The sequence below is a fragment of the Streptomyces sp. NPDC091287 genome (assembly GCF_044768525.1).
GTDB lineage: Bacteria > Actinomycetota > Actinomycetes > Streptomycetales > Streptomycetaceae > Streptomyces.
This window is the reverse complement of sequence record NZ_JBIVUV010000022.1, coordinates 1-111446: the sequence shown is the minus strand read 5'-3', so window position 1 is coordinate 111446 and position 111446 is coordinate 1. Positions and strand designations below refer to the sequence as shown.

At 71.9% G+C, this 111446-nt stretch carries 109 protein-coding genes, 1 pseudogene and 1 riboswitch (1 of these 111 running past the window's edge); of the genes and pseudogenes, 73 read left to right on the top strand and 37 right to left on the bottom strand.

The features are described from left to right. Positions 1 to 472, top strand: partial view of an ABC1 kinase family protein gene (locus tag ACIQRW_RS32070; RefSeq protein WP_403767036.1) — the 3' end only. It extends 1601 nt beyond the left edge of the window; the window shows 472 of its 2073 coding nt (coding positions 1602-2073); the start codon falls outside the window, past its left edge; the stop codon is at positions 470 to 472. A 368-nt stretch (positions 473 to 840) separates the two neighbouring features. Here the strand turns inward: ACIQRW_RS32070 and ACIQRW_RS32065 are convergent, their stop codons facing one another. Beyond that, positions 841 to 1248 (bottom strand): hypothetical protein, encoded by a 408-nt coding sequence (locus ACIQRW_RS32065; protein WP_403767033.1) that lies wholly within the window; start codon positions 1246 to 1248, stop codon positions 841 to 843. A 256-nt stretch (positions 1249 to 1504) separates the two neighbouring features. Here ACIQRW_RS32065 and ACIQRW_RS32060 point away from each other — a divergent pair, with 256 nt between their 5' ends. From ACIQRW_RS32060 to ACIQRW_RS32050, 3 genes are all read left to right on the top strand, one after another. Continuing rightward, positions 1505 to 2275: an ABC transporter ATP-binding protein gene (locus ACIQRW_RS32060; protein ID WP_403767031.1), complete on the top strand. Its 771-nt coding sequence runs from the start codon at positions 1505 to 1507 to the stop codon at positions 2273 to 2275. Beyond that, the gene (locus ACIQRW_RS32055) at positions 2275 to 4812 is read left to right on the top strand and encodes an ABC transporter permease (RefSeq protein ID WP_403767028.1); all 2538 of its coding nucleotides are present in this window, start codon (positions 2275 to 2277) and stop codon (positions 4810 to 4812) included. Before ACIQRW_RS32060 ends, ACIQRW_RS32055 begins: the two co-directional genes overlap by 1 nt. 222 nt (positions 4813 to 5034) lie before the next feature. Beyond that, positions 5035 to 5292, top strand: coding sequence for a LysR family transcriptional regulator (locus tag ACIQRW_RS32050; RefSeq protein WP_003967392.1), 258 nt, complete (start codon positions 5035 to 5037; stop codon positions 5290 to 5292). 156 nt (positions 5293 to 5448) lie between these two features. Here ACIQRW_RS32050 and ACIQRW_RS32045 read toward each other — a convergent pair whose 3' ends face one another. Then, positions 5449 to 6099 (bottom strand): response regulator, encoded by a 651-nt coding sequence (locus tag ACIQRW_RS32045; RefSeq protein ID WP_403767025.1) that lies wholly within the window; start codon positions 6097 to 6099, stop codon positions 5449 to 5451. 287 nt (positions 6100 to 6386) lie between these two features. Here ACIQRW_RS32045 and ACIQRW_RS32040 point away from each other — a divergent pair, with 287 nt between their 5' ends. Continuing rightward, on the top strand, positions 6387 to 7631 hold the full coding sequence (locus ACIQRW_RS32040) for a PA14 domain-containing protein (protein ID WP_403767022.1): 1245 nt from the start codon (positions 6387 to 6389) through the stop codon (positions 7629 to 7631). A 181-nt stretch (positions 7632 to 7812) separates the two neighbouring features. On the opposite strand, the gene ACIQRW_RS32035 is transcribed toward ACIQRW_RS32040, so the two are convergent. After that, a complete protein-coding gene (locus ACIQRW_RS32035; protein WP_403767019.1) occupies positions 7813 to 9054 on the bottom strand; it encodes a sensor histidine kinase in 1242 nt (413 codons plus the stop codon). Between the two features lie 205 nt (positions 9055 to 9259). Between ACIQRW_RS32035 and ACIQRW_RS32030 the strand changes: the two genes are divergently transcribed. Beyond that, positions 9260 to 9796 carry a hypothetical protein gene (locus tag ACIQRW_RS32030; protein WP_403767016.1) on the top strand — a complete coding sequence of 179 codons (537 nt, stop codon included), beginning with the start codon at positions 9260 to 9262 and terminating at the stop codon, positions 9794 to 9796. A 39-nt stretch (positions 9797 to 9835) separates the two neighbouring features. Here the strand turns inward: ACIQRW_RS32030 and ACIQRW_RS32025 are convergent, their stop codons facing one another. Continuing rightward, entirely contained in the window at positions 9836 to 10603 is a 768-nt protein-coding gene (locus ACIQRW_RS32025) for a thioesterase II family protein (RefSeq protein WP_403767014.1), read from the bottom strand. Between the two features lie 358 nt (positions 10604 to 10961). Between ACIQRW_RS32025 and ACIQRW_RS32020 the strand changes: the two genes are divergently transcribed. From ACIQRW_RS32020 to ACIQRW_RS31935, 18 genes and pseudogenes are all read left to right on the top strand, one after another. Further along, positions 10962 to 11180 (top strand): MbtH family protein, encoded by a 219-nt coding sequence (locus ACIQRW_RS32020; RefSeq protein WP_403767011.1) that lies wholly within the window; start codon positions 10962 to 10964, stop codon positions 11178 to 11180. Positions 11181 to 11286: 106 nt separating this feature from the next. After that, positions 11287 to 11538 carry an acyl carrier protein gene (locus ACIQRW_RS32015; protein WP_403767008.1) on the top strand — a complete coding sequence of 84 codons (252 nt, stop codon included), beginning with the start codon at positions 11287 to 11289 and terminating at the stop codon, positions 11536 to 11538. 50 nt (positions 11539 to 11588) lie between these two features. Further along, positions 11589 to 12845 (top strand): beta-ketoacyl-[acyl-carrier-protein] synthase family protein, encoded by a 1257-nt coding sequence (locus ACIQRW_RS32010; RefSeq protein ID WP_403767005.1) that lies wholly within the window; start codon positions 11589 to 11591, stop codon positions 12843 to 12845. Next, the gene (locus tag ACIQRW_RS32005; RefSeq protein WP_403767003.1) at positions 12842 to 13969 is read left to right on the top strand and encodes a beta-ketoacyl-[acyl-carrier-protein] synthase family protein; all 1128 of its coding nucleotides are present in this window, start codon (positions 12842 to 12844) and stop codon (positions 13967 to 13969) included. Before ACIQRW_RS32010 ends, ACIQRW_RS32005 begins: the two co-directional genes overlap by 4 nt. Further along, positions 13966 to 14853: a beta-ketoacyl synthase N-terminal-like domain-containing protein gene (locus tag ACIQRW_RS32000; protein ID WP_403767000.1), complete on the top strand. Its 888-nt coding sequence runs from the start codon at positions 13966 to 13968 to the stop codon at positions 14851 to 14853. Before ACIQRW_RS32005 ends, ACIQRW_RS32000 begins: the two co-directional genes overlap by 4 nt. Further along, a complete protein-coding gene (locus tag ACIQRW_RS31995; RefSeq protein WP_403766997.1) occupies positions 14850 to 15599 on the top strand; it encodes an alpha/beta fold hydrolase in 750 nt (249 codons plus the stop codon). The genes ACIQRW_RS32000 and ACIQRW_RS31995 overlap by 4 nt, the downstream gene beginning before the upstream one ends. 53 nt (positions 15600 to 15652) lie before the next feature. Further along, a complete protein-coding gene (locus ACIQRW_RS31990; RefSeq protein WP_403766994.1) occupies positions 15653 to 16660 on the top strand; it encodes a hypothetical protein in 1008 nt (335 codons plus the stop codon). Further along, positions 16657 to 17754, top strand: a complete 1098-nt coding sequence (locus ACIQRW_RS31985) for a beta-ketoacyl synthase N-terminal-like domain-containing protein (protein ID WP_403766991.1) — start codon at positions 16657 to 16659, stop codon at positions 17752 to 17754. Before ACIQRW_RS31990 ends, ACIQRW_RS31985 begins: the two co-directional genes overlap by 4 nt. After that, positions 17751 to 18155, top strand: coding sequence for a 3-hydroxyacyl-ACP dehydratase FabZ family protein (locus ACIQRW_RS31980; protein WP_403766988.1), 405 nt, complete (start codon positions 17751 to 17753; stop codon positions 18153 to 18155). The genes ACIQRW_RS31985 and ACIQRW_RS31980 overlap by 4 nt, the downstream gene beginning before the upstream one ends. Further along, positions 18152 to 18673, top strand: a complete 522-nt coding sequence (locus ACIQRW_RS31975) for a 3-hydroxyacyl-ACP dehydratase FabZ family protein (protein ID WP_403766985.1) — start codon at positions 18152 to 18154, stop codon at positions 18671 to 18673. Before ACIQRW_RS31980 ends, ACIQRW_RS31975 begins: the two co-directional genes overlap by 4 nt. Continuing rightward, positions 18670 to 19413 carry a 3-oxoacyl-ACP reductase FabG gene (fabG, locus tag ACIQRW_RS31970; protein ID WP_403766982.1) on the top strand — a complete coding sequence of 248 codons (744 nt, stop codon included), beginning with the start codon at positions 18670 to 18672 and terminating at the stop codon, positions 19411 to 19413. The genes ACIQRW_RS31975 and fabG overlap by 4 nt, the downstream gene beginning before the upstream one ends. Continuing rightward, positions 19410 to 20129, top strand: a complete 720-nt coding sequence (locus ACIQRW_RS31965) for a 2-hydroxychromene-2-carboxylate isomerase (protein WP_403766979.1) — start codon at positions 19410 to 19412, stop codon at positions 20127 to 20129. The genes fabG and ACIQRW_RS31965 overlap by 4 nt, the downstream gene beginning before the upstream one ends. Beyond that, the gene (locus ACIQRW_RS31960; protein WP_403766976.1) at positions 20126 to 23608 is read left to right on the top strand and encodes an amino acid adenylation domain-containing protein; all 3483 of its coding nucleotides are present in this window, start codon (positions 20126 to 20128) and stop codon (positions 23606 to 23608) included. The genes ACIQRW_RS31965 and ACIQRW_RS31960 overlap by 4 nt, the downstream gene beginning before the upstream one ends. 43 nt (positions 23609 to 23651) lie before the next feature. Beyond that, positions 23652 to 24692 (top strand): 2,3-diaminopropionate biosynthesis protein SbnB, encoded by a 1041-nt coding sequence (gene sbnB / locus ACIQRW_RS31955; protein WP_403766973.1) that lies wholly within the window; start codon positions 23652 to 23654, stop codon positions 24690 to 24692. 38 nt (positions 24693 to 24730) lie between these two features. Further along, on the top strand, positions 24731 to 25741 hold the full coding sequence (gene sbnA / locus ACIQRW_RS31950; protein WP_403766971.1) for a 2,3-diaminopropionate biosynthesis protein SbnA: 1011 nt from the start codon (positions 24731 to 24733) through the stop codon (positions 25739 to 25741). 58 nt (positions 25742 to 25799) lie between these two features. Further along, positions 25800 to 25973: pseudogene (locus tag ACIQRW_RS31945) on the top strand (phosphoglycerate dehydrogenase); the annotation flags it as partial. Then, positions 25973 to 26506: a YbaK/EbsC family protein gene (locus ACIQRW_RS31940; RefSeq protein ID WP_403766968.1), complete on the top strand. Its 534-nt coding sequence runs from the start codon at positions 25973 to 25975 to the stop codon at positions 26504 to 26506. The pseudogene ACIQRW_RS31945 and the gene ACIQRW_RS31940, both read left to right, overlap by 1 nt. After that, positions 26503 to 27330, top strand: a complete 828-nt coding sequence (locus tag ACIQRW_RS31935; RefSeq protein WP_403766965.1) for a thioesterase II family protein — start codon at positions 26503 to 26505, stop codon at positions 27328 to 27330. The genes ACIQRW_RS31940 and ACIQRW_RS31935 overlap by 4 nt, the downstream gene beginning before the upstream one ends. A 123-nt stretch (positions 27331 to 27453) precedes the next feature. Here the strand turns inward: ACIQRW_RS31935 and ACIQRW_RS31930 are convergent, their stop codons facing one another. The 5 genes from ACIQRW_RS31930 to ACIQRW_RS31910 form a co-directional block, all read right to left on the bottom strand. After that, positions 27454 to 27858: a GntR family transcriptional regulator gene (locus ACIQRW_RS31930; protein ID WP_018958817.1), complete on the bottom strand. Its 405-nt coding sequence runs from the start codon at positions 27856 to 27858 to the stop codon at positions 27454 to 27456. Positions 27859 to 27903: 45 nt separating this feature from the next. Next, positions 27904 to 28878 (bottom strand): ABC transporter permease, encoded by a 975-nt coding sequence (locus tag ACIQRW_RS31925; protein ID WP_403766963.1) that lies wholly within the window; start codon positions 28876 to 28878, stop codon positions 27904 to 27906. Then, entirely contained in the window at positions 28875 to 29819 is a 945-nt protein-coding gene (locus tag ACIQRW_RS31920; protein WP_403766959.1) for an ABC transporter ATP-binding protein, read from the bottom strand. Before ACIQRW_RS31920 ends, ACIQRW_RS31925 begins: the two co-directional genes overlap by 4 nt. A 96-nt stretch (positions 29820 to 29915) precedes the next feature. Then, entirely contained in the window at positions 29916 to 30560 is a 645-nt protein-coding gene (locus ACIQRW_RS31915) for a response regulator (protein ID WP_403766956.1), read from the bottom strand. After that, positions 30560 to 32053 (bottom strand): sensor histidine kinase, encoded by a 1494-nt coding sequence (locus ACIQRW_RS31910; protein ID WP_403766953.1) that lies wholly within the window; start codon positions 32051 to 32053, stop codon positions 30560 to 30562. Before ACIQRW_RS31910 ends, ACIQRW_RS31915 begins: the two co-directional genes overlap by 1 nt. A 135-nt stretch (positions 32054 to 32188) precedes the next feature. Between ACIQRW_RS31910 and ACIQRW_RS31905 the strand changes: the two genes are divergently transcribed. The 3 genes from ACIQRW_RS31905 to otsB all read left to right on the top strand — a co-directional run bounded on the left by ACIQRW_RS31905 (position 32189) and on the right by otsB (position 36568). Next, positions 32189 to 33016 (top strand): ABC transporter ATP-binding protein, encoded by an 828-nt coding sequence (locus tag ACIQRW_RS31905; protein WP_403766950.1) that lies wholly within the window; start codon positions 32189 to 32191, stop codon positions 33014 to 33016. Beyond that, positions 33010 to 35589 carry an FtsX-like permease family protein gene (locus tag ACIQRW_RS31900; RefSeq protein ID WP_403766947.1) on the top strand — a complete coding sequence of 860 codons (2580 nt, stop codon included), beginning with the start codon at positions 33010 to 33012 and terminating at the stop codon, positions 35587 to 35589. The genes ACIQRW_RS31905 and ACIQRW_RS31900 overlap by 7 nt, the downstream gene beginning before the upstream one ends. A gap of 127 nt (positions 35590 to 35716) precedes the next feature. After that, a complete protein-coding gene (gene otsB, locus ACIQRW_RS31895) occupies positions 35717 to 36568 on the top strand; it encodes a trehalose-phosphatase (protein WP_403766944.1) in 852 nt (283 codons plus the stop codon). Positions 36569 to 36650: 82 nt separating this feature from the next. Here the strand turns inward: otsB and ACIQRW_RS31890 are convergent, their stop codons facing one another. Further along, the gene (locus ACIQRW_RS31890) at positions 36651 to 38051 is read right to left on the bottom strand and encodes a trehalose-6-phosphate synthase (RefSeq protein WP_403766941.1); all 1401 of its coding nucleotides are present in this window, start codon (positions 38049 to 38051) and stop codon (positions 36651 to 36653) included. Between the two features lie 104 nt (positions 38052 to 38155). Next, entirely contained in the window at positions 38156 to 39106 is a 951-nt protein-coding gene (locus ACIQRW_RS31885) for a glucosyl-3-phosphoglycerate synthase (RefSeq protein WP_403767182.1), read from the bottom strand. Between the two features lie 154 nt (positions 39107 to 39260). Beyond that, a riboswitch (SAM riboswitch) is annotated at positions 39261 to 39388 on the top strand. Between the two features lie 19 nt (positions 39389 to 39407). Between ACIQRW_RS31885 and thrC the strand changes: the two genes are divergently transcribed. From thrC to ACIQRW_RS31855, 6 genes are all read left to right on the top strand, one after another. Continuing rightward, positions 39408 to 40709, top strand: coding sequence for a threonine synthase (gene thrC / locus ACIQRW_RS31880; protein ID WP_403766938.1), 1302 nt, complete (start codon positions 39408 to 39410; stop codon positions 40707 to 40709). Between the two features lie 28 nt (positions 40710 to 40737). Next, entirely contained in the window at positions 40738 to 41016 is a 279-nt protein-coding gene (locus ACIQRW_RS31875) for a MoaD/ThiS family protein (protein ID WP_003967347.1), read from the top strand. 442 nt (positions 41017 to 41458) lie between these two features. Continuing rightward, positions 41459 to 41665 carry a cold-shock protein gene (locus ACIQRW_RS31870; protein WP_003967346.1) on the top strand — a complete coding sequence of 69 codons (207 nt, stop codon included), beginning with the start codon at positions 41459 to 41461 and terminating at the stop codon, positions 41663 to 41665. A gap of 344 nt (positions 41666 to 42009) precedes the next feature. Next, a complete protein-coding gene (gene groL, locus ACIQRW_RS31865; RefSeq protein ID WP_265600218.1) occupies positions 42010 to 43632 on the top strand; it encodes a chaperonin GroEL in 1623 nt (540 codons plus the stop codon). A 236-nt stretch (positions 43633 to 43868) separates the two neighbouring features. Further along, on the top strand, positions 43869 to 44078 hold the full coding sequence (locus ACIQRW_RS31860) for a lasso peptide biosynthesis B2 protein (RefSeq protein ID WP_403766935.1): 210 nt from the start codon (positions 43869 to 43871) through the stop codon (positions 44076 to 44078). After that, on the top strand, positions 44029 to 46065 hold the full coding sequence (locus ACIQRW_RS31855) for an ABC transporter transmembrane domain-containing protein (RefSeq protein WP_403766932.1): 2037 nt from the start codon (positions 44029 to 44031) through the stop codon (positions 46063 to 46065). The genes ACIQRW_RS31860 and ACIQRW_RS31855 overlap by 50 nt, the downstream gene beginning before the upstream one ends. A 4-nt stretch (positions 46066 to 46069) precedes the next feature. On the opposite strand, the gene ACIQRW_RS31850 is transcribed toward ACIQRW_RS31855, so the two are convergent. Together ACIQRW_RS31850 and ACIQRW_RS31845 are read right to left on the bottom strand one after the other, a co-directional pair. Then, entirely contained in the window at positions 46070 to 46657 is a 588-nt protein-coding gene (locus ACIQRW_RS31850; RefSeq protein ID WP_403766930.1) for a Uma2 family endonuclease, read from the bottom strand. A gap of 56 nt (positions 46658 to 46713) precedes the next feature. After that, complete coding sequence (locus tag ACIQRW_RS31845; protein ID WP_403766927.1) at positions 46714 to 47532, bottom strand: hypothetical protein; 819 nt, start codon at positions 47530 to 47532, stop codon at positions 46714 to 46716. 335 nt (positions 47533 to 47867) lie between these two features. On the opposite strand from ACIQRW_RS31845, the gene ACIQRW_RS31840 reads away from it, so the two are divergent. From ACIQRW_RS31840 to ACIQRW_RS31825, 4 genes are all read left to right on the top strand, one after another. Continuing rightward, a complete protein-coding gene (locus ACIQRW_RS31840; RefSeq protein ID WP_403766925.1) occupies positions 47868 to 48677 on the top strand; it encodes a hypothetical protein in 810 nt (269 codons plus the stop codon). A 108-nt stretch (positions 48678 to 48785) separates the two neighbouring features. Continuing rightward, positions 48786 to 49286, top strand: a complete 501-nt coding sequence (locus tag ACIQRW_RS31835; RefSeq protein WP_403767179.1) for a SigE family RNA polymerase sigma factor — start codon at positions 48786 to 48788, stop codon at positions 49284 to 49286. Then, positions 49279 to 49746, top strand: coding sequence for a hypothetical protein (locus ACIQRW_RS31830; protein ID WP_403766922.1), 468 nt, complete (start codon positions 49279 to 49281; stop codon positions 49744 to 49746). Before ACIQRW_RS31835 ends, ACIQRW_RS31830 begins: the two co-directional genes overlap by 8 nt. A 263-nt stretch (positions 49747 to 50009) precedes the next feature. Further along, complete coding sequence (locus tag ACIQRW_RS31825) at positions 50010 to 51284, top strand: mannosyltransferase family protein (RefSeq protein WP_403766920.1); 1275 nt, start codon at positions 50010 to 50012, stop codon at positions 51282 to 51284. A 47-nt stretch (positions 51285 to 51331) separates the two neighbouring features. Here ACIQRW_RS31825 and ACIQRW_RS31820 read toward each other — a convergent pair whose 3' ends face one another. After that, positions 51332 to 52246, bottom strand: coding sequence for an NAD(P)-dependent oxidoreductase (locus ACIQRW_RS31820; protein ID WP_403766917.1), 915 nt, complete (start codon positions 52244 to 52246; stop codon positions 51332 to 51334). Between the two features lie 147 nt (positions 52247 to 52393). Here ACIQRW_RS31820 and ACIQRW_RS31815 point away from each other — a divergent pair, with 147 nt between their 5' ends. Further along, complete coding sequence (locus ACIQRW_RS31815) at positions 52394 to 52720, top strand: winged helix-turn-helix transcriptional regulator (RefSeq protein WP_403766914.1); 327 nt, start codon at positions 52394 to 52396, stop codon at positions 52718 to 52720. 59 nt (positions 52721 to 52779) lie between these two features. Here the strand turns inward: ACIQRW_RS31815 and ACIQRW_RS31810 are convergent, their stop codons facing one another. Continuing rightward, positions 52780 to 53166 carry a cupin domain-containing protein gene (locus ACIQRW_RS31810; protein WP_403766911.1) on the bottom strand — a complete coding sequence of 129 codons (387 nt, stop codon included), beginning with the start codon at positions 53164 to 53166 and terminating at the stop codon, positions 52780 to 52782. A 70-nt stretch (positions 53167 to 53236) separates the two neighbouring features. On the opposite strand from ACIQRW_RS31810, the gene ACIQRW_RS31805 reads away from it, so the two are divergent. Next, complete coding sequence (locus tag ACIQRW_RS31805) at positions 53237 to 54187, top strand: GlxA family transcriptional regulator (protein ID WP_403766908.1); 951 nt, start codon at positions 53237 to 53239, stop codon at positions 54185 to 54187. 199 nt (positions 54188 to 54386) lie between these two features. On the opposite strand, the gene ACIQRW_RS31800 is transcribed toward ACIQRW_RS31805, so the two are convergent. Further along, the gene (locus tag ACIQRW_RS31800) at positions 54387 to 54656 is read right to left on the bottom strand and encodes a hypothetical protein (protein ID WP_403766905.1); all 270 of its coding nucleotides are present in this window, start codon (positions 54654 to 54656) and stop codon (positions 54387 to 54389) included. A gap of 152 nt (positions 54657 to 54808) precedes the next feature. Then, on the bottom strand, positions 54809 to 55465 hold the full coding sequence (locus ACIQRW_RS31795) for a hypothetical protein (RefSeq protein WP_403766902.1): 657 nt from the start codon (positions 55463 to 55465) through the stop codon (positions 54809 to 54811). 242 nt (positions 55466 to 55707) lie between these two features. Between ACIQRW_RS31795 and ACIQRW_RS31790 the strand changes: the two genes are divergently transcribed. Further along, on the top strand, positions 55708 to 56718 hold the full coding sequence (locus ACIQRW_RS31790) for a hypothetical protein (protein WP_403766899.1): 1011 nt from the start codon (positions 55708 to 55710) through the stop codon (positions 56716 to 56718). A gap of 111 nt (positions 56719 to 56829) precedes the next feature. Next, positions 56830 to 58299: an MFS transporter gene (locus ACIQRW_RS31785; RefSeq protein ID WP_403766896.1), complete on the top strand. Its 1470-nt coding sequence runs from the start codon at positions 56830 to 56832 to the stop codon at positions 58297 to 58299. Positions 58300 to 58412: 113 nt separating this feature from the next. On the opposite strand, the gene ACIQRW_RS31780 is transcribed toward ACIQRW_RS31785, so the two are convergent. From ACIQRW_RS31780 to ACIQRW_RS31760, 5 genes are all read right to left on the bottom strand, one after another. Next, complete coding sequence (locus ACIQRW_RS31780) at positions 58413 to 59009, bottom strand: DUF417 domain-containing protein (RefSeq protein ID WP_403766893.1); 597 nt, start codon at positions 59007 to 59009, stop codon at positions 58413 to 58415. A gap of 891 nt (positions 59010 to 59900) precedes the next feature. Beyond that, positions 59901 to 61325, bottom strand: coding sequence for a GH1 family beta-glucosidase (locus ACIQRW_RS31775; RefSeq protein WP_403766890.1), 1425 nt, complete (start codon positions 61323 to 61325; stop codon positions 59901 to 59903). 115 nt (positions 61326 to 61440) lie between these two features. After that, on the bottom strand, positions 61441 to 62358 hold the full coding sequence (locus ACIQRW_RS31770) for a carbohydrate ABC transporter permease (RefSeq protein ID WP_403766887.1): 918 nt from the start codon (positions 62356 to 62358) through the stop codon (positions 61441 to 61443). After that, positions 62355 to 63332, bottom strand: coding sequence for a carbohydrate ABC transporter permease (locus ACIQRW_RS31765; protein ID WP_007452100.1), 978 nt, complete (start codon positions 63330 to 63332; stop codon positions 62355 to 62357). Before ACIQRW_RS31765 ends, ACIQRW_RS31770 begins: the two co-directional genes overlap by 4 nt. 242 nt (positions 63333 to 63574) lie before the next feature. Beyond that, entirely contained in the window at positions 63575 to 64879 is a 1305-nt protein-coding gene (locus tag ACIQRW_RS31760) for an ABC transporter substrate-binding protein (RefSeq protein WP_403766883.1), read from the bottom strand. A gap of 235 nt (positions 64880 to 65114) precedes the next feature. Between ACIQRW_RS31760 and ACIQRW_RS31755 the strand changes: the two genes are divergently transcribed. Further along, positions 65115 to 67925 (top strand): glycosyl hydrolase, encoded by a 2811-nt coding sequence (locus ACIQRW_RS31755; protein ID WP_403766880.1) that lies wholly within the window; start codon positions 65115 to 65117, stop codon positions 67923 to 67925. 330 nt (positions 67926 to 68255) lie between these two features. Here the strand turns inward: ACIQRW_RS31755 and ACIQRW_RS31750 are convergent, their stop codons facing one another. Continuing rightward, complete coding sequence (locus tag ACIQRW_RS31750; RefSeq protein WP_403766877.1) at positions 68256 to 69299, bottom strand: LacI family DNA-binding transcriptional regulator; 1044 nt, start codon at positions 69297 to 69299, stop codon at positions 68256 to 68258. 337 nt (positions 69300 to 69636) lie between these two features. Here ACIQRW_RS31750 and ACIQRW_RS31745 point away from each other — a divergent pair, with 337 nt between their 5' ends. Together ACIQRW_RS31745 and ACIQRW_RS31740 are read left to right on the top strand one after the other, a co-directional pair. Then, positions 69637 to 69879: a hypothetical protein gene (locus ACIQRW_RS31745; RefSeq protein WP_403766874.1), complete on the top strand. Its 243-nt coding sequence runs from the start codon at positions 69637 to 69639 to the stop codon at positions 69877 to 69879. After that, positions 69869 to 70105 (top strand): hypothetical protein, encoded by a 237-nt coding sequence (locus ACIQRW_RS31740; RefSeq protein WP_403766872.1) that lies wholly within the window; start codon positions 69869 to 69871, stop codon positions 70103 to 70105. The genes ACIQRW_RS31745 and ACIQRW_RS31740 overlap by 11 nt, the downstream gene beginning before the upstream one ends. An 87-nt stretch (positions 70106 to 70192) precedes the next feature. On the opposite strand, the gene ACIQRW_RS31735 is transcribed toward ACIQRW_RS31740, so the two are convergent. Continuing rightward, positions 70193 to 70546, bottom strand: a complete 354-nt coding sequence (locus ACIQRW_RS31735; protein WP_403766869.1) for a PRC-barrel domain-containing protein — start codon at positions 70544 to 70546, stop codon at positions 70193 to 70195. A 275-nt stretch (positions 70547 to 70821) separates the two neighbouring features. On the opposite strand from ACIQRW_RS31735, the gene ACIQRW_RS31730 reads away from it, so the two are divergent. Next, the gene (locus ACIQRW_RS31730; RefSeq protein WP_403766866.1) at positions 70822 to 71301 is read left to right on the top strand and encodes an SRPBCC family protein; all 480 of its coding nucleotides are present in this window, start codon (positions 70822 to 70824) and stop codon (positions 71299 to 71301) included. 144 nt (positions 71302 to 71445) lie between these two features. After that, on the top strand, positions 71446 to 72060 hold the full coding sequence (locus ACIQRW_RS31725; protein ID WP_403766863.1) for a Uma2 family endonuclease: 615 nt from the start codon (positions 71446 to 71448) through the stop codon (positions 72058 to 72060). Between the two features lie 12 nt (positions 72061 to 72072). On the opposite strand, the gene ACIQRW_RS31720 is transcribed toward ACIQRW_RS31725, so the two are convergent. The 6 genes from ACIQRW_RS31720 to ACIQRW_RS31695 all read right to left on the bottom strand — a co-directional run bounded on the left by ACIQRW_RS31720 (position 72073) and on the right by ACIQRW_RS31695 (position 77393). Next, on the bottom strand, positions 72073 to 72708 hold the full coding sequence (locus ACIQRW_RS31720; protein WP_403766860.1) for an NADPH-dependent F420 reductase: 636 nt from the start codon (positions 72706 to 72708) through the stop codon (positions 72073 to 72075). A 127-nt stretch (positions 72709 to 72835) separates the two neighbouring features. Continuing rightward, positions 72836 to 73171, bottom strand: coding sequence for a helix-turn-helix domain-containing protein (locus tag ACIQRW_RS31715; RefSeq protein ID WP_403766857.1), 336 nt, complete (start codon positions 73169 to 73171; stop codon positions 72836 to 72838). After that, positions 73168 to 73545, bottom strand: coding sequence for a type II toxin-antitoxin system RelE/ParE family toxin (locus ACIQRW_RS31710; protein ID WP_403766854.1), 378 nt, complete (start codon positions 73543 to 73545; stop codon positions 73168 to 73170). The genes ACIQRW_RS31715 and ACIQRW_RS31710 overlap by 4 nt, the downstream gene beginning before the upstream one ends. Before the next feature lie 220 nt (positions 73546 to 73765). Beyond that, entirely contained in the window at positions 73766 to 75343 is a 1578-nt protein-coding gene (locus ACIQRW_RS31705; protein ID WP_403766851.1) for a PTS transporter subunit EIIC, read from the bottom strand. Positions 75344 to 75393: 50 nt separating this feature from the next. Next, entirely contained in the window at positions 75394 to 76401 is a 1008-nt protein-coding gene (gene murQ / locus ACIQRW_RS31700) for an N-acetylmuramic acid 6-phosphate etherase (RefSeq protein WP_403766848.1), read from the bottom strand. Between the two features lie 74 nt (positions 76402 to 76475). Then, the gene (locus ACIQRW_RS31695; protein WP_361332998.1) at positions 76476 to 77393 is read right to left on the bottom strand and encodes a MurR/RpiR family transcriptional regulator; all 918 of its coding nucleotides are present in this window, start codon (positions 77391 to 77393) and stop codon (positions 76476 to 76478) included. 136 nt (positions 77394 to 77529) lie between these two features. Between ACIQRW_RS31695 and ACIQRW_RS31690 the strand changes: the two genes are divergently transcribed. Beyond that, positions 77530 to 77901, top strand: a complete 372-nt coding sequence (locus ACIQRW_RS31690) for a hypothetical protein (protein WP_403766845.1) — start codon at positions 77530 to 77532, stop codon at positions 77899 to 77901. Continuing rightward, the gene (locus ACIQRW_RS31685; protein ID WP_403766842.1) at positions 77898 to 78179 is read left to right on the top strand and encodes a DUF4031 domain-containing protein; all 282 of its coding nucleotides are present in this window, start codon (positions 77898 to 77900) and stop codon (positions 78177 to 78179) included. The genes ACIQRW_RS31690 and ACIQRW_RS31685 overlap by 4 nt, the downstream gene beginning before the upstream one ends. On the opposite strand, the gene ACIQRW_RS31680 is transcribed toward ACIQRW_RS31685, so the two are convergent. The 3 genes from ACIQRW_RS31680 to ACIQRW_RS31670 form a co-directional block, all read right to left on the bottom strand. After that, on the bottom strand, positions 78112 to 79383 hold the full coding sequence (locus tag ACIQRW_RS31680) for a Cmx/CmrA family chloramphenicol efflux MFS transporter (RefSeq protein WP_403767177.1): 1272 nt from the start codon (positions 79381 to 79383) through the stop codon (positions 78112 to 78114). The genes ACIQRW_RS31685 and ACIQRW_RS31680 overlap by 68 nt on opposite strands. A gap of 203 nt (positions 79384 to 79586) precedes the next feature. Continuing rightward, positions 79587 to 79799, bottom strand: coding sequence for a hypothetical protein (locus tag ACIQRW_RS31675; RefSeq protein ID WP_403766838.1), 213 nt, complete (start codon positions 79797 to 79799; stop codon positions 79587 to 79589). A gap of 959 nt (positions 79800 to 80758) precedes the next feature. Then, positions 80759 to 83824 (bottom strand): BTAD domain-containing putative transcriptional regulator, encoded by a 3066-nt coding sequence (locus ACIQRW_RS31670; protein WP_403766835.1) that lies wholly within the window; start codon positions 83822 to 83824, stop codon positions 80759 to 80761. Between the two features lie 599 nt (positions 83825 to 84423). On the opposite strand from ACIQRW_RS31670, the gene ACIQRW_RS31665 reads away from it, so the two are divergent. Both ACIQRW_RS31665 and ACIQRW_RS31660 read left to right on the top strand, forming a co-directional pair. Next, on the top strand, positions 84424 to 85290 hold the full coding sequence (locus ACIQRW_RS31665) for a phytanoyl-CoA dioxygenase family protein (RefSeq protein WP_403766832.1): 867 nt from the start codon (positions 84424 to 84426) through the stop codon (positions 85288 to 85290). Between the two features lie 76 nt (positions 85291 to 85366). Further along, positions 85367 to 86443, top strand: coding sequence for a hypothetical protein (locus ACIQRW_RS31660; RefSeq protein WP_403766829.1), 1077 nt, complete (start codon positions 85367 to 85369; stop codon positions 86441 to 86443). A gap of 32 nt (positions 86444 to 86475) precedes the next feature. Here ACIQRW_RS31660 and ACIQRW_RS31655 read toward each other — a convergent pair whose 3' ends face one another. Next, on the bottom strand, positions 86476 to 87780 hold the full coding sequence (locus ACIQRW_RS31655) for an MFS transporter (protein WP_403766826.1): 1305 nt from the start codon (positions 87778 to 87780) through the stop codon (positions 86476 to 86478). A gap of 143 nt (positions 87781 to 87923) precedes the next feature. On the opposite strand from ACIQRW_RS31655, the gene ACIQRW_RS31650 reads away from it, so the two are divergent. The 20 genes from ACIQRW_RS31650 (at position 87924) to ACIQRW_RS31555 (ending at position 105809) form a co-directional block, all read left to right on the top strand. Continuing rightward, a complete protein-coding gene (locus ACIQRW_RS31650) occupies positions 87924 to 88607 on the top strand; it encodes a LuxR C-terminal-related transcriptional regulator (RefSeq protein WP_403766823.1) in 684 nt (227 codons plus the stop codon). Between the two features lie 10 nt (positions 88608 to 88617). Beyond that, a complete protein-coding gene (locus ACIQRW_RS31645) occupies positions 88618 to 89253 on the top strand; it encodes a uridine kinase (protein ID WP_403766820.1) in 636 nt (211 codons plus the stop codon). 87 nt (positions 89254 to 89340) lie between these two features. Beyond that, complete coding sequence (locus tag ACIQRW_RS31640) at positions 89341 to 90426, top strand: sugar phosphate nucleotidyltransferase (RefSeq protein WP_403766817.1); 1086 nt, start codon at positions 89341 to 89343, stop codon at positions 90424 to 90426. Next, positions 90423 to 91622 carry a glycosyltransferase family 4 protein gene (locus ACIQRW_RS31635; protein WP_403766814.1) on the top strand — a complete coding sequence of 400 codons (1200 nt, stop codon included), beginning with the start codon at positions 90423 to 90425 and terminating at the stop codon, positions 91620 to 91622. The genes ACIQRW_RS31640 and ACIQRW_RS31635 overlap by 4 nt, the downstream gene beginning before the upstream one ends. Beyond that, a complete protein-coding gene (locus ACIQRW_RS31630; protein ID WP_403766812.1) occupies positions 91619 to 92398 on the top strand; it encodes a sugar phosphate nucleotidyltransferase in 780 nt (259 codons plus the stop codon). The genes ACIQRW_RS31635 and ACIQRW_RS31630 overlap by 4 nt, the downstream gene beginning before the upstream one ends. Further along, positions 92385 to 92948, top strand: coding sequence for an NUDIX domain-containing protein (locus ACIQRW_RS31625; RefSeq protein ID WP_403766809.1), 564 nt, complete (start codon positions 92385 to 92387; stop codon positions 92946 to 92948). Before ACIQRW_RS31630 ends, ACIQRW_RS31625 begins: the two co-directional genes overlap by 14 nt. Before the next feature lie 51 nt (positions 92949 to 92999). Next, positions 93000 to 94010 carry an NAD-dependent epimerase/dehydratase family protein gene (locus ACIQRW_RS31620; protein ID WP_403766806.1) on the top strand — a complete coding sequence of 337 codons (1011 nt, stop codon included), beginning with the start codon at positions 93000 to 93002 and terminating at the stop codon, positions 94008 to 94010. Between the two features lie 29 nt (positions 94011 to 94039). After that, positions 94040 to 95029: a hypothetical protein gene (locus ACIQRW_RS31615; RefSeq protein WP_403766803.1), complete on the top strand. Its 990-nt coding sequence runs from the start codon at positions 94040 to 94042 to the stop codon at positions 95027 to 95029. Then, positions 95026 to 95703, top strand: coding sequence for a hypothetical protein (locus tag ACIQRW_RS31610; RefSeq protein ID WP_403766800.1), 678 nt, complete (start codon positions 95026 to 95028; stop codon positions 95701 to 95703). Before ACIQRW_RS31615 ends, ACIQRW_RS31610 begins: the two co-directional genes overlap by 4 nt. Beyond that, positions 95694 to 96296 carry a D-glycero-alpha-D-manno-heptose-1,7-bisphosphate 7-phosphatase gene (locus tag ACIQRW_RS31605; protein ID WP_403766797.1) on the top strand — a complete coding sequence of 201 codons (603 nt, stop codon included), beginning with the start codon at positions 95694 to 95696 and terminating at the stop codon, positions 96294 to 96296. Before ACIQRW_RS31610 ends, ACIQRW_RS31605 begins: the two co-directional genes overlap by 10 nt. Next, positions 96293 to 96958 carry a transaldolase family protein gene (locus tag ACIQRW_RS31600; protein WP_403766794.1) on the top strand — a complete coding sequence of 222 codons (666 nt, stop codon included), beginning with the start codon at positions 96293 to 96295 and terminating at the stop codon, positions 96956 to 96958. The genes ACIQRW_RS31605 and ACIQRW_RS31600 overlap by 4 nt, the downstream gene beginning before the upstream one ends. A gap of 83 nt (positions 96959 to 97041) precedes the next feature. Then, entirely contained in the window at positions 97042 to 97989 is a 948-nt protein-coding gene (locus tag ACIQRW_RS31595) for an aminotransferase class IV (RefSeq protein WP_403766792.1), read from the top strand. Further along, positions 97986 to 98927 carry an FkbM family methyltransferase gene (locus ACIQRW_RS31590; protein WP_403766789.1) on the top strand — a complete coding sequence of 314 codons (942 nt, stop codon included), beginning with the start codon at positions 97986 to 97988 and terminating at the stop codon, positions 98925 to 98927. Before ACIQRW_RS31595 ends, ACIQRW_RS31590 begins: the two co-directional genes overlap by 4 nt. Positions 98928 to 98944: 17 nt before the next feature. Next, positions 98945 to 100837, top strand: a complete 1893-nt coding sequence (locus ACIQRW_RS31585) for an HAD-IA family hydrolase (RefSeq protein ID WP_403766786.1) — start codon at positions 98945 to 98947, stop codon at positions 100835 to 100837. After that, complete coding sequence (locus ACIQRW_RS31580) at positions 100834 to 101454, top strand: histidine phosphatase family protein (RefSeq protein WP_403766783.1); 621 nt, start codon at positions 100834 to 100836, stop codon at positions 101452 to 101454. The genes ACIQRW_RS31585 and ACIQRW_RS31580 overlap by 4 nt, the downstream gene beginning before the upstream one ends. 62 nt (positions 101455 to 101516) lie before the next feature. Then, the gene (locus ACIQRW_RS31575) at positions 101517 to 102629 is read left to right on the top strand and encodes a hypothetical protein (protein WP_403766780.1); all 1113 of its coding nucleotides are present in this window, start codon (positions 101517 to 101519) and stop codon (positions 102627 to 102629) included. A 4-nt stretch (positions 102630 to 102633) separates the two neighbouring features. Continuing rightward, positions 102634 to 102885, top strand: coding sequence for a (2Fe-2S)-binding protein (locus ACIQRW_RS31570; RefSeq protein WP_403766777.1), 252 nt, complete (start codon positions 102634 to 102636; stop codon positions 102883 to 102885). Beyond that, complete coding sequence (locus ACIQRW_RS31565; protein WP_403766774.1) at positions 102873 to 103862, top strand: LuxR C-terminal-related transcriptional regulator; 990 nt, start codon at positions 102873 to 102875, stop codon at positions 103860 to 103862. Before ACIQRW_RS31570 ends, ACIQRW_RS31565 begins: the two co-directional genes overlap by 13 nt. Beyond that, entirely contained in the window at positions 103849 to 105072 is a 1224-nt protein-coding gene (locus ACIQRW_RS31560; protein WP_403766771.1) for an FAD-dependent monooxygenase, read from the top strand. The genes ACIQRW_RS31565 and ACIQRW_RS31560 overlap by 14 nt, the downstream gene beginning before the upstream one ends. Positions 105073 to 105179: 107 nt before the next feature. Further along, entirely contained in the window at positions 105180 to 105809 is a 630-nt protein-coding gene (locus ACIQRW_RS31555) for a phosphoribosylglycinamide formyltransferase (RefSeq protein WP_403766768.1), read from the top strand. A 118-nt stretch (positions 105810 to 105927) separates the two neighbouring features. Here the strand turns inward: ACIQRW_RS31555 and ACIQRW_RS31550 are convergent, their stop codons facing one another. Both ACIQRW_RS31550 and ACIQRW_RS31545 read right to left on the bottom strand, forming a co-directional pair. Next, a complete protein-coding gene (locus ACIQRW_RS31550) occupies positions 105928 to 107163 on the bottom strand; it encodes a PQQ-binding-like beta-propeller repeat protein (protein ID WP_403766765.1) in 1236 nt (411 codons plus the stop codon). Between the two features lie 143 nt (positions 107164 to 107306). Continuing rightward, positions 107307 to 107981, bottom strand: a complete 675-nt coding sequence (locus ACIQRW_RS31545; protein WP_403766762.1) for a hypothetical protein — start codon at positions 107979 to 107981, stop codon at positions 107307 to 107309. Between the two features lie 107 nt (positions 107982 to 108088). Here ACIQRW_RS31545 and ACIQRW_RS31540 point away from each other — a divergent pair, with 107 nt between their 5' ends. The 3 genes from ACIQRW_RS31540 (at position 108089) to ACIQRW_RS31530 (ending at position 110627) form a co-directional block, all read left to right on the top strand. Next, positions 108089 to 108838, top strand: a complete 750-nt coding sequence (locus tag ACIQRW_RS31540) for a LamB/YcsF family protein (RefSeq protein WP_403767174.1) — start codon at positions 108089 to 108091, stop codon at positions 108836 to 108838. Between the two features lie 188 nt (positions 108839 to 109026). After that, positions 109027 to 109755 carry an allophanate hydrolase subunit 1 gene (locus ACIQRW_RS31535; protein ID WP_403767172.1) on the top strand — a complete coding sequence of 243 codons (729 nt, stop codon included), beginning with the start codon at positions 109027 to 109029 and terminating at the stop codon, positions 109753 to 109755. Then, positions 109752 to 110627 carry a biotin-dependent carboxyltransferase family protein gene (locus ACIQRW_RS31530; RefSeq protein WP_403766759.1) on the top strand — a complete coding sequence of 292 codons (876 nt, stop codon included), beginning with the start codon at positions 109752 to 109754 and terminating at the stop codon, positions 110625 to 110627. Before ACIQRW_RS31535 ends, ACIQRW_RS31530 begins: the two co-directional genes overlap by 4 nt. A 51-nt stretch (positions 110628 to 110678) precedes the next feature. On the opposite strand, the gene ACIQRW_RS31525 is transcribed toward ACIQRW_RS31530, so the two are convergent. Beyond that, positions 110679 to 111446 (bottom strand): HAD-IC family P-type ATPase (locus ACIQRW_RS31525; protein WP_403766757.1); only part of this gene is annotated, 768 nt, incomplete at its 5' end.

Sequence of the window (111446 nt, the reverse complement as noted above, 5' to 3'; positions counted from 1 at the left end):
CATCCTGGACGAGGCACGGGGGTTCGCCCTCGGGCTGCTGTCCGACCGGCTCGGCTACGGGAAGCCGAAGGGGGAAGGCGGGAAGGGCGGCCCGGGAGGGATCTTCGCCACCGTGGCGCATGCGGCGACCCAGGAGCTGCTGTCGGTGCTCCCGATGCTGCGGAGGCTGCCGCGGCGGGCCGAGCGCATCAGCGCCTCACTGGAGGAGGGGCGGCTCGGGATCCGGGTCCGGGTCCTCGCGGACGAACGGGAGCGCCGGTTCGTCTCCGGGCTGATCCATCAGGTGATGGTGACGCTGCTGGCGGCCTGCACCGGTCTGATGGGGGTGCTGCTGATGGTCTTCGGCACCGGCCGGGGGCCGAGGGTGTCGAGCCAGCTGGAGCTGTATCCGCTCATCGGCTACCACGTGCTCGCGGTCAGCGCGATCCTCACGCTCAGGGTGCTCTACACGGCGATGCGCCGGAGACCGTGACCCGGCGCATCGCCGGGTCCCTGTCTCCGGCGCTCCCGTCGGGTCAGGGGCGCAGGATGACCGGCAGCGCCTCCAACGGGCGGACCACCACGTTCTGCTGGTAGCGCAGCCGGGACGGGTCGACCGCGAGCCGGGCCGCCGGGAAGCGCTCGAAGAGCCGACGGGCGGAGACCTCCGTGATGACCTTCGCCAGGTGGGCGCCGGAGCAGTAGTGGATGCCGAAGCCGAAGCTGAGGTGGGCGGGCTTGACCCGGTCATCAGGGCGAAGCCGGTGGAGAGGATCTCGGTGCTGGTGAGGCGGTTCTCCGGGGCGGCGTGGATCAGCGCGGAGAGCAGGTCCTCGCCCGGCTCGCGTTCCTTGCGGGCGATCAGGGCGGCCATATAGGGAGGTCGTCGGCGATCCGCTCCACCTTCGGCCGCAGGGCCTCGGCCCGGCGCGGGGTGAAGGCGAAACTGATGGCCCGGCGCAGCGGGGTGTGCCGGGGCGGCTCCAGGTTGGCGAGGTGGTTCGCCTCCTCGGGCGGGGGCGTCAGCGCGCGCCCCGTGCGCTCGGACATCAGGCGGTAGTGCACATGGACGTCACGGCTGAGGCGGGGGTCGGCGAGGGCCGCCTTCGCCTCCTCGTACCGGGTCACCACCCAGGCCCGTCCGCCGTCCGGGAAGGACAGCTCGCGTACCGGGCCCTCGCGCCGCACGTGTTCGAGCACGGGATAGGGGTTCTGGGTGAACTCGTTGGTGAGCATCCAGTACTTGGAAAGGGTCTGTGTGCCGCTCATGCCCGTCCTCCGTGCGGTGACGCCGGGAGCGCTTCATCCGGTCGGCACGTTAGGCGGGCTCTGCCGTTCGGCACATGCCTGGTTTCAAGAGTTCGATCTGTGCTCGGATCGCCGCATCGCGGCAAGGATCATCTATGCCGTTCGGGAGATGTGGCCCTGTCCGGGCGACTCCTAGGCTCCTTGGCAACCGCCGGACACGGTGCACAGTGCTCCGGTCATGGACTGTCCGAATCAACCCGTGTGGGGAGTGTGAGTCATGACCGTGACCATTCCGACGATGACCAAGCGTCAGACCGTGGCGCGAGCTGTCGGTGTGACGAAGCTGTACGGCAAGGGAGAGGCACAGGTCGCCGCACTGCGCGGGGTGGACGTCGAGTTCGCCGCCGGTGAGTTCACCGCCATCATGGGGCCCTCCGGTTCCGGCAAGTCCACGCTCCTGCACACGCTGGCGGGTCTGGACACGCTGACGGAGGGCGAGGTCTTCATCGGCGACGCCCGGGTCAGCGACATGTCCGACAAAGAGCTGACGCTGCTGCGCCGCACCCGGATCGGCTTCATCTTCCAGCAGTTCAACCTGCTCCCGACGCTGACGGCCCAGGAGAACATCCTGCTGCCGCTGTCGATAGCGGGGCGCAAGCCGTCCAAGGACTGGTTCGACCGGGTGGTCGACACGGTGGGCCTCGCCGACCGGCTGGGCCACCGCCCCACCGAGCTCTCCGGCGGACAGCAGCAGCGTGTCGCCTGCGCCCGGGCCCTGGTCTCCCAGCCCGAGGTCATCTTCGCCGACGAGCCGACCGGCAACCTGGACTCCGTATCCGGCACCGAGGTGCTCGAATTCCTCCGGGACTCGGTGCGTTCGCTCGGCCAGACGGTGGTCATGGTGACGCACGACCCGCGTGCCGCGTCGTACTCGGACCGGGTCGTCTTCCTGGCCGACGGCCGCGTCGTAACCGAGCTGACCGAGCCGACCGCGGACGCGGTCATCGACACGATGCGCTCGCTCGACCGCGGGACCGGGGCCGCGTGATGCTGACCTTCACTCTCAAGAGCCTGCTGTCCCGGAAGCTGCGGCTGGTCCTGTCGGGCCTCGCGGTCGTCCTGGCTGTCATGTTCGTTTCCGGTTCCATGATCATCCAGGACACCCTGAAGCGCTCCATCGACGCCCAGTTCACCGGCGCCTACGCCGACATCGACCTGCACGCGGCGCTGAAGCCCGCGGTGGAGGCCGAGGGCGAGACGCCGGTGGTTCCCCCGGTGGACGCCGCGGCGGTCGAGCGGGCCTCCCAGGTCGACGGCGTCGCCGAGGCGCGCGGGCTGGTGCTCGCCGAGGGCGCGCGGGCCGTCGGCAAGGACGGCAAGGTGGTGCCCGGCACGGGCGGCCCCCGCTACGGCGAGAGCTGGCGCGGTGAGAGCGGGCTGATCAAGCTCCGCTCGGGCCACGGACCGCGCGCGGCCGACGAGGTGGCCGTCAACGCCGGCCTCGCCGAGAAGGCCGGGATCAAGGTCGGCGACCGGGTCGGCGTGCTGACGAACGAGCCCCGGCAGACGTTCGTGGTGGCCGGAGTCTTCGGCTACTCCGGAGACCGGGACTCCATCGGCGGCGAGCAGACGGTGGCCTTCACCGATCCGGTCGCGCAGCGGCTCATGCTGGGCCGGGCCGGCAGCTTCTCCGGCATCAAGGTCACGCTCGCGGACGGCGCCGCCGCCGGCACCGTACAGGCGGCGCTCGGCAAGCAGCTCGGCGGCGGCTACGACGTGCTGACCGGCAATGAGCTGGCCAAGAAGGCCTCCGACAAGTCCCGCGGCATGATGGACATGATAGGCAAGCTGCTCCTCGGCTTCGCCGGTGTCGCGGTGCTCGTCGGCGTCTTCCTGATCGTCAACACCTTCTCGATCATCATCGCCCAGCGGATGCGCGAACTGGCCCTGCTGAGGGCCCTGGGCGCCAGCCGCAAGCAGATGATCAACTCCGTGCTCGTGGAGTCGTTCGTGGTCGGCCTCGTCTCGTCGGTCCTGGGACTGGCCGCCGGGGTGGGCATCGGGGCCCTCGGGGCCGACATGATCGCCTCGTCCACCGGCGGGATCCAGGTCGCCGGGCTCGGCCTGCCCACCGGAGCGGTGGTCACCTCGTTCGCCGTGGGCATCCTCGTGACGATGCTGTCCTCGCTCTTCCCCGCCGTACGGGCCTCCAAGGTCGCCCCCATCGCGGTGATCCGCGCCGCCGCCGTACCGCAGGGCAGGCACCGGGGACAGACCTGGACCGGTTCGATCATGCTCGGCCTCGGCTCCCTGCTCCTGGCCATCGGGCTCTTCGGGTCCGGCGGAGCCTCGATGATCATCCCTGGTGTGCTGCTGGCCTTCGTCGGCGTCTCCCTGCTCACCCCGCTGTTCAGCAAGCCGTCCGTTCAGGTGCTCGGCGCGCTGTTCGCCCGCTCGACGCCGGGAGCGCTCGGCCGCAGCAACTCGGCCCGCAACCCGCGCCGTACGGCCATCACCGCTTCGGCGATGATGATCGGCGTGGCGCTGGTCACGGCCATCAGCACCGTGGCCGTCTCGGCCGAGAACAGCGTCGCCGGCGACATCAAGCGGGACCTCAAGGCCGAGCTGGTGGCCCTGGGCGAAGGGGGTTCGGCGTCCTCCGCCTCGATCGCTCCGGAGGCCCTGGCCAGGATCGCCGAGGTGCCCGGGGTGCGAAAGGTCGCCGCCGCCACCATGGACACGGCGGAGATCGGCAAGGAGATCCAGCCGGTCGCCTCCTGGCAGGACTGGGCGAACGCCCGCGAGGTGCTCGGTCTGAAGGAGGTGGACGGGAGCATCGAGACCCTGCCCGCCGGGGCCGTGCTCGTGAACGAGAGCACGGCGAAGAGCCGAGAGGCGAAGGTCGGCGACCGTATCGAGGTCCAGCTGCAGCGCGGTGACACCCACACCTACCGGGTGGCCGGGGTCTTCGCCGACTCGACCCTGTCGAACGGGATGGTCGTGCCCTGGGCGGACGCCGAGGCGGGTTTCCGTTCCAAGCAGCCCTCGCAGGCGTACTTCCAGCTGGCGGGCGGGGCGGACGAGAGCCAGGTCCGGTCGCAGATCGAGACCCAGCTCAAGGACAGCCCCGAAGTCACCGTGCAGACCCGCGCCGATGTGATCGAGACCTTCAGCGGCGGGTTCGCCATGCTGCTCACCATCGTGCAGGCGCTGCTCGGGGTGGCCATGCTCATCGCGGTCCTCGGCATCGTGAACACGCTGGCCCTGTCGGTCCTGGAACGCACCAGGGAGATGGGCACGCTGCGGGCCATCGGCCTCAGCCGCGGCCAGACCATGCGCATGATCATGACCGAGTCGGTGGTGATCTCGCTCTTCGGTGCGCTGCTCGGCATCGTGGTGGGCGGGGCGCTCGGCCTCGCGGTGGCCCGCGGGATGGAAGGCCAGGGCGTCAACCAACTGTTCCTGCCCTGGGGGCAGATGCTCGCCTACCTGGTGGGCGCGGCCGTGGTCGGGGTCATCGCCTCGATCGCCCCGGCCCGGCGCGGCGCACGACTGAACGTCCTCGCGGCCATCAGCCACAGCTGACCGGACGCACCCCTGCTCCGAAGGCGTCCTCCGATCCCCCGGGAGGGCGCCTTCGGTCTGCACCGGGTCCGGCCGGACTTTGCCGGTGCAGCTTCCTGCACCCTCCATTGCCCTCGTCCCCCGGTGGGCTGAAAGTGGACAGCAATTCCAGTGGATTCCGGGAGCCGAACACCGGACTCGCTGGCAATCGCTTGTGCTCCATCGAGAGACAGGGGGAACTTGATGCATGAGCGTGAGTTCCGGGCGTTTGTGTTCGTGGCCGAGATCGGGCGTATGGATCAGGCGGCGAAGGCACTCGGATATTCGCAGCCGGCTATCAGCTATCAGATCAAGTGTCTGGAACAGATGATGGGCGCCAAACTCTTCACCCGCGACTCCACCGGGGCGCGGCTCACCAGGGAGGGACGCATGATCCTGCCGTCCGCCCGCGCCGTGCTCGCTCTGATCGACAGCATGAAAGGGGTCTGCGCGCCGGTGTGACCCGAGCCGCTCCGGACCCGGCTCCAGGCGGTCCGGAGCCGGGCGCCCCGCCGACGGGCTCAGGCCCGCCGGGCCCGGGGTCTCTCGTCCGGATCACGAAGGCCAGGGCCTGTGAGCGCACCTGCGGCGGCGTTGTCGGGCACCGGACGAAAGCCCTTACTCCCCGAGGCCGTTGCCCCAGATCCAGGCGGCGATGCCGACCCGATTGCGGACGTCCAGCTTGCGCTGGACGTTGGCGACATGCGTCTTGGCCGTACCGGCCGAGATGAAGAGCTCGGCCCCGATCTCCGCGTTGGTCATCCCCTTGGCGACCAGCCGGGCGATCTCCGTCTCCCGGCTCGTCAGCGCGTCCAGCGGCTGGGCTGTCTTCGGCCGGCCGGCGTCCCGGTGGTGCTGCAGCAGGCTGACGGTGAGCGAGGGGCTGATCAGCGTGTCGCCCGCCATCGCGGCGCGCACCGCCTCCACCAGCAGCGTCGGCCCCGAGCGCTTCAGCAGGAAGCCGCAGGCACCGTTGCGCAGCGCGGTGTGGACGTACTCGTCGAGTCCGAAGGTCGTTACCACCACCACCCGCATCGGGTTCTCGGCATCGGGCCCGGCGAGCCGCCGCGTGACCTCCAGGCCGTCCAGGCGCGGCATGCGGATGTCGGCGAGCACGACGTCCGGGTTCAGTCTCGCGGCGAGTTCGACGGCCTGGAGACCGTCGGACGCCTCGCCGACCACCTCCATGTCGGGCTGGGAATCCAGGATGAGGCGGAATCCGACGCGTACGGATTCCTGGTCGTCTGCGAGGAGTATGTGAATGGTCACGATCGGTACCGTAGTTCGAGTTCGCCCCGTGCAGCCACCGGAACCGTATGCGAATTGTTTCTGCGGACCACGGCCGGGATCGAGCCGCTGGAAGCATCGGGCCGGTAGGAACTTCAGCGCCGCTGGGCGGTGCTTTCCCCCTTTTCTTTGGAGCGGTGACCGGGCATGGCTCACACCAGGAGAATCAGGGCGGTCGCGGCGGCCGGGGCGACGGCACTGTCGTTCACGCTGCTCGGCGGGGTTTCCCGGCCTCGGCCGGGACCACGGCGAGGGGTGACGCGACCCGCGTGCCGCTGCTGCCCGCCCCGGCCGGCGCCGGTGAGCGGCCGGCCTGGCCCGCCGGGACGTTCGGCACGACGGCCCCGGTCAAGGGCGCCGCACGGGCGGCGGCGACGGGACCGGCCGACGGGGCGGTGCTGAGCCGCGTCCGGCCGGAGCTGGTCGCCGACCGCCGTGCGGGGAGGGCCCGTTACGAGTTCGTGGTGGCGACCGGCGACACCCCCCGCACCGGTCAGATCACCTCCTCGGGCTGGGTCTCCTCGCCCCGCTGGCAGGTTCCTGCAGGAGTCCTGAAGGACGGCGGCAGGTACACCTGGACCGTGCGGACCAAGGACTCCTCCGGCCGGGTCGGCGAGGACGCCGCCGCCCGCGGATTCCCGGTGAACCAGCGGCTCGGGGCGCAGCCGGAGGGCGGCCCGGCCCCCACGGACGCACTCGGCCCGGTCACGGTGAACCTGGCCACCGGCAACGCGACCGCCTCTGTCGACACGGCCCAGGCGTCCACCGGCGCCGGCCCCCTGGGCGCGCCCTTCACGTACAACTCCCAGGCTTTGTCCGCGTCTTCGGGCCTCACCGGCTCGTACTACGCGGGCGACTCGGCTGCCGGGATCGGCGCGGAGGGGAAGCCCGGAGCCGTACGCGCCGACGCCCGCGTCGACTTCCGCTGGGGCGGCGAGCGCGTGCTGCCCGACACGGAGCCGGACGCCGCGTTCCGGGTCGCGTGGACGGGCCGGCTCACCGTGCCCGCCGACGGGACGTACCGGCTCGGCGGCGCCTACGACGGGGGCCTCAGGATCCTGGTCGACGGCAAGCCGCTCCTCGACGACTGGAAGGGCGCCGAAGCTTCGGGCGACCGCCCGGCCTACGGTCGCCCGGTCAGGCTGGAGTCCGGCCGCTCGTACGCCGTCGAGGTCGAGCACCGACGCCCGGCGAACGGCCGGCAGGTCGGGCTGTGGGCCTCCCGGGCGGGGCGGAGCGCGCCCGTCGGCGCGGGCGCCACCCAACTCCACTATCGCAAAGGAGGGTTGAGCCGGTTCGTCAACCCCGGCGCCGAGACCACCGACTTCGGCTACACGTCCGGCGATCTGCTGGCGGCCGTACGGCCGCCGCTGGTCATGGACTGGATCGCGGCGGGCGCGGGACGCGACCCAGCACCGTTCCCCGGGGCACCGCGAGGCTCACGCCGTCGAGTGCTCGTGTGGCTCCGAACGGCTACGTCACGTCGGAGACTTCGATCATCATCGTGTCCATGAAATGCCCTTCCCTCGTCACCGGAAGCCCACCACCGGCCGCCGGGCGTATTCAGGGAAGACCGAAAGGGATTGCGCGGGGCGTCGCCTGCAGGCGTAACGTAGCGGTGGCGACGGGAATTCAGGAGGGTCGATCAGAACTCTGAAAGTGGCATGGTGGAAACCCGCGAAAAGGGGAGTGCTCTCAGCCCACCGGCAGGACCGCGGTGACCCGCCAGCCGTGCTCCCCGTGCAGGCCGAACTCCAGGGTCCCGCCGAGCGCCCGGACACGTTCGGCGAGCCCTTCCAGGCCGCTGGCCCCGTGTCGTCCCCGGTCGCCGAAGTGCCCGCCGCCCGCCGCGCTGATGGAGGGAGAGCCGTTGGTCACGGACACGGTGAGCGCCGGCTCCAGGCGTTCGGGGCCGGGCGTCACGGACACGGTCACCCACGGCGTGGTGCCGGCGTGCCGCCGTACGTTGGTCAGCGCCTCCACCACCACCCGGTGGGCGGTGCTCGCCACTTCGCGGGGGACCCGGCCGACGTGCTCGGACGACCGATCGATGTCCAGGCGCACTTCGGTCCGGCCGGACGCGCGGAACCGGTCCACGACGTCCACGATGTCCTCCAGCCCGTAGGCCACCGGCTGTGACTCGTCCGTCGCGCCCCGGCCGGCCGGGGTCGTTCCTTCGGAGGATCTGAGCATGTGGATGGTGCGGTCCATGGAGCCGAGGGCCTGGTGGCCGGAGGCCTCGATCTGCTGGAGGAGCGGCAGAACCTTCTCCGGCTGGTCCGCGCCGATCACCTGCGCCGCCTGTGCCAGCACGACGATGCCCGACACGTCGTGGGCCACGAAGTCATGCAGATCGGCCGCCAGTTGGAGGCGCTGGCTGCGGCGGGCCTCGTGAACCGCCCGGATCCGGCGGGTTTCCAGGGTACGCAGACCGCCGCCCGTGGCGGCCGCGGCGATGGCGCCGAGCGCGAAGAACGCGCTCTGGGCGGCGGCTTCCAGCGCGGTCGGAGGGATCTGGAGGCGCAGGAGCGCCGTCGAGGCCAGGACCCCGAGCACGGTGCAGAGCGCGAAGGCCTGCCGGGTCCCGGCGTACCGGGCGACCAGGCAGACGAGCAGGAGAAGCCCGCCGATCTCCACCAGGGTGGCCACGCCGGTCGCCTGCTCCGGGGCCGGCGGATCCCCGAACAGGGTGCCGAGGGAGGAGCTCACGGCCACCACGACGGCGGCCGCCGGGATGACCCGCTCCCGGGTGTGCAGTGAGGCCACGGCGAGCGCGCCCAGCACCGCGATCATCATGGGCAGGACCGCGCGCCAGCCGGCGGAGGGGCCCGCCAGCAGACCGGCCGGTACCACGCAGAGCGCCAGGACCGCGCAGACCGGGCCGACGGCACGCTCGTGGAGGCGGCTCTGGATGCGGTTCCCCGTGTTCGTCCCCATTCCCGCGATTCTACGCACCCGTCGGATTCTCCCTTTTCTGTCAGCTTGGTGAAGCCGGAAGCGGGAACGGGGCGGGGAAGCGTGCGATCGGATCTCCCTGTTGACAGCTAGTTGCCACCGGGAAGTCGGGGACGATTCCGCGGCGGAATCATCCCTGGGGCATGCCGTGGGAACAACGTCGATGACGGTCCGTTCGGGGGGCGATATGTCTGGTGAGGGCGAGCCCGAACTGGAACGGCTGCTGCCGGAATGGCATTTCAGGGAAATTCATCGTGTTCCGGTCCCCGGCGCCGCCGCCGAGGTCATGGAGGCCGCGCACGCGACGACATGGTCCGAGGCCCCGACCGCCCGGACCCTGGTCGCGATCACCGGGGCGGACGTCTCGGGCCGGGGGCTCATCGTCTCCGGGTTCCTGAGCGGCATGGGAGAGGTACTGCCCACCGGGGACGAGGAGTTCCTGCTCGCCGCGGTGCAGGGCAATGGGCGACACCCCCGGCCCGACGGCAGCGTCGTGGACATCGTGACCGGCTGCGATCAGCCGGGCATCCTCAAGGTCGGGATGAACGTCCGGCACACGGCGGGCGTGCTCACCACGGAGACCCGGATCCTCGTCACGGACGAACGTACCCGGCGCCGGTTCCTGCCCTACTGGCTGCTCATCAGGTTCGGCAGCAGGCTGACCCGTACGTCCATGCTCAGGGCGATCCGGGCCCGGGTGCTGCGTGAGGCGGCCTCCGCCTGACCTCCGCCTGTGACCTCCGCCTGACCTCCGGCGCAGGCGTCAGGACGACCTGCTCGGTGCTCCGCCCGGCTTCACCGGGTGGAGCACGCTCATGTGCCCGGGCAGCCGGCTCCACACCTCGGGCGTGTAGAAGTGCCCGCCCGGCAGGAGAGTCGCCTCGAACGGGCCCGTGGTCAGACGCCGCCAGCGCTCCAGGTCCTCCTCGTCCACGTCGTCGTCCTCGCCGCGGAGCAGCTGGAGCGGCACGCCGACCAGCTCCCCGGGCCGGTACCGGTAGGCCTCGACGGCCTGGAGGTCCGCGCGGAGGACCTCCACCGCCATCCGTCGCAGCTCCGGCTCGTCCCGTACCGCGTCGGCGACCTGACCGACCGTGAACATCCAGTCGAGCAACTCCTCGTCGGTGTTCCGTGTGTGGGGCGGCTCGTCCCGGTCGCCCGGGTGGTCCGGGGGGCCCGCGGCCGAGACGACCAGCCCCCGCGGCGGGGCGATCCCGGCGCGCGCGGCGCGCACCGCCAGATCGAAGGCGACCCACGCACCCATGCTGTGGCCCGCCAGTACGTAGGGGCGGGCGGCGATCCCGGCGAGTGCGGCCAGTGCCCCGCCGACCAGTTGCTCCCAGGTCCGTGCGAACGGGACGCTGTAGCACCCCTCGCGCCCGGGATAGCAGTACAGGACCAGTTCGGTGTCCTCGGGCAGGGCGTCGGCCCACGCGCGGAAGGGCGCCGTACCGCCTCCGCAGAAGCTGAGACAGAACAGGGTGCGCTCCGCCTGCGGCCGGGGCAGCGGCCGGAACAGTGGCCCGGGCACGGTGAGTCCTCTCGACGGCCGTCGGTGTCACCGGGAATGTACCGGCGCCCGGCCGGTCCGCCGTCCCGGGGCCAACAAATCTTCGATCCTCCGGCGTGACGCTCGGCTACGGAAGGTGGCGGGAGAGTGACCGGGGTGCCGGAGAGCCGGCTTCCGAAGGCCGCGACCGTTCGTTTTCCCGGCGCTTCCGGCACGGCGGAGGAGTGGCCGAAAGCTGCGCAACGCAATATTCAATTCTTCTCAATGCAAAGTCTCGAACGCGTGGCCGAAGTGGTCGCCGGAAGCTCTTGTTAGGTCGATTCTCCGAAGCCTAGGGTCGACTCGAATTCGGTGACAGCGCCAGGAAGAGGAGAGCTCCATGGCCAATCCGTTCGAGGACGACAATGCCGAGTACTACGTGCTCGTGAACGACGAGGGGCAGTATTCGATCTGGCCCGTGTTCGCCACAATTCCGGGGGGATGGACGACCGTGCACGGTGCGGCCGCCCGTCAGGAGTGCCTCGACCACGTGAATGAGAACTGGACCGACATGCGTCCGCGCAGTCTCGCCGAAGCCATGGCGTCCCAGCCCGCCTGACGTCACAGCCCGTACCGAACGAGCCTCATTTCCTGCTCAGCAGTTCCGCGGTCCACATTCCTGTGCCGGCCTTGCGGTGACCGAACCATCCCGGAGGAAAGAAATCATGCCGACCATCACCAGCGACCGTCGTGCCGCGATCAAGGAAATCGTCTGCGATATCCTGGAACTCGAAGAGGGCGACGTGAGCGAGACCAGCCTCTTCATCGACGATCACGGCGCCGACTCCCTGCGGGCCATCGAGATCCTGGCCTCCTTGGAGAAGGAGTTCGGCATCACCATCGACCAGTCCGAGCTCGCCCAGATGATCAACCTGGAGGCGGTCTACAAGGTGGTCGCCGAGGCGCCCGCCCGCTGACCGCTCCCACTCTCTCGACCTCACGTCTGAAGGACTGAAGGGGAATCAGCATGTCCTCAACAAGCCCCGGCGCCGCAACCGGGAAACGCCGGGTGGTTCTCACCGGCTTCGGAGTGATCTCCAGTATCGGCATCGGGGCCGAGGAATTCACCGAAAGTCTGCGGGCGGGCCGTAGCGGCGTCAGCCCGATCTCGGTGTTCGACGTCGAGGGCTTCGCCCATGTCAACGGCTGCGAGGTCACCGGATTCGATCCCGAGCAGTGGATTTCCCGTACTCCGGTACGGGAGTTGGGGCGCGCCAGCCGCTTCGCCGTCGCGGCGGCGCGGATGGCGGTGCAGGACGCTGATCTGGACCTCGCGGAACTCGCCGGCCGACGGGGGCTCATCTCCGTCGGCACCACGGACGGCGAGTCCTACGAGCTGGATCAGCTGGTGGCCGCCGAACTCGCCGGAGGACCTCACAGCATGGACGCAGAGGTCGTCCGGCGGGTCTCGGCGGCCCGGCTCTCCACAGCCATCGCGCAGGAACTGGAGCTCACCGACGTCGAGGCGCCCACCATCGCCACGGCCTGTTCCGCGGGCAACTACGCCATCGGGTACGGCTTCGACGCGGTCAGCTCGGGCGAGGTGGAGTTCGCCCTGTGCGGCGGCGCCGACGCGATGTGCCGCAAGACGTTCACCGGCTTCTACCGGCTCGGGACCATCGCGCCCGAGTACTGCCAGCCCTTCGACGCCGACCGCAAGGGCATCCTCACCGGCGAGGGCGCCGGGATCCTGGTCCTGGAGAGCCTGGATTCCGCACTGGCCCGCGGCGCCACGATCTACGCCGAGGTGCTCGGCTACGGCCTCAACTGCGACGCGTACCATCAGGTCGCGCCCAACGGGGAGAGCGTCGCGCAGTGCATGAGCATCGCCCTGGCGAACGCCGGGGTGAAGCCCGACGAGGTCGACCTGATCTCGGCCCACGGCACCGGCACCAAGGCGAACGACATCACCGAGGCCGGCGCTATCCGCAGCGTCTTCGGCGACGCGACCCCCCGCACCATCTCCCTGAAGTCGATGCTCGGCCACACCATGGGCGCGGCCAGCGCGCTCGGCGCGATCGCCTGCGGCCTCGCCATCACGCACGGCTTCATCCCGCCCACGATCAACCACCACCGGACCGACCCGGAGTGCGATATCGACTGCGTGCCCAACCACGCCGTCGACGCCGATCTGCGGATCGTCCAGAACAACGGCCTCGCGTTCGGCGGCAACAACGCCATCGTGATCCTGGGCAAGTACGACGCGGACGGCGGCCGTCCATGACCTACCCGATCATCGGGGCCGGCGCCGTCAGCAGCATCGGCGGCGACCCGGACGCGATCTTCGCGAGCCTCTGCGAGGGCCGCAGCGGACTCGCCCCCCTCCGCGCCTTCGACCGTTCCCGCTTCAACGCCCAGCAGCTCTTCGAGATCGACGATCGGGAGACCGAGGGCGTCGACGGACCGGGCCGGGCCACCCGCTTCCTCGTCGAGGCGGTCCGCCAGGCCGTCGAGGACGCGGGGCTGGGCGAAGACCTCGCGGAGATCCCCGTACTCGTCGGCACGGGCCTGCGCGAACTGCGCTCCCTGGAGCTGTGGTGGCGCGACGGCGTCCCGTTCGAGGCCGACGGGCTGCACTTCGAGGACGCGCTGCGCAGCCGCTTCGGCGCCGTCGACACCCACACGTTCGCGGGCGCCTGCTCCGCCTCCCTCTACGCCCTGGCGCTCGCCTGGGACCTGTTGGAGGCGGGGGAGGCGGAGACGGTCGTCGTGGCCGGCTGCGACGTGGTCACCGAGAGCATGTTCGGCCAGGCCGACCGGGTCCAGTTCGATCCGCCGTCCTCGGTACGCCCCTTCGACAAGGACCGCGGGGGCACCATCCTCGGCGAGGGCGCGGCAGCCGTCGTCCTGAGCCGCTCCGCCGGGAGCCGCCCGGTGCGCGGCCTGCTGCGCTCGGTCGCCGTCAACTGCGACGCCCACCACCAGACCGCGCCGGACGCGGCGGGCGTCGAGGCGGCCGTACGGCAGGCCCACGAACAGGCCGGTGTGACCCCGCCCGAGATCGACCTGGTGGTGATGCACGGCACCGGCACCCTGCTCAACGACCGTACGGAGGCCACCGTGACCGCGGAGGTCTTCGACGCACCCGGACCGGCCCTCACCGGCATCAAGTCCCTGACCGGGCACACCTCGGGATCGGCCGGGCTGCTCAGCCTGGTCGTGGCGCTGAGCTGCCTGGACAGCGGGACCGTGCCGCACGTCGCCGGCCTGGCCGACCCGCTGCCCGAGGGCGCGGGGCTGCGGCTGGTGGCCGGCGAACCCCTGGTCTCGCCGGTGCGGCTGGCCCAGGTCAACAGCTTCGGCTTCGGCGGGGTCAACGCCGTCGCCGTCGTGGGAGGCGTCGCATGAAGATCGCCGTCACCGGGGTCGCCGTCGCCCTGCCCGGCGCGTCCGACCCGGACGCCCTGCTGCTCCCCGCCCGCCCCGGCGCCGAACCGGTCGACCCCGCCGCCGTGATCGGCCGGAAGGGGCTGCGGTTCAAGGACCGGGCCACCCAACTGGGCCTGCACCTGGCCCATGCGGCGCTTACCGACGCCGGACTGCTCGTGGCCGGCGGACCGGCCGCCGCCGGGGAGCGGCTGGCCACCGTGGTCAGCTCCAACCTCGGCAACACCGACACCGTGTGCCGGGCCGTGGAGACCATAGCCAAGGAGTCCACCGGGGTCCTCAGCCCCATGGACACCCCGAACGCCTCCAGCAACATCATCGCCTCGGAGACCGCGATCCGGTTCGGCCTCCGCGGCCCCAACCTGACCGTGTGCAACGGGCGGGGCTCGGGGCTGGACGCGGTGCGCTGGGCCGCCCTGATGCTGCGCACCGGACGCGCCGACCACGTCCTGGTGACCGGAGTCGAACCGGACAACGAGGTGACCCGCAGGCTCGTCGACGGGCCGGTCGCCGACGGCGGCGCGGCCGTGGTCCTCAGCCGCGACACGACGCGCGCCAAGGCGCTGCTGGGCCCGGTGTTCCGGACGGCGGAGGCGGCGGGGACCGCCGCCCGGCTGGCCCTCCGGGCGCCCGGTGGCGACCTCTGGCTCTGCACCGACGAGGACCTGGCGCCCTCCTCCGCACGACGGATCGGGCTCACCGGCTGGGGAGAGCTCTCGGGCGCCCTCGGCGTGGTGCAGTGCGCCGCCGCCGCGGGCTGGTTCGCCCAGGGGCACGACGGTCCGGCGTACGCCGTGGCCGGCGCGGCCGGGGCCGTCCTGCTGCCCCCGGAGCGCACCCCATGAGGAACGTCGTACTGCTCCACGGGCTCGCCAACAACGAGGCCATCTGGTCCGGCCTGAAGGGGCACTGGCCGGCGGACGTGGAGGTTCACGCCCCTCGGCTGCCCTGGCACAGCGGCGGCATCGCCGGCTGGCGGCACGAGACCGACTCGGCGGCCCGGCTCGGGGAGGTCCTGGACGCCGTGCCCGGCGGCCCGGACGTGGTGGTGGCGCACTCGTTCAGCTCGGTGGTCCTGCTCGACCTGCTCGGCCGCCGGGCGGAGGCCGGCGACCCGCTGAACCTGCCGGCCGTGGTCCTCGTCAACCCGTTCTACCGGAGCGACGCGGACGACTTCCACTGGGACATGATCGCCCCGACCCTGGCCGACTTCCCGCGCACCATGGCCGAGTCGATCAGGCTGCGGACGCCCGGCCGCGCCGTCGACCCGGAGCTGCTCGCGGACATGGCCCGGCGGATGACCGAGTGGATCGGCCCCTACGGCTGGCTCCGGTTCTTCGACGCCTATCTGCGCACGCCGCTGTTCCGCGTGGACCTGATCGAGACCCCGGCCCTGGTCATCGGCGGCGGGGACGACCTGTCCGCGCCCCCCGAGCAGGCGCGCCGGCTGGCGGCCCGGCTGCCGGCCGGCCGGTCGCTGACCGTCCCCGGCTGCGGTCACTTCCCGATGCTCGAACGACCCGCCTGGTTCACGAGCACCGTGCACGCCTTCCTCGACCGGACCCCGGAACAACCGTTGGCCGTCACCTGATCCCGGCCCGCGTTCATCCCACCCCGATCCGCCCCGACCCGAAGGAGTCCGTGATGGGCCCGACGCCCCATCCCGCTGTCACGGCGCTGCTGGAGACCCCGACGACGGGGCGCCTGCGCCCCCTCTTCGAGGGAAACAACATCAGCTTCGCCATCGGCTTCAAGCACATCAACTACGTTGCCGAGGCAGCGGTGCTCAACCACTTCAGAGAGGCGGGACTGCCCGTAGGGGACCTGTACCGGCGGTTCGGCCTCGGGTTCGACGTGGTCGACATCCACTCCCGCCTCGGCGCCCTGCTCGCCGTCGACGACGAGGTCGAGGCCGTGGTCACCCCGGTGACCAAGGACGGTGCGGACCGGCTCCGCTTCAAGGTCGAGCAGTTCGTCGAGCGCGACGGCAAGCGGGTCAAGTGCGCGGGCTCGACGATCCTGGTCGCCCTGCGGATCGACGACCACATCACCGCCGAGGAGCCCTGGCCGACCGGCCTGGAGCGGTTCACCACCGCCCGCCTGGGCGACGGCGAGCGCCTGGAGATCGCGGCGACCCCGCGACCGTACGGCGAGTTCACCGCGGGCCGCGGCACCAGCACCGACCCGGTGCTGAACGAAGTCATCGGGGAGACCAACGCGTTCGGCTGGCGCTGGCGCATGGGCTACTTCTACTGCCACTTCAACGAGCGCGTCCAGATGTCCGGATTCCTGCGGGTGATGGAGGAGGTCGAGGACCTCTTCCTCGCCGACCGCGGCCTGGCCATCAAGGAGGTCCTCGACACCCGGGGCTGGATCCCCGTCGTGACCCAGTCCCGCATCGAGCTGCTCGACGAGACCGTGATGGAGGAGGAGCTCTACACCGTCTACACGGTCGAGAACGTCTTCAAGACCCTGCTCTACACCTGCCGCATGGACTGCTACGTGCTGCGCGACGGCCATCTGGTGAAGACCGCCACCGGCTCCATCACCCACGGCTACCTGCACGAGACGGCCCCCAACCAGTGGGAGATGGCCGAGTTCGACCAGTCCACGGTCGAGGCCCTCACCACCCCCCGCAAGGCGGCGTCATGAGCACCCCGGTGACCGACCGCCCGGTGATCACCGGCTGGTCCGCGGTCTCCCCGTTCGGCCTCGGGGCCGATGCCTTCGCCGAGGGACTGCGCGAACAGCGCTCCACGGTGGCCCCGGTGGACACCGCCCGCTGGAAGGTGCCCACCTCCCGGGCCCACCTGGTACCCGGCTTCGAGACCCGGGAGGTGCTGGGCAAGAAGGGCACCCGCTCCATGGACCGGGTCACCGGACTGGCCGTCGCCGCCGTCGGCTCCCTCCTGGACCAGCCCGGTTCGGTGAAGGAGTCGGAGACCGGGGAACGCGCCGCTCTCGTGCTGGCCACCACCACCGGCAGCGCGGCCAGCATGATGGACTTCACCCGCAGCTCGCTCGTGGGCGACCGGCCCTACGACGTGGACCCGGCGGTCATGCCCAATGCCGTGATGAACTGCGCGGCCGGGCAGTGCGCCATCTGGTACGGCATCAAGGGCCCCAACACCACGCTCGCGGGCGGCCGTGCGGCCGGACTGCTGGCGCTCAACTACGCCACCCGGCTGCTGGCTTCGGGCCGCGCGGACACGGTGCTCTGCGCCGCCGCCGAGGAGTACTCGGCCGCCCGCTACTGGCTGGAGAGGCACAGCCGGGGACCCGAGGCGCCCAGCGTCGCGCTCGGCGAGGGCGCGGCCGTCCTCCTGATCCAGCCGGCCTCCACCGTCACACCCGACCGCCCCGCCCTCGCCGAAGTGCTCGCCGTGCGCACACGGGTGGCCACCGGCCATCTGGTGCGCCCGGCCCTGGAGGCCTGCGTGCGCTCCGCCCTGGAGGCCGCCGGGGTGGAGGCATCCGAGGTGTGGGCCGCGAGCCCGTCGGAGGCGCCGGGGCTCCTCGGCCACGTGGAGCGTGAGGTCCTCGGCGAGATCTGCGGGGACACGGCGGTGCGGCGGATTCCGGCTGTCGGCCGACTCGGTGACGTCTCCGCCGCCTCCGGTTCGTTCCAGATCGCCACCGTCCTCGCCGCCGCGCCCCGTACGGGCGGGAGCATCGCCCTGGTGACGTCCGCCGACCGCGACGGCTCCCTCGCCTGCGCCGTGCTGAAGCTCCGGGACGCACGATGACCGCCGCCCCGCGGGTCCGCGTGAGCCCGGTCGCCGCCGAGGTGCGGGTGGAGACCCGGACCGAGGACGGTCTGACCGCCGTCGCGCGGGCCGAGGTCCGGGAGAGCGAACCGGTCTTCGCCGGCCACTACCCGGACTTCCCGATCTTCCCCGGGGTCTGCGTGCTGGAGTGCGTGCAGCGGGCGGCGACCGACGGGGAAACCGCCCCGGCCCCCTCCGACCTCGCCGCCGTCGAGTCGGCGCGGTTCGCCGGGGCCGTCTACCCGGGAGACACCCTCCACCTGACCCTCACGTGGCGCCCCACGGAGGCCGGCCTGCGCTGCGACGCCGTGGCCGTCACCCAGCGGGGCAAGGCCGCCACCGTGCGGCTGCGCTACACGACCGCCGGAGGTGAGCGATGACCGCGCCCGCACCCGCCCTGCCCCGGGTCACCGACCTGCTGCCGCACCGCTACCCGATGCTGCTCGTGGACCGGGTGACCGAACTCGTGCCCGGCGAGCGGATCCGTACCGTCAAGGCGATCACGCTCAACGAGCCCTGGTACGCCGGGATATCGGCCGACGCCCCGTTCGACTACCCGCCGTCCCTGCTCATCGAGTCCTGGGGCCAGTCCGCCGGACTCCTCGCCTCTGCGGTCGCCGAAGCGCCGCAGGGCCAGGTGATGCTGTTCGGCTCCGTCGCGGACGCCGCGTTCCTCCTGCCCGTCCTCCCGGGCGACGTGATCGAGCACCGGGTGAGCATCACCCGGACCCTCACCGACTCGGTGATCTTCGAGGGCAGCAGCCACCGGGGGGACGACACCGTGATGACCGTGACGCGGATGGTGATGGCCTTCCGCGCCGCGGAACTGCTTCGCCCCGCCGACCCCGCCGAAACGCGGCCCACCACCCCGTCGTCCCCAGGAAAGGCCGTCCGATGACCGACACCAGGCCCGTAGCCCTGATCAGCGGGGGTTCCCGCGGAATCGGCCGTGCCGCCGTGCTGAAGCTCGCGGCGGACGGCTACGACATCAGTTTCTGCTACCGCTCGCAGACGGAGACGGCGGAGGTCCTGGCGAAGGAGGCCGAGGTGCTGGGCGCCCGGGTGCTCCACCGCCGGGTCGACGTCAGCGACGCCGCCGCCGTACGCGACTGGGTCGCCGCGACCGAGACGGACCTCGGCCCCATCGAGGCCGCCATCCCCTCGGCCGGCATCACCCGCGACAAGGCGCTGGTGATGATGTCCGACGACGAGTGGAGCTCCGTCCTCTCCACCAACCTCGACGGCGTCTTCCACATCTGCCGCTCGGTCGCCTTCGGGATGATGAAACGCCGGCGCGGCAGCATCGTCACCATCTCGTCGGTGGCGGGCGTCTACGGCAACGCCACCCAGACGAACTACGCCGCGTCCAAGGCCGGGATCATCGGCCTGTCGAGGTCCCTGGCCAAGGAGGTCGGCCGCTACGGCATCCGCGTCAACGCGGTGGCGCCCGGCTTCGTCGACACCGACATGGTCGCCGCCGTCTCCGAGAAGATCCGCGACGAGGCCCTCGCGGGCGTCGCGCTCGGCCGGATGGGCACCGCCGACGAAGTCGCCGAGCTGGTCGTCTTCCTGGCCTCCGACCGCGCGAGCTACATCACGGGATCCGTGTTCCAGATAGACGGGGGGATCGCCCTGTGAGCAGCGCCAACCGCAGGAAGAAGAACCCCAGATGGTACTTCTCGCTGCGCAGCCCGTACTCGTGGTTCGCCTACCGCGACCTCAGCGAGAAGCACCCGGACGTGCTCGACCGGATCGAGTGGATTCCCTACTGGGAACCGGACGAGGAGTCCACCCACCTGCTCTCCCAGGCCGGGGTCACCCTGCCGGTGATGCCCATGCACCGCTCGAAGAACTTCTACATCCTGCGTGACGCGCGCCGCTGGGCGCACGCGCGTGGCTGGCAGGTGACCTGGCCGGTGGACCGCGCCCCGCACTGGGAGGTGTCGCACCTCGCCTACCTCGCGGCCGAGGAGCGCGGCCTGGGCCGTCAGTTCGTCGACCTGGCCTACCGGGCGCGCTGGAACCAGGGCCTGGACCTCGCGGAGCGCTCGACCATCGTCGGCATCGCGGGCGAGCTGGGCCTCGACCCGTCGATCGCCGACGCGGTCGACGACCCCGACCTGCGGATCAGAGGCGTGGAGTGCCTGATCGCCGCGTACCACGACGACGCCTTCGGGGTGCCGTTCTTCATGCACGGCCGTGAGGCGTTCTGGGGCGCCGAGCGGGTCGGGGCGTTCGTGTCCGCCGTGCGTGGCGAGGAGTGGGACGGCCTCAGCGACGCGCCGTTCGACGCGCCCCCGTTCACCGCGGTGGTTCCGGACCAGGGCGACCCGTCCGACAGGAGAGAGCGATGAACGCGACCGGAGCACCCCAGCGGATCGTCCCGCGCTGGGTGCCACCGCCGTCGCCCGGGCAGCAGGCGCGGACCACGCACGAGGATCTGATCCGCCCGGTCCCGCTCCGGCTCGCCGCCCGGGTCCGGCTGCTCGCCCGCCGCTCGGGCGTCGGCTGGGAGGCACTCCTGCTCGCCGCCCACACCGCCGTCCTCACCGCCGTCGGCGGCGAGTCCTCGGTGGTGAGCGGCTACCGTGCGCCCGGACGGGCCGACGCGCTCCGGCCGGTGGGCCTCTCGCTCCGGGGCGAGACCTGGCGCGAGCTGACCGCCGCAGCCGGACAGGCCGCCGCCACCCCCGTCGAGGCGGCGTTCGAGACCGTACTGGACCTGGGGCGGACGGAGGGGGAGCCGGCCGAGCCGCTCGCGGACACCGTGCTCACGGCCGCGCTGCGCCGTGGCCCCGACGGTCTCGCGCTGCTGATCCGCCACCGTACCGACGTGCTGGACGCCGAAGCGGCCGGCCGGATCGCCGGGTACTACCTCGCGGCCGTCGGGCAGCTCGTGGCGGAGCCGGACGCGCCGGCCCGCGGCAAGAGCCTGCTCTCCGCCGCCGAACTCCACCACCAGCTGGTCGAGCTCTCGGGCCCCGTAAGGGAGTTGCCCGACAAGCGGTTCCATGAACTGTTCGAGGACCAGGTCGCGCTGCGGCCCCTGGACATCGCGGCCGTGCACGGCGAGGACACCTGGACGTACGAGGAGCTCAACACCCGGGCCAACCGGATCGCGCACGCGCTCCTGGCCCGGGACCTGGGGGACGAGGCCGTCGTGGCCGTCGTCACCGAGCGCAACCTGGACTGGCTCGCCGCGGTCATCGGCGTCTTCAAGGCCGGCGCCGCCTATCTGCCGATCGAGCCGCACGCCCCCGTCGACCGGATGTCCCGCACCCTGGTCCGCAGCGGCTGCCGGCTGGTCCTGACCGAGCACGGCGGCCCGGACCACGCGCGGCGGGCCGCGCCGTCCGGCGTCGAACTCCTCGACGTCGGCGCCGCCCTGGCCGAGGACCGCCCCGGCCGCGACCCGGGCGTGCGCGTCGGCCCCGGCCGACTCGCCTACCTGTACTTCACCTCGGGCTCCACCGGCGAGCCCAAGGGAGCGATGTGCGAGCACGCCGGGTTCCTCAACCATCTGTACGCCAAGATCGACGACCAGGGGATCGGCGCGGGCCACGTGGTCGCCCAGACCGCGCCGCAGTCCTTCGACATCTCCCTGTGGCAGCTGGTCGCCGCCCTGGTCGTGGGCGGACGCACGCTGATCGTCGAACAGGAGGCCGTCCTCGACGTCGACCGCTACCTCGACACGATCGAGCGGGGCGAGGTCTCCGTGCTCCAGGCCGTCCCCTCCTATCTGGAGGTGGTGCTCAGCCGGCTGGAGGAACGCCCCCGCGCGCTGCCCTCCCTGCGCTGCGTCTCGGTCACCGGTGAGGCGCTCAAGAAGGAACTCGCCGTCCGGTGGTTCGCGCGCTTCCCGCACATCGCCCTGATGAACGCCTACGGCCTCACGGAGACGTCGGACGACACCAACCACGAGGTCATGACCTCCGTGCCGGTAGGGGACTCGGTCCCGCTCGGGCGCGCGGTCGGCAACGTCGCCGTGTACGTCGTCGACGAGGACCTGCGGCCGGTACCGCTCGGCGCGCCGGGCGAGATCGTCCTCTCCGGCGTCTGCGTGGGACGCGGGTACGTCAACGACCCCGAGCGCAGCGCGGAGGCCTTCGGCGAGGATCCGCACCGGCCCGGACAGCGGCTCTACCGCTCGGGCGACTTCGGCCGCCGGCTGCCGGGCGGCTCCGTGGAATTCCTCGGCCGGCGCGACGCACAGATCAAGATCCGTGGCTTCCGCATCGAGATCGGGGAGATCGAGAACCAGCTGCTGCGGCTGCCCGGAGTCCGCGACGGTGCGGTCGTCGTCGTGGAGTCGCCCGACCGGGGCCGCCATCTGGTCGGCTTCCAGGCCGGTTCGGCCGAGCCGTCCGACGCCCTGCGCGAGCGGCTGGAGCAGGCGCTGCCCGCGTACATGGTGCCGGACCGGCTGGAGCCCCTCGACGCGCTGCCGCTCACCCCGAACGGCAAGACGGACAGGCGCGCCCTGCGCATCCTCGCCGCCGAACTCGCCCTGGTCGCCGAGCAGGGACACGCCGACGCGTACGAGGCACCCCGCCCCGGCACCGAACTGCGGCTCGCCGAGGCATGGGCCGCCGTGCTGAAACTGCCCCTGGAACGGATCGGCCGCACCGCCGACTTCTTTCTGCTGGGCGGCACGTCCCTCTCCGCCGTACGGCTCATCGTCCGGATGGAGCGGGCCTTCACCCTGCACGACATGGCGCGGCGCCCGAGGCTCGACGCCCTCGCCGCGTTCCTCGACGACCCGGAGGCCGGCACCGAGGACGCGCCCGCGGACGGTGGCCGGGAGACGCCCGCCGCGAACGGCGCGTCCGCCGGACCCGCCGCCGCGCCCCGTACCTCCCTGGAAGCAGCCCCGTTCGACGTGGTCAGGACCGAGGGCCGGCCCGCCGTGCTCACCCTGGACGGCCCCGCCCCCGAGGACCCGGCGGCCTGGGCGGCGGAGAACGCCGTCCGGGTACGGGCCACGGTGGCGGAGCACGGTGCGCTGCTGGTGCGGGGCCTCGGCCTGCGGGACGCGGAAACCGTCGGCCGGGTCGGCCGCGGACTCCTGCACCAGGTGATGACCGAACGTGAGGGCTTCGCCCCGAGGCAGCGGCTCACGGACGGCGTGTACACCTCCTCCGAGTGGCCCGTCGACCAGCCCATGTGCATGCACCACGAGCTGAGTTACGCCCGTGAGGTGCCCGGCACCCTGCTCTTCGCCTGCCTCACCGCACCCGAATCGGGCGGCGCCACCGGTGTCTCCGACTCCTCCGACGTCCTGGAGGCGCTCCCCGCCGAGCTGGTGGCGCGCTTCGAGGCCGAGGGGTGGCTCGTCGACCGCAACTACACCGACACGGTGGGCGTCGGCCTGGAGGACGCCTTCGGCACGACCGACCGCGCGGCCATCGAGGCCTACTGCGCGGAGCGGGGCATCGAGTGCCGCCCGCAGTCCAACGGCGACCTGCTCACCCGGCAGTACGCCGCCGCCGTGCTCACCCACCCGGTGACCGGTCGGCGCGGCTGGTTCAACCAGATCGCCTTCCTCAACGAGTGGACCCTCGACCCGATCGTCCGCGAGTACCTCAAGTTCGAGTTCGGCGACGCCGGACTGCCTTTCAACAGCCTTTACGGCAACGGCGCGAGCCTCGACGAGGAGACCGTGCTCGCGATCAACGCGGTGTACGAGAAGCACACGCTCCGCGAGCCGTGGCGGGCGGGCGACCTCCTCGTCGTGGACAACCTCCGGATGGCGCACGGCAGGGAGCCCTACGAGGGGGACCGGCGGATCGCGGTCGTCCTCGGCGACCCGGTCACCGTGCCGGCCCCCCACTGACCGGCCTCTTCCCACCGCACCTCCAGCCCATGGATGGAGTCCCATGTCCCACCAGCCGCTCGTGCCGTCCTTCGCCGTCATCACCGGCGCACAGGTGGCACAGGTTCTCACCGGCAGCGAGAAGCAGGTCGTGAACCTGGTCGAGGACGTCTACCGGCTGCACGGCCGGGGCGACTCGGTCAATCCGCCCTCGTACTTCCTGCGGTTCCCGGACCGCCCCAGCTCCCGGATCATCGCCCTGCCCGCCTCGGTGGGCGGCGACCGTCCCACCGACGGCCTGAAGTGGATCTCCAGCTTCCCGGAGAACGTGGCCGCGGGCATCCCGCGGGCCTCCGCCGTCCTCATCCTCAACGACCACGCGACGGGCTATCCGTTCGCCTGCCTGGAGAGCTCCATCATCAGCGCCTCCAGGACCGCCGCCTCGGCGGCCCTCGCCGCCGACCGGCTCAGCGGGGCCGAACGCCCGCGCCGCATCGGCTTCATCGGCACCGGCCTCATCGCCCGCTATGTCCACCACTACCTGGAGGCCACCGGCTGGACCTTCGACGAGCTCGGCGTTCACGACCTGTCCGCGGCGCACGGCGAGGCGTTCGCGGACTACCTCGGCGGGCGCGGGGACGCCCCCGTCGTGGTGCACGGGACGGCCGAGGAACTGATCCGGGAAAGTGACCTGGTGGTCTTCGCCACCGTCGCCGGGAGCCCCCATGTGCACGACCCCTCCTGGTTCGCCCACAACCCGCTGGTCCTCAACGTGTCGCTGCGGGACCTGGCGCCGGAGATCCTGCTCGCGTCCGCCAACATCGTCGACGACGTCGAGCACTGCCTGAAGGCGGACACCTCCCCCCACCTGACCGAACAGCTCACCGGGAACCGCGACTTCATCAACGGCACCCTCTGCGACGTGATCGAGGGCCGGGTCGAGCTGCCCGGGGACCGCCCCGTCGTGTTCTCGCCGTTCGGTCTCGGCGTGCTCGACATCGCCCTCGGCCGCTACGTCCACGACCAGCTGCGCGACGCGGGCGTACTCGGCGTCGTCGACGGTTTCTTCCACGAGCTCGACCGCTACGGTCGCGCCCGCGCCTGACTGCCTGCCTGACTGACTGATTGAGAAACGGTGATGAAGTGACGGTCATATCCGCTCCCTACGAAATAAACGTCGACGACGTCTTCGTGGATCTGCTGCCCGTCTTCGACGTCCCCCTGTTTCTCAAGTGCGAGGGGATCAATCTCGCGGGCTCGGTCAAGCTGAAGGCCGCCCTGGAAATGGTGCTGGCCGCCGAACGCGAAGGCACGCTCACCCCGGGCGACGTGCTTGTGGAGTCCTCGTCCGGCAATCTCGGTGTGGCGCTCAGCATGATCGCGGCCCACCGGGGATACGGCTTCGTCTGCGTCACCGACAGCCGCTGCAACCCGGCCAGCCGCCGCCTGATGGAGTCGTTCGGCGCCCGGGTGCTGGTCATCTCGCGCCCCGACAAGCACCGGGGCCTGCTGGGCGCCCGCATCGACTACGTACAGCGGCTCGTCGACTACGACCCCAACTACGTGTGGCTCAACCAGTACGTGAACCCGCACAACTGGCTCGCGCACTACCGGTCGACCGGCCCAGCCGTCGCCGCCCAGTTCCCGGAGCTGGACGTGCTCTTCGTCGGCGCCGGAACCACCGGGACCCTCATGGGCTGCGCCCGCTACTTCCGCGAGACGCGGCCGCGGACGAGGATCGTGGCCGTCGACAGCGTCGGCTCCGTGACCTTCGGCGGCCCCGCCCTGACCCGGCACATACCCGGCCTCGGGGCGGGTGTACGGCCCCAGTTGCTCGACGACGGGCTCGTCGACGACGTCGTGATGGTGCCCGAGCGGGACACCCTGGAGAGCTGCCACACCCTCGCGCAGCGAGGCTTCCTGTTCGGCGGCTCCACCGGGACGGTCGTGAGCGGCGCGCTGCGCTGGCTGGCCGGCCGGCCCGACGAGGAGCGGCTCACCGCGGTCGCCCTCTCCCCGGACCAGGGCGACCGCTATCTCGACTCGGTGTACGACCCCGCGTGGGTGGAGGAGCGCTTCGGCGCACCGCACACCTGGGACGCCGTCCCCGCGGCCCCGGCCGACCTGCCTCCTCTGGTGACGAGCGCCGGCTGAGCCCGCACAGGTCCGCACGGGACACCTCATCGCTCTCTTCGAGACAAGGAATAGCGTCGTGCACAAGCCAATCGTTCTGATCGCCGAGGAACTCTCTCCCGCCACCGTCGACACCCTCGGGTCGGATGTCGAGATCCTGAGCTGTTCCGGCGCCGACCGGAGGCTCAAGGTGATCGGCCGGGCCGGGGCCGGCCTGGACAACGCCCGCGCCCGGGGCCTGGAGCGGACCGGATGAATGGCTACGACTGGCTGCTGGACCAGCTGGAACGCAGGCAGGCGCGGTTCCGGCTGATGGACCACGCCCCGGAGGGCCGCACGGACCTCGCCAGCGTCCTGCGTCAGCACTCCCTCGCCCAGGCGGCCAAATGTCTGGTCGTCCGGGTCGCCACGGGCCGGCGGTCCCGGCGGTACGTCCTGGCGGTCGTGCCCGGTGACCGCAAGGTCGACCTGGACGTGCTCCGGGACATGTACGCGGGCAAGGAGGCGTCGTTCGCGACGCGCGACGTGGCCGAGCGGCTGGCGGGCAGCGTCAGCGGATCGGTGATGCCCTTCGCACGCCACCCCGAACTCGAACTGGTGGCAGACCCCGGACTGCTGGTCCACGACGAGATCTTCTTCAACGCGGCACGCCTCGACCGGTCGGTGGCCCTGGCCACGGAGGACTACGTGGCGATGGCCCTGCCGCGGGTACACCCCATCACCCGGCTCTCCGTCGACCGACTGCCCATCGCCCCGAGCCTCACAGCCCCAAGGATGACCGGATGAACGTCGCCGCCCACCGCACCGCACCGCCATCGAACGTCGTCGCGGACGGATGGCTGCGCCGCTACCCCGCGACGGCGGGCGTCCGCCGCAGGCTGCTGGTCCTGCCGCACGCGGGCGGCTCGGCCGGTTTCTTCCACTCCTGGGGCACCGCGTTCGACAGCGGTACGGAGCTGCTGGTCGCGCGCTACCCCGGACGCCACGACCGGCTGGGCGACCCCTGCATCACGGCGATGGACGAGCTGGCCGACCGGGTGACCGAAGCGGTCCTCCCCTTCCACGACGTACCGCTGTCGCTCTTCGGCCACAGCATGGGAGCCTCGCTCGGTTACGAGGTGGCGCTGCGCCTGGGACGCCTGCACGGCAGGGTTCCGGCGGCTCTGCACGTGTCGAGCCGCAGGCCGCCGCACCGTCTGGCTCCGCGGGCCCTGCACGAACAGGGCGACGACGCGCTGATCGAGGAGGTGCGCCGGCTCGGCGGCACCGACGAGTCGGTCCTGGGCGACCCGGACCTCCGGGAGATCGTCCTGCCCGCCATCCGCGCCGACTTCACGATCGTCGGGACCTATGGACCGCGCCCCGCCGATCCGGTCGGCTGTCCCGTCTACGCGTACATCGGGGACGAGGACCCGAGCAGTTCGGTGGAGGACATGTCGGCGTGGTCCGACGTCGCGTCCGGCGGCTTCCGCCTGGACGTCCTGCCCGGAGGCCATTTCTACCTGGTCGAGCAGCACGAGCCGCTGCTCCGGTCGGTCCTCGCCCGGCTGCGCTCCGCCGACGGCGACCCCCGCCCTTCCCCGACCGCGCTCCGGCCGGGCTCCGTATGAAGCGCCGGCCCCCGGGGCCCCGCCCACGGCAGCGGCTACCGCTACAACCGCGCCTGACCGGCGCCGGTCCGTCCGGGTCGGTCAGCCCGCGTCGGTCAGCCCGGGTCGGTCGGTCCGGGCCGGTCAGTCCGGCGCCTCGCCCGGGTACGCGCTCTCGAACGCCGCGTGGAACAGGGCCGTGACGTCCTGCCCGGTGAGGCCCTCGGCGCGGGCCCGGTCCAGCCACTCGGCGAGCGCGGAGCGCAGCGGTGAGCCGGGGCCGGACTGGGGCTGGGCGAGGGAGCGGGTGATGAACGTGCCCGCTCCCTGGCGCACCTCGGCGAGGCCCATGCGTTCCAGTTCGCGGTAGGCCTTCAGGGTCGTGTTCGGGTTGACCTTGGTGGTGGCGGCGACCTGGGCGGCGGTGGGCAGCCGGTCACCCTCCTCCAGCGCGCCCATGCGCAGCGCCTGCTCGACCTGCCGGACGATCTGGAGATAGGTCGCCACTCCACTGCGCCGGTCGATGCGGAACACGACCACGGTCTTCACCTTCCGCTCGATTGCGACATTTTACGTAGGAGGAGCGGGTGGTGTTCACAGCGGGCGGCGGGTGACCCGCCACAGGATGAACGCCGTGAGCAGGGCCGTTCCGGCGAGCAGGATGCCTGCCGCGGTCCACTGCATCGACGCCATCTGGCTGTAGTCGAGGTATTCGATCACGTCGTTGACGATGCCGTGTTCCTTGATGCACGCGTTCTGCGCCTTCTCGGTCGCCTCGGCGCAGGTGCCCCAGCCGTACAGGGTCCCGTCGGCGCTGCCGACCCAGCGGTCCACCTCGTACGCCTCGGCGTAGCGGGCCGGGAGTTCGGTGCCCATCGGGTAGGTGAAGACGTGCGTGTCGCCGAGGCGTCGGCGCACCTCGTCCCAGACGAACATGGTGGTGATCGCCGTGAAGAGGAACGTGACCACCATGGCCGGGAGTACCCGGCGGATCAGGGTGCCGATGGTGATGCCGGCCGCGGTGAGGAAGAGGAGGAACGCGGGCAGGACGGGCCCGGTGTTGTCGAAGATGACGCCGTCGATCCACTCGCTGAGGAAGACCGAGCGGTACGGCTTCCACCACCAGGTGAACAGCGCCGACAGCACCACGCCGGAGACCAGCGCGAGGGCGTAGGCCAGGCCCAGCTTGGCGATCAGCCACTGGCGGCGGGTCGCCGACTGGGTGGTGACGAGCTGCGCGGTGCCGTTCTCCTGGTCGCCCGCGATCAGCGGGGCGCCGACGAAGACGGCGAGGATCAGGGGGAGGCCGCCGAGGATGGAGGTGATGTAGTTGTAGCCGCGGTCGTTCTCCAGTGGCTGGCCCGCGTCCTTCTCCGGCCAGCCCTTCGCGTCGAGCAGCTGGACCAGCTCGTTGCGCTCGTACACGATCCAGAGCGCGGCCAGCAGCGTGAGGCCGAGGACGCAGGCCAGCGCGGTCCGGTGCTGGCGTACGACGAGCCATGGCATCCCGCGCAGCAGGCGGCGTCCGGAGTCGGGTTCGGCGGGCTTCTCGGTGAGGGGGGTGCTCATGCGGCCTGGGTCCCTTCGGCCTCGACGCGGGCGCCCTGGGTGTAGAGCGAGGGCGCGTCCGGGGAGCGGAGATGGGCGAGGAGGACTTCCTCCAGGGAGGGCTCGGCGCTCTCCCAGTCGGCCGGGAGCGGAGCCTTCGGCCGGATCATCGCCTGGAACTGCCGCCCCTGGAGGCGGGTTTCGACGACGGTGTGGTCGGCCAGCTCGGGCGGCAGCGAGCCGTCCCGGGCCACCCCGGTGACCAGCGCGTGGGCCGGGACCAGCGCGTCGGCGTCACCGGCCATCCGGATCCGGCCCTCGGAGACGACCAGCAGGTAGTCGCACATGTCCTCCAGCTCGGTGAGCATGTGCGAGGACATCACCACCGTGGTGCCGCGCTCGACGGCCTCCGCCATCAGCAGGGTGCTCATCTCGTCGCGGGCCAGCGGGTCGAGGTCCGACATCGGCTCGTCCAGGAGCAGCAGGTCCGGCCGTTTGCCGAAGGCGAGCGCGAAGGCCACGCGGGTGCGCTGGCCGCCGGAGAGCGTGCCGACCCTCGCGTGCAGCGGGATGTTGCCCGAGCGGACGATCCGCGTCGCCGCGGCCGCGTCCCAGGCGGGGTTCAGCTCGGCGCCCATGCGCAGGGTGTCGGCCACGCTGAACCGCTTGAACAGCGGCTTCTCCTGGCCGAGGAACGCGAACGTGGGCATCACGGCGGGGTCGTCGACCGGTACGCCGAAGACCCGCAGTTCGCCGGTGGTCGGCTGCACCTGCCGGGTCGCCAGTCCGAGCAGGGTGCTCTTGCCCGCCCCGTTCGGGCCGACCAGACCGCAGATGCGGCCGGCCGGGATCCGGAAGGAGCAGTCGCGCAGCGCCCAGCCGCGCCGGTAGCGCTTGCCCAGGCCGCGGGCTTCCAGCGCCCAGCTGCCGGACGTCGCGTTCGGAGTGCCCGTGTCCGCCACGCGCCTCACCTCAATTCCATGAGTCAATTAATGGAATCATGGAGTCGTGAGGGAATGACTGTCAAGCCTGACCAGCGAGAGGGAGGGGCGGTGGGCTCAGCCGCGCAGGAACGCCAGGACCGCGAGCACCCGGCGGTTGGTGGCGTCCGAGACGTCGAGATCGAGCTTGGTGAGGATCGACCCGAAGTGCTTGCTGACCGTGCCCTCGCCGACGTGCAGGGCCTCGGCGACGGACGCGTTGGACCGGCCCTCCGCCATCAGCGCGAGCACCTCCACCTCACGGGCGGTGAGCCGGGCGAGCGGGTCGCGGCGGCGCCGGATCAGCTGCCGTACGACCTCGGGGTCCACCACCGTGGCGCCCTCGGACACCCGGCGCAGCGCGTCGGCGAACTCCTCGACGTGGCCGATGCGCTCCTTGAGCAGGTAGCCCACCCCCGTACCGTCCGAGGCGTCCAGCAGGTCCTCGGCGTAGGCGCGCTGGACGTACTGGCTGAGCACCAGCACCGGCAGTCCCGGCAGCTTCTGCCGCAGCGCGACCGCGGCCCGCAGGCCCTCGTCCGAGAAGCCGGGCGGCATCCGGACGTCGGTCACCACGATGTCCGGGCGGTGCTCCAGAGCGGCGGCCGTCAGCTCGTCGGCGGTGCCCACCGCGGCGAGGACCCGGTGCCCGAAGCGTTCCAGCAGGCCGACCAGGCCCTCGCGCAGGAGCACGCTGTCCTCGGCCAGTACGACGCGCGGCATCAGGTCCTCGATCGGGTGGGCGGGCAGGGCACCTCCAGCCGGAACACCGTCGGCCCCCCGGGCGGACTGGACAGTAGCAGGGTCCCGCCCAGCACCGAGAGGCGATCGGCGACGCCCTGGAGGCCCGTCCCGCCGCCGCTCCCGCCCGCCGGCCCGCTCCCGCTCCCGTCGGCCGTCCCGCCCAGTCGCGCGCCCCCGCGCCCGTCGTCCTCGACCTCCACCGTGAGCCACCTCCTCGTGGTCACGCCGGTCACCGTCACACGGTTCGCACCGCTGTGCTTCGCGACGTTCGCCAGGGCCTCGCTGACCGCGAAGTAGACCGCGGTCTCGACAGCCTGGGGCAGCCGGCCCGGTACGGCCAGGAGCACCTCGACCGGGACCGGCGAGCGGTCCGCCAGGTCCTCGACGGCGGCCTCCAGCCCTCGGTCGGTGAGGATGTGGGGGTGGATTCCGTGGATCAGCTCGCGGATCTCCACCAGCGCGACCGACGCCTCCTCGTGCGCCCGGTCCAACAGCCCGCCCAGCGGTTCGGCGGGCCGCTCCAGCCGGGCGAGGCCCAGCGTCATGGAGAGGGCCACCAGCCGCTGCTGCGCCCCGTCGTGCAGGTCGCGCTCGATACGGCGGCGCTCCGCCTCGAACGCGTCCACCAGCCGCGTCCGCGACCGGTCCAGCTCCGCGATCCGGGAGTCGAGCGCGGAGTCCGGCGGCGAGAGCAGCGCCCGGGTCAGTACGGCCCGGCCCCGGGCCACCACCCCCAGCGGCCAGGTCAGCAACGGCAGCAGCACCACCCCCGCCAGCAGCACCGCGAACGCCTCCGGCCAGGAGTCGGCGAGCCAGAGCTTCAGGACGCGCGCCTCCCCGTCCCCGCCCGCCGCCATCATCACCGGGGTCCCGATCAGCCCGCCGCACACCAGCAGGACGCTGCCGACGGCCAGCGCCTCCAGCGGCCACAGGACGAACGCGAAGAGCAGCGCGTACGCCAACTCCCGCCAGGTGCACCGCTCCTGGAGCCGGGTCCGCAGCCAGGACGCCAGGCCCGGCTCGGGCGGTTCGCGGTGCGGATCGAGGAGGGGCGCCGGGTCGATCAGCCGGAGCCTGCGCCGCTCCAGCGCGGCCAGCGGAATCCCGGCGAGGACGAGCGTCAGCAGCAGCGGCACGCCGATGACGAGGACGGTCAGCGCGCTGCCCGCGACCGCCAGCAGGAGCAGCGCCACCAGTGTCGCGACGCCGAGGGGCACGCTGGTCAGGAGGTAGAGCGCGGCACGCCACGGCCGGCCGCTCAGGAGCCGGCGGGACAGGGCCCGGGGGAGGGACCCGGGGGCAGCTTGGAGGGCGGCCCGGGGAAGGGCCGTCGCCCGGGTCTCCGGGGGCGCGGGCGGGTGGGTCTCCGGGGACGTGGGCAGCGGGGTCTCCGGGGACGCGCGCGGCGGGGGCTCCGGGGACGCGCGCGGCGGGGGCTCCGGGGTTGCGGGCGGTGGGCTGGGGGAGAGCATGCCGGGCACGCTACGAGACCGTCCCCCGGGCGGGCCACCCTGTTCTCTGCCCCTCCCGTGGTGGAGCTGGCTCCACCACGGGAGCCCCCTCTCGCTGCGATGTGCCGTGCGAGCGCCGCCGGTTGAGTGGACCCCATGAATCCAGCAGCGAGTGCCGGCCGGCCACCGGCCGTTCGGCTCCGGTCCGTGACCCGTTCCTACGGCCGCGAAGGCCGCGAAGGCCGCGAAGGCCGCGAAGGCCGCGAAGGCAGCGCGGTGAAAGCGCTCGACGACGTCAGCCTGACCATCAACCGCGGTACGTTCACCGCCGTCATGGGGCCATCCGGCTCCGGCAAGTCGACGCTCCTGCACTGCGTCGCGGGGCTGGACCGGCCGACCGGCGGCCGGGTGCTGCTCGGCGACACCGATCTGACCGGGCTGAGCGAGGCCCGGCTGACCCGGCTGCGCCGGGAGCGGATCGGCTTCGTCTTCCAGGCGTTCAACCTGTTGCCCTCCCTGACCGCCGCGCAGAACGTGGCCCTGCCCCTGCGGCTCGCCGGCCGGCGGCCGCGCGGGGCCGAGGTGCTCCACGCGCTGGACCGGGTCGGGCTGCGCGACCGGGCCGGCCACCGGCCCGGCGAGCTCTCCGGCGGCCAGCAGCAGCGGGTGGCGATCGCCCGCGCCCTGGTGACCCGGCCCGAGGTGCTCTTCGGCGACGAACCGACCGGGGCCCTGGACTCCACCGCCGGGCGAGTGGTGCTCGGCCTGCTGCGTGCGATGACCGACGAGGGGCGCACCGTGATCATGGTGACCCACGACCCGGTCGCCGCCTCCTTCGCCGACCGGGTCGTCTTCCTCGCCGACGGCCGCATCCGGGACGAGCTGGAGGCGCCCACGGCGGAGCGGGTCGCCGCCCGCATGGCGGCGGGCGCCGCCCCGGCGGCCCCGATGGGCTCCCCCGGCCCGGCGGTGGTCCCGTGCTGATGCTCGCACTGCGCGGGATGCGCACGCGCTGGGTCACCTTCGTCGGGTCGTTCGTCGCCCTGGCCCTGGGGGTGGGCCTGATCGCGGCCACCGGACTCGCCCTCGCCGCGACGTTCGACGCCCCGGAGCGGGGCCCCGAACGGTTCGCCGCCGCCCCCGTCGTCGTCCGGGCCGCCGATCACCTCCGCGTCGACACCCCGACCGGGACCCGGAGCAAGCCGCTCCACCACCCCGGGCCGGTCGGCGAGCGGATCGCCGACCGGCTGGCCGCCCTCGGCCGCACGGTGGAGGACCGGACGTTCCCGGTGGACGTCACGGCTCCGCGTACCGGTTCTGCCGTCATGGCTCCGCGCACCGGCCCCGGCGCCGAGGAGCCGCACACCGGCCCTCCCGTCAGGAAGCCGCGCACCGGTCAGGACGCCGAGGCCCGGGTCGGGCACCCGTGGCCGGTCGCCGCCGCGGCCCCGTACCGCCTCACCTCGGGCCGGGCCCCCGCCGCCCCCGGCGAGGTCGTCGTCACCACTCGGCCCGGCGGCGACCGGCTCCGTACCGGTGACCGCGTCCAGGTCCGCACCCCGGCCGGGAACGGCCTTCGGACCGTCGTCGGCACCGTGGCCGGCCGGGGCTTCGAGGACGCCGTCTTCTTCACCGACGACGAGGCCACCCGGATCTCCCCGGACATCGACGCCCTCGTGGTGCACGCCGACGCCACCGCCGTACGCCGGGCGCTCGGGACGGACAGCGGCATGGACGTCCTCACCGGCCACGACCGCCGCCGCGCCGACCCCGACCCCGACCGCGACGCCCGGGCCCTGGTCTCCGTCAACGCCCTGCTCGGCACCGCGGCGGGCATCACCCTGTTCGTCTCCGCCGCCGTCGTGGCCTCGACGTTCTCGTTCGCCGTGGCCCAACGGCGCCGGGAGTTCGGCCTGTTGCGCACGGTCGGTGCGACGCCCGGCCGGCTCCGCCGTACGGTGTGCGCCGAAGCGGCCGTCGTCGGAGTCCTCGCCTCGGCCGCGGGCGCGTGGCTCGGAGCCAGGGGCGCGCCCCTGCTCGTCGGCCGGATGGCCGAAGCGGGCCTCGCACCGCCCCGGTTCGCCCTCGGTGACGCCTCCTGGCCGCTGCACACCGCCTTCTGGACCGGGGTGTTCGTCGCCACGGCGGCGGCCCTCGTCTCCTGCCACCGGGCAGGGCGGACCGCCCCGACCGAGGCGCTGCGCGAGGCGGCCGTCGACAGCCGTGTCATGCCGGCGAGCCGCTGGGCGGCCGCCGGCCTGATCCTGCTCGCCGGACTGGGCCTGCCCGCACTGGCGTTGGCCGTCGACCCCGGCGACCTGCTGGGCCGCAAGTCCTACGTCACCCGGCCCATGCTCCTCATCGTCGGCTGCGCCCTCCTGGCCCCCGTCCTGGTGCGCCCCGTCGGCCGGCTGCTGACCTGGCTGCCCGCACGGCTGCCCGGCGCCACCGGCGTACTGGTCCGGGAGAACACCGCCGCCGGGGTGCGCAGGACCGCGGCCGTCGCCGCGCCCGTCCTCATCACCGTCGCCCTCGCCGCCACTCTGACGGGCACCGTCGCCACCCTGGAGGAGGCCAGGGCCACCGAGGCGCGCACCGCCACGACCGCCGACTTCGTGGTGACGTCGGGACAGGAGGGCCGGCCTCCGGCGCCCGCCTTCGTGGAGCGGGCGCGGGCTGTCGAGGGAGCCGTGGTCAGCGTCTCGCGCTCCACGGCCGTCACGGTCCTCGAAGAGGACACGGCCCTCGTCACCTCCGAGGCCCGCGCGGTCGACCCCGCCCGGCTGGCCGCCGTGTCGGAGCTGCCCGTCACGGCGGGCCGGCTCGCCGATCTCGACGACGACGCGATCGTCGTCAACGAGGAGTGGCTGACCACACGGGTCGGTGACCGGGTCACCGTCTGGCTGGGCGACGGGCGTAGGGCCTCGCTGCGGATCGCCGCCGTCCTGGCCACCGGAACCGGCGACAACGGCGTCTACGTCACCCCGCGCAACGCCGGGGGAGCGGGCGTCGACCGGATCGACGTCAAGGTCGCCGAGGGCGCTGAACGGCGGGCCGTCGCCGCCGCGCTGCACACCGCCGGCGCGGCCACCGGGACACGGGTCACGACCCGGGCCGAATGGCTGGCCGCGAACGGCCCGGGGACAAACGACTCCACCAGGACCGGTCTCCGGATGATCCTCGCCATCGCCCTGCTCTCCACGGCGACGGCCCTGGCCAACACCCTGGTCATGGCCACCTCCGACCGGGTCCGCGATCTCGCCGTGCTCCGCCTCGCCGGGGCCACCGTCCCCCAGGTCCTGCGGCTCGTCGCGGCCGAGGCGGTGGTGGCGGTCGGGGTGGGCGCCGTGCTCGGGGGCGTGGTCGCGGCGGTGAACCTGCTGGTGGTGTGGGGTGCGCTGGTACTGCTGGGCGTCACGTCCGCCGTCGTCGTGCCGTGGGGAACGCTCGGCCTCGTCGTCGCGGCCGCCGCGCTCCTGGCCGCCGTCTCCGCCGCCCTGCCGGCCTCGCTCGCCCTGCGGACCCGGCCGGTCGAACTCGCGGGCGCCCGCGAGTAGTCGTCGTCGGCGGCCGCTCGCCGGCGCCCGGGAGTAGTCGTCGTCGGCCGCTCACCGGGGCCCGCGAGCAGCCGTCGACGGATCGACAACACTCGTGAACAACCCCTCCAGGGCATAGGCTCGCCCCATGGGCAGCCACTCCGCACATCTGCCGAACCCGACCACCCCGGCCGGCCGCGAGGGCCTCGACGCCGTTCTCGCCCGGCCCGACCGCGCGGTCGTCGCCCTCGACTTCGACGGCACGCTCGCCGACATCGTCCCGGACCCCGAGCAGGCCCGCGCCCACCCCGGCACGGTCGCCGCGCTCGCCGCGCTCGCGCCGAAGGTCGCCGCCATCGCGGTGATCACCGGCCGCCCGGCGGGTGTCGCGGTGCGCTACGGAGGCTTCGCGGGAGTCCCCGGGCTGGAGCACCTCGTCGTGCTCGGACATTACGGCGCCGAACGCTGGGACGCCGTGACCGGCACCGTGAACACCCCCGCCCCCCACCCCGGCGTCGCTGCCGCGCGGGCCGAACTCCCCGGCGTACTGCACGAGTTCGACTCCTGGCACGGCACCTGGATCGAGGAGAAGGGGCAGGCGGTCGCCGTCCACACCCGGCGTGCCGATGACCCGCAGGCGGCCTTCGAGGCGCTGCGCGGTCCCCTCGGCGAGCTGGCGGCGAAACACGGGCTGGTCGTCGAACCGGGCCGCCTGGTCCTGGAGTTGCGCCCGCCCGGCATGGACAAGGGCGTCGCGCTCGCCACGTTCGTCACGGAGCTGGACGCCGAGTCCGTGATCTACGCGGGCGACGACCTCGGGGACCTCGCCGCGTTCGCCGCGGTGGAGAAGCTGCGGACCGAGGGCCCGGACGGCATCCCCGGCCTCCTGGTGTGCAGCGGCAGCACCGAGGTGCCCGAACTGGCCGAGCGGGCCGACCTGTCGGTGCCGGGCCCGGCCGCGGTGGTCGCCTTCCTGGCGGCGCTGGCCGAGCGGCTCTGAGCCGTACACAGGAGGCCGTATAAAGGAGGCCGTATACAGGAGACCGGCTCGCCCAGGGGTGAGCCCGCGTCAGGAGACCGGCTCACCCCTGCCGCAGCGCCTCCAGCTGGTCCAGGAACCACTGCTGGGGCGGCAGCGCCGTCGCCGCCTCGGCCAGTCGCTTTGTGCGGCCGGACCGCTCGTCGGCGCTCATCGTCAGCGCCTCGTGCAGGGCCTCGGCCGTGCCCACCACGTCGTACGGGTTCACCACGATCGCGTCCTCGCCCAGCTCCTCGTACGCCCCCGCCTCCCGCGACAGCACCAGCGCGCAGCCGTGGTCGGAGACGACGGGGACCTCCTTGGCGACCAGGTTCATCCCGTCGCGGATCGGGTTGACCAGAGCCACGTCCGCCAGCCGGTACGCGGCCAGCGAGCGCGCGAAGTCGTCCTTGACGTGCAGCACGACCGGCGTCCAACCCTCCGTGCCGTACGCCCCGTTGATCTCCGTGGCCAGGGCCTGCACCGCCGCCGTGTAGTCCCGGTAGACGGCGAGGTCCTGCCGGGAGGGGTAGGCGAAGGCGATGTGCACGACGCGCTCGCGCCACTCGGGACGGGCGTCCAGCAGGGCCCGGTAGGCGTGCAGACCGCGCACGATGTTCTTGGACAGCTCGGTGCGGTCCACCCGGACGATGGTCTTCCGGCCCTCGCCCACCTGCTCCCGCAGCGCCGACATCCGCTCGTCCACGTCGGCCTCGTGCGAGCGCCGACGCAGGAAGTCCGCGTCGGCCCCCAGGCCGTGCACCCCGATCCTGGTCCGGCCCGTCCCGCCGAGGATCTCCGTGCAGCAGCCGATGAACGCGTCCGCCCAGCGGCGGGTCAGGAACGCGGCCCGGTCCGCGCCGAGGATGCCGCGCAGCAACTGCTCCGCGATGTCGTCGGGCAGCAGCCGGTAGTAGTCGACGGGCGCCCACGGGGTGTGCGAGAAGTGGCCGATCCTGAGGTCCGGGCGCAGCTCACGGAGCATGCCGGGGACCAGGGCCAGGTGGTAGTCCTGGACGAGGACCGACGCCCCCGGTCCCGCCTCCTGGGCGAGCGCCTCGGCGAAGGCCCGGTTGTACGTCTCGTAGGAGGTCCACTGGCGGCGGAACTCCGCGTCGAAGACCGGCTCCACGGGCGTCTGGTAGAGCAGGTGGTGGACGAACCACAGCACCGAGTTGGCGATGCCGTTGTACGCGTCGGCGTGCACCTCCGCGTCGATGTCGAGCATCCGCACGCCGGCCTCACCGACCCCGCGCCGCACCGCCTCGCGGTCCCCGTCGCCGAGGGCCGCGCAGACCCACAGCTTGTCGTCGACGGCGCTCAGCCCGGAGACGAGACCACCGCCGCCGCGCTTGGCGTCGAGCGTCCCGTCCTCGCCGAGCGTGTACGAGACGGGGCCGCGGTTGGACGCGACGAGGACCTGGGCGGTGGAGGCGGCTGCGGGTTCGGCGTGCTCGGAGACCATGTTGCGGAACCTAGCCCGTTCGGGAAGCCCCCAAACGCCTCCCGGTCCTCCCACCCCGAACGGTGCCCGGCGCGCACCGGCCGCTCGCCGGGCTCACACCGCCCTCAGGCAGCGTGGCGTTCCGCGTACTCCGCGATCTCCCGCATCGGCGGCCGTTCCTCCGTGTCCACCGCATGGGTGCGGGGCACGAAGCCGTCCTCGCCGCGCTCGAACTGGGTCAGCGCGGGCCGCACCAGATGGCCCCGGGAGAGCCGCAGCTGCGCCGTACGGTAGATCGCCGCCGCCATCCGGCCCAGCGCCTGCCCGTCCTGGTGGCGGTGTCTGCGTACGCCGACGTCGACCTGGCCCAGGGCGTCCAGGCCCACCGTGTGCAGCGCGTCCACCAGCAGCCCCAGCTCCACTCCGTAACCGACGGGGAACGGCAGCCGCTCCAGCAGGGACCGCCGCACCGCGTACTCGCCGCCCAGCGGCTGCACGAACCCGGCCAGCTGGGGCCAGTGCAGATTGAGCAGCGGGCGCGCCACCAGCTCGGTGACCCGGCCGCCCTGACCTGCGCTGTCACCGAGCGGGCGGTCGTACATCGCCTTGACGAACTGGACGGACGGGTCGGTGAGCAGCGGTCCGACCGTGCCCGAGACGAAGTCCGCGGAGAAGTCCCTGAGGTCGGCGTCGATGAAGCAGACGATCTCGCCGCTGGTCACCAGGAGTGACCGCCACAGCACCTCGCCCTTGCCGGGCAGGGCCGGGATCCGGGGCAGGATCGCGTCCCGGTGGACCACGCGGGCGCCCGCCGCCCGGGCCACGGCGGCCGTGGCGTCGGTGGAGCCGGAGTCGATCACCACGAGTTCGTCGACGAGCCGGACCTTCTCCATCAGCTCCCGGCGGATCGTCGCCACGATCGCGCCGACCGTGGCCTCCTCGTTCAGCGCGGGCAGCACCACGCTCACGGACGTGACGCGCGGATCGGCGTCCCGGGCGTCGGTGAGCCGGTTCAGCGGGCGGTCGCCGGACGACCAGGAACGCCTGGTCAGCCAGCGTTCCACCTCTTCGAGCACGGTCGGCACTCCCTGTGTGTGATCCATCTCGCGGTTCGGACGACTATCTCAACGGTCCGGTGCTTCGGTTACAGTCTTGAACAACGCGTATGGCCGTCGCATGTCGGGGTCGGAGCGCGCATAAACGCCTGGATCGAAGATCCAGCGCCATAAGAGCTCATCCAGAGGGACTGAGGGAACGGCCCGTTGAAGTCCCGGCAACCCTCCTGCCGACCGCGAGGTCACGGTGGGGAAGGTGCCAATTCCGTCTTGCGGCGAAATGCGTCGCAGGGAAGATGAGGAGAAAGGGACCTCCGCCATCATGGCTGTTCAGACCGTTGCAGGTAACACCGCTTCTTCCGCCCCGGCCGTCGATCTCGGCCCCGCCGCGGCGCTTTCCTGCCGCGAGTGCGGCGAGCGTTTCGAGCTCGGCCCCCTTTTCGCCTGTGCGTCCTGTTTCGGGCCGCTGGAAGTGGCCTACGACCTGCCCACCGGCTCCCCGGAGGAGCTGCGGAAGCGCATCGAGGCCGGCCCGAACAACATCTGGCGCTACGCTCCGCTGCTGCCGGTGCCCGCGGATGTCGCGGAGAAGCCCAACATCAACCCCGGCTTCACCAAGCTCGTCAAGGCCGACAACCTCGCCCGTGAGCTGGGCGTCACCGGCGGCCTGTACGTGAAGGACGACTCCGGCAACCCGACGCACTCCTTCAAGGACCGTGTCGTCGCCATCGCCGTCGAGGCCGCCCGCGCCTTCGGCTTCACCACCCTCTCCTGCTCCTCCACGGGCAACCTGGCCGGAGCCGTCGGCGCCGCCGCCGCCCGGGCCGGACTGCGCTCCTGCGTGTTCATCCCGCACGACCTGGAGCAGGGCAAGGTCGTCATGGCCGCGGTGTACGGCGGTGAGCTGGTCGGCATCGAGGGCAACTACGACGACGTCAACCGCTTCTGCTCCGAGCTCATCGGCGACCCGCTCGGCGAGGGCTGGGGCTTCGTCAACGTCAACCTGCGCCCGTACTACGGCGAGGGCTCCAAGACGCTGGCGTACGAGATCTGCGAGCAGCTCGGCTGGCGGCTGCCCGACCAGATCGTCATCCCGATCGCGTCCGGCTCCCAGCTCACGAAGATCGACAAGGGGTTCCAGGAGCTGATCAAGCTCGGCCTCGTCGAGGACAGGCCGTACAAGATCTTCGGCGCCCAGGCCGAGGGCTGCTCCCCGGTCTCCGCCGCCTTCAAGGCGGGCCACGACGTGGTGCGCCCGCAGAAGCCGAACACCATCGCCAAGTCGCTGGCCATCGGCAACCCGGCGGACGGCCCGTACGTCCTGGACATCGCCCGCCGCACCGGTGGCGCGGTGGAGGACGTGACCGACGAGCAGGTCGTCGACGCGATCAAGCTGCTGGCGCGCACCGAGGGCATCTTCGGCGAGACGGCGGGCGGCGTGACGCTCGGCGTGACGAAGAAGCTGATCGAGGCGGGCGTGATCGACCCGACGCTCACCACCGTCGTCCTGAACACCGGCGACGGGCTCAAGACGCTGGACGCGGTCTCCGCGACCTCGCAGGCAACGGCCACCATCAAGCCGAGCCTGGACGCGTTCCGCGCCGCGGGCCTCGCCGCCGGCTGATCACCAGAGACTCAGGAAGGCACCCACCATGAGCGTCAAGGTCCGCATCCCCACCATCCTCCGTACGTACACGGGCGGCCAGGCCGAGGTCCCGGCGGAGGGCGCCAAGCTCTCCGAGGTCATCGAGTCCCTGGAGAAGGACCACCCGGGCATCGCGGCCCGCGTCCTGGACGACCAGGGCAAGCTGCGCCGCTTCGTGAACGTGTACGTCAACGACGACGACGTGCGCTTCGAGGGCGGCCTGGACGCGGCCACGCCCGACGGCGCCGGCGTCTCGATCATCCCCGCGGTCGCCGGCGGCTGCTGAACCGCCCGGGCCGCTCCACGGCGGCCCATCGCACCCCTGTGTGACCACAGTTGCCCCCTCCGCGAGAGAAGCGGAGGGGGCAATTCTGTATGGTTGAGCACGGTACAGTTGGGGAAGCCCCGTCCGCTGCCCGTGCCGCCCGCATATGAGAATGCGCCCGGCTCCGATAAGAAGCAGCCAAAGTACGTGAACCTCTTGTGGCATAAGTGCCCTTTGCGTGGCCCGACTTGCCCGTAAATCTCAGCAAACCCGCATATTCGCGTGTTCTTCTGTGCCCAGAATTCTCGTCCGATTGACCTGTTGCAGAGGGCAGTTGGGCGGATACATTCGGCCGCGGTCGACGCGCTGCGGCGCCGCACACCCTCTCCTGTCGGAGGGTGAGTTCCGACCCGGGCCCGCGAAGTGCGGTCCCGTGCAAGGGCCAGTAATAGGGGAGTTAGGCATGGCTCAGGGCACCGTCAAGTGGTTCAACGCGGAGAAGGGGTACGGCTTCATCGCGGTCGACGGTGGTGCGGATGTTTTCGTCCACTACAGCGCGATCCAGATGGACGGGTACCGCACCCTCGAAGAGGGTCAGCGAGTTGAATTCGAGATCTCGCAGGGCCAGAAGGGGCCCCAGGCCGACATGGTCAAGCTCGCCGTCGGCTGAGCTCGGCGCGGTCGTCCGACGACACTACTCACGCACGCAGGGCCCGGCCCCCGGATCAGGGGACCGGGCCCTACGTGCGCCCCGGTGACCTCGCAGGGAAGGCGCGCCGCCGGCCCCGTCCGGTGGGCGCCGCTGTCCACATCCGGAGGGGGACGCTTGCACTCGCAGGGGTCGAGTGCTAATCATTGGCGTTAGCACTCTCCAGGTGAGAGTGACAGAAACTTGGACCGGGCCGGTGAGGCCCGCAGGCGCGATGGGGCAAGGAACCACCACGCAGGCAGGCCGTCCGTCGCGGGCGCCTCTCGGTCCGGAGAATCCACCCCTGTCCGGGAGGACCACTTCACATGGCCAAGATCATCGCGTTCGACGAGGAGGCACGGCGCGGTCTCGAGCGCGGGATGAACCAGCTCGCCGACGCCGTCAAGGTCACCCTCGGCCCCAAGGGCCGTAACGTCGTCCTCGAGAAGAAGTGGGGCGCGCCCACGATCACCAACGATGGTGTTTCCATCGCCAAGGAGATCGAGCTCGAGGACCCGTACGAGAAGATCGGTGCGGAGCTGGTCAAGGAGGTCGCCAAGAAGACGGACGACGTCGCCGGCGACGGTACGACCACCGCCACCGTTCTGGCTCAGGCTCTCGTCCGCGAGGGTCTGCGCAACGTCGCCGCAGGCGCCAACCCGATGGCCCTCAAGCGGGGCATCGAGAAGGCCGTCGAGGCCGTCTCCGCCGCTCTGCTGGAGCAGGCCAAGGACGTGGAGACCAAGGAGCAGATCGCTTCGACCGCCTCCATCTCCGCCGCCGACACCGAGATCGGCGCCAAGATCGCCGAGGCGATGGACAAGGTCGGCAAGGAAGGCGTCATCACCGTCGAGGAGTCCCAGACCTTCGGTCTGGAGCTCGAGCTCACCGAGGGTATGCGCTTCGACAAGGGCTACATCTCGGCGTACTTCGCGACCGACATGGAGCGTATGGAGGCGTCGCTCGACGACCCGTACATCCTGATCGTCAACTCGAAGATCGCCAGCGTCAAGGACCTGATCCCGCTGCTGGAGAAGGTCATGCAGTCGGGCAAGCCCCTGCTGATCATCGCCGAGGACGTCGAGGGCGAGGCGCTCTCCACCCTGGTCGTCAACAAGATCAAGGGCACGTTCAAGTCCGTCGCCGTCAAGGCTCCGGGCTTCGGCGACCGCCGCAAGGCCATGCTCGCGGACATCGCCATCCTCACCGGTGGCACCGTGATCTCCGAGGAGGTCGGTCTCAAGCTGGAGAACGCCGGCCTGGACCTGCTCGGCCGTGCCCGCAAGGTCGTCATCACCAAGGACGAGACGACGATCGTCGACGGCGCCGGTGACAGCGACCAGGTTCAGGGTCGCGTCAAGCAGATCCGTGCCGAGATCGAGAACTCCGACTCGGACTACGACCGCGAGAAGCTGCAGGAGCGTCTGGCGAAGCTGGCCGGCGGCGTGGCCGTCATCAAGGCCGGCGCCGCCACCGAGGTGGAGCTCAAGGAGCGCAAGCACCGCATCGAGGACGCGGTGCGCAACGCCAAGGCCGCCGTCGAGGAGGGCATCGTCGCCGGTGGTGGCGTGGCTCTGCTCCAGGCCTCGGCCGTCTTCGAGAAGCTCGACCTCACGGGCGACGAGGCGACCGGCGCCAACGCCGTGAAGCTCGCGCTGGAGGCCCCGCTCAAGCAGATCGCCGTCAACGGTGGTCTTGAGGGTGGCGTCGTGGTGGAGAAGGTCCGCAACCTGCCGATCGGTCACGGCCTCAACGCCGCGACCGGTGAGTACGTCGACATGATCGCCGAGGGCATCATCGACCCGGCGAAGGTCACGCGTTCCGCTCTGCAGAACGCCGCGTCCATCGCCGCGCTCTTCCTCACCACCGAGGCCGTCATCGCCGACAAGCCCGAGAAGGCCGGCGCGGCCGCTCCGGGCGGCATGCCGGGCGGTGACATGGACTTCTGATCCGCCGCGGAGGCCCCGGGCCCGCCCGGGAGCCCTCCGGCTGATCGAAGTTCGTCGTACGTCCCACAGGGGCGGTATCTCCTTCGCGGAGGTGCCGCCCCTGTGGCGTTCCCCGACGGCCCGGCCTCGTACGCGGAGAGGCGGGAGGTGTTCGCGGCGGTCGTCGCCATCAGCCGCCGCCGCGCGGGCCGTCACGGCTGCCTGCCCCCTCGGTCGCCGTCGCCCTGGCCTGCCGGGTGTCCGGTGTCCTGCCCGACTGGTGCGCGGGGGTGCGGGCGGCTCCGCCGTTCTCCCCGCATGCTTGGGTGCGGGCGGGGGGCCGTACGGTCGGCGAGCAGGTGGAACCGGCGGATCTGCGTCCCTTGATGGTGGTGACGGCAGACGGAGGGGGTCCGGGTGAGCACGGTGGCGGGGACGGCGGAGGCGGACGAGGGCGGCGGGCCTGAGGCGAGGACGGACGAGGGCCGCGGGCCTGAGGGGGCCGCCTCGCCGCACGCGCGGGATCCCGAAGGGAGACCGGCCGGGGAGCAGCCGGCCGGGGAGCAGCCGGCCGGGGAGCAGCCCGCCGGGAAACAGCCCGCCGGGAAACAGCCTGTCCGGGACACCGCAGAGGGGTCCGCAGAGGGGTCCGCAGAGGGGACCGCAGAGGGGTTCGTCGAGGGGCCAGTCGAGGGGTTCGCCAAGGGCGAGCCGGGTGAGGGCCCGTCCCCTCTCCGGCTCCTCCTCTCCCGGGTCCGTCCGCACCGGGGCGTGCTCGTGCGCGCGGGTCTGCTCTCGCTCGCCGGATCCGTCGCGGGCCTCGCCATGCCGCTGATGGCGAAACACGCGGTCGACGCGTTCGCCGCGGACCGCTCGCCCGCGGGACCGCTCGTCGCGCTGACCGCGCTCGTGCTGGTGGGAGCCTGCCTCTCCGCGTACGGGCGCTATCTCATGTCCCGTACGGGAGAAGGCGTCGTCCTCCGCGCACGCGATCAACTCGTGGGCCGCATCATGAGATTGAAGGTCCCGGCGGTGGACCGGCTGACCCCGGGCGACCTCCAGTCACGCGTGACCAGCGACACGACCCTCCTGCGGACGGTCCTCTCCAGCGGCCTCGTCGAGTCGTTCAACAGCGTGCTCATGCTGCTCGGGACGATCGGCTTCATGGCGTACATGGATCCGACGCTGCTCGGGGTGACGCTGGTGGTGATCGTCGGCATCGGCGCCGTGACCTCCCTGCTGATGCCGCGCATCCAGCGGGCCCAGCTCCGCGCCCAGGAGTCCGTGGGCGCGATGGGCGCGGCACTGGACCGAGTGCTCCAGGCGTTCCGCACGGTCAAGGCGAGCGGGGCGGAGGAGCGGGAGACGGCGGCCGTCGCGGCGGCCGCCCGGCATGCGCACGACCGGGGCGTCTCGGTGGCGCGGTGGTCGTCGGTCTCCGACGTCACGATGGCGATGTCGATCCAGCTGGCGTTCCTGGCGGTGCTGGGCGTGGGCGGCGCGCGGGTCGCGTCCGGCTCGCTGGAGATCTCGTCGCTGATCGCGTTCCTGCTCTACCTCTTCTATCTGATGGGCCCGATCGGCGGCCTGGTCGAGGGCTGGACGGGTCTGCAGAGCGGGCTCGCGGCGGTGCGCAGGATCGACGAGGTCGAGTCCCTGCCCGGCGAACCGGCCACCGAGCCCGGAACCGTACGGCAGGAGATCCCCGCGACTCCGCTCGGCGTCACCTTCCAGGACGTGACGTTCGGGTACGGGGACGAGCGGGCCCCCGCCCACAAGGGGGTGACGTTCGACGTTCCGACCGGCGGACTGGTCGCGTTGGTGGGCCCGTCCGGGGCGGGCAAGTCGACGGTGTTCAGCCTGCTGGAACGCTTCTACGACCACGACTCCGGCACCATCACCGTGGACGGCCGGGACATCCGCGACTGGCCGCTGGCCGAGCTGCGGGGCTCGCTGGCGTATGTGGAACAGGACGCGCCGGTCCTGGCCGGGACGCTGCGGGAGAACCTCGTCTTCGCCGCCCCGGACGCCGAGGAGAAGGCCGTGAGGGAGGCGGTGTCCCGTACCCGCCTGGACACCCTGGTCGGCCGGCTGCCGGAGGGCCTGGACACGGCGGTGGGCCACCGAGGCGTCACCCTCTCCGGCGGTGAACGCCAGCGGATCGCCATCGCCCGGGCCCTGTTGCGCCGCCCCCGCCTGCTGCTGCTCGACGAGGTGACCTCGCAACTGGACGCGGTCAACGAGCAGGCGCTGCGCGACGTGATCCTCGAACTGGCGGAACACACCACGGTGCTGGTCATCGCCCACCGCCTCTCCACCGTCCGGCACGCGGACCGCATCGTGGTCCTGGAGGACGGCCGGGTCCGCACGGCGGGCACGCACGAGGAGCTGATCGCCGGGGACGACCTGTACCGCGAGCTGGCGACGACGCAACTGGCGGCGGACGCGCGGTGAGGCTTCAGCGGGCGTAGTTCTTGAGCTCCTCGGTGTCCAGGGTGATGTCGACGGGGCCGGGGAGGGGCACGGCGTCGCCGTAGTCGTACGAATGCTGCTGCCGGTAGCGGCCCTTGTCGGGCTCGCTGTGGACGACGAGGGTGTCGTGGTCGCGGTCGACGAGGAGGTAGACCGGGATGCCCGCTGCGGCGTACCCGTCACGCTTCTCCGTGCGATCACGGCTGTCGGTGTCGTGGTCGTGAGACGTCACCTCGACGGTCATGAGGATGCGGTCCGGGTTCGACCACTCGCCGTCACCCGCGAACCGGCCCGCGCGAGCCAGAGTGCCGTCCGGGCGGGCGCGGCCGTTGCGGTATCCGCCGATCCGCAGCCCGCGTTCGCGGTACAGCCGCAGATCCGGCTGCTGCCGCATGCACTGCATCGCGACCCACATGATGATCTCGTCGTGATCCCCGTCCGGCACGGGCTTGACCTCCAGCTTTCCGTTGATGAGCTCAAGCGTCACGGTCTCGGGGGACGTGCGGGCGAGCTGCTCGAAGTCCTCGACGGACATCTGAGCGTGCGGGACGTGATCGGCGGTGCTGGGGGTCATGGCGTCGCCTCCTCCCCTCCATCGTGCCCTGTCAGGTCTGTGGGTGACCTGCACGCTCATCGGTATGTCCTTTCGGACCGGGGGATCAGACCCGCCCGGACCGCGTTCATCCGGTCCCGTACGCCAGGCGGCTGCACGGCTCCCGGCGGGCCGACCGGCGGTTGTGGGGACGGCCCCCGGCACGGCCGGCAGAGGCCGCCGAGCAGCGCTTCGGGCATGCCGGGGGCCCCGCACTCACCGCACTCCAAAGTGCGCAGGACCGTACGGGGGCCGGGCAGGACCCGCTCGGGCGGCAGCTTGTCGCGCAGGCGCCGTTCGACGAGGCGGGCGGCGCAGTGGACGGGCGACGGCAGCCCGCCGGTGAGCGCGTGCAGCAGCTCCGCCTCCGTGGCACCCCGCGCGAACCACTCGCTGACCTGCGGTTCCAGATGTACGCAGTCGGCTGCGGACAGCGTCAGCGCGGGGGCGGTCCGGCCGAGCGCCGCCAGCAGGATGAACGCCCGCGAACGGGTCGGCCGCCGAGGCTCGTCCGGCGGGGCGTCACCCCGGGTGTAGGCGTTCCACCAGTCGTCCTCGCGTGCGGTGCGGGAGAAGAAGGTGCGGGTCACCCAGAGCATGACCTCGTCGGTGATCACGCACTCGCTTCCGCGCCGCAGGTGCCCCGCGCCCTGGAGCCGGTTGAGGGTCGTGCCAAGGGCGCACTGGCCGTACGGCAGGTGCTTGGCCAGGGTCTTCACGGAGATGTCGGAGCCGTCGGGCAGCCGGTCGATGTAGGCGGCGACGGCGGCGTCACGGGGGAGGAGGTGGGCGAAGTCCCGGTCGGTGCGGGGGCGTTCGCCGGGGGCGGAGCGCTTGCCGTAGCCGGGGTTGGCCATCGGGTGAGGCTCTTTGTGCGGGGTCTCGCGCGGGGTGGGGTGGGCATCACTAAACTGGCTGGCAGCCATGGGGATCGTGTTCTTTCGAGTTGGGGCGATCTTCGGTGGTCAGACCCCTGTCGGTGTTGGAGCACCGGTGGGGGTCGACTTTTTCTGTGCAGGTCCTCCGCACGCTAGAGCCTGGCGACCGTGCGTCGCAACTCGATCACAAATTGTCAACTTCGCAGCCAGGGTGGGTGGGTGGGACAACTGACCCATCCACCCCATCCTTGTTAAGAGCGCTCGGATCTCACGGCTTGAGCTTCGGGAGGTCGAAGCGGATCGGAGGGGGCGGCATGAAGGACACAGAGGGCGTGGGCGCGGGGGCGGGTGCGGAACTGACGGGCCGGTTGGTCGCGGAGGTCGACTGGGCGAAGGTGATCGACCCCTATATCCCCGGGCCGGACGGGCAGTACGGGCCGGACCTGCTGGAGCGGCTCTGGTCGCCCGACCTGCGAACGGCCGAGGACGCCCAAGCCACTCTCCACTTCGTGTGCTGCGGCGACGGCAGTTCGGTGTGGCCCGCTGCGCCCGAGGTGCTTCCGTTCCTCGTCGAGGCCGTCCGGGACCCGGCCGTGGCCGTGAGCGTGCGTACGCAGATGCTGGAGACGCTCGCCGTTCTCGCCCGCGCCGGAAACGACGCCCGCACCGCGGGGCCCGGCCCGAAGCTCGGCGGACGGTGGCGCACCGCACCCGCCGCCTGGCCCGCCGCCTGGGAGCGGGCGGTCGACGCGCTGCTGCCGCGGCTCGCCGCCGACGTGGAAGGCGAAGAAGACGTCCGGGCCGGAGTGGCCGCCGTCCTCGCACGGGCCACCCACCGGGCAGACGACCTCGTCGACCGCTTCCTGGCCCGGTTCGAGGACGAGCCCGACCTGTCGGCGGCGGAGCAACTCGTACTGGCCGTGGGCGAGCTGGCCCCTCACGCGGTGGAGCGGCGCGCGGACGCCGTCGCGTGGCTGCGGCAGCGAACGACCGACGCCGGGAAGGGCGAGGAGCCAGACATGGACGACGACGTCGAAGCGTGGCTCGCCTGGATGGAACAGCACGGGCACGATGTCCGGCCGGTCGCGATCGTCGCGCTGCGCCGCGCCCTTCAACCGCTGTGACGCTGTGATGCTGTGACGACCGTCACCCCCGATTCCTCCTGGGTAGTGTCGACCGGATGACCTGCGGCGGGCGTATACCCGGTGAAGCGAAAGATCCGGGAGCAACTTTTGACCGTCGAGGAGTTCGAAGAGTTCTACGCCCAGGCGGTCGCACGTCTCACAGGCCAGCTGTACGTGATGACCGGCGACCTCCAGGAGGCGCAGGACGTCGTGCAGGAGGCGTTCGTCAAGGCGTGGGTCCGGCGCGGCCGGCTGGACCGCGACGGCAGCCCCGAGGCGTGGATCCGTACGGTCGCCTGGCGGCTGGCGGTGAGCCGTTGGCGCTTCCGGCGGCGTTCGGCGGACGCGTGGAGCCGGGGGAGCGGCGCACCCGGACACGTGGAGCCGCCGGACCCGGGCCATGTGGTCCTGGTCGACGCGCTCCGGGAACTGCCTCCGCAGCAGCGGCGGACGCTGACTCTGCACTACCTGTGCGACCTCACGGTCCAGCAGATCGCCGGGGAGACCGGGCTCTCCGGCAGCACGATCAAGACGCATCTGGTTCGCGGACGGGCGGCGCTCGCCCACCGTCTGCGGGACCCCCGCATCGAGGAGGCCCCTGATGTCTGACCCGCGGGATCCGTTGCGGTCCCTGTTCCGGGAGGCCGGTGAGTTCGGGCAGACCCGCTCCGACGCGGACGACGCGTCGAGCATCACACAACGAGGAATGCGCGCGCAGCGGCGCCGGATGGCCGTGGTCGCGGTGGGCGTGTGCCTGGTCGTCGGCGGGGGCGGCGCGGTCGCGGTGGGCCTGCTGCCGGTCCGGCCGCGGCCGGTCGCCCCGGCCACGGTCCCGTCGCCCAGCTACCCGTCGCCCGTACCGTCGGACCGGCTTCCGACGCAGCCGCCGTCCCTGCCGCCGACGCCGATCACCACGCTGCCGGGGGGCGGGTCCACCGGGCCGGGCGGAGCACCCACGAGTACGGGTACGGGCAGGGGCACGGGCAGGGAGACGAGCGCGAGCACGACGCGGTCGTCGCCGACGTCCACGCCGTCGGCGACGACCGAAGGGACGACGTCGATGCCCTGACACCGCCTGACACCGGCTGACACCGCCTGACACCGGCTGACCCCGCCTGACACCGGCTGACCCCGCCTGACACCGCGCCGCCGCCGTACCGATAGCCCGATTCCGTCCGAGCCATCCGGGGCCATCGGGGCCATCGGGGCCATCGGGGCCATCGGGGGCCATCCGGGCCCGTCCGCTTCCGCTCCCTCCCCGCCCCGGCGAGCTCACCGGGCGATCCCGTACGCCTCGACGTATCCGCGAGGCACGCCCGAAAGGTGCCTCAGTTGTCCACGCTCTCCCCCGGGCTGCGGCCTCCTGCCGACCGCCCCGTACCACCCGAGCCCCGGACGCCATCGCGCCCCGGGCCCCGGATCGCCGAACCGGCCGAGCCCCGGGCGGGGCGGCTCCGCCGGGCGGCGGCCCGTCTGACCCCTGCCGACCGGGCCGTACTGTGGCTCTACCTCCTGACCCGAATATCCCTGTGGATCACGGCCCACTTCGCCCGCTGGCTGTTCCCGGCCCGCCCCGGCACGCGGGAGCCGGCGCCCGTACTCGCGCCCTTCCAGCGGTGGGACGCGAACCACTACCTCCACATAGCGCGCGACGGTTACTTCCCCGCCGGCACGGGCCCGTGGACGAGCGGCTGGGACAACCGGGAGGCGTTCTTCCCGGGCTATCCCCTCCTGCTCCGGGCCGTGCACACGGTGGTTCCGGACTGGACGGCGGCCGGGCTGCTGATCTCGTTCGTCGCGGGGGCCGTGGCCGTACTGGCCCTGGCCCGTATCGCGCGGGCGTATCTGCCGGAGGACGCGGCGGGCCGCCGTACGGCTGTTCTCTTCCTGCTCTCGCCCTGCGCGGTGTTCCTGGCCGCCGGCTACACGGAGGCGCTGTTCCTCGCGTTCGCCCTGCCCGCCTGGCTCGCCGCCGTGCGGCACCGCTGGGCGCCCGCCGCCGTGCTGACGGCGCTGGCGACGACGGTGCGCGTCAGCGGCCTGTTCCTCGCCGCCGCCATCGCCCTGCTCTTCGTGCTGACCGCCCGGGAGAAGCGGGACCGGCGGAGCTGGCGAGCGGCGGGCTGGACGCTGCTTCCGGCGCTGCCCCCGGCCGCGTACAGCTGGTATCTGCACGCCCGCACCGGCGACTGGATGGCCTGGAAGCACGCGCAGGAACGCGGTTGGTACCGGACGTTCCACACCCCGTGGGAGGCGTGGGCGAACACGTGGAACGGGGCGTTCGGCCACACCCAGACGACCGGCTACGCGCTCATGTTCCAGGCGGAACTCGTGGCGATGCTGGTGGGGCTCGCGCTGGTGGCCGTACTCCTGTACCGCCGCCGCTGGCCCGAGGCGCTGTACGTGGCCCTCAGCCTCTGGGCCCTGGGCACCTCGTACTGGTACACGTCGATCCCGCGCACGACGCTGCTGTGGTGGCCGCTGTGGATCGGCCTGGCGGCGCTGAGCCTGCGGAGGCCGTGGTTCAGGACGGCGTACCTGAGCGTGGCCGCGCCGGTGACGACGCTCGTCGCGCTGACGTTCCTGACGGGGAGGTGGGCGGGGTGAGTACGTCCCGCCTGCGGCACCCGTGCCGATGACGAGCCCCGGTGGCCCTATGCGGCCCGCCGGGGCTCCTTGAGGATCTCCGTCAGCGCTGCGATGCTCTGCGTCCCGTAACCGGCCTCCACGGCCCGCTCCAGCAGCTCGTGGAACGGCTTGTGCCACTCCACGTCGAGGCCCGCCTCCTTCCCGAGCTCCGCATCGTGCGCGGCCCCGGCCACGAAGACGTTCACCGACGAGAGCGGTTCGCTGTAGTCGCCGCTGTCGATCTCCCGGGCCAGCACGGGCAGCACCGAAGCGATCATCTGGAACCACTGTTCGCTGAACCGCACCATCGAAGCCGCCTCCAGGCCACGCGCCCGCAGCGCCGCCGCCCCCTGGAAGAAGCCGACGAGGGCAGGCAGCAGCGTGCCGCCCACCGCCATTTCGTACAGCGCGGCGAGGTCCGGGTCGGCACCGAGATACACGGTGTCCCCACCCAGCACCCGCAGTACCGGCTCGTGCGCGGAGAAGACCGTGGCATCGCCGCTGTAGTAGAGGAGCGTGTCCCCGGCGCCCACCGCCGGCGGTACGTTCTTGATCGCACCGCCGAGGTAGCGTGCGCCGTGCCCTCGCACCCACTCCGCCGTGCGGCGGGCGCCGGCCGGGGACCCGCTGTTGAGGGTCACGAGGTCCCGGCCCTTCAGCGCGGCGGCCGCCGGCTCCAGGGCCTCGATGGTGTCCTCGTACGTCGTCAGGCAGGTGATCACCAGCGGGCCGGCCGCGACGGCTTCCGCCACTGTCTCCGGATGCGCGGCGCCCTGGGCGACGAGCGGGGCAGCCCGCGACGCGGTTCTGTTCCACACCGTGGTCGGGTGTCCCGCCGCTATGAAGGCCGCCGCCAGTGCGCTACCCATCGCGCCCAGGCCGATGACGGTCACGGGCGTCCGGTGCTTGTGCTGGTGCTGGTGCTGGTTGTGCGTGGACATCTTCCGCTCCTGTTCCGGGAGTTGGGGGGAATGCGGAGGGCCCGTTGGTCCCGGGCTCCGGCGATCTCCATGCTGTGACGGCACGATAGATTGCACAAGTACCGACATTTTTGTTCGGTACCCACACTCTTGTCAGTGGGAGAGGTCATGCCGAAGTACACCTGCGGATTCGACGCCGCCATCGCCGTCATGGGCGGAAAATGGAAAGGGCTGATCCTCTTCTGGCTCGGCGAGGAAGAGCGTTTGCGCTTCGGGGAGTTGCGGCGGACGGTCGCCGGAATCAGCGAGCGGATGCTGACGCTGCAACTGCGCGAGCTGGAGGCGGCCGGGCTCGTCCACCGAGAGGTGCACGAGCAGGTGCCGCCCAAGGTGGAGTACTCGCTGACCGGCTTCGGCCGTTCACTGGTCGCCGCGCTGATGCCGCTCGGCGAGTGGGGCGAGGAGCACATGGAGCACCTCGAAAACCTGCCGTGACCTGCCGTGACCGGCCGCGGCAGGCACGCAGGCACGCAGGCACGCAGGCACGCAGGCACTCAGCCTTCGGGGTAGAAGACGAAGAGCGTGCAGCCCGAGGTCGTCTGCGGGATGTGCGACGAGCCGGCGGGAGCGTGGATGAACGAGCCTGCGGGATAGTCCCGTTGGCCGTCGTTGAAGACACCGGAGACCACGAAGACCTCTTCCGGCCCCGGTTCGTGGACGTCGACGCCCTCCCAGCACGTGTGCGGATCCATCTCCAGCAGCTGTGCCTTCGCGCCGTTCCCGCCGCTCCACAGGGGGCGCAGGCGAATGCCGGGGAAGATCTCCTGCGTGGGCGCGTCGTGCACCGCGGACCAGACATAGCCGGGCAGCTGCCCGCCCGCTTGCGCCGAAGTGCCTTCTGCCTGCGTCTTCTGTGCCTTTCGTGGCTTCTGTTTCGTCATGGGGCAAGCCTCGTCGACCGCCGACGTCCCGCCCAGTGTCTCGATTGACGTTCTCCGGTACTTTCCTGCCATGCACCGTGTAGCGGCACTCGTCCACGCACCCCAGTCGACCTTCGAACTGGCCTGCGCCGCTGAGGTGTTCGGCATCACGCGGCGCGAGTTGCCCACCCGCTACAGCTTCGGCGTATGCACCGAGAACCCGGGCCCTGTCGCCACGCGCGCGGGATACGACATGCTCGTCACGGAAAGCCTTGACGCCCTGGACCGGGCGGCCACAGTGATCGTCCCTGGCTGGCTGCCCACCGACGAACCCCCGTCGCCCGCTGTCGTACGGGCTCTGCGCCGTGCCCACGAGCGCGGCGCACGCGTGGTCAGCATCTGCTCCGGCGCATTCGCCCTGGCACACGCCGGTCTGCTCGACGGCCGCTCGGCGACCACTCATTGGGCGCTGGCGGACGAGTTCGCCGCGCGGTTCCCGGCCGTCCGCCTCGATCCGGACGTGCTGTACGTGGACCACGGCGATGTCGCCACGAGCGCGGGCGCCGGGGCCGGAATCGATCTGTGCCTGCACCTGGTACGGGCCGATCAGGGAGCCGAGTACGCCGCGCACGTCTCCCGGAACATGGTCATGCCGCCGCACCGCGAAGGCGGTCAACTGCAGTACGCCGCGCCGCCCCACCCCTCCCAGGTCGACGGCTCGCTCGCGCCGCTCGTCGAGTGGGCGACGGGCCGCCTCGACGAACCCCTCGCCGTCGAGGACCTGGCCGTACACGCCGGCTGCTCCGCTCGAACCCTGGCCCGTCGCTTCACCGAGCAGCTCGGCACCAGCCCGGGACGGTGGCTGCTCGCACAACGGGTCATCGCGGCCCGGGAGCTGCTGGAATCCTCCGACCTCCCGGTGGACACCGTCGCCCGCCGCGTCGGGCTCTCCTCGGCCACCAACCTCCGCAGACGTTTCCTCGACGCCCTGGGCACGACACCGGGCGCCTACCGCCGGGCGTTTCGGGCGGAGCCGAGCTGACAGCCTCCTGGATGTCGCCGGCTCGGCGCTTTCGCTGCCAGAGGGCGACCAACCCGCCCCTGGTGTGTTCCCAAGTGTTGGTCGCGATCAGGCCGACGAACGGCACGCCCGCGCGGTCAGCGGTCAGATAGCGGTGGGCGGATCGAGCGGGGCGATCTCCCACTCGGAGAACGCCTCACCGGCACCGCTGCGGAAGCACTCAAACATCAGGGATGTCCGCCTTTGCTGCGATGAGCATCCTGCGGGGGATGACCACGAGGCGCTCATCGGGACTGATGGAGACTCCGTCCGGCAGGCGCGCCCCCAGGGAGCCGGTGAGATCGCGTCCGATTACAGCGATGTCACCGTTCTCCAGCTCCCAGATATCCGGGCATTCGGGTCCGGTGCTGGTGGCGCGCAGTTCCAGTGCCGACTTTCCGAGACGTCTCTTGAAGCCGGTGTCAGGATCAGCTTCCCAGGGTCTGCCCATGCTGCTGCCCTCCCCTCCCGAGTGGCTCGCTTACCAGTGACCACCACGTCAATTCCGGTGTCAAGCAGGCTATTCGGCCTGATTGGAAGAGCTGTGGGGACAGGGGACCCGCCGGGGGACGGATGTTCACCCCGTCCCGTCGGCCCGGGCTGTCAGATGATGGTCGGGATCGTCTCGTCGCGCTTGGTCGACCAGTTGGTGACGATCGGCTTGTCCACGGTGGCCGTGTCGGGGAGCTCGACCTGGGCGGGGTCGGGGTCCTCCTCCGTGGTGGCGATGATGACGTGCTCGAACTGCTTGCCGCCCTCGCCCTCCGTGGTCTTGACCTTGATGCCGGCGTACGCGACGGAGGAGCCGGAGAGCTTGATCGGGTCTTCGCCGCCCTGGCCGACGGGCGAGGCGACACCTTCGGCTCCGGAGCCGAAGGGGACGCTGGGGGTGTTGACGTCCAGATAGCAGGTGATGCCGGACTTGGCCTTGGCGGTGAGCAGGTAGTGGCTGATCGGCTGGGCTTCCCACGTCACGGTGAAGTCGAGGTCGTTGGTGCCGCAGGACTGGCCATAGCCGCTCTTGTCGCCGGTGTCGGCTTCGCCCTGGTCGCCGGTGCCGCTGCTGGACTGGGAGCCGCTCGCCGCGGTGCTCTCGCCGCCGGTGGCGCTGTCGCCGGAGGGGGCCTCGTCCTTGGCGCCGTCGGCGGGGGAGGAAGCGGCGGTGGGGGCGGCCGCGCCGTTCTCCGTGGGGTCCTCGGGCCCGCAGGCGGTGGTGGCGGCGAGGGCTGTCACGGCTGCGGCGGCGTTCTGTCTCAGCAAATCAGTTCCATGAAAGGGGGGTTGGATGTGCGACACAGAACTCTTCGCGGGGCTTGTTCGGGAACCGGAAACGACGAGGGCGGTGCCCCGCGCGGGGGAGGCGGTTCGTTCTGGCGGTTGATGTCGCACGGCTCTGCCGGTGTGATGTTCGGGTCATGGAGGCCGAGGCAGTTACGGGGACAGGTTCCGAGGCGAGTACGAGGGCGCTTCGGCGCGCGTGGTGGCAACGATGGCCGAGCCGGGTGGACCGGGCCACGACCGTCTGGGCGGTGGCGTACGCGGGCTTCGGCCTGGTGTGCGTGCTGCGGGGAACGCCGCTGTTCTCCATGGGCGGCACCCCGGCCTCCCCGGCGCTGAACTGGGCGGTCGTGGTGGTGGGGATGCTGGCCGCGGCGGTCTCCGGCGCGGTGACGCGGTACGGGGTGCGGCCGGGCCTGCGCGCACTGCTCTGGGTGACCTGCGTACTGGCCGGGTTCGCCGCGTTCGGCCTGCTGATGGACGTCATCACGCTGGTGTTCGGCCAAGGGGTGGACAGCGCGTCGGCCGCCGCGAACCACGGCCTGGCGGCGACCGGGTGCGTGCTGCTCGCGACCACTGCCCGGACCGTCGGCGGCCCGGGTGCCGCTACCGCCGCGATCGTCGCGGCCGCCCCGCCGGCCCCGTCCGCTGCCGCCCGGTCGGTGCAACTCGCCCCCTGTGCGGGCACGGTGGCGTTCCTGCCCTACGTGGCGATGAAGCTCGTATGGGTGTCAGGCGGCACCTTCGCCGGGGTCACCGGCGAGCAGATGCTCGCGATCTCCGAGCGCAACGGAGCGTCGGGGGTCTGGCTCACCCTGGAGTCCTGGGGCCTGGACGTCACCGTACTGCTGGCCGCGCTCGGCGTCTTCCTGCTGTGGGGGCTGGTCCGGCCGTGGGGCCAGGTCTACCCGCGCTGGACACTGTGGCTGCGCGGCAGGCGCGTCCCCCGCGGGCTGCCGCTCGTCCCGGCCCTGGTGGGTGCCGCCACCCTGGCCCCGTACGGGGTGCTCGGCGCCGGCTACCTGGCTCTGGCCACGGCCGGTGTGTTCACGGTGCGCCAGGGCGACTTCCCCTCGCCCGGCGACGCGCTGCTGGTCGGTTGGATCGGCATGGTCGCGTTCGGCGTCTACGGATGCGCCCTGATCGCCGCCACCCGCTCGTACTGGGGCCGCACCCGCCCTGTGAGCCGGATCACGGCCGTCCGTGGCGCGGACCGGGCCCCGGCCGGTGGTTAGGATGGATGGGCTCGGCCCCGTGGTCGAGGTGGTCGGACCCCGCCTTCCGGTGTCTGGTCCGAGGCTTGAAACCTCCGGCGCTCATCTGGACAGAACCCCGGAGGTTTCTTCATGTCTGTCCCCCTGCCTTCCCAGCCCTCCGCACCCGATCCCCGCCGATGGTGGGCGCTCGCGGTGATCGCCCTGACGCAGCTGGTGGTCGTGCTCGACGCGACCATCGTCAACGTGGCCCTGCCCCAGGCCCAGATCGAACTGGAGCTGAGCGACACCGAGCGGCAGTGGGTCATCACCGCCTACGTCCTGGCGTTCGGCGCGCTGCTGCTGCTCGGCGGACGCGTCGCCGACTACTGGGGGCGCAAGCGCAGCTACATGGTCGGGATGCTCGGGTTCGGCGCCGCCTCCGTCTGGGGCGGACTCGCGCAGAGCGGGACCGAGCTGATCGCGGCGCGCGGTCTCCAGGGTGCCTTCGCGGCGCTGCTGGCCCCCGCCGCACTCGCGCTGCTGACGGTCACGTTCCCGGCCGGGCGGGAGCGCGGAACGGCGTTCGCGGTCTTCGGCACCGTCGCCGGCACCGGTGCCGCGGTGGGCCTGGCGCTGGGCGGCGTCCTGACCGAGTACGCCGACTGGCGGTGGTGCCTGCTGGTCAACATCGTCTTCGCCGTCGTCGGCCTGATCGGCGCGCTGCTGTTCGTCTCCGAGAGCCGCGTCGAGGGCGACAACCGGTACGACATCTGGGGCACCCTGGCCGTCACCCTCGGCCTGGCCGCCCTGGTCTACGGGTTCACCCTGGCCGAGTCCGGATGGACCGAGCCGGACACCGTCGGCTTCCTCGCCGCCGGCCTGGTGCTGCTCGCGGTGTTCGTGTGGATCGAGTCCCGCGTCGCGCTGCCGCTGCTGCCGCTGCGGGTCGTGCGTGACCGCGCCCGGGCCGGAGCGTTCCTCATCCAGGCGGCCATCGGCGCCGTCTACATCGGGATGACCCTCTACCTGATGTTCCACCTCCAGATCGTGCTCGGGCTCTCCCCGCTGCTCGCCGGACTCGCGAGTCTCGCGATGACCTTCGCGACCATGATCACCGCACCCGTGGCCGCCAGGCTGCTGCCCACCCGGGGGCCGCGTGTCCTGATGACCGGTGGGCCGTTGATCGCCGCGGCCGGGATGCTGTGGCTGACCTTCATCACGGCCGACGGAAGCTACTGGACAGAGGTCTTCGGCGGCCTTGTGGTCGTGGGCATCGGGATCGCGTTCGTGATCATCCCGGTGCAGAACGTCGCGCTCGCCGGCGTCGGCCACCACGACGCCGGCGCGGCATCGGCCCTGGTCAACTCCGCCATGCAGATCGGCGGCTGCGTGGGCCTGTCGGTGTTCACCACGATCTACCTCGGTGCCGTCGAGCGGTCCGCCCCGGACGGCTCCGGCCGGGCGACCGCGACCGCCCTCACCGAGGGTTACTCCGCGGTGTTCCTCGCCACTGCCGTCACCCTGGTGGTCGCGGCGGTCGTCGCCGCGACCATGCTCCGGGGGCCGCGCTCCTCTGTCACCCCGCCGCAGCTCGCCGAGGTTCCGGTCCACGTCGGCTGATCGCTGTCCCCGCCCCCGCCCCCGTCCTCGTTCGCAGGGGCTGAGGCTGGTGCTGCCATGGGTGCTGACGCTGCCGTGCCGGAGCATTCCGAGGGCGGGGGCCCCTGCTCCCCTCAGCCCGACGCTGTTCGATCGGTCCCGTCCGGCCGCCGTGACGACCTGGACCGGCTTCCCCACGCGTCGGCGGCCACGACCAGGCACACGGCCACCAGGACCACGTTCTTGACGACGTACTGCCCTTCCATGGTCGGCGCGGGGGAGTGGGGCTGCCACATCGCGTCGGGGAGGAGGACGAGGGTCGAGAACACGCCGCCCATGTGGAGGAAGAACACGACGAGGGCGGGGCGCAGCAGGCGGCCGCCCGCGATCAGACCGATCCCGATGGCCGTCTCCAGTGCCGCGAGGGAGAGCAGCAGCACCGTCTCCGGTACGAGGCCCAGGGTCATCTTCGTGGCCGCGTCGACGGCCAGTTGCTCCGCGGGGCTGGCCGAGGGGAACAGCTTCAGGACGCCGAAGCCGAGGAAGACGATCCCGACGGTCACCCTCAACAGGACGAGGGCGCGCGCGTTGACGTGGTCGGCCAGCCGTTGAAGGGCGGCTCGGGCGCCGGCTGTCGCCGGGCGTTCGCGGCCGAACCCGCTTGTGTGGGACGGAGGTTCAGGTGCGCTGCCGGGCGGGGGAAGACTCGGCTCGGCGGTGTGGCTCCTCATGTGCGATCTCCCGCTGTGTCCGTGGGGGTGGGAAAGCGTGCATGGGCGGTCCGCGCGGGTACGCGGGCGCCTGTGGGGCGTTTGCGGGAAGCGTCAGCTCTTGTCGCTTCGGCGCACGGGGTGACGGGCCTCTCGCTGGTGCCCCGGGGTTCTCCTCGGCTGGAGGATCTGACGGATCTGACGGATCTGACGGATCTGGAGGGTTCGGAAGGTGAGGTCGAACGCGCCTGGCCGGGTACGTGGGCGAGGCAGGGGCGGCTCGTGACCACCACCGCCGACTGCCTCTCAGTGCTTGGTCTAGACCATACGGATGGGGGTCCGGAGGTCAAGAGGCGTACGGAGCGGCCGCTGCCGGAGGCAACGGATTCGCGCCAAGTTGCATCAGGGCGAAGGGTGTTGGGCGGTGGCGCGCACGGCGCCCGGAGATCGGCCGCGCAGACGATCGGAGCCGACCGTGCCGGCGGGGCCGCCGCCCGGCTCACCGGCCCGGACGGGCTCCGGTCCCCTCCTCGGCTGAGCAGCCTCGTTCTCCCGGCGCCGGGCCCCGTTGCGTTCCGGGGGCGCGGGTCGGGCCGTACTCCCACGGCCTCTTCGGGCCATGCGGGTGCTCCGCCGCCCTCCGGACCGGCTACCCGCCGGTGCGGGGGACTTCACCGGTGATTCATCCGGCCGAAAGTCGTCCGGCCGATTCCGGGAGAAAACTCTCACCGCCCGTACTGTTCGGCCGGGCACACCGCCCGCAGGTCCCGCGCGCACCCCGAGCAGCCCCCGGACACGCGTCGGGGCCCGGAGCGCATGCCGCTCCGAGCCCCTACGTAACCCGTAACCCGTACCCGTAACCCGTGACCGGCAGGCAGCAGGCGGCCGTCAGCCGCCCGGCCCGCCCCCGGTTCAGCGCTCCAGGCCGCCCCGCGCGATGACCTCCGCGTACCACCGCGCGCTGTCCTTCGCCGTGCGGCGCTGGGACGCGAAGTCCACGTGCACGATGCCGAACCGCTTGCTGTAGCCGTACGCCCACTCGAAGTTGTCCAGCAACGACCACAGGAAGTACCCGCGCACGTCCACCCCGTCCGCGATCGCCCGGTGCACCGCCGCCAGGTGGGCGTTCAGGTACGCCACCCGCTCCGGGTCGTGGACCGCGCCCTCCGGGTCGGCGTAGTCGTCGTAGGCCGCGCCGTTCTCCGTCACCAGCAGCGGCACGGCCGGGAGTTCGTCGCGGAGGCGGGTCAGCAGCTCGTACAGGCCGTTCGCGTCGACCGGCCAGTCCATCGCGGTGCGCGGGCCGGCCGCCGGGGTGAACGCCACGTGCTGTTCCGCGCCCGCCCACGGCGACGGGGACTCCGACGCGCCCGTCGAAACCACGCTGGGGGAGTAGTAGTTGATGCCCAGCGAGTCGATCGGAGTCGACGTCACCTCCAGGTCGCCGTCCCGGACGAACGACCAGTCCGTCACCTCCGCCGTGTCCTCGACCAGGTCCTGCGGCAGCCGGCCGTGGAAGACCGGGTCCAGGAAGATCCGGTTCGCCACCGCGTCGATCCGGCGCACCGCGTCCCGGTCCGCCTCCGTGTCCGTCAGCGGGCGCAGCGCGTGGAGGTTCAGGGTGAGGGAGATCTCGGCGGTGTCCGGCAGGAGGTCGCGCAGGACGCGGGCGCCCGCGCCGTGTGCCAGGTTCAGGTGGTGGGCGGCGCGCAGGGCCGCGAGGTCGCTGGTCCGGCCGGGGGCGTGGACCCCGTTCCCGTACCCGAGGAACGCCGCGCACCAGGGCTCGTTGAGCGTCGTCCAGGTCGGCACCCGGTCGCCCAGCGCCCCGGCCACCAGGCCCGCGTACTCCGCGAACCGGTGCGCCGTGTCCCGCTCCGGCCAGCCGCCCGCGTCCTCCAGCTCCTGCGGCAGGTCCCAGTGGTAGAGCGTGGCGACCGGTCTGATCCCGGCCGCCAGCAGCTCGTCCACCAGACGGCGGTAGAAGTCCAGGCCCCGCTCCACGGCCGGGCCCCGGCCGGTCGGCTGCACCCGGGGCCAGGAGACGGAGAACCGGTAGTCGGTGACGCCCAGTTCCTTCATCAGGCGCACGTCGTCCGGCATCCGGTGCAGATGGTCGGCGGCGATGTCACCGGTGTCGCCGTTGCGCACCTTGCCGGGCGTCCGGCTGAAGGTGTCCCAGATGGACGGCGTACGGCCGTCCTCGGTGGCTCCGCCCTCGATCTGATAGGCGGCGGTGGCGGTCCCCCAGCGGAACGCGGTGGGGAAGCGGAGCTCCGCCACGGTGTCGGGGCGGGGACCCGCGGAGTTCGCCGGACGGGCATCGACAGCGGTCATGGACTGACACTCCAGAGGTGAGGGAGGGGCGGAGGAGGGTCCCGCGGGGAGGGGCGGTGAGTGGTGGAGGGGCTCGCGAGTAAGCCCGCGGGCGGGGCCGGGGCGGCGTACGGCGTCAGCCCTTGACCGCGCCCTGCATGATGCCGCCGACGATCTGCCGGCCCAGCAGGCCGAAGACCAGCAGCACGGGCAGCGTGCCGAGCAGCGTGCCGGCCATGATCACCGACTGGTCGTTGACGTAACCGCCGCCGAGCTGACGCAGCGCGACCTGCACGGTCGGCTCCTGCGACGACAGCGCGATGATCGGCCAGAAGAAGTCGTTCCACGCCGTCATGAACGTGAGCATCCCGAGCACCGCCATCCCCGGCCGCGCGATCGGGATCACGATCGACCAGAAGATCCGGGCCGTCGACGCCCCGTCCACCCGGGCCGCCTCGATCAGCTCGTCCGGCAGCGACTGCACCAGGTACTGGCGCATGAAGAACACCCCGAACGCCGAGACCAGGCCCGGCAGGATCACCGCCTGGAGCTGGTTCACCCACTGGAGCTCGGCGATCAGCATGAAGAGCGGGATCACACCGAGCTGCGGCGGGATCATCATCGTCCCGATCGTCAGCGTCAGCAGCGCGCCCCGGCCCCGGAACTTCAGCTTGGCGAAGGCGAATCCGGCCAGCGTGCAGCACAGGACCGTGCCGAGCGTGATCGAGCCGGACACGATCAGCGAGTTGAGCAGGGCCTTGCCGATGTCGGCCTCTTCGAGGACCGCGTCGAAGTTCTTGATGAGGTTCGGTCCGGGCAGCAGGCTCGGCGGCACCTGCGCCAGGTCCGCGTTGGACCGGCTGGCCGCGACGATCGTCCAGTAGAACGGGAACGCGGAGATCAGCAGCGCGAAGCCGAGGATGAGGTAGGAGAGCCAGCCGCCCTTCATCGTCCGGCCCGCCCCGCCGCCCCCCTTACGCAGCCGCTTGCGCGGCGGGTCCTGCGGCGGGCGGCCCTTCCCGGGCGCGGTCGGCGGTGCGGCGAGCGCGGTCATCGGCCGGCCTCCTTGCGTGCGCGGCGGCGCACGAGCAGGGCGTTGGCCCCGACGAGCACCACGATCAGGACGAACATCACCCAGGCGATGGCCGCGGCCCGGCCCAGGTGGAAGAAGCCCCAGCCCTGCTCGTACATGTACAGGCCGAGGGTCTGGTACTGGTGCGAGATGCCGCCGGAGATCGATCCTTCGAACAGCAGCGGCTCGCCGAAGAGCTGGGTCGCGCCGATCGTCGAGATGATCACCGTGAAGACGATCGTGGGTCGGAGCCCGGGGAGCGTGACGTGGATGAACTGCCGCCAGCGCGACGCCCCGTCCATCTCCGCCGCCTCGTACAGCTCGTGCGGGATCGACTGCATGCCCGCCAGATAGATCAGCGCGTTGTACCCGGTCCAGCGCCAGATCACGATGCTGGAGACCGCGATCTGCGAGGCGACCGTGCCGGTCTGCCAGTCCACCGGATCGAAGCCGACCAGCCCGATCACGTAGTTGATCAGCCCGAAGTCCCGGCCGAAGAGCTGCGCGAAGACGAGCGTGGCCGCGGCCACCGACGTGGCGTACGGGAGCAGGATCGCCGTCCGGATGAAGGTCCGACCGCGCAGCTTGTAGTTGAGCAGGTGCGCGAGGCCGAGCGCCATCGCGAGCTGCGGGACCGTGGACAGCACGCCGATCGTGAACGTGTTGCGCAGCGAGATCCAGAAGTACTCGTCGGTGAACAGCGCCGTGTAGTTGGCGATGCCCCGCCACTCCATCTCGCCGCTCGTCTGGAGCTCGACCCGGTAGAGCGAGACGAACGCCGTGTAGAGGAGCGGGAAGAGCCCGAAGGCCAGGAACAGGGTGAAGAAGGGGGCGATATAGGCGTACGGGGAGGCCTTGCGCCAGGTGCGCCGGAGGGCGGCGGCCCGGCCGTCGTCGGGGCCGGGCCCGGTTCCGGACGGGCGAGGCCCGGCCTTCGCGGTGGCGGTGAGGGACACGGTGCGGCCCTTCGGGATCGGGAGCGGGCGGGGGCGGAGGAGAGGCGGGCGGAGAGGTGCGGGGGTGGGGCCGGCCCGTCCGCCGCGCGCGGTCGGGGAGAGGGACGGGGCGGGGCCGGTCCATCCGCCGTGCGCGGGCGGAGAGGGACGGGGGTGGGGCCGGCCCGTCCGCCGTGTGCGCGGGCGGACCGGCCCTGACCGGCGGGGGGAGAGGCGGTGGGGCGGTGGGGCGGTGAGCGGCGTCAGCCGATCACGTTGTCCACGCCCTTCTTCGCCGTCTGCCACGCCTTGTCCGACGACGCCCCCTTGCGCTCGACCTCGCTCAGCGCGTTCGTGATCTGCTGCATCACGTTCTGGTCGTGCACACCCAGCACTTGGACGGGGGACTCCTTGGCCGCCTCACCGAAGATCTGGCCGATCGGGGCGCCCGAGAAGTACTCGTCCTTCGCGCCCGCGATCGTCTCGATGGCGCCCGTCGAGGACGGGAAGTTGCCCTGCTTCTGGAAGACCTTCGCCTGCTGCTCGGGGGCGGTCAGCCACTCGATCAGCTTGTACGCCTCCTCCTTGTGCTTGGCCGCACGCGGGATGGAGAGGTACGAGCCGCCCCAGTTGCCCGCGCCGCCGGGGAGCTTCGCGATGTCCCACTTGCCCTTGCCCGCGTCGCCGGCCTGGCCCTTGACGTAACCGAGCATCCAGGCCGGGCACGGGATCGTCGCGAACGAACCGGCCGCGAACGCCTGGTTCCACTGCGGGGACCACTGGTCCAGCTTGGCGCTCAGGCCCGCCTCGGCCGCCGCCACGGAGGTGTCCCAGGCTTCCTTGACCGCCGGGTTCTTCTCGTAGATCAGCTCGCCGGAGGCGTCGTAGTACCGCTCCTTCTCCTGGCCGATCATGATCCCGTAGAGCGAGCTGACGCTGTCCAGCCAGGCGCTCTTGGCGGGGGCCTTCTTCTTGTACTGCTTGCCCAGCTCCAGGTAGCCGTCCCAGGTGGCCCACCTCGATGCGAGCTCCTCGCGGTCCGTGGGCAGCCCGGCCTGCTTGAAGAGGTCGGTGCGGTAGCACATCGCCTCGGGGCCGACGTCCGTGCCGAGGCCGAGGATCTTGCCGTCCTTGGTGGTCGCCGCCGACCACTTGGCCTCCGCGAACTCGCCCTTGAGCTTGTCGGCCCCGAACTCCTTCAGGTCCTGGAACTTGTCGGACTGCTGCTGGGTGACCGAGGCGATGCGGCCCACCTCGACGCCCTGCACGTCGGCGAGACCGCCGCCGCCCGCGAGCCGGGTCTGGAGCGACTTCCAGTAGTCCGCCTCGTCCTGGGTGTCGCTCTGCTTGATCGTGATGTCCGGGTTGAGCTTCTGGTACTCCTCGTACAGCCCGGCCTCCTTGAAGCCGAAGGATCCGAAGAGGTCGACGTTGAGCGTGACCTTTCCGCCCGCGCTGTCGGAGGAGTCCGACGAGTCGCTGGATCCACAGGCGGCGAGGAGCGCCCCGGCGAGGACGACAGCGCCGAGGCGGGCGGTGGCTCGCTTGGCGGCTCGGGCGATGGGCATGGGAAGCCTCCCTTGGCTTCGGGATGAACCGAGCGCCTTGAGAGCGCTCTCAAAACCTGCGTCTGGAGCGTCCCCCACCACCCCCGCCCCGTCAAGACTCGAACGCATAACAGCTTGGGGTTACAGCCGGAGCCCATTCAACTGCCGTCTGTGTGCGTTCTCTTGACACTTACGTTTCAGGAGTTTTACGTTCCTTGGCACTTGAGAGCGCTCTCGAACGCGCTCTTCCCCCCCCATGATCGAGGTGCTGCTCGTGCGAACCTCCCTCTCCAGACTCGCCTCCAGACCCGCCGCGGCGACGCTCCTGGCCATCGCCGTGGCCGCCGTGGGCCTGGGCCCCGCCGCATCGCCCGCGGCCGCCGCCACCATCCCCGCCGGCGCCGGCAGCTACTCCGACTCCCGCCCCGCCGGTACCTCGGGCCCGACCACCAACACCGGCGCGCCCGTCACCCCCAAACTCACCACCGCCGCACGGGACAAGCCGGTCCCGACCAACGACTGGTGGTCCTCGCTCGCCTACCAGCGCTACGGCGACAACCCGTACAGCACGCCCATGTACGGCCACCCCCTCACGTACCAGGCCAAAGCCTCCGGCCTGGAGGTCGGCTACCCGACCACGCCCGCGATCGTCGGCGACGGCCGCCAGTACGAGTACGCCCACAAGGCCGACCTCACCGTCGGCCTCAGCGGTCTGAACTCGCCCGACACCAAGGCCGACGCCTGGTCCGACTGGACGGTCACGCCCTACTGGGCCGACGGCTCCCGCACCTTCCGGGCCACCATCGGCCACGGCATGCCCTTCGTGTACGCCAAGGGCTCCGGCGGCGACGCCCGCATCACCACCGCCTCCGCGCCCACCGTCTTCTCCGACCAGGGCAACGTCCTCGGCATCACCGTCGCCGGACACCACTACGCCCTCTTCGCCCCGACCGGCAGCGACTGGAACGTCTCCGGCACCGCGATCACCGCGGGCCTCGGCGGGAAGGACTACTTCTCGCTCGCCGTGCTGCCCTCCACGGACGCGCTCGCGACGTACAAGAAGTACGCCTTCAGCTTCGTCACCGGCTCCCAGGTGGCCTGGCAGTCCACCGGCGGCAACGTGCGGGCGACCTACAGCCTGACGACCGAGGCCAAGGAGGGCACCGAACGCGGCACGCTCCAGGCCCTCTACCGCCACCAGTGGCTGCACACCACCGACGCGCTGACCCCTTACACGTACGTGTCGCCGCGCGGCACGATGAAGGTGCGTGAGTCCGCCACCTTCACCACCAGCCAGAAGAACAACGGCGTCGTGCCCGCGCTGCCCGCCTCCAGCGGCGTCGACAAGGCCCGGCTGACCGGCTACCTCAACGAGGTCGCCAACGCCTCCGACCCGTTCTCCGGTGCCGCCGACACCTACTGGACCGGCAAGGCGCTCGGCCGCCTCGCCCAGCTGGTGCCCGTCGCCGACCAGATCGGCCAGACCGCCACCCGCGACAAGCTCCTCGGCCTGATGAAGGGCCGCCTCCAGGAGTGGTTCACGGCGGGCGGGGCCAGTGAGTTCAGCTACGACAAGGACTGGAAGACCCTCACCGGCTACCCGGCCTCGTACGGCAGCGACACCGAGCTCAACGACCACCACTTCCACTACAGCTACTACGTCTACGCGGCGGCGATCATCGCCCAGTACGACCAGGCCTGGGTCGCCGACTCGGCCTGGGGCACGATGATCAAGCACCTGATCCGCGACACCGCCAACGCCAGCCGCACCGACTCCGCCTACCCGTTCCTGCGCGGCTTCGACGTGTACGCGGGCCACAGCTGGGCCTCCGGCCACCAGGGCTTCGCGGCGGGCAACAACCAGGAGTCCTCATCGGAGTCCATCAACCTCAGCGCCGGCCTGGTGCTCTTCGGCTCGGCCACCGGCGACAACAACCTCCGCGACCTCGGCAGCTACCTGCTGACCACCGAGTCCGAGGCGATCACCCAGTACTGGTTCGACGCCTCGCAGCAGGTCTTCCCCGCCTCCTTCGGCCACGACACGGTCGGCATGGTCTGGGGCAGCGGCGGCGCGTACTCCACCTGGTGGACCGCCAACCCGGAGGAGATCCACGGCATCAACGTCCTCCCGGTGACCGGCGGTTCACTCCACCTGGCCCGGGAGAAGGCGGCCATCAAGCGGAACATCGCCGAGATGGAGCGCGAGAACGGCGGGCCCGCCCAGGAGTGGCGCGACCTGCTCTGGGAGTTCGAGTCGCTGTCCGACCCGGCGGCGGCGAAGGCCAAGTGGGACGGGGTCAACGGGAACTACACCCCGGAGCAGGGTGAGTCCAAGGCGCACACCTACCACTGGATCAACACCCTGAACACGGTCGGGGCGCCCGATATGACGGTCAGCGGCGACCTGCCCACCTCCGCCGTCTTCTCGAAGGACGGCACCCGCACCTACACCGCGCACAACCACGGCTCCACCGCCCGTACGGTCACCTTCTCCGACGGCAAGACCCTGTCGGTGCCGGCCCGTTCGACGGCGACGAGCACGGGCCCCGGCGGTAGCAACCCCGACCCGGAGGAGCCGGGCCCGTCCACCGGGAACACCTTCCGCCTCAAGTCCGGCGGTGTCCTCACCACCGCCACCACCGACCCGGCGGGCGCGGACACCGTCGCCTCGGCCGACGGCGTCAACCGGGACGGCACCCCGTACCGACCGACCGTCTACGAGGTGAAGAAGGTCAACGGCAAGGTCGCCTCCGGCGCGGCCACCGCGTTCCGCCTGCGGGTCGACGCGGGCACGAAGGTCGGGCTCGCCCCGCAGGTCCGGGTCAGCTACGACCTCACCGGCGACGGCACGTTCGACCGGGCCGAGACCTTCCGCTACTTCGCGACCGACCCGGTCAACGGGTGGGAGGAGTACACGCAGGCGTCCGGTGCGCAGGCTGTCACCGGGAGCCTGGGCGAACTGAGGAACGGCACGGTCCGCCTGGAGGTCTGGAACGCGCTCGGCAGCGGCACGTCCCAGGTGCAGACGGGCACGGACGCGGCCGTCCTGAAGATCCCGTACGTGTAGGCCGCGCGGGATCCCGTACGTGTGGGTCCGCGAGATCCTGTACGTGTGGGGCCGCGGGATCCCGTACGTGTGGGTCCGCGAGATCCTGTACGTGTGGGTCCGCGGGATCCCGTACGTGTGGGTCCGCGAGATCCTGTACGTGTGGGTCCGCGGGATCCCGTACGTATGGGTGCGGGATCCTGTACGTACGGGTCGCGCGGACCCATCCGGATCACCGGATAAGTGGCGGGATCCGTACGTGTAGGGCGTGACCGTACGGGCACGATTCGTGCGGCGGGTCTTCGGCTCCTCAGGGCGGAGGCCCGCCGCACTTCCGTGCTCGCGTGGCGGTCAGGCCGAGGCCCGTCGCACCAGGGTCGTCGGGGTGATCACCGAGTCGGGCGCCGGGCCGCCGCCCGTACGGTCCCGGTCCAGGCCGCGCAGCAGCAGGCGGGCCATCAGCCGGCCCTGCCCCTCGATGTCCTGGTTGACCGTGGTCAGCGGCGGATCGGTGGTCTCGGCCACCGAGTCCATGTCGTCGAACCCGACGATCGCCACCTGCTCCGGCACGGCCACTCCGCGCTCCCGCAGAACACGCAACGCACCCGACGCCATCAGGTCGTTGGCGACGAACACCGCGTCGAGGTCGGGCCGCCGCTCCAGCAGCTCCGCCATCGCCCGGGCCCCGCTCTCCACGGTGAACGCACCCTCGGCGACGAGCGTCGGGTCCACGTCCAGCAGGACGTCCCGGTAGCCGTCGAGGCGGTCCATCGCCGAGGTCTGGTCGGGCGGCCCGCCGATGTGCGCGATCCGCTCCCTCCCGAGGTCCTTCAGATACCGCACGGCCACCCGCGCGCCGCCCCGGTTGTCCGCGTCCACATACGGGACGGCCTGGTCCCCGGGATCGGCGGTCCAGCTGGGCCGGCCCCCGTACACCGTGGGTATCCCCGCCCGCCGGGTGATCGCGGGCAGCGGGTCGTCGGTGTGCAGCGAGAACGCGAGCGCCCCGTCGACGTGTCCGCCGGACAGATAGCGGGCGATCCGGTCGAAGTCTCCGGGCCCCTCCACCAGCAGCAGGACGAGTTGGGTGTCGTGGGCGGTCAGCTCCTTGCTGATGCCCCGGATCTGCTGGGAGAAGAAGGGGTCGGAGAAGATCCGTATCTCCGGCTCCGCGATGACGACGGCCACCGCTCCCGTCCGCCGGGTCACCAGGGTCCTGGCCGCGTGGTTCGGGATGTAGCCCAGCTCGTCGACCGCCTTGAGCACCTTGTCCACGAGCGGCTTGCGGACTCCGTCGCCCCCGTTGACGACCCGCGAGGCGGTGGCCCGCGACACCCCCGCACGTGCCGCGACGGCTTCCAGGGTGGGCCGGGACCCGGGGGACTGCTCGGGCAAGGCGGTCGCTCCTCGTCGACGGGGGCGGCGATACGCGGGCTGGTGCGTGGGGGTGCACGGGGTGCTGTGCGCGTGCTCGGTGTCGCCGCCGGATCGTCTACAGCCTAGCGCCGGGCGCCGACAGTCCTGAGAGCGCTTCCAGGGGAGGGGCGGAATGCGTGCGGGATCGGCCGGGGGAGGGGACGAGGAGGACCCCGGCGGCAGCTCGGCGGCGGCCGCGTGAAGGTAACCGTCGGTAGCGGTGAAGCGGTTGCCCGAACTGCGCCTCTTCCGGACCAACTGCGCGTTGGACACGCTGGGTATGCATGGCCATCACTCAGAGTGGAAGGTGTGCGGCATGGAAGCGATGGAGCGGCGCAGGTCGGCGGCGGACCGGGTGCGGGTGGCGGAGGACGCCGTGGAGCGGTTGAAGGAAGGGCTTGCGGAGTTCGGGGTGAAGCTGCCGTCCCTGCGGATCGATCCGGTCTCGTGTTCGGGTGACGAACCGGCGCCCCTGGTCGACCTGGGCCGCTGCAACATCGACACCGCGTTGCGGCTGTGCGAGGTGCTGGCGGAGAAGGAGAGCGGTCATGACGGGTGACGGATATGGGCCGGGTGTGCCCGAGGCGGGCGGGTTCGCGGTGGACGCGCGGGACGGGCGGGTCGGCCGGGTGACGGGCCGGTCCGGGCCGAACGTGCGGCTGCGGCCGCCCGGTGGCGGGCCGGAGTGGGAATGCCCGCCGGAGGCGGTGCGGCCGGCGTCACCGGGAGTGGTGCTGCGGGCCCGGGTGACGGAGATCAACAGGGAGGGGCAGCTGCCGCGTTGAGGGCGGGCGGGACACCACGCACGAGGCGGCGGGGCCGGCCCCTCCTCGGGGTCGGGCCCGCCGCCGTTCGGGGGGGCGTACGCCGGGTCACATGACGCGGTACGCCAGGTAGTACGCGGACAGTTGCTCGTGGTAGCCCGGGTCGTCCGCCTGTCGGTGGCGGTCGAACTCCGGGGAGTCCTTGACCTGTTCCTTGGTGAGTTCGACGTAGACCTTCCGGTCCTCGGTGTCGATGCGCTTCACCGTGCCCGCGGGCAACAGGACGTCCTTGCCGAAGATCCAGACTCCGGTGTCGACGAGCAGATAGGCCGAACCCACCTCGTCGGAGTGCTTGTCGACCTTTCCGATACTGCCGTCGGTGGCCTCGACCGAATAGCCGGTCAGATCGGCGCCCGCGGTGTGTCCGCTCGACGGCTGATAGCCCCACAGGGAGTCGCTCATTGTGGCTCCTTTCGCGACGCGATTCAGCTCGTTCCTACGGTGGAATCTCTTCGTTGGCGATATTTCCGCTGACCTCCGTCTGCCCGGGGAACTGCGGGCTACACCTGGTCCGCCGACCGGTAAGGGAAGCGGGAGCGGGGCAGACGGAAATCCCTTGGGAAACCCCGAGGAGCACGAAACGGGAGCCGAACCGGAAACGCGTGATTCCGTTTACGCTTTCTCTGTACGGGGAGGGCCTCCGTGCATTCTCCGCCGATCGGAAAAGGGGATCATTCATGGTTGACGTCAGGCGCTCGTTCACCGTCGCGAGGCCGCTCGACCGGGTCGTGGCGTACCTCGCGGACTTCTCCCGGGCGAAGGAGTGGGACCCCGGCACGCAGGAGTGCGAACGGACCGACCTGCCCGGCGACGCCCCGGTCACCGCGGGGGCGACCTGGCACAACGTCTCCGAATTCCGGGGCCGGCGCACGGAGCTCACCTACCGGCTGGAGGTGAAGGAGCGCGACCGGCTGGTCTTCGTAGGGACGAACAAGACGGCCGAGTCCACGGACGACCTCACGTTCCAGGCCGACGGCGAGGGCGGGACCCGGATCACGTACCACGCCCACATCCGCTTCAAGGGCGTCGCCCGGCTCGCCGATCCCTTCCTGCGGCGCGAGTTCGAGAGGCTGGGCGACGAGATCACGCGCACCATGCCCCGGGCGATCCTCGGCCAAGACGGCGTGGGCGTGGACGAGGGCGGCGGGAGGGCTTGAGGCCGACCGGGCCCCGCGCCGGGGCGGGAGGCGTGCGTCGCCTGCGCGCGGCCACTCGTTCGTGGGACGCTGGGAGGAGCGGCGAACAGCCGTGAAACCTCCGATCTAGCCTCCTCGGCAAGGCCACGGAAGAAGGGACCCGCGATGACCGCAGCGTTCGTCGAGAACGGCCAGGCTTCGGATGGGCGCGCGTGGGACTACCTGCTGCAGACATGGCGTGAACTGGACGTGCCCGAGGGGTGGCGCGCCGAGATCGACGAGGGGCAGATCGTCTTGGTACCACCGCCGCACGCGCACCACAACGGCATTGCCGCCAAGGTCCAGCGAGGGCTCTACGCAACGCTGCCCGAGGACCTGGAGATCTACCAGACCCTCGGCGTCCACGTCGCCCCGCTCGGCAAGCTGTACGTCCCCGATCTGGTCGTCATGCCTACCGAGCTGATCGCGGCGGCCGATCCGGAGATCAGCGATCCGATGGACGCCTCGGAGGCCTTGCTCGTCGTCGAGATCACGTCGCGGGGCAACGCGCGGGAGGACCGCACCAAGAAGTACCGCGCGTATGCCCGCGCGGGAGTCCCGATGTACCTGTTGATCGACCGGTTCGACACCCGGGGACCGATGGCCACGCTGTTCACCGAACCGAACGAGGACGGCACGTACAAGCACACGGACGCGGCGCCGTTCGGCAAGCCGCTGGCCCTGCCGTCCCCGTTCGACGTGCAGCTGATGACGGGGGAGTTCCCGGGGCCCGGCGTCTAGGTCGGCAATCCCTTAGGGGGCGTCCGCCGACGGGCGGGTGACCACCTTGATGTTGAAGGTGTGGGAGCCGACCCCGCCCGCGATCCCCATGAAGAGGAACGCGAAGTGCTCCTGGCCGCGCGCCGTGGTGATGCCGCCGATGTCGAGCTGGGAGGACTCCGGCCACCCGAGGTCGGTGAGCAGTCGGCCGGTGGTGTGCTTGGCCTCGGTGTCGTCGCCGGAGAGGAAGACCGTGCCCGGCTCGGTGAGTTCGCCCGGGGCGGTCATGGTGGTGGAGTCCATCGTGCAGAGCGTCTTGACGACGGGCGTCAGCGGGAACGCCTCCTGGATCAGTTCGCCCAGGCTGCTGTTGGGGTGGGTGAGCGCGCTGAAGTCGTCGGAGAGGCCGACGCCGACGTCGATCAGCAGCGTGCCGGCCAGGGCCGGGGCCCCGATCGAGCGCAGCAGGTCCACGGAGACGCCGCCGGGAGTGGCGTTGACCAGGACCTCCGCGTGCGCGGCCGTCTCGTCGAGGCCGGCGACGGGCAGTCCGAGGCCGGTGCGTTCGTCGGGCCGACGTGATCCGAGGAGGACGTCGTGTCCTGCGGCGCGCCAGCCGTGGGCCAGGGCGCGGGCGACATTTCCGGTACCGAGAAGTCCTATACGCATGGGGGAGACGCTAGCCAGCGGGGCCCCGGGGCGTATCGGGCTGGAGACCGGGGCGGCACGGTCCCTGAGGCGTAGTCCGCAGGACACCCCTATGCGTAGGAAGGGCCCGGCAGGTGCTCCGCACCGGTCACGCCGCGGTACGGGCCACGAAGGCCACCTCTTCCTGTTCCCCGTCGAGGGCGATGCTGAGGGAGGCGTCCAGGGCGAGCGCCAGCCGCCGGAGCAGGAGCAGAGTGGGTACCGCGTCGGCGCCCTCGATGCGGGAGATCTTCGCCTGGGTCAGTCCCGCTCGCTCGGCGACATCCTTCTGGGACAGGCCGAGTTCCTTGCGGCGGTCGTACACCGCCTTGGCGAAGGCCATGGCGAGCCGGACTTCCGCGCGCTCGGCGCGGGTCTCCTCGGACTCGGTGAGCCCGGAGGCGAGTTCCTGTTCGCGCTTCAGCTTCCAGCGGCTGTGGTTCATGAGGTCTCCCTGCTCTCTCCGCGTGTGTACGTCGTGTGGGCCGGTTCGTGTTGGGCCTCGCACAGCGCCCGGGCCCGCACGGCTCGATCCACTTGGGCCGACTCCCGCATCCGCGTCTTGCGGAAGACAGTGAGGAGCACGATGCGGCGTTCCGGGGCGAACCAGTACGTGATCCTTGTGGCCTCGCCGTTCAGCGTCGGTCGAAGTTCGTACACTCCGTCCCGCAGGGGGCGACTGAACGGCATCGGAGTGCTTGTTCCCATCGAAGCGAGCAGGGCCGCGTACTCCTCCACTTTGCCGTAGTGCTTCTCGGGGAGAAGCTCCAGCCAGTCACGAAATTCGGGCTCTACCTCGATGACGTGCGTGTATGTCACGCACGGCACCATATTATGTCGTGGACGACATAATAGTCCGGTCCGGTTCGCTCCGCCTTTCCAGGTGAGTGCGGGACGTCAGGTTGACGCTTCTGTCGCCCCCCTGTGACCCCGGCCCTCGTAGGCCAACAGGACGCGGCGCAGGACGCCCCCGGTCTTCCCCCGCCCGTCGGGACGGGTGGGGGAAGACCGGGGGCAGGTCGGCAGGTCGAGGACCGGGTCAGACTCCGGCCGGGGTTCTGGCCGGGGAGGTGCCGGGGTCGGTGCCGTCGGAGTCGGGGCCATCGGGGGTGGCCGGAGTGGTGGTGGGGTGGGTGTTGCCCTGGGCGGCGACCGTGGACGGGGCCGGTTCCTGGGAGACGTTGAACTCGGCCAGCAGGTCCTTGCCGAAGCCGAAGAAGTACGTCGCGACGAATCCGGCGACATAGCCGACGAGCAGGCCGCCCGCGTAGATCGCGATCGTCGAGCCCAGGCCGTGGTTGCCGTCGAGGAGGGGGAACAGGGCCCAGCCGGACGGGCCGATGGCCGTCGAGCCGACCGTGTCGCCGAGCTGGTTGAACAGGCCGACGAAGCCCGCGCCGAACGCGCCGCCGACGCACGCCGTGACGAACGGGCGGCCGAGGGGGAGCGAGACGCCGTAGATCAGGGGTTCGCCCACGCCCAGCAGGCCCGCCGGGAGCGCGGACTTGATGGTGCGGCGGATCGACTCGTTGCGGGGGAGGCGGAAGTAGACGGCCACGGCCGCGCCCACCTGGCCCGCACCGGCCATCGCGAGGATCGGGAGCAGGACGGTGTAGCCCTGCTGCTCGATGAGCGTGGTGTGGATCGGGATCAGCGCCTGGTGCAGGCCCAGCATGACCAGGGGCAGGAACAGGCCGCCGAGCACGAAGCCCGCGCCCGCGCCGCCGTTGGACAGCAGCCAGTCGGCGAACGTACCGATTGCGGAGGACACCTCGCCCGCCACGTACATCAGGCCGAAGATCGTCACCAGGCCGGAGATCAGCACCGTCAGCGTCGGGGTGACCAGGACGTCCAGCGCCTCCGGTACCCACCGGCGGCACCACTTCTCCACGTACACGGCGAGGACCGCCGCGCCCAGCGCGCCGAGCACACCGCCCTGACCGGGGGAGAGCGTCTGGCCGAAGGCGTCGATGTTCGCGACGCCCGGGAAGACGATGATCGCCGCCACCGCACCGCCCAGGATCGGCGTACCGCCGAACTCCTTCGCCGTGTTGTAGCCCACGAACACCGCGATCAGCGCCATGAAGCCGGACGCCATCGCCGCCAGCGCGGGCGTCACGGCGGGCAGCCACTGGAGGTTCACCAGCAGGCCGTTGAGGCCCGCGATGATCCCGCAGCCGATGAGCGCCGGGATCAGCGGCACGAAGATGTTGGCGATCTTGCGCAGGAACAGCTTGAACGGGGTGGCGTTCCTCGCCTTCCGCTGGGCCTTGATCGCCGCGCCCTGGGCCGCCAGTTCCTCGGCGGAGACGGGGGCCGTACCGGGCTCGGGGGCCGGTTCGGGAGCGGCTTCGCGGGCCTCGTCGACCAGCTGCTCGAACTCCGGGGTGACCCGGGCGACCGTGCCCGGGCCCAGCACGATCTGGTACGTGTCGTCGTCGACGACGCCCATCACGGCGGGCAGGGCCTTCAGCGCCTCGTCGTCGACGAGGGACCGGTCGTGCAGACCGAGGCGGAGCCGGGTCATGCAGTGGGCGATGGAGGCGACGTTCGCCGCGCCGCCGACGAGCGGCAGGATCGCGGCGGCGGTGGCGCGGTTCTTGTCTTCTGTGGCCATGGTGCTTGGTGCCTTGCTGTGCGGGGGGTGGGGCGGGGTACCCGGGTGGGTCAGGTGGTGCGTACGGCCGTGAGGGCGGCGCGGAGGTGGCCGTCCGCCTCGGTGAGGCGGGCGGCGGCGGTGGGGCCGTCGACCTGGCCGAGGATGACCAGGATCGCGTTCTTGACCTCGCCGTCGGTGGCGGCGAGTGCGGCCTCGATCTCGGCGTCGGACGCGCCGGTGGCCAGGGAGACGATGTGCCGGGAGCGGGCCCGCAGCTTCTCGTTGGAAGCGCGGACGTCGACCATGAGATTCCCGTACGTCTTGCCGAGCCGGATCATCGTGATCGTCGAGATCATGTTGAGGACGAGCTTCTGGGCCGTGCCCGCCTTCAGCCGGGTCGAGCCGGTGAGCAGCTCGGGGCCGACGACGACCTCCAGGCCGTGTTCGGCGGCGGCGCCGAGCGCGGAGCCGGCGTTGCAGGAGAGCCCGATGGTCAGGGCGCCCCGCTCGCGGGCGTGCTCGACGGCGCCGATCGCGTACGGCGTGCGGCCGGAGGCGGAGATGCCGACCACCGTGTCGTCGGCGTTCAGCTTCAGTCCGTCGAGGTCGGCGGCGGCCAGCTCCTTGCTGTCCTCCGCGCCCTCGACGGCCGTGACCATGGCGGAGGGGCCGCCCGCGATCAGGCCGATGACCTCGGACGGGTCGGTGTTGAAGGTGGGCGGGCACTCGCTGGCGTCCAGCACCCCGAGGCGGCCCGCGGTGCCCGCGCCCGCGTAGATCAGCCGGCCGCCGCGGGCCATGCGCTCGGCGGTGGCGTCGATGGCCGCGGCGATCTGCGGCAGCCGCTCGGCGACGGCGGCCGGGACGGTGGCGTCCTCGCCGTTCATGATCCGGGCGATCTCCCGCGTGGGCTGCCGGTCGATCTCGGCCAGCTCGGGGCGGAACGCCTCGGTGGTGAGGGTGGCCAGCTGGGCGCGGAGTTCGCCGTAGGTCTCGGTGGAGCCGGTGGGGCTGGCGGGGCTCGTGGGGCCGGTGGCGCCGGGGGTGTCGGTGTTCGCGTCGGTGGTGGAGGTCATGAGGTGCGGCTCAGCTTTCTCGGTGTTCTCGGTCGCGTGCGCGTACGGGTGGTGCGGGGCCGTTGCCGGGGCGGTCAGCGGGTGCGCGGGTTGTGGCGGTGGGCGAGCGCCTCGTAGGAGGCGGCCAGGGCGGGCGCGGCGGTCTCGTACGTCCGCTGCGCGACGCCTATGAACAGGCAGTCCACGACGAGCAGCTGGCTGGTGCGGCTCGACATGGCGGCGGGGCGCAGCTCGCTCTCGCGCGCGGTGGACGTGGTCAGCACGTGGTCCGCGTACTGCGTCACGGGCCCGTCGGGCCGTCCGGTGATCGCGATCGTCGTCGCCCCGCGGTCGAAGGCGACCCGCAGCGGCTCGATGACGTCGCCGGTGGAGCCGGAGTGCGTGATCGCGATGGCCACGTCGCCGGCGCGCAGCTGCACGGCGTTGGTCACCGCGAGGTGCGGGTCCATGTGGGCGTGGGCGATCAGCCCGATCCGGAGCAGCTTCTGCGCCAGGTCCTGGCCGACGAGGGAGGACGCGCCGACGCCGTAGACGTCGATGCGGCGGGCGGTCGACGCGGCGGCGACGGCGGCCCCCAGCTGTACGGTGTCGAGCCCGGCGGCGGTGTCGGCGAGGGTCTGCTGCTCGTCGTAGGCGAGCTTGGCGACCACGTCGGCGATCGGGTCGTCCACCGCGATGTCGGCGGTGACGGCGGGGGCCCGGCCGGACTCCTGGTGCGCGGCGAGGCCGGCCAGCGCGAGGCGCAGATCCCGGTAGCCGGGGTAGCCGAGGAGCCGCGCGGTACGGACGACGGTGGCTTCACTGGTGCCGGTGAGCTCGGCGAGACCGGTGACGGTGAGGGCGGCGCACCCGGCCGGGTCGCCCGCCACGGCTTCGGCGACCAGCTGCATCGAGCGGGTCATGGAGGGGGCGAGGGTCCGGACCTTGGCGGCGAGGGCCGCGGGGGCCGGCGGGGAGTCGCCGCTGAAAATTTCCTTCACGTCACTGGTCACATCTGAAAGATATTTTCAACCTCGGGGTCCGTCAACCCCTCTTTGGTCCCTACCTCTGGCGGGGCCGCCACCGGCGCCTGAAGGGGTGCCGATGGGAGCCGCCGTGGCCTTACCCGCGCGGGCGCACAATGGGGGCATGGAGTTGAACCCCCTGGAGCAGGCCCTGCACACCGCCCGCGCGCTCGTCATGGCCGACCTGGCGGCGGGCGGCGTCGCGGAGGCGGACATCGTCTCGCTGGTCGAGGACGCGGTGACGCACCGCCGCTGGTGGGTGGAGCAGTGGCCCGAGGGGGCGGAGTTCGTGGCCGGTCTCGTCGCCCAGGACGTGCAGGACGCGCTGCTGGAGCGGTACGGGCGGTGGCCGCTGTGCCCCGCGTGCTCGGCGGAGGAGGAGCCGCACGCGCTGGACGTGGAGCCGGAGCTCGGGCCCGACCCGCACTGGGTGTGCACCAAGGCGGCCGTGGCGGTGGCGCCGGTGGGGGCGCTGGGCGAGGTGCTGCGGCGGTGACGCTCTACATCGACCCGCCCACCTGGCCCGGACACGGCCGCCTCTGGTCACACCTGGTCAGCGATGTGTCGTTCGAGGAGCTGCATGCCTTCGCCGCCGGGATCGGCTGCCCGCCGCGCGCCTTCGAGCGCGACCACTACGACGTGCCTCAGGCGCACTACGCGGACGCGGTGCGGGCCGGGGCGCGGGAGATCGGCTCGAAGGAGCTGGTCAGGCGCCTGACGGACGCGGGGCTGAGGAGGCCGAAGGGGCGGCCGGCGCCGGGCGGCCGTCCTTAGGGGACTCAGGGGCCGCCGCGCTCTTCGCGATCAGCCGCGAACGCGACCGGCCGCTCCCGCCGCCGCGCTGGAGGTGCAGCGCCACCCCCACCGCCGCCAGGGCCAGGGCCGTCATCGCGGCGCCCGCCCACGCCGTGGACGCGAAGCCGAAGTCCAGGTCGATCACCGTGCCGCCGAGCCACGGGCCGCTCGTGTTGCCCAGGTTGAACGCCGCCGTCGTGGTGGCCCCGGCCAGCGTCGGAGCGGCTCCGGCCACGTTGAACATCCGGGCGTTCAGCGCGGGGGCCGTGAAGAAGGCGGACAGGCCCAGCAGGAACGCCAGCGCGATGACCGCGACCTGGCTGGAGGCGAAGAGGGCCAGCGCCACCAGGAACACCGTGGACGCCGTGATGCCGCTCAGCAGCACCCCGAAGAGGTGCGCGTCCGCGACCCGGCCGCCGATCATGGTGCCGATCAGCGCACCCGCACCGAACAGGCCGAGGATCCACGGCACCCAGCCGGAGTCCAGGCCCGCCACGTCCGTGAGCAGCGGCGCCAGGTAGCTGAACGCGCAGAACACCCCGCCCGCCGCGAGCGCGGTGATCACGATGGCCAGCCAGACCTGCCGGTCCCGGTAGATCGCCAGCTCCCGCTTCAGCTCGGGCTTCTTCTCGGGCAGCGGGATGTGCGGGATGCGTGTGGCGACGCCGACCAGGGCCACCGCCGAGGCCGCGCCGACCGCCCAGAACGCCGAACGCCAGCCGAAGTGCTCGCCGAGGAAGGCCCCCAGCGGCACGCCCAGCACGTTCGCGACGGACAGGCCGCCGATCATCACGGCCATCGCCCGCGCCCGCTGGTTCACCGGGACCATCGCGATGGCCACGGCCGCGCCGACCGCCCAGAAGCCCGCGCAGGCGAGTGCGCTCAGGACCCGGGAGACGAAGAGGATCTCGTACGTCGGGGCCAGCGCACCGGCGATCTGGCCGAGGCCGAACACCGAGATCAGCGCGATCAGCGTGGTGCGGCGCGGCAGCCGGAGCGTGGCGACGGCGAGCAGCGGGGCGCCGACCACCATGCCGATCGCGAACGCGGATATGAGGAGCCCGGCCTGCGGGATCGACACGTTCATGTCGTCGGCGATGGGCGGGAGCAGGCCCGACAGCATGAACTCGCTGGTGCCGAGTGCGAAGACCGAGAGGCCGAGAATGTATACGGCCAGCGGCATGGGTGCGCGGCGGGAGGGAGAGTCGGGCATGACTCGTCCCAACGCCGGAGAACGCTTCCGCATTCCCGGCGCCGGGAGGGGGACGTGCCTGTTCACGCCCCCGTCACGTCCCCGTCACGTCACCGGGGGACGCCGACGGGATCGTCCTGGCAGCACCGGTGAGACCGTCCCTCCCCGTCGTGGTCACGACGGGGAGGGACGGCTCAGTCCGTTGCGGTGATCGTGTCCATGACGTCCTCGGCGTGGTAGTACGCGCGTCCCGAGGCGCGGTACCGACGCCAGGAGTGCTTGCTGGCCAGCCAGTAGACGGTTCCCTTCGGAAGTTGCCAGATGGTGGCGATGTCGGACACGCTCAGGCCCCCCACCGCGTCGCCGTGAGGGTTCGCCGCAAGTGCGCCCACTGCCGTGGCTGCCATGTGTGCTCCTCGTTCTTGTCGCAGCTGATGTCGGAAAGCACCCGTGTCCGGGCGAGCAGGCTGCCGTCGCAGCCCTGGTGCGTGCAGCTCCCCACCACCCGCCCACGGGGGCGCGGGGGGGGGGGGGGGGGGGGGGGGGGGGGGGGGGGGCGGTGAGGGCGGTCAGATGGAAGCGCAGGCCGGCGATCTCATCGGTGAAGTCCTGGGAAGCCGGATGCTTCGCGAGCCACTCGGCGTGTGCGGTGAGGAACACGGCCATGGCCGCGACGGTGCGCTCGGGGGGTTGTACCGCGCGTTCTCCCGCTGTCAGAGCGCACCATGAGGCCAGTACCGACCGGGTGGAGGCCCGTACCTCCACGGCGTGTTCGTTCAGTGGGATGCCGGGCCTGGAGCTTCCCGACACCCGCTCAGCCGTAGGGGACGAGGCGGCCACCAGCGCCTGGGCGCTCTCCTCGTACAGGGCGGGAAGTCCGCGCAGCAGCAGCGTCGTCCGTGAGGGAGACGCCGAGGGCGGCGGCCGGTCGACATGGCCGGCTCCGGAGGGGGGTGGTGCCGTATCCGTGGGGCGGAGCACGGCGGAGGGGTTGGACATGTCGATCCCTTCGGCGCGGGTGCGGGAAGCGTTGCCCGGGAGCGTGGCCGGTGTGGCGCAGCCGTGCCCCCGGCTGCGTCGCACCGTCGTCCATGCCGCTATGGATGCGCTATCGGTGGGCTTTCGGCGCTGATCGCTGCCGGGCTCCGGAGCGATAGCGATCCAAAGGCGGGCCGCTGTTGAGTGTGCTCACACCACGACGGACGGTGATCCGGCCAGGCCGCATCACCAGCAGAGAGAGCGGGAAATCTCATGCGCATGACCATTCTTCGCAGCATCCGGTCCGCCTGCGCTGCTGTGCTCATCGTCTCCGCGGCCGCGTTCGCCGCGGCTGCCGCGCCTGCCGTGCCTCAGGCCGAGTACACGGTCAGCGCCGACGGCCAGAACGAGGGTGCACCGAAGCCGAGTGATACGCACTGGGGCTGACCGGAGCGATGGCAGCGCCGGGGCGTCCCCCGAAGAGGGAGGAGTGGGCTGCGGCTGGTTCAGTGGCGGTCGTCTCACGGGCGGCCTCCGCCACCGCGTCGAGCGCCTCCCAGGTGCGCCGCTGCCAGTCCAGGGCCCCGATCTCATCGAACAGGCCGAGTGCGGTGCGGAGATGGCGCTGCGCCTCGGCGAAGCGGCCCTGCTCCCGTGCGCAGCCGGCCAGCGCGTACAGCGCCTGTGCCTCCATGAAGCCGTCATGGGCCAGCCGTGCCACCGACAGTGCCTTGGTGAAGTCGGTGCGGGCGGCCCCGATCCGGCCGTCGGCCCGCGACACCCGCCCGAGGCCGAAGTGCGCGTGGGCCTCTCCGGCCTGGTCGCGGTTGGCCTGAACCAGACGCAAGGTCTCCCGGAACGCCAGACCTGCCTCGCCGGTGTCGCCGTGCTCCAGATGGAGTTCACCGAGTCGGTAGAGCACCTGGGCCTCCACCCGTCGGCACCCGGTCTCCTTGCACAGACCCCGTGCTCTGTCGAGCAGGCGTCGCGCCTCGTCGCTCCGGCCGTTCTCTATCTCTGTCCGGGCGAGATTGGACAGGACGTGTGCCTCGCCCATCTTGTCGCCGACCTCACGCAGCCCTTCCGCCGCGATGCGATACCGGGCGGCGGCGCGGTCCAGGTCGCCGCGCACCCGGTCGACGAAGGCGACGTTGCGCAGGACGAGCAGTTGCCCGTGCCGTTCGCCGACCGCCTCGAACAATTCTCGGGCGCGACCGAATCGTTCCTCCGCTTCGGGCAGGCGCTTCTGCAGCATGTGCAGGGTGCCGATGGTGTAGTGCATGGCTCCCTGGCCTCGGCGGTTGCCCGTCCGGTCCGTGGCGTCGAGTGCCAGGGTCGCGGTCTCCAGCCAGTCGTCGTAGTAGCTCCCGGCTTCGAAGAGGGTGACGGAGGTCAGGGCCAAGTCCCAGCAGAGGTCGTCCAGTCCCTCGGCGCGGGCGAGCCGTATGGCGGCGATGAGTGAGGTGCGTTCGCTCTCCCACCAGGCGGCGGGCTGCCTCAGCAGTTCCGCGACGGTGTCCGGCGGCAGCGCCCAGCGTTCGGCGGCGCTGTGCAGAATCGTGTAGTCCCCGCCGTACTCCGCGCGGTGGGCCGACTCGGCCAGCCGCATCCAGGCGCCGAGGAGTCGTTCCACGGCCGCGCGTCTTCGCAGCAGCGCCTCGGACTGTTCGAGCTGTTCCTTGGCGTACAGCCGGATCAGGCCGTGGAAGCCGTACCGGGCAGGTGTGTCGCGCGTGGGGACGACCACGGTGAGCAACTGCGCGTCGACCAGTTCGTCGAGCAGGTCCTCCGCGGTCGCGCAATCGGTGTCGAGGAGAGCCGCGGCGACCCAGTGGGCGAAGTCCCTGGCCTCGGACAGGGAGAGCAGGCGGAAGAGATGCCGTGCCTCCAGGCCCAGCCCGTTGTAGGCCATGGCGATGGTCGACCGCAGCTCCTGGCCGCCGTGCGAGAACTCGTCGAGCCGCGCCGCCTCGACCCGCAGGCGATTGACCAGGCGGCCGATACGCCAGTGCGAGCGCATGGCTATCCGGGCGCCCGCGATACGCAGGGCGAGGGGGAGGCCGGCGCAGATCTGCGCGAGCTCGATGGCGGCGGGCAGTTCGTCCGTGACCCGTTCCCGGCCCGCGATCGCGCACAGCAGAGCGAGTGACTCGTCTTCGTCCAGTACGTCGACCTCCACGCTGTACAGCCCGGGCACCCCGGTGAGCCGTTGCCTGCTGGTGGCCAGGACGGCGCAGGTGTGGCTGCCCGGGGTCAGCAACTGGAGGACCTCGGGGCCGGTGATCCCGTCCAGAACGAGAAGGATGCGGCGGCCGGCCATGTGGCTGCGGTACAAGGTCACGCGTTCGGCCTGGGTGTCCGGGAGCGCTTCGCTCGGTACTCCCAGAGCGCGGAGCAGCCATCCCAGAGCCCAGGCGGAGGACGCGTCGGCGGGGCGGTCGTGGAAGTCGAGATAGAGCTGGCCGTCGGGGTACGCCTCGGTCAGCTGGTGGGCGGCTCGCACGGCCAGGGAGGATTTGCCGACGCCGCCCATGCCCGTGACGCCTGCCATGCGCACGGAGCCGGGGGCTTCGCCGGGCCCGTGCGGACCCAGATGCCCGGTGATGTCGGCGAGCAGCTGGCCGCGTCCGGTGAAATCAGCGAGGTCGGAGGGGAGTTGGCGGGGGACGGTGACTGCCTCGGCGGGGCGCGGTGCCTCTGCCCGCCCGGCCGGTGCGTCGTCCGGCCCGTCCGGCCGAGGGCCGGCTGGCGTCAGGGAGCCGTTGAGGACGGCCGACTCCAGATCCTTGAGCTCCTGACCGGGCTCGATGCCGAGTTCGTCGATGAAGTGCGCCCTGGCCCGCCGGTAGGTGGTGAGCGCGTCGCTCTGCCGCCCGCTCCGGTAGAGCGCCACCATCAGATAGCCGATGGCCTTCTCCCGCAGGGGCTGGGATTCGACGAGTTCGTGCAGCGGGGAGACGGCCTGCTGGTGGAGGCCCAGACCGAGCAGGTGGGCAGCGAGGTCTTCCTGGGCCGTGAGCCTGCGCTCCTCCAACGCGTACGCGTGCCGCTGTACGAGGTCGCTGGGCAGCCCCATCAGGGCCGGGCCGCTCCACAACTGGAGCGCGGACTCGACAGCGTCGACGGCGGACCGCAGCTCTCCGCGTTCGGCGAGATCACGTGCCTGGGCGAGCAGGGTGGTGAAGACGTGGACGTCCACCTGCTGTTCGTCGATGGCCAGCCGGTATCCCGCGGGCAGCGTCCGGATGAGACCGGCACCGTCGTGGTCGGCGAGGATGCGGCGCAGCGCGGAGACGCAGATCTGGATCTGGGAACGCGCGGTGGCGGGCGGTGACTCTCCCCAGACGGTGTCGATGAGCTGGCCGAGCGGGACGACCCGCGAGGCGTTGAGGGCCAGCACGGCGAAGACGGTGCGTTGTCGCGGGCCGCCCAACCGCAGTTCCGAGCCGCGCATGATGGCTCTCACCGGTCCGAGCAGCCTGACGTCCATGCGCCCCCCCGAGCTGCCATTGGCCCGACGCGAGACCCATGGATGCGATGACGGTCCTGAATGCCGCGTACAGGTTCTGGACGAAGACACTTGGTCTGAACCAATGGTCATCGCATGGTAATGATCGCCTTACTGGCCAGTCAAGGTTCGGTCGAGTATGCGCGGAGGCCGTCGTTCCGCCGCCCGCTCGTGGCGTTCCGGGCTCTCGTGAAGCCAATCTTCGGCAGGGGGTTGACTTGTGGGCCAGGCACCAAGAAGATGATCTCAGAGTTGGATAACTGTGCCTGGAGCTGCTCCGGGCCCTTCCTTCTCGAGCAGGGCACTTCACGGCCACCGCTTTCGAGCAGGCAGGCCCGCCCGGCGGGCACCCCCCTGTGGCGGCGCCGATGCCCGCCCGTGGAGTCGTCCCACCGGCTCTCCCATCAGATGCGTTCAGCCCGTACGCGCCGTTGCCGCGTCGTACCCCGCTGCCCCTCTCCGTACGTCTCCGCCGCCGCATGGCCGAGCGGCGATGCGGCGGCGCGTGGTGCGCCGGAGCTGGACCGGAATGAAAGGCACATGCGATGCAGCAGATGCTCGACGCCGAATCACCCGTCGCCGCCGCGGCCCGATCGCTCACCGACGAGGAGGTGGAGCGATTCCACCGGGACGGCTACCTGCTCCTCAAGGGCGTGATCAGCAAGGAGGAGGCGGAGCGGTGCAGGCGGTACGTGGTCGGCATGATGGACCCCGACCTCACCCTGCCTGTGCCGTGGATGGCACGCTTCGGCCGGATCAAGCCGCTCCAGCCCGACTTCAGCGAGACCTTCGCCGACCCGGCGCTCATCCCGCTGTTCCAGAACGAGCGGCTGTACCGTGCGGCCAGCCAACTCCTGGAGAGTGAACGGCTGCGGATCTTCGACGGTTCGCTCGCCATCACGATCCGGCACGACGTGGGGGAGACCCCGTACAGCCAGCCGCTGCACCTTGACGTCAGGGTGCCGACCGAGGTCTCCCAGTTCCGGCTGGACATGCCGGAGATGGAGCTCGCCGGCTGCTTCTACCTGACCGACGTGCGGCCGACGGGCGGAGGGATCTGCGTGGTGCCCGGCGGCCACCGGCTGGTGATGGAGGCCGCCCGGGCGCACCCCACCGGCCGTCTGCTGCACGACTTCTGGCGTGACATCAAGGGGTTTCCCGAGCCGGTGGAGATCGTCGCGGAGGCGGGAGACTTCGTCCTGACCCACTTCCTGATGCCGCACAACGCCTCCCACAACCGGATGCCCGAGGCGCGTGTGGCCCAGTTCCTGCGGTGGGTGCGTGACGACCACGTCTACGGGCAGGCCGACGAGGTGCCCCCCGGCCACTACGACGCCGAGCAGGTGGCCACCATGTCGCCGCTCGGCCGACGGCTCTTCGGAGTGGAGCCCTGGGACACCGGTGACCGCTGAGACGGCTGAGACGGCTGAGACGGCTGAGAGGGACGCGGATCGCGGCGCGGACGCGGTCCGCGTCTCCTGCGCGATCATGGCGCATCCCGACCGGGCCGACCGGGCCGAGCGACTGCGGCGCATCCTGCCCGCGCTGGACCCCCGCGTTGTTCTCGACCCTCGACCGGACGGTCCCAGGTCGACCTTGAGGACCGCGCTCGCGGCCTGGTCCGCGGCGGGCGAAGGGTCCACGCACCACCTGGTGCTCCAGGACGACGCCGAACCCTGCCCGGACTTCGTGGCGCAGGTGACGGCAGCGGTGCGGGCACGGCCGCGTTCACCGCTGGTCCTCTTCGCCGAATGGGGCTCGGTGTCGGCGACGATGACGCGCTGGGCGGCGATGTCGGGCCACGCCTTCACCGAATGCGCCGACGACTACGTCCCCACGGTCGGCCTGGTGCTGCCCACCGCTCTGGCGCGGGGGCTGGTCGCCTTCGCCGCCCGTGAGTGTCCGGAGGACGAGCCCGACGACGTGGCCGTCCACCGCTATCTGAGCGGGTGCGGCGAGCCGGTCCTCTGCACCGTTCCCCAACTCGTCGACCACGACGGGCCGCAGAGCCTGCTGGGGCACGGGGACCACATGGGCCGGCGCAGCGCCACCCTGCTCCGGACGGCCGACGAGCCCGCGGTGAACTCCACGACGCTCCGGGCGCCGCCGCTCATCCCGGTACTGAGCTGGAGCGACGGGCGGGCGCTCGGTGCCCGGTGGGACGCGGTGGCCCGGACCCATGTGGGTACCGTTCCGATCCTCGAACCGCTGGGTCTGCTGGGCCTGGAAACGGACGCGCTGTTCGGCGGACTCGCCTCCGCCCTGGACGATCCGCGCTGCGAGGAACTGCGGACGCTGCCGGTCCCTCCCCTCCTGGAGCAGCTGTGGCTGACCGCCGTGGCCGTCGGCGTGCTGGCCCCCGGGGACCGGCCCGACCCGATGACGCGGCAGGCCGTCCGTGCCATCGCGACCATGGGACCGGGCGGTCTGCGCAACGTGGAGCCCGCGTCGACGTCCGCGCGGTACGGTCCGGCCCTCGCCCGGCTGACCGGTGCCGGAGTCGCCATGGGGGTGGCGGCCCGCGGCCGGGTCCGCCCCGGCGGGGCGGACCCGGCCCCGGGCTGAGGCGGGCCCCGCCGCTGCCCCGTGCTTACGCGTCACACTGCCTGGCCCTGGGCCTCCTGGGCCTCCTGGTGCTCCGGCTCCGACGAGCGGGCCGGGGCCATCCGGTCGGCGGCGAGGAGGCAGTACAGGGAGACCAGGGAGATCCCGGCCAGCACGGTCCAGAGCACTTCGGGACCGGCGATCAGCCACGTGAGGAACGCCGGCGCGATCGCGTTGCCCAGAGTGGTGCCCGTGTGGAAGAAGGCGGCCGACCTGCCCATGCCGGAGGGCCCCGCCAGGTCGAGGAGGATCGCGTTGACGTGCGGGAAGTAGAGCATGCCCGTGATGGTCAGCAGGATCGTCACGACGACAGCCACCACCAGACCCACTTCCGGGCCCGGGGCGGGCGCGCCGCTGCGGGAGTGGACGAGGAGGAGCACGAGAGCGGCACACGTCGTGACGGTGCACCCGATCAGGGACACGGACCTGGGCCGGCGGCCGGTCAGCCGGGTGACCGGCGGCTGGGCCAGCATCACCAGGACGTAGGCGAACGTGATGAGGGCCGGGACCAGCCAGGCGGGCTGCCCCCAGTCCCGAACGAAGACGATCGGGAACACGAACGCGCTCATGAGCAGGACCGGGGCGAAGAGGATGTTGCCCACGCCGAGCAGCACACTGGGGCGGTCCCTGAGAAGGGCCAGCCATTCACGCATCCCCTGGCCGCGGCTCGGCTTCCGGAAGGCGCCGTCCGGCCGGTGCCGGATCAGAATCGCCGCCCCCGCCAGAGAGGAGGCGATGTTGCAGACGATCAGCCACTTCATCGCCGTGACGTTGCCGTCGGCGATGGCCAGGGCGGCGATCGCGCCGCCGACCACGAAGCACCCGGCCTTCAGCGACTCCAGGAAGGAGAACCAGGACTCGAAGGGCGCGTCGGCGGCCAGCTGCTTCAGGAAGGGCGGCCAACAGGCAAGGAACAGCCGCTCGGACAAGGCCACCACGAACATCCCGGTGAAGATGCCGAGCTCCCCGTCGACGACCAGGTAGAGGGCGTAACCGACCGCGGACCCGGCATTGTTGAAGATCATGGACCGGGTGGGGCCGTACCGCTGGACCACCTCTCCGGCCAGCACACCGAACGGCAGCGACAGCAGGGTCGACAGCGTCAGCAGGAGCCCGATGCGGGACGCGGAGAGATCGGTCGTGCCGAGGAAGAACAGCAGGGAGATCGGGAGGAACAGACTCGCCCCGAACGTGTCCAGCACGATCGACAGCAGGGGGCGTCCTCGGCCCTCGACGGGTGGCATGCCCCAGCGGCTGAGCAGCCGGATGGGGCGGCGGTCCGGGGCGGGGGATGTCATGACGGGGCCTCCAACGATGGTCGCAGCCGATCTCCTCGCGGACTTCGGGCTCATCGTCACCCCGCCCACCGCGTACGGAGCGGGCCGGCAGGTTGCTGACAGGCCGCCGACCCGGTTCCGCTCCCTATATACGGAGGTCACGCATGGCGACCTATGGCCATGGCGGTGCGGCGCCACGGAGCGTCCTGGACACCCGCACTCCGGCAGACCCGCCGGTGAGCGTTCTGACACCGGCCCAGGTGGCCGGGACGATCGGTGCGGCCGTGCGTACGCTGACCCTCCTGGCCCCGGAGCCGCCCGCCCGGGGGAGGAACGGCCCGGACATGCGCGCCGCGCTGGAGGCCGCGCAGGCCGGCGTGAGCGTACGGATCTGTCTGGGTGGCGGCAGCTTCGAGGAACTGACCTCGCTGGGAGGGCGGCTGACGGTCAGCTGGTCTCCGGTCCCGCTGCCCGCCCTGACGGTCGTGGACGGTGAGCATCTGGTGGCCTCGCTGAGCGGTGAGGGCTACGAGGGGGGCGCGGTGTTGATCCGCAGGGCCGCCCTGGCCGCGGTCGTCGAGCGCTGGGCGCTGGACGCTTCCCACCGGGGTGACGTGTCCGTGGCCCTGGACGAGCGGGACCGCACCGTACTGGAGCTGCTGCGCGCCGGTCTGACCGACGAACAGGCGGCTCGGCGGCTGGGTGTCTCCACGAGGACCTACCGTCGCCGGGTCGCGATCCTCCTGCGACGGCTTTCCGCGAAGAGCCGCTTCCAGGCCGGATACCGGCTCGCCGAGCTGGGACGGAAACGGCCGACGGCCGACTTCACTGAGCAGACGCACCACTGAAGGAGATGGAATGTCTGAACTGAGCCTCTACGACATGCGCGCCTACTGCGCCGACGTGACCGATGGCGCCCTGAGCAGGGGCGGGCGGTTCCTGATGGGGATCGACGGCCCCGGCGCGTCCGGGAAGAGCACCCTGGCCGAGCAACTGGCAGCACGTCTCCCCGGGGCCGAGATCGTCCATGTGGACGATTTCTACCTGCCCAGCGAGGAGCGCGGGAGCCGCTCGCAGACGATCGGCCCCGGCTTCGACCTGGCACGCCTGCGCGAGCAGGTGCTCGCCCCGGCTTCCCGCGGCGAGGCGGTCACCTACCAGAAGTACGACTGGGACAAGGACCGGCTCGGTGAGTGGGTGACGATCGCGGCGGGTACCCCGCTCATCGTCGAAGGCGTCTACAGCACCCATCTGGCGGCCCGCTCCTACTACGACCACCGCCTCTTCTGCCTCGCGGCGCCGGAGACACGACTGCGCCGCGGCCTGGACCGCGACGGCGCCGAGGCGGAGTCGCTCTGGACCGACGAGTGGATGCCGGCCGAGGACCGGTACCTGGTGGCCGAGGAACCGCACCTGTCCGCCGACGCCGTACTCCACAGTGACCGGGACGGAAGCGTCACCCACGAGGCGCGCTACTGGGCCGAGACCGGCTGAGCTCTCGCCCCCCGACCCGGCACCCCCCGTACGGCTCGTACGGGGGGTGCCTGTTTTCCGCCGCCCACCGACTCGCTGGACGTGACCGTGATCGCATCACTTCTCGCGGCGCAACTGCCCGCTCCGCACCGGCTGCACGGCTCCTTCGAGGTCCCCGGACTCTCGGCGATCGTGCTGGCCGCCGGAGAGGGGCGGCGGCTGCGCCCGCTGACCGAGACCCTCGCGAAGCCGCTCGCCCCCGTACTCAATATTCCTCTGCTGTACTGGAACGTCGTCCTCCTGCACGGGTGCACGAACCGATTGGCCATCAACGCCTCTTATCTGGCCGAGCAGTTGACTCTCGCTTCCCGCTCGCTGGGCCGGCTCCTCGGCAACGCTCCCGCCGTCGTCGAGGAGACGATGCTCAGCGGCCCCGCGGGCGGCATGCTCGCGGCCCGGCGGGCCCTCTCCGCCGGCACGGACTTCCTGGTCGTCAGCGGTGACGCGCTGATCGGGGAGGACTGCCACGACCTGGTCGCGGCGCACCGGTCGAGCGGGGCAGACCTCACCATCGCGGCGAAGCCCGTCGAGGATCCGCGGCGGTTCGGGGTCCTGGAGCTGGATGGGGCCGACATCGTCGGCCTGCGTGAGAAGCCCGCCGACGCGCCCCCCGGCTCGGTGGTGAGCTGCGGCATGTACGTGATCGGCGACCGGGCCGCCGCACTGCTGCGACCAGAACCGGGAGCCCTCTACGACTTCAAGCACGTGGTGCCGGAACTGCTCGCGGCAGGCCTCAGCGTGCGCGCCCATGTCCAGGAGGGCCACTGGAGCGATGTCGGCGACATGGCGGCCCTGCACGCGGCGAACCTCTTCGCCCTGCGGTCCGGGTTGCTGGAACGGGCGGCTACCCCTGGCACCGACGCGCACGGTGCTTGGACCCAGGGCGCGGTGACCACCGCCCGCGACCTCGACGTGACGGGCCCGGTCTGCCTGGGTGCGGAAGCGCGGATCGGCCCGGAATGCGCAGTGGAGCGCTCCGTCGTCGGCCCGCACGCGCGTGTCGGGGCCGGCAGCCGGCTCCGTGACGCCGTGCTGCTGCACGGGGCCCGGGTGCCACCTGGCGCCGACATCGACCATGCCGTCGTCATCGGCGACCGCGTCCTTCCCCTGCCGAGAGAGGTGGCTCTGACATGACGCTGCGCATTCTCCTTCTCACCTCCGCCTATCCGCCGGTCATGGGCGGCGCGGAGACGTACGCCCAGGAGATCGCCGAAGGCATGGCCGGCCTCGGCCACGACGTACGGGTCGTCACCGACGCGGCCGCGGGTCGTACCGGAGAGCACGTCGCGTCCTCGACGGAAGCCGGTCGAGGCGTACGGATCGACCGGCTCGCCGGGTACCGGGCGCTCCTCGCGGACCCCAGCAAACTGCCCTGGGAGCAGCTGCTCTTCGGCGTGCTGCCCGAGCTCGCCGGGGCGCTCGGCGCCTGGCGCCCCGACCTCGTCCTCGCCAACAGCCTGGAAACCGCCGTGCTCGGCCGTATCGTCGCCGACGAGTACGGCGTGCCGCTGGCCTCCGCCTTCCACGAGCACGATCCGGCCGCCGAACCGTTCGGCACGGGCCGCTGCTCACTCGCGTACCGCTGGGTGCGGCCCGACCTGGTACTCGCGGGTTCGGAGTTCTACGCCGCGCGGGCCCGTGCCCATGTCCCCGGCGACGGCATCGCGCTGATCCACCACGGGATCGACACCGACCTCTTCGCCCCGGGGGCCGTCGACCCGTCCGGCCGACTGGAAAGACGGCGGGCCTGGGGGGTGGCCGAGGACGAACTGCTGATCGTCAGTGTGGGACGGCTCAAGCCCCGCAAGGGCCAGGCCGAGCTGGTGCGGGCCTTCACCCGCCTGTCGGGTCTGCGAGCCGTGCTCGTGCTGCTGGGCGGCGTCAGCTCGGGCTCGCCGGAGTACGCGGAGCGGCTGCGGGCCGACATCGACGCCGCACGCGCCGACGGGTTCCGTGTCGTCCTCGACGAGGGCGTCGACCGGGGCGGGATGCCCGAGGCGCTGGCCGCCTCCGATCTCGCGGTCCTGCCCAGCCATTCCGAAGGTCTGGGGCTCGCCCTCCTGGAGGCCATGAGTACCGGGCTGCCGGTGATCGCCACCGAGATCGAGGGCTTCGCGGAGGTCCTCGACGGCACCTCGGCCGCGCTGACCGTGCCGCTCGGCGACGAGAAGGCCCTGACCGCCGCCCTGCTCTCGCTCGCCACGGACCCCGGCCTGCGGCAGAAGCTCGGCGCCCTGGCGCGGGGCCGGGCCGTCGAGCACTTCTCCAGGCGGCGGATGACCCTCCGCACCCTCGACCGCCTGGAACAACTCGTCGGAGGTGCCCGGTGATCGGACAGGTGGTGGTGCTCGCCGGAGGACGTGGCACGCGGATGCGCCCGCTCTCCGACCGGCTGCCGAAACTGCTGTTCCCCGTCGCCGGGCGTCCGTTCCTCGACCATGTCGTCGCCAACTACCGGGACCAGGGAGTACGCCGCCTGCATCTCTGCCTCGGCCACCACGCCGAGCAGGTGATCGCCCACGTACGGGGCCTGCCGCCCGCCGGAATGGAGATCACCGTCTCCGTCGAGGACCGGCCCCTGGGCACCGCTGGTGCGCTGCGGATGGCCGGGCCCTTCCTGGCGGACCGGTTCGCCGTCGTCATGGGGGACAGCTGGCAGCCGGTCTCCCTGTCCGCTCTGACCCGGCGCTGGGAGTCGTCCGGGAGGCCCGCCGCCATGGCCGTGTGCCGCGAGCTGGACGGTGTGGTCCCCGGGAACACGGAGGTCGACGGCGGGCTGGTCGCCGCCTACGAAAAGGGCAGAGCACCCGGGACATTCGACTACGTCGACTACGGCACCCTCCTGCTCACCCGCGCCCACGCCGACCGCATCGCGCCGGGCGAGGCGGACCTGGCGGATCTCATCGGCGCCCTGGTCGCCGAGGGCGGCCTGGCGGCACTGGAGGTGCCCGAGCACGACCGGTTCCACGAGATCGGGTCCTTCGAGGGCTACGAGCAGTTCCAGGAGCACTGCGCGCGCCACTCCGAACAGTTCGGTGCGGTGCGTTTCCCCCTGGGGGAGCGCCCTGTCCCACAGGAAGGAGTCCTCACTCGTGAAGCCATCTGAGCCCAGCGGAGAACGGCCCGCGACCAAGCTGCCCGCCGGCTCGCGCACCGTGTACGCCAGTCCGTGGATGAGACTGCGCGAGGACGCGATCGTGCGCACCGACGGTTCGCAGGGGAGGTTCGCCGTCGTCTCCCGGTCCGACTTCGTCGTCGTCCACTGTGTGACCCCCCAAGGCATCGTGCTGACCGACCAGTACCGGTACGCGGCGGACCTCTGGAGCGCGGAACTGCCCCAGGGTGGGATCGAACCCGGGGAGTCACCGCTGGACGCGGCCTTGCGGGAGCTGCGCGAGGAGACCGGCTGGATCGGCTTCGGCGCGGGAGTCGTCGGCGGTCGCGTCTACGAGGCAGCCGACTGGGCGACCCAGCACTTCACCGTGGTCAGCCTTCGCGCCGAGGTGCGGGCCGATGCCGCACCGGAGCGGGAGGAAGCCGGTCTCACCAGCCGCACGGTCCTCCCCCAGGACTTCGACCGGATGATCCGCTCCGGCGAGATCGCCGACGCGGCCACGCTCGCCGCGGTCGCCCTGGTGCGGCTCGCCGACGGCTGACACCGGTCGCCGGCGCGCAGTGCCCCACCCCACGACACCTAAGGAGTTCCCGTGCCCACCTCCGAGCCGTCCGGACCCATGGAGCCCCCGCCCCCGTACACGCTGGTGACCGGTGCCGCCGGTTTCGTCGGCAGTCACGCCGTGCGGTACCTGCTCGGCACCGGCCGCCGCGTCATCGCGACGGACGCCCTGCCCCAGCCCCGCGCCGACCGTCTGGCCGGACTGGAATCACCTGCCTTCCGCTATGTCGAGGGCGACCTGCACACGTTGCTGCCCGCCGTGCTGGAAGGCGTCGGCGAGGTGTGGCACTTCGCCGCCAACGCCGACATCCCCCTCGGCGCCACCGAGACAGGGGTGGACCTCAGGGAGAGCGTCCAGCTCACCCGGTCGGTCCTGGAGGGCATGCGCACGCACGGAGTCCGCAGGATGGTCTTCGCCTCCAGCAGCGCCGTCTACGGAGACCTCCCCCTCGGCTCCGTCTCCGAGACCGACGGCCCCCTGCTCCCCAACTCCCTCTACGGAGCGGGCAAAGTGGCCTGCGAGGCCCTGATCTCCGCCTACTGCGCGAGCTTCGGGCTCCGGGCCCGGATCTACCGGCTGGGCAACGTCGTCGGCGGCACCATGGGACGAGGGATCGTCCGCGACTTCATCCGCAAGCTGGGCGAGGACCCGCGGCGGCTCACCGTGCTCGGCGACGGACTCCAGCGCAAGAGCTACGTACTCGTCGACGACGTGGTGGCCGCCATGGACCACCTCACCCGCACGACGACCGGCCCCGGGCACCCCGCGTGCGACGTCTACAACGTCGCCGCGGGTGCGAGTGTGTCCGTCCGGCAGGTCGCCTGGCTGACCGCCGACGCGATGGGCCTCTCCGCCCCCGAGATCGTGACGAGCGGGGACCGGCTGTCCTGGACGGGGGACCAGCCCGTGATCGAGCTGGATACCCGTAAGGCGCGAGCCGCCGGCTGGCAGGCCTCGCACGCCGCCAGCGCCGCCGTCAGCATCTCCGCCCAGCGCCTCGTACGGGAACGTGCCACCGTCACCGCCGGGGCCGCCGGGTGAGCGCGGCGGCGGGCGGTGAGCGCATCGTCGTGGCGAGCACCCCCCTGCGGATCTCGCTCGGCGGAGGGGGCACCGATCTTCCCTTCTACGCCGACCGGTTCGGCGGTGACGTCCTCTCCGTGGCGATCACCCTGCGCGCGACCGTCACGGCGCGCCGGGGACGGGTGGACGACCGGATCAGGTTCACCCACGACGAGACGAGCCTGTCCGAGGACGCCACGGCACTGCACTCGCCGTACGTGGCCGAGGCCCTGGACATGACCGGCCTGACCGGCTCCTGCGAGATCACCTCGTCCGGCCCCGTCCCGGCCGGCACCGGCCTCGGCAGTTCGGCCGCTTTCACCGTGAGCCTGCTGGCCGCGCTGCGGCGGCTCGCGGGCGACCGCGACGTCACCGGCGCCACCGCCGAACTCGTCGAGCAGGCCTGGCGACTGGAAGCCGTCCGCCTCGGTCGGCCGGTCGGCCGTCACGACCCGTACGTATGCGGGCTCGGCGGTCTGCGGAGGCTGGTGATCGACCCCGACGGCACGACCGAGGCGCAGGTGCCCGACGTCCCCGCCGACACTCTGCGCGCCCTGGAGGAGCGTCTGCTCCTTCACTACACGGGCCGCAGGCGGGACAGCGCCGCTCACCTCGCCCCGCCGTCCATCGGGCTGGCCGGGCGCATCGACCGGCTGCACCGCACGCGGTCCGTGGGCGGGGAGATGCTCACGGCCCTGCGGAAGGGCGATATCGACAGGGTGCCGGTCCTGTTGAGGGAACACCAGCGGATCAAACAGGGGGACGACAGCGGCCGGGCCCACGGGCTGGAGACCGCCCTCGCGCACGGCGCGACGGCGGGCAAGCTCGTGGGCGCCGGCGGTGGTGGCTTCCTGCTGACCTTCGCCGAGCCCGACCGTCACGAGGCCCTCGATTCCGCCATGAGCGCCATCGCCATGCCCCGAGTCCCCTTCCGGTTCTCCCGCGGCGGTACGGCTGTCACCGAGATCAGTTACGACATGGAGGAGACCTTCGTATGAGCCTGACCGAGACCCTGACCGAGACCCTGATCGAGTCGCGCCTCCCCGCTACGCCGGACCAGGAGCCCGGTGCGTCCGCCCACTCCACCCGCTTCATGGAGGTGCTGGCGGCCGTCGCCTCCCGCGTGGACGTGGCGATCATCGACCGCATCGCCCACCGGCTCGCCGAGGTCAGGGAGGCGCAGGGGCGCCTGTTCCTGCTCGGCGTGGGCGGCGGGGCGGGCAACGCCACCCACGCGGTCTGCGACTTCCGTAACCTCGCCGGACTCGACGCCAACTCCCCGACCGACAACGCGGCGACCCTCACCGCCTCCATCAACGACCGGGGATGGCGCAACGCCGTGGCGGAATGGCTCCGGTGCAGCAACATCGGCCCCCGGGACGCCGTGATGGTGTTCTCCGTCGGAGGGGGCAGCGAGGAGCCGGCGGTCAGCGTCAACCTGGTGGAGGCACTGCGCCGGGCCCACCAGGCCGGCGCCTACCTGACCGGGGTGGTAGGGCCCGACGGCGGGGAGACCGCCCGGCTGGCCGACGACTGTGTCCGGGTCCCCGTCGAGGAGCGCGACTTCCGTACCACCCACACCGAGATCTTCCAGTCCGTCGTGTGGCACCTGCTCATCACCCACCCGGCGCTGGCCAGGACCCGGCCCCGCTGGGAGACGCTGTGCCGCTAGCCGTACCTCCGGCAGCCCTCGTCCTCGACCGCGACGGAGTCCTCAACGAGCTCTGGTACGAGGCTGAGTTCGGCACGGTCGACTCACCCCACCAGCCACGGCAGGTCACCCTCTGCCGTGGCGCCGCGCAGGCCGTACGGATGGCCAACGCGGCCGGGGTCCCCGTCCACGTGGTCTCCAACCAGCCGGGCGTCGCCAAGGGCAAATGCAGCCCGCGGCTCCTGCTGGCCGTGACACGGCGGCTCGTCGAGTTGCTGGCCGACGAGGGCGCCCGGCTCGACGGCGTCCACTACTGCCTGCACCACGAGTCCGCGTCCGTGGAGCGGCTGCGGGGCGACTGCCCCAACCGCAAGCCCCGGCCGGGCCTGCTCGAGGAGCTCTGCCGCACGGAACGCCTCGAACCACAAGACTGCTGGTTCGTCGGCGACACCCCGCGCGATATCGAGGCAGGCCGGGCCGCCGGATTCCGTACCGCCTGGGTCGGCACCGTCCGCTGCGACGTCTGCCCCACCCGTCGCGCGGCCCGGCCCGACATCTCCGCCACCGATCTCACCAGCGTGATCAGTCAACTCCTAGGGAGCCGAACGTCATGAAGATCTTCCTCGACAGCGCCGACGAACTCCAGATCAAGTTCTGGTCCGGCCAGGGTGTCCTCGACGGTGTCACCACCAACCCCCTCGTGCTGCTGCGCGACGGGGTGACGGACCCCGAGCGGGTGCTGACCGAGCTGGCCCGGCTCACCGCTCCCGGTGTGTTCCACGCCGAGGTCACCCACGCGAGCGGTCCGTTCCTGGTGTCCGAGGCCCGGGCACTGTCCTCCATCGGCGACAACGTGGCGGTCAAGGTGCCCGTCCTCACCCCGGAAGGCGAGTCCTGCCTCGCAGAGATCAGCGAACTCTCCCGGGCCGGTGTCGTCGTCAACACCACCGCCTGCCTGACGCTCGGTCAGGTCGTGCTCGCGGCCAAGGCCGGGGCCCGCTACCTCAGCGTGCTGGTGGGCCGGGTCGACGACGAGGGCGGGGACGGGGCACAGGTCCTGGCGAAGGCCCGCGAATGGCTCGACCGGTGGGGGTACGAGGCCGAACTGATCGCCGCCAGCCTGCGCGGAACCGCGGACGTGATGCGGGCGATCGACGCGGGCGCGCACTGCGTGACGGTGCCGCCCGCGGTCCTGGCCAAGCTTGTCGACCACAAGTTCTCCCGTCACACCGTCCGGGAGTTCCTCGAAGCCGCCGAGACCACCAACGCCGCCTGAACGGCGTACTTCCCGGCGGACCACCTCCGTGGTTCCGCACCCATCGGCCGGCAGGCCCCGCAGGACGCAGGAAAGGAACACTCGTGAGCGAGCTCACCAGGCCCGACTACATCTGGTTCGACGGGGCGGTACGCCCCTGGTCGCAGGCGACCGTACACGTCTGGTCGGAGGTCGTCCTGAGGGCGGCCAGCGTCTTCGAGGGGATGCGTGGCTACTGGTGCCCCGAGGAGTCCCGGCACTACTTCCTCCACGCCGACGCGCACGTCCAGCGGTTGAAGGAGTCGGCCCGCGTCGTGCGCATCCCCAACGACCTCACGGTCGAGGGGGTGCTGCGCGGGGTCAACGAGATGGTCAGCGCCCTCGGTTACCGCGAGGACGTCTACATCCGCCCCACGCTGTACCTGGAGCGCGGCCGGTACACCAACGACGCCGACATCTCCGACACCGGATACTTCATGCCGGTGTTCCCGGTCCCGCGCAGCGAGACCATCACCACCGGCCAGTCCGTCATCGTGTCCTCGTGGCGTCGCTCGGGCGACGACACCGCTCCGCCGCGGGTCAAGGCGGCCGCCAACTACTACAACCTGCGCCTCGCCCGGCTGGAGGCGGAGGCGGCGGGGGCGGACGAGGCGATCCTGCTGAACGCCGCGGGCAAGGTCGCCGAGACCGGTGGGGCCGCCGTCTTCCTCGTCCGCGGTGGGCGGGTCGTCACGCCGGCCGTCAGCGAGTCCATCCTCGACAGCATCACCCGCCGCAGCGCCATCGAACTCCTCCGTGAGACGGCCGGAATCCAGGTGGAGGAACGCCCGGTCGATCGCACCGAGCTGTACCAGGCGGACGAGGTCTTCCTCACCGGCACCCTGTGCGAGATCACTCCGGTGGTCTCCGTGGACCGGCTCGCCGTGGGCTCCGGTTCGCCGGGCGCGCTCACCAAGGCCCTCCAGGACGCCTACTACGCGGCCTGCCGCGCGGGCGGAGGCGACCAGCGCGGCTGGCTCACCCCCGCCGAGGCCGTGGTGCCGGCCCGATGAGGCATCTCAGGCGGGACGAGGACGCGCCCGGCACCGGTGCGCTGCGACTGCTGTGGCGCGAACTGCGGTCCACGCGCGACGACATGGTCCGGGCCCGTTCGCTGTGGCCGGGCCCGGCGGGGCGGGGACTCGCCCGGTCGGCCGTCCGCTACCACTGGCTCCTCGCCACCGGCCGGAACGGCACCGCACGGCGCCGCAGCCTGCGGTTCGGCCGGGACGGTACGGATGTCGTCTGTCACTTCCGCGACAACCCCAGCGACCTGTACGTACTGCGGGAGATCTTTCTCGACGAGATCTACCGGTTCCCCTACGAGGAACACTGCGGCGGGTCCGTTCGCCGGATCATCGACATGGGCAGCAACATCGGCCTGTCACCGCTCTACTTCGCGCTGTCGTACCCGGACGCGGGCATCGCCGCGGTCGAGCCGGTCGCGGAGAACCTCGAACTGCTGCGGGCCAACCGCGAAGGCAACCGGTCCGACTGGCAGGTGCTGCAGGCGGCCGTGGCCGACCGGCCGGGCACCGTCACGCTCTACCCCAGCGGCTGGTGGTCGTCCAGTTCCACGGTGCGCTCGGTCGCCGAACAGCGCAGCTCCCATCCGCACCGGCCCGAGAGCCGACTCGTCCGGCCGGCCGTGGAGGTCGAGGCGGTCGCCGTGCCCGAGGTCTTCGAACGGGTCGGCTGGGACCGGGTGGACATCCTCAAGATGGACATCGAAGGTGCCGAGGAAGCCGTTCTGCTGGCGGACGACACCTCCTGGCTCGACCGGGTCGGTGTGCTGGCCGTCGACATCCACGGCAAGTACGTGGACCGGCTCTCCCTCGTCTCCGCCCTGGCGGCGCACGGTTTCGTCCAGGCCGCCGAGTCCGGCCACCACTCCGCGGTGTTCGTCCGCGCCCCCGGGGGCCGTCCGGGCGACCGCCCGGATCCGACATGAGAAAGGAGGGGGTACCCGTGCCCGCGCAACCCCCTGTGAACGCCGGCCTGTTCGGAGCGGTCCGCACCCCGCCGCGCGCCATCCTGTTCGACGCAGGTCTGACCCTCATCCACGCCGACGGCGACGTGCTCCTGGAAGAGCTCGCCCGGGACGGACTCGGCGCCGGACTGTCGGCCCGTACGGCGGTGACCGCCCTGGTGCTGGCGGCGGAGGCGCGCCACCTGCCGCTGCCCGTCACCCTCGACGGCACCGACAAGGTCGTCCGGAGCTGTGCCCTGCACCTCGGCCTCGACCCACTGCTTGCCGCTCCCTCGCTCCGGCGGGCTCTGGAGCGCGAGGACCTCTACCGGGTGCTCGACCCCGAGGCGCGGGAGACCCTGCGCGCCCTGCGGGCCCAGGGCATCACCATCGGCGTGATCTCCAACTCCGCCGGCACGGTCCGCGACGACCTGGAGCGGTACGGCCTGCTGGAGTACACCGACGCCGTGTTCGACTCCACCCACGTGGGCGTCGAGAAGCCGGATCCGTCCATCTTCCATCAGGCCCTCGACGAACTGGGCCTGGACGGTGGGGACTGCTGGTACGTGGGCGACGGCCTGATCAACGACGTGCTGGGCGCCCTGGGCGCGGGCTTCGCCCTCGGAATCCTTTACGACCCCTTCGGCGCCGGCGGACACCTGCCGGCCGTGCCCAGGATCACCCGGCTGACCGAACTGGTCGGCTGGACCGGGCGGAGTACCGCCGGGCAGGAGGCCGGACGGCACGACAGCGCCACCAGCAGCGCGGACGCGCTCGCCGTCCTCTGGGACCCCGAGGCGCGTGCCAGCAAGCCGCTGTGGGAGTTCACCGTGCCGCTGGCCCGCGCCGTACTGTCCGGACTGCGGGAAGCCGCGGACCGGGCGGGTCTCCGTTCCGGGCTGGAGCACACCCTGACCGGGTTCAGCATCACCCCCGCCGCCCCGGGGGCCCGAGCGGCCCTGCTCGGCCGGATCCTCCAGGTGCTGAGCGTCTGCGGTCCCACCCCGTCGCTCGATGCCGCTCTGAAGGAATTCGGTTCGACCGCGGCCGCCCGACTCGTGACGGGCGAGGAGTGGAAGCCCGACCACGAGGCGACGGAACCTGCCCCGGTGCGGACACCACGTTCCCGGAGCACGGAGGGCGGCTGGGACCTCACCGTCGTCGTCGACTTCCGGGCTCTGCCGCACGAGGTGGCCCGGCTGCGCAACGTCCGGGCGGTGTTGCGCGCACTGTCGGACCAGACTCTCGCCCGTGACGCCTACCGGGTGATCGTGGTCGAACAGGACGCGCGGCCGCGTAACCGCCCCGCGGTCGAGGACTGGGCGGATGCATACGTCCATGCGTCCAACGCGGGTCCGTACAATAGAAGTTGGTCCCACAACGTCGGCGCAGTGCAGGTTGCCGGCCGCAGCCGGGTGCTCTGTTTCCTCGACGCGGACGTCCTGCCGCCCCGGGACCTGCTGGAGCGGATCGCCGACGCGGTCACCGACGTCACTCCGGCTGTGCTCGCCTACGAGCGAGTGGTCTGCCTCGACGAGGGGAGTACCCGAGCAGTCCTGGTGGACCGTTTCTCCGGAGAGGCCGCTCCTCGCCCCGAGCGCCTGCGCGGCTATCACCTCCACCCCACCTTCGGCGGCTGCGTCGCGGTGACCGACACGCTCTTCCACCGGATCTCCGGTTTCGACGAAAGCTTCGAAGGCTGGGGTGACGAGGACAACGACTTCTACCACCGGGCCGCAGCCCATGGCCATGACCGGCTCACGGGCACGCTGTACCACCTCCACCACGGCCGACCGGACATGGAGCGCCCCCCGGTGGACGTCGTCCGCCGCGAACGCGCCCCGGTCGCCGTTATCGGCAGTCCCGACCTCTACGCGGAGACCACACCATGACGCACATCCTCTTCGTCCGGCACGGCCGGACCGCCCACAACGTCGCCATGGTGATCACCGCGGCGGCTCCCGGAGCCCCGTTGGACGAGACGGGCCGCGCCCAGGCGCGGCAGCTCGCGGACGAGCTGGTCGGCGAGAACGTCGAGGCGATCTACACCAGCCCGTTGACCAGGGCCGTGCAGACGGCGGACATCCTCGCCGACGGGCTCGGGGCCGGCAGACCCCGGGTCCACCCGGGGCTCCGCGAGTGTTCCGTCGGTGACCTGGAGGGAAGCTCGGGCCCGGAAGCCTTCGCCGAGTTCGACGGCGCGATAGAGAGCTGGCACCTGAGGTCCGCCCTCGAACTCCCGCTGGGACCCCGGGGGGAGAGCGGCACCGCCGCGGTGCGGCGCATCCGCGAAGTGACCGCCGAGATCGAGGCCCGCCACGAGGGAACCGTCGTCGTCGTCAGCCACAGCACCGTCCTCCAGATCGCGCTGCCGAACCTCTGCGCGAACCTTCCCGCGTCGTACGGGCACCGCCGGTGGATCGCCAACGCCGGATACGTCGAGACACGGACGACCGAGGCCGGACTCTCCTGCGTCACCTGGTCGGGCGCGGCCCTGGAGGCCGTGTGAACCTCCCGCCCGCGTCCACCACTTCCGAGCTTCGCAACGCATTCCCTGAGGAGACTGACCCCATGAACGAGCACACCACTGACGTCCCTCCGGTGGAGGTTCACTGCCACGGCTTCGGTGACGTGGACTTCTCCGACTTCCGCAAGGTCGACCTGGCCCGGCTGGACGACTGGTGCGCGAGCGAGGCCGTCCAAGCCCTGCCCACGATGTACCTGCGGCGCGACAAGCTCGGTGAGTTCGAGGAGTTCGTCCGCCGGTACGACGCCATGCGCAAGGACGGGCTTCTCCCGCACATACCGGGCATCGCTCTGGAGGGCCCCCTGCTGGCCAGCCACGGCGGCACCCCCGCCCAGACGGTGTGGGCACCGAGCCGGAGCGAGTGGTCCCGGCTCGCCGCGCTCGGAGAGTTCGGCCTGAAGTACACGGTGATGTCCCCTGACGCCTTCCGGCAGGGTTCCACGCTCCACGACGCTCCGGAGGCCCGTGAGGCGGGCTTCGACTGGATTCTGCCCGAACTGCTCGCGCACGGAGTGCGCCCCGCACTCGGCCACTTCACGCGGCAGGACCCGCGTGCCGGCGCGGAGCTGGCCGCGGAGATGGTGGAGATCGCCTGGCAATCGGAGTTCGGCGGCAGCGGCGCCCGGGTGGTCACCGACCATCTGTTCAACGACATGCCGCTCACCATCCGGCACGCCTTCCGGAGCACTGCGGCCCGCCGCGAGCGGGACCGCGTCATCGCCTCGTACGACCTGCCGGGGTGGAGCCTCGACGCGCTGGACACGATCGTCGGGCCCGTCCCCGCCACGATCATGCGCGAAGCGGCTCGGGGCCGCGTCGCCGCCTGCATCAACTTCGACGGCGAGCACGTCGACCTCGCTATCGCCACCCGCGCCGTACAGCTCATGGGCATTCCCCACTCGATGATGATGACCGACCGCTGTGACTCGGCCCGGCTGGGCGGCCAGGACCTGCACCGCACGGAGGACAACGGCCTCTGGTACCAGAACGCGGGCATCGTCGCGGCCGGTTCGCAGCCGCTGGCCCGTCAGATGGCCAATGCTCTCGGGCAGGGCCTGACGGAACCGGAAGTCCGGATGCTCGCCGGTGGCACCGCCCACCGGGCCTTCGGGCTCACCACGACGGCCCCGCAACTCGTTCCCGCGGGCCGGCGGTGACTCCATGCCGGTAGGCAGCGCCGTCCCGTGCGGAGGCACCGTGCCCGACCCGCTGATCTGCCTGTGCGCCCGGGTGCCCGAGAGCGAGCTGATCCAGGCCGCCCTGCGCTGGCCGGGAGACCCGGTGGCGGTCGGTGAGGCGACCGGCGCCGGGTCCGGGTGCGGCGACTGCATGGAAGAAGTAGAAGAGATCGCCGCGCTGTCCATGGCCGGTGACATCGCGGGCCAGGGAGAGGGGGCGGGATGCCGGACGTGAGTGGCGGACGGAACGGGGCGGAACGGGGGAGCGCGCTGCGCAGCGTCGCCTCCTCCGACTCCCCGAAGGGGCCGGAGGAGGCGACGCCGCGTTCGGTACGTGACCTGCTCGGGCTGGTCGTGGACGGTCCCGCCGGCGGGGACGAAAGCCCCCGGGAGACTCTGCGCCGCACCCTGGAGGAGAGTGCGGCGGAGACCGGGCGGGCCGCGGACCGTCTGTACGAGGCGCGGGAACGACTGGTGAGGCTGTCCCGCCGAGCCCTGGTCTCCGTGGCCGACCGGACCCACGGCGGTCCGGCCGAAGGAGTCCAGGGCCGGCAGGAGGTCGAGGAACTGCTGGACGGCCTGCTGGCCGGATGCGAACAGGAGCTTCTCGCCCTGCGCCTGGGCCCGGGGCCGGACGCGGCAGGGGTGAACCTGGCCCCCGACCGGCTGCGTGCGAGCCTGCGGCGCGGCGTGCGGATCACGATGGTGGGCGACGCCGTTCCGCCCGGCCACCCGGCCCGGCTCCGCCGGCTGTCCCGGCTGCGGGAGGAGGGCGCGCGCGTGCGTGTGCGCGTGAGCGAGACCACGTCACTCCGGGTCGCGGTGTTCGACCGGACCACCGCGGTCCTGGTGGCCGCCGAGCGGCCGGAGGCACTGGTCCTGCGCGACGCCGCCTTCAGCCACGGCCTGACCGGTCTCTTCGAGAGCTGCTGGGAGAGTGCCCTGCCCGTGCCCGGCCCGGCTTCGGTCGATCGTGCCGGGCCCTTCGAGGCCCGGCACCGGGCTGTACTGCGCCTGCTGGCCTGCGGTGTCAAGGACGAGGCGATGGCACGCCGTCTAGGGATCTCCCGGCGGACGCTGACCCGCGTGATCGCGGAGATCATGCGGGAGCTCGGCGTGGAGAACCGTTTCGAGGCGGGGGCCAGAGCCGCGAGGCTGGGCCTGTTGGGTCCGGCGCCGGCTCCCCGAGGGTGGTCGCGTGCCCGTGGGTGAGGTCGGGGATTCCCAGGTCGTGGTGGCCGGAGCGGGCCCGGCCGGCCTCGCGACCGCCCTGCTGCTGGCCCGCGGCGGTGTCCCCTGTCAGGTGCTGGAGGCGGCGGAGGGCCCGAGTGAGGCCACTGGCCCGCACAGCGGCAGCCCCCGTACAGGGCAGCCGTACGTCTACTCGGGCCGCTTCCGGCGGCGGCTCATGGAACGGCTCCCCGATGTCTACGCCGATCTGCTGGACCAGGGCGCCCAGACCTTCGACACGGACGGGTCTCCGGAGGAGCCATCCCCGTACGGCGACCTCGCCGGGCGCGAAGGGAAGGCAGTTCAGGGGGACCGGCTCTCGCTGACCTGCCCGGGGCCCGTGGTGACCGCCGCGCTCGCCCGCGCTCTCGCGGTGGAACCACTGGCCCGGGTGCGCCACGGGGACCGGGTGCGCGGCCTGCGTACGGAGGGCGATCGGATCACGGGTGTCAGGCTGACCGGTGAGACGGTCGAGGCGAGCACCGTGGTGGACGCCCTGGGCAGGAGCTCTCCGCTCGCCCCGGACTTCACCGTGCTGGTCGATGAGTTCGACTGCGGGGTGATGCACTCCACGCGCCTCTACCGGACGGATCCCGCGGACCGACCGCCCTCCACCGCCGGTCGGGTGATCAAGTTCGAGGGCGAGGCGTTCAACGCCCGCGTTCTGTCCCAGGGGCCCGACACCTTCGCCGTCACCTTCCGCTATCTGGCGGGGGACCGGGTTCTCGAGCGGCTGGCGGCACCGGAGGGCTTCTCCCGGGCGCTCCGCCTCCTGCCCGGAATCGGCGACCGGGCGGCGATCGCCGTTCCAGCCGGTGCCATCATCAGCGGGATCGACCCGCCGCTGCTCCTCAGGTGCCTGGACGACCAGGCACCGGCTGGGTATCTGCCGGTGGGGGGCGCCCTGTGCGCGGTCGATGCCGAGTCGGGGTCCGGGGCGGCACTGGCTCTGGAGGGTGCGACCCTCGTGGCGCGGGCGCTGGCCGCACCGGTGGGCGGCGCCCCCGACGCATCGCTCAGCGCCTTCGCCAACGGGCTGTTGCGTCATACGTATGAGCGTTCGGCCCGGCGGAGCATCGTGCGGACCCGCCTCTGGGAAGCCGCGGCCATGGCGCTGGACCCGGCCGCCCGGTCCGGCCCGGACGCTCGCTTACCCACGCGCGCGGCGATGGCGGACGCCCTCCTTCTGTGAGAGAGCGTCAGCAGCCCCCGCGCCATGTTCTTCCCGGCCGCCCCGGCCGGGAAAGCCGGCGGCCACCTGTTGGTCCGCCGGGACCGGATCAACCACCAAGGAGACAGATGCTTCGCATCGCTGTGCTCACCTCAGGGCGGGGCACTTTGCTCCGCTACACGATCAGCGCCTGCTACGACGGGGTGGTGGACGGGGAAGTGGTGGCGGTGGCCACCAACCGCGATTGCCCGGCCCTGGACGTGGCGCGCAAGGCAGGGATCAGCACCACGGCCTCGTACCCGGAGACCAGCTACGGCTCGCCGGCCGAGCGGGACGCCGCGATGGCGGCCGACGTGCTCGAAGCTGGTGCGGACTTCGTCCTGGTGGGCGGCTACACGGACGTTCTCGACGCGGCGTTCCTGAAGCACTTCCCGGACCGGGTGATCAGCGTCTACCCGACCATCCTCCCGGCCTTCGGGGAACTGGACGAGTCGATCGGCCCGGCACTCGACTACGGGGTCAAGAGCCTGGGCGTGACCATTCACCTCCGTGACCCGCACTCCCTGTCCGACGGCCCGATCATCGCGCAGATCCCCATACCGGTGGAGGTCGACGACACCATCGAGTCCGTCACTCCGTACATCGCTGCGGTCGAGCGGGAGCATCTGCCCCTCGTCATGCAGGCGTTCGCCGAGGGGCGGGTGATCAGGGAAGGCCGCAAGGTGCGCGTGGTCGCTCCCCAGCGCAGGGCCTGCTGAGCCCTGGGCCACTCGTGATCAGACCGCCGACGAGACGTTCGGAGAATTCGGCCACGGCTCTCTCCGGACGTCTCGTCGCCCGGCTGCGCGGCGCAGGATGGGCAGCCTCACGGTTCCGTCACGCGGGAAGGGCGTGCAGCTTCTTGCCGTGGAGGGCGAAGACGCGCTTGCCGTCGGTGGCCACCAGCCAGGCGTGGTAGTCGCCGGACTTGTCGTTGAACGTCCAGCGCAGGGCGCCGGTCTTCCCGTCGAAGGCGTGGACGCCGCCCTGCTTGTCGAGGTCGGTGGCTCCGTAGAGCGTGCCGCCCACCTTGACGAACTGCCGGGGCACCTGCCCGCCCGCGTCCTTGAGGGCCGTGGACTGCCAGATCTTCTTGCCAGTCCCCGGCTCGACGGCCCACAGCGTCCGGCCGCTGTCCGCGATGTAGAGCACGTCCTCCAGGAGGGTCGGCTCCCGGAAGGTGGTGAACTCCTCGGCCCGCACGGACCACTTCTCGGACCCGTCGGACAGCGCGAAGGCCTGGAGCCGCTGCCCCTGCGGGACGATCACCAGATCCTGGTGGACGACGAACGGCCCGTAGCTCGTCTTCGTCGTCTTCTGCGTCCACACCTGCTTGCCGGTGGCGGTGTCGCGGACCGTGAGGTTGTTCTTGAAGTCGGTGTAGACGAGATAGCGGCCCTGTACGGCGGCGTGGACGCCGTTCTGCTGGGTGCCGAGGTCGCGCTGTTCCTTCCAGGCGACCTTGCCCGTGCCGCTGTTCAGCGCGGCGATCACATTGGTGTGGGACGAGTGGTCGGCTTCGAGGATCTCGGCGATGACGTACACCTGCTCCGCGTCCACCGCGACCGGCCTCGGCTGCCGGTACTCCTTGCCGAGGCGGCTGCGCCAGGCCTCCTTGCCGGACCCCGGGACGTAGCCGGCGACGCTGCCGTCGTACTTCCCGCTCTCCAGGTACAGGGTGCCGTCGCCGAGCAGCAGCGGCGCCCCGGGCACCGCGCCGCCAGGCAGCGACCACCGCTCCTCGCCGGTCGCGCCGTCGAAGGCGGCCAGCGGATCACCGCTCGCGATCACCACGCCGTCCACGGCCACGAGCTCGTCGTTGTCCCCGTAGGTCTGCGCCGACGTCGACTTCGTCCACAGCGGCTCGGGGGCCTTGCCGTCCTCGGGCGCCTTCCCGTCCTCGGGGGAAGCGCTGCGCGGCGGCGGCGTGCTGCCTTCGCCGCCCGTCGCGAGCTCGTCCTCGCAGCCGATCAGCCCGGCTCCGAGCGCCGCCATCGTGATCCCGCCGCCCGCCAGTCGCAGGATGCGCCGCCGGGAAGATCTGCCGATCGTCGTGCCGAGTCCCTTGGACATGTCGCTGTACCCCCGTGGAGTGGTGTGTGCATCTGCGATGCGAGACGTTAGCGGTCGCCGGGCTTCACCGGTCGGGCCAGGGCGCGACCGGGACGACACCGTGAACGAACCGGAACATTCACCGGCCGGGGGCGGACTCGTGGTCAGCCGGCGCCGGACGATGTCAGCAGTTCCAGCTCCGTCGCCAGGTTGTGCCGGGCCCGCGCCTCCCACGCGGCCGCGCCGTGCGGGGTACGGAACAGCCTCGGCAGGTCGAGGAGTTGCCGCAGCACCGCCGCCCGGCCCTCCCGGAACGCCCCGTCCGGGACGAAGCCGTACTCCTCCCGGACCCGGGCCGCGTATGCCCCGTACTCCTGCGGGCCGCCCGCCAGGACCGCGAGGTCGGCGTCGCACAGGGCCTCGCCGTTGCGGTCGCCGTCCGCCGGGTCGTGCGTGACGGTGAGGCGGACCAGCCGGGCGACCTCCGCCACCACCGCCTCCGGCACCCCCGCCTCGGACAGCGCCCGCTCGGCGAGGGCGGCGCTGCGCTCCTCGTTCTCCGTCCGGTCGGGCCGGTACACCGCGTCGTGGAACCAGGCGGCGAGGCGTACCGCGTGCACGTCGTCGGCGTGCCCGGCGAGGGTGTCGACGCCGTCCAGGACGGCGGCCAGGTGGGCGGTCGTGTGATAGCGGCGCTGCGGCTCGGCCCAGCGGGCGAGGAGGTTCTCGGCGTACGGCAGCGGATCGGGGCCGTCGGCCCCGGCGCGCGCGGCGAGCAGCGTGTCGTGCCACCGGTCGCGGAGGGAAGTGGCGTCGTGCGGGTGGGGGCTGTCCGTCATGGGACGACTCTAGGACGGGCGGCACCACGACGACGCGGGGCCGCCCGTCCGGCCCCCGGACCGCCCCTTGTCGCCCTGCTGAACTGTCATTACCGTGCGCCGTGATGATGGATCTCAACGCGGATCTCGGCGAGGGCTTCGGCAACTGGACCCTGACCGACGACGACGCGCTCCTCGCCTGTGTAACGAGCGCCAACGTGGCCTGCGGCTTCCACGCGGGCGACGCCTCCGTGATGCGGCGGGTCTGCGACGCGGCGGCGGCCGGCGGGGTACGGATCGGGGCGCAGGTCTCCTACCGGGACCTGGCCGGGTTCGGGCGCCGGTCGATGGACGTGCCGCCCGCCGAGCTGACCGCCGAGATCGCCTACCAGATAGGCGCGCTGCGGGTCTTCGCGGAGGCCGCCGGGTCGACCGTCTCGTACGTCAAGCCGCACGGCGCGCTCTACAACCGGGCGGTCTGGGACGACGACCAGGCCGCCGCCGTCGTCGCGGGTATCCGGCTCGCGGGCGGAGACCTGGCCGTGCTCGGGCTGCCCGGATCGCGGCTGCTCGACCGTGCGGCCGAGGCCGGACTGCCCGCCGTTCAGGAGGCCTTCGCCGACCGCGCGTACACCCCGCAGGGCACCCTCGTCCCGCGCGGTGAGCCGGGCGCGGTGGTGCACGACCCGGACGACGTCGTACGCCGGAGTGTCGGCATGGCCGTCGAGCGGGCGGTGACCGGGGCGGACGGCAGCCGGATCCCCGTCTCGGCGCGCTCGCTCTGCGTCCACGGGGACACCCCGGGCGCGGCGGCCCTCGCCCGCCGGGTGCGGGCAGCGCTGGAGGAAGCGGGCGTCGAGGTACGGGCGTTCGCGTGAGCGCCGCCGACGCGCGCGATGCCCGCAACGCCGCCGACAGCGCCGAGCGCGCCGGCAGCGCGAACAGCGTCCCCGGCGCGCGCGATGCCCGCAACGCCACCGACAGCGCCGACAGCGCCGGCAACGCGAGCAGCGTCCCCAGCGCCCGCCCCCAGCCCCCGCCCGGCCCCCGCCCCGACTTCGCACCGGTGCGTGTCCTTCCCGCCGGGCCGCACGCGCTTCTCGTCGAGCTGGCCGACGGCGAGCACGCCGAGGCCTTCCACGCCGAGCTGCTCCGCCGCCGCGAGCGCGGTGAACTCCCCGCCGTACGCGAGATCGTCCCGGCCGCCCGCACCGTCCTGATCGACGGAATCCTCGACGGGGCCGGGGCCGGGGCCGGGATCGGGGGGCGCACGCCTGGGGCACGGGACCGTTTCGCCCGGGACCTCGCCTCGTGGCGGGTGGAGCCGCCGCGCCGCGAGGGGCGCGATCCGGTGGAGATCCCCGTCGTCTACGACGGCCCCGACCTGGGCGAGGTCGCCGCGCTCTGGGGCGTCCCGGCCGGGGAGGTGGCCGCCCTGCACTCCCGTATCGCCTTCCGGGTGGCGTTCTGCGGGTTCGCCCCCGGGTTCGGCTATCTCACCGGGCTGCCGGAGCCGTTGCACGTGCCCCGGCGCACGACCCCGCGCACCCGGGTCCCGGCCGGGGCGGTGGCCCTCGCCGGCCCCTACACCGGGGTGTACCCGCGCCCCTCGCCCGGCGGCTGGCAGCTCGTCGGGCGGATGCCGGACCCGGGGGCCCTGTGGGACCCGGCCCGGGAACCGGCGGCGCTGCTCACACCGGGGACGCCGGTCAGATTCGTGCCGGTGGGGGCGGAAGCGCCGCCCGCTCCCCGGGCGGGCGCTTCTCCGGTGGGCGACTCCCCGGCGGGCGCGTGACGCCGCCCGTCGGCTTCCGGCTGTACGTCGTCCGGGCCGGGGCGCTGACCACCGTGCAGGACGCGGGCCGGCCCGGCTGGGCGCACCTCGGGGTCGGGCGCGCCGGGTTTCTGGACGCACCCGCCGCCCGGCTGGCCAACCGGCTGGTGGGCAATCCGCCGGACGCCGCCGTCCTGGAGACCACGCTCACCGGGTGCGCGGTCCGCCCGGACCGGCCGGTCGTGGCCGTCGTCGGCGGGGCGGGCTGCCGGGTGACGGTCGACGGGCGGCCGGTGGCGTGGGGCGCGCCGGTGCGGGTGCCCGCGGGCGCGGTGCTGGACGCGGGCCCCGCCGTCAGCGGCCTGCGCGGCTACCTGGCGTTCGCGGGCGGGCTGGTGCCGGAGCCGGTGCTGGGCAGCCGTTCGGCGGACCTGCTCTCGGGGCTCGGCCCCGCCCCGCTCGGCGAGGGCGACGTGCTCCCGCTGGGCGATCCGGCGTCGGGCGGCCCGTTGCCTCCCGCCGGCCCCGTCCCCTGGCCGGGGACCCCCGCCGAGCTGGTGCTCCCGGTCCATCCCGGGCCCCGCCACGACTGGTTCACCGGGGCCGCGCTCCGTACGTTCCGCACCGCCGCCTACCGGGTCTCGCCGCACAGCAACCGCATCGGCCTGCGTACGGAGGGCCCGGCGCTGGAGCGGTCCCGTACGGGGGAACTGCCCAGCGAGGGCATGGTCCTGGGCGCGGTCCAGGTGCCGCCGGACGGCCGGCCCGTCGTCTTCCTCAACGACCATCCGACGACCGGCGGCTACCCGGTCATCGGCGTCGTCCCCGAAGGGGCCCTCGCCGCGGCGGCGCAGGCGGTGCCGGGGACCCGGCTGCGTTTCGTACGCGCGTGAGCGCGGCGGGACCGAAGGGGTCCCGCCGCGCTCCGACTCCGTACCTCGGGCTCACGCCCCCTTGAAGGTGCGCAGCCGCAGGGAGTTGCCGACCACGAAGACGGAGGAGAAGGCCATCGCCGCTCCGGCGATCATCGGGTTGAGGAGTCCGGCGGCGGCCAGCGGGAGGGCGCCGACGTTGTAGGCGAAGGCCCAGAAGAGGTTGGTGCGGATGGTGGAGAGGGTGCGGCGGGAGAGGCGGATCGCGTCGGCGGCGGCGTTGAGGTCGCCGCGGACGAGGGTGAGGTCGCCGGCCTCGATGGCGGCGTCGGTGCCGGTGCCCATCGCGAGGCCGAGGTCGGCCTGGGCGAGGGCGGCGGCGTCGTTGACCCCGTCCCCGACCATCGCGACCGAACGGCCCTCGGCCTGAAGGCGCTTGACCACGTCGACCTTGTCCTGCGGCATGACCTCCGCGTACACCTCGTCGATGCCGACCTCGGCCGCGACCGTCTCCGCCACGGCCCGGTTGTCGCCGGTGAGGAGGATCGGGGTCAGGCCGAGGGCGCGGAGCCGGCGGATGGCCTCGGCGCTCGTGTCCTTCACCGCGTCGGCGACCTCCAGCACCGCGCGGGCCTCGCCGTCCCAGGCGACGGTGATCGCGGTGCGCCCGGCGGCCTCCGCCGCCTTCTTCGCCTCGGCCAGGTGGTCGGGGAGACGGATCTCCCACTCGGCCAGGAGCTGTTCGCGCCCGACGAGGACGGCGTGGCCCTCGACGATGCCCTGGACGCCGAGTCCGGGGATGTTCTGGAAGTCCTCGGGGGTGGGGAGGGGGCCGGTGGT

What these genes read in the sequence shown, in the direction of transcription:
- ACIQRW_RS32065 (WP_403767033.1), bottom strand. Translation starts at nt 1,248, where the DNA reads ATGAGCGGCACACAGACCCTTTCCAAGTACTGGATGCTCACCAACGAG.
- ACIQRW_RS32060 (WP_403767031.1), top strand. Translation starts at nt 1,505, where the DNA reads ATGACCGTGACCATTCCGACGATGACCAAGCGTCAGACCGTGGCGCGA.
- ACIQRW_RS32055 (WP_403767028.1), top strand. Translation starts at nt 2,275, where the DNA reads ATGCTGACCTTCACTCTCAAGAGCCTGCTGTCCCGGAAGCTGCGGCTG.
- ACIQRW_RS32050 (WP_003967392.1), top strand. Translation starts at nt 5,035, where the DNA reads ATGCATGAGCGTGAGTTCCGGGCGTTTGTGTTCGTGGCCGAGATCGGG.
- ACIQRW_RS32035 (WP_403767019.1), bottom strand. Translation starts at nt 9,054, where the DNA reads ATGGGGACGAACACGGGGAACCGCATCCAGAGCCGCCTCCACGAGCGT.
- ACIQRW_RS32030 (WP_403767016.1), top strand. Translation starts at nt 9,260, where the DNA reads ATGTCTGGTGAGGGCGAGCCCGAACTGGAACGGCTGCTGCCGGAATGG.
- ACIQRW_RS32020 (WP_403767011.1), top strand. Translation starts at nt 10,962, where the DNA reads ATGGCCAATCCGTTCGAGGACGACAATGCCGAGTACTACGTGCTCGTG.
- ACIQRW_RS32015 (WP_403767008.1), top strand. Translation starts at nt 11,287, where the DNA reads ATGCCGACCATCACCAGCGACCGTCGTGCCGCGATCAAGGAAATCGTC.
- ACIQRW_RS32010 (WP_403767005.1), top strand. Translation starts at nt 11,589, where the DNA reads ATGTCCTCAACAAGCCCCGGCGCCGCAACCGGGAAACGCCGGGTGGTT.
- ACIQRW_RS32005 (WP_403767003.1), top strand. Translation starts at nt 12,842, where the DNA reads ATGACCTACCCGATCATCGGGGCCGGCGCCGTCAGCAGCATCGGCGGC.
- ACIQRW_RS32000 (WP_403767000.1), top strand. Translation starts at nt 13,966, where the DNA reads ATGAAGATCGCCGTCACCGGGGTCGCCGTCGCCCTGCCCGGCGCGTCC.
- ACIQRW_RS31995 (WP_403766997.1), top strand. Translation starts at nt 14,850, where the DNA reads ATGAGGAACGTCGTACTGCTCCACGGGCTCGCCAACAACGAGGCCATC.
- ACIQRW_RS31990 (WP_403766994.1), top strand. Translation starts at nt 15,653, where the DNA reads ATGGGCCCGACGCCCCATCCCGCTGTCACGGCGCTGCTGGAGACCCCG.
- ACIQRW_RS31985 (WP_403766991.1), top strand. Translation starts at nt 16,657, where the DNA reads ATGAGCACCCCGGTGACCGACCGCCCGGTGATCACCGGCTGGTCCGCG.
- ACIQRW_RS31980 (WP_403766988.1), top strand. Translation starts at nt 17,751, where the DNA reads ATGACCGCCGCCCCGCGGGTCCGCGTGAGCCCGGTCGCCGCCGAGGTG.
- ACIQRW_RS31975 (WP_403766985.1), top strand. Translation starts at nt 18,152, where the DNA reads ATGACCGCGCCCGCACCCGCCCTGCCCCGGGTCACCGACCTGCTGCCG.
- fabG (WP_403766982.1), top strand. Translation starts at nt 18,670, where the DNA reads ATGACCGACACCAGGCCCGTAGCCCTGATCAGCGGGGGTTCCCGCGGA.
- ACIQRW_RS31960 (WP_403766976.1), top strand. Translation starts at nt 20,126, where the DNA reads ATGAACGCGACCGGAGCACCCCAGCGGATCGTCCCGCGCTGGGTGCCA.
- sbnB (WP_403766973.1), top strand. Translation starts at nt 23,652, where the DNA reads ATGTCCCACCAGCCGCTCGTGCCGTCCTTCGCCGTCATCACCGGCGCA.
- ACIQRW_RS31940 (WP_403766968.1), top strand. Translation starts at nt 25,973, where the DNA reads ATGAATGGCTACGACTGGCTGCTGGACCAGCTGGAACGCAGGCAGGCG.
- ACIQRW_RS31935 (WP_403766965.1), top strand. Translation starts at nt 26,503, where the DNA reads ATGAACGTCGCCGCCCACCGCACCGCACCGCCATCGAACGTCGTCGCG.
- ACIQRW_RS31925 (WP_403766963.1), bottom strand. Translation starts at nt 28,878, where the DNA reads ATGAGCACCCCCCTCACCGAGAAGCCCGCCGAACCCGACTCCGGACGC.
- ACIQRW_RS31915 (WP_403766956.1), bottom strand. Translation starts at nt 30,560, where the DNA reads ATGCCGCGCGTCGTACTGGCCGAGGACAGCGTGCTCCTGCGCGAGGGC.
- ACIQRW_RS31910 (WP_403766953.1), bottom strand. Translation starts at nt 32,053, where the DNA reads ATGCTCTCCCCCAGCCCACCGCCCGCAACCCCGGAGCCCCCGCCGCGC.
- ACIQRW_RS31905 (WP_403766950.1), top strand. Translation starts at nt 32,189, where the DNA reads ATGAATCCAGCAGCGAGTGCCGGCCGGCCACCGGCCGTTCGGCTCCGG.
- otsB (WP_403766944.1), top strand. Translation starts at nt 35,717, where the DNA reads ATGGGCAGCCACTCCGCACATCTGCCGAACCCGACCACCCCGGCCGGC.
- ACIQRW_RS31890 (WP_403766941.1), bottom strand. Translation starts at nt 38,051, where the DNA reads ATGGTCTCCGAGCACGCCGAACCCGCAGCCGCCTCCACCGCCCAGGTC.
- thrC (WP_403766938.1), top strand. Translation starts at nt 39,408, where the DNA reads ATGGCTGTTCAGACCGTTGCAGGTAACACCGCTTCTTCCGCCCCGGCC.
- ACIQRW_RS31875 (WP_003967347.1), top strand. Translation starts at nt 40,738, where the DNA reads ATGAGCGTCAAGGTCCGCATCCCCACCATCCTCCGTACGTACACGGGC.
- ACIQRW_RS31870 (WP_003967346.1), top strand. Translation starts at nt 41,459, where the DNA reads ATGGCTCAGGGCACCGTCAAGTGGTTCAACGCGGAGAAGGGGTACGGC.
- groL (WP_265600218.1), top strand. Translation starts at nt 42,010, where the DNA reads ATGGCCAAGATCATCGCGTTCGACGAGGAGGCACGGCGCGGTCTCGAG.
- ACIQRW_RS31850 (WP_403766930.1), bottom strand. Translation starts at nt 46,657, where the DNA reads ATGACCCCCAGCACCGCCGATCACGTCCCGCACGCTCAGATGTCCGTC.
- ACIQRW_RS31845 (WP_403766927.1), bottom strand. Translation starts at nt 47,532, where the DNA reads ATGGCCAACCCCGGCTACGGCAAGCGCTCCGCCCCCGGCGAACGCCCC.
- ACIQRW_RS31840 (WP_403766925.1), top strand. Translation starts at nt 47,868, where the DNA reads ATGAAGGACACAGAGGGCGTGGGCGCGGGGGCGGGTGCGGAACTGACG.
- ACIQRW_RS31830 (WP_403766922.1), top strand. Translation starts at nt 49,279, where the DNA reads ATGTCTGACCCGCGGGATCCGTTGCGGTCCCTGTTCCGGGAGGCCGGT.
- ACIQRW_RS31820 (WP_403766917.1), bottom strand. Translation starts at nt 52,246, where the DNA reads ATGTCCACGCACAACCAGCACCAGCACCAGCACAAGCACCGGACGCCC.
- ACIQRW_RS31815 (WP_403766914.1), top strand. Translation starts at nt 52,394, where the DNA reads ATGCCGAAGTACACCTGCGGATTCGACGCCGCCATCGCCGTCATGGGC.
- ACIQRW_RS31810 (WP_403766911.1), bottom strand. Translation starts at nt 53,166, where the DNA reads ATGACGAAACAGAAGCCACGAAAGGCACAGAAGACGCAGGCAGAAGGC.
- ACIQRW_RS31805 (WP_403766908.1), top strand. Translation starts at nt 53,237, where the DNA reads ATGCACCGTGTAGCGGCACTCGTCCACGCACCCCAGTCGACCTTCGAA.
- ACIQRW_RS31800 (WP_403766905.1), bottom strand. Translation starts at nt 54,656, where the DNA reads ATGGGCAGACCCTGGGAAGCTGATCCTGACACCGGCTTCAAGAGACGT.
- ACIQRW_RS31785 (WP_403766896.1), top strand. Translation starts at nt 56,830, where the DNA reads ATGTCTGTCCCCCTGCCTTCCCAGCCCTCCGCACCCGATCCCCGCCGA.
- ACIQRW_RS31780 (WP_403766893.1), bottom strand. Translation starts at nt 59,009, where the DNA reads ATGAGGAGCCACACCGCCGAGCCGAGTCTTCCCCCGCCCGGCAGCGCA.
- ACIQRW_RS31775 (WP_403766890.1), bottom strand. Translation starts at nt 61,325, where the DNA reads ATGACCGCTGTCGATGCCCGTCCGGCGAACTCCGCGGGTCCCCGCCCC.
- ACIQRW_RS31770 (WP_403766887.1), bottom strand. Translation starts at nt 62,358, where the DNA reads ATGACCGCGCTCGCCGCACCGCCGACCGCGCCCGGGAAGGGCCGCCCG.
- ACIQRW_RS31760 (WP_403766883.1), bottom strand. Translation starts at nt 64,879, where the DNA reads ATGCCCATCGCCCGAGCCGCCAAGCGAGCCACCGCCCGCCTCGGCGCT.
- ACIQRW_RS31755 (WP_403766880.1), top strand. Translation starts at nt 65,115, where the DNA reads ATGATCGAGGTGCTGCTCGTGCGAACCTCCCTCTCCAGACTCGCCTCC.
- ACIQRW_RS31745 (WP_403766874.1), top strand. Translation starts at nt 69,637, where the DNA reads ATGGAAGCGATGGAGCGGCGCAGGTCGGCGGCGGACCGGGTGCGGGTG.
- ACIQRW_RS31740 (WP_403766872.1), top strand. Translation starts at nt 69,869, where the DNA reads ATGACGGGTGACGGATATGGGCCGGGTGTGCCCGAGGCGGGCGGGTTC.
- ACIQRW_RS31735 (WP_403766869.1), bottom strand. Translation starts at nt 70,546, where the DNA reads ATGAGCGACTCCCTGTGGGGCTATCAGCCGTCGAGCGGACACACCGCG.
- ACIQRW_RS31730 (WP_403766866.1), top strand. Translation starts at nt 70,822, where the DNA reads ATGGTTGACGTCAGGCGCTCGTTCACCGTCGCGAGGCCGCTCGACCGG.
- ACIQRW_RS31725 (WP_403766863.1), top strand. Translation starts at nt 71,446, where the DNA reads ATGACCGCAGCGTTCGTCGAGAACGGCCAGGCTTCGGATGGGCGCGCG.
- ACIQRW_RS31720 (WP_403766860.1), bottom strand. Translation starts at nt 72,708, where the DNA reads ATGCGTATAGGACTTCTCGGTACCGGAAATGTCGCCCGCGCCCTGGCC.
- ACIQRW_RS31715 (WP_403766857.1), bottom strand. Translation starts at nt 73,171, where the DNA reads ATGAACCACAGCCGCTGGAAGCTGAAGCGCGAACAGGAACTCGCCTCC.
- ACIQRW_RS31705 (WP_403766851.1), bottom strand. Translation starts at nt 75,343, where the DNA reads ATGGCCACAGAAGACAAGAACCGCGCCACCGCCGCCGCGATCCTGCCG.
- murQ (WP_403766848.1), bottom strand. Translation starts at nt 76,401, where the DNA reads ATGACCTCCACCACCGACGCGAACACCGACACCCCCGGCGCCACCGGC.
- ACIQRW_RS31690 (WP_403766845.1), top strand. Translation starts at nt 77,530, where the DNA reads ATGGAGTTGAACCCCCTGGAGCAGGCCCTGCACACCGCCCGCGCGCTC.
- ACIQRW_RS31680 (WP_403767177.1), bottom strand. Translation starts at nt 79,383, where the DNA reads ATGCCGCTGGCCGTATACATTCTCGGCCTCTCGGTCTTCGCACTCGGC.
- ACIQRW_RS31675 (WP_403766838.1), bottom strand. Translation starts at nt 79,799, where the DNA reads ATGGCAGCCACGGCAGTGGGCGCACTTGCGGCGAACCCTCACGGCGAC.
- ACIQRW_RS31670 (WP_403766835.1), bottom strand. Translation starts at nt 83,824, where the DNA reads ATGCGCGGCTCGGAACTGCGGTTGGGCGGCCCGCGACAACGCACCGTC.
- ACIQRW_RS31665 (WP_403766832.1), top strand. Translation starts at nt 84,424, where the DNA reads ATGCAGCAGATGCTCGACGCCGAATCACCCGTCGCCGCCGCGGCCCGA.
- ACIQRW_RS31660 (WP_403766829.1), top strand. Translation starts at nt 85,367, where the DNA reads ATGGCGCATCCCGACCGGGCCGACCGGGCCGAGCGACTGCGGCGCATC.
- ACIQRW_RS31655 (WP_403766826.1), bottom strand. Translation starts at nt 87,780, where the DNA reads ATGACATCCCCCGCCCCGGACCGCCGCCCCATCCGGCTGCTCAGCCGC.
- ACIQRW_RS31650 (WP_403766823.1), top strand. Translation starts at nt 87,924, where the DNA reads ATGGCGACCTATGGCCATGGCGGTGCGGCGCCACGGAGCGTCCTGGAC.
- ACIQRW_RS31645 (WP_403766820.1), top strand. Translation starts at nt 88,618, where the DNA reads ATGTCTGAACTGAGCCTCTACGACATGCGCGCCTACTGCGCCGACGTG.
- ACIQRW_RS31635 (WP_403766814.1), top strand. Translation starts at nt 90,423, where the DNA reads ATGACGCTGCGCATTCTCCTTCTCACCTCCGCCTATCCGCCGGTCATG.
- ACIQRW_RS31610 (WP_403766800.1), top strand. Translation starts at nt 95,026, where the DNA reads ATGAGCCTGACCGAGACCCTGACCGAGACCCTGATCGAGTCGCGCCTC.
- ACIQRW_RS31600 (WP_403766794.1), top strand. Translation starts at nt 96,293, where the DNA reads ATGAAGATCTTCCTCGACAGCGCCGACGAACTCCAGATCAAGTTCTGG.
- ACIQRW_RS31590 (WP_403766789.1), top strand. Translation starts at nt 97,986, where the DNA reads ATGAGGCATCTCAGGCGGGACGAGGACGCGCCCGGCACCGGTGCGCTG.
- ACIQRW_RS31580 (WP_403766783.1), top strand. Translation starts at nt 100,834, where the DNA reads ATGACGCACATCCTCTTCGTCCGGCACGGCCGGACCGCCCACAACGTC.
- ACIQRW_RS31575 (WP_403766780.1), top strand. Translation starts at nt 101,517, where the DNA reads ATGAACGAGCACACCACTGACGTCCCTCCGGTGGAGGTTCACTGCCAC.
- ACIQRW_RS31570 (WP_403766777.1), top strand. Translation starts at nt 102,634, where the DNA reads ATGCCGGTAGGCAGCGCCGTCCCGTGCGGAGGCACCGTGCCCGACCCG.
- ACIQRW_RS31565 (WP_403766774.1), top strand. Translation starts at nt 102,873, where the DNA reads ATGCCGGACGTGAGTGGCGGACGGAACGGGGCGGAACGGGGGAGCGCG.
- ACIQRW_RS31555 (WP_403766768.1), top strand. Translation starts at nt 105,180, where the DNA reads ATGCTTCGCATCGCTGTGCTCACCTCAGGGCGGGGCACTTTGCTCCGC.
- ACIQRW_RS31550 (WP_403766765.1), bottom strand. Translation starts at nt 107,163, where the DNA reads ATGTCCAAGGGACTCGGCACGACGATCGGCAGATCTTCCCGGCGGCGC.
- ACIQRW_RS31545 (WP_403766762.1), bottom strand. Translation starts at nt 107,981, where the DNA reads ATGACGGACAGCCCCCACCCGCACGACGCCACTTCCCTCCGCGACCGG.
- ACIQRW_RS31540 (WP_403767174.1), top strand. Translation starts at nt 108,089, where the DNA reads ATGGATCTCAACGCGGATCTCGGCGAGGGCTTCGGCAACTGGACCCTG.